Source organism: Serratia sp. szju, assembly GCF_044594185.1.
In the GTDB taxonomy this organism is placed as follows: domain Bacteria; phylum Pseudomonadota; class Gammaproteobacteria; order Enterobacterales; family Enterobacteriaceae; genus Serratia; species Serratia bockelmannii.
The window spans coordinates 2,344,542-2,459,884 of the sequence record NZ_CP172576.1 but is presented as its reverse complement, the minus strand read 5'-3'; the positions used below and the strand labels follow the sequence as shown (position 1 = coordinate 2,459,884).

Sequence of the window (115,343 nt, the reverse complement as noted above, 5' to 3'; positions counted from 1 at the left end):
CTGGTGCTGGCCTATTATCTGCGCCATAGCCTGCGTACCCCGCAGCCGCTGCTGAACCTGCGGCTGGTCGCCGATCCGCTGCTGCGCAACGCCATGGCGGTTTATTTGTGCATTCCCGGCCTGTTCATCGGCGTCAGCCTGGTGGCGATGCTGTATTTGCAAAACCAGCTGGGGATGCCCGCCGCACAGGTCGGCGGCCTGATGCTGCCCTGGGCGCTGGCGTCGTTCCTGGCCATCACGCTGACCGGCAAAAGCTTTAACCGCCTCGGCCCGCGGCCGCTGCTGATCGCCGGCTGTCTGTTGCAAGGCGCCGGCATGCTGACGCTGGCGCAGATCGACCTGGCCGGGCAGCACGCGTTGCAGATCGCCGCCTTCGCCCTGATGGGGTTTGGCGGCAGCCTGTGCAGCAGCACCGCACAGAGCAGCGCGTTCCTGCAGATCCCCGACGGCCAATTGGCGGACGCCAGCGCGCTGTGGAACATCAACCGCCAGCTCAGTTTTTGCCTCGGCGTGGCGCTGCTCAGCCTGCTGCTGAATCTGCTGCTGGCCGTGTTGCCGCCCGCGGCGGCCTACCGAACCTGCTTCATTCTGGCGGGCGCCAGCGTATTTATCCCGCTGTTGCTGTGCCTGCGCCTCGCCAACCGCGCCATCGTGCGCCAACTCAACGCTCAACAGGATGCTTTATGAACCCGTATTTTACCGAAGTGATCGACGCCCACATCGCCATTGAACGCTGGCTGGGCAAAGGCGCCGGAGAAGAGCAAGCGCTGCTGGCGCGCTTTACGCCGGAATTCAGCATGATCGCGCTGAACGGCGCGCCGCTGGATTTCACCGCGCTGTGCGCTTTTTTCCGCGCGCATCGCGCCGCCAAACCGGGATTGGAAATCGAGATAGAAGAGATGAAGCTGGTGGCCGAATGGCCGACGGGCGCGGTAGTCAGCTACCGGGAAAAACAGAGTCTGCCGGGACAAAGCGCCACGCTGCGCTACTCCACGGTGGTGTTTGAACGCCTGCCCGACGCGCTCGGCTGGCGGCATTTGCACGAAACTGCCGCAGCGCAATGATCACAGGAAGCTGCCGGCCAAAAACAATTCCCAACCGACGATCACCCCACACAGGGTTACCGCGCTGAAAATGACTTCAAACAGATAGCGATGGATCATCGTTCGTCGCCTCAAAAGAAGACACCCGGAAGAACCGGGTGTCTGGAATACGGGCTGGAGAGTGCGGAACCTTCCGGTTCCGCAACCATCAATTAATTAAGCTTTTTTACCGGCTTTTTTGTGGTGTTTTTTAGCGGCCTGAGCTTTCTGCACTGGCGCTTTTTTGTGGTGTTTTTTAGCAGCCTGGGCTTTCTGAGCTGGCGCTTTTTTGTGGTGCTTTTTAGCGGCCTGAGCTTTCTGGGCTGGCGCTTTTTTGTGGTGCTTAGCTTTCTTGTGATGCGTTGCTTTAGCTGGCGCTTTTTCAGCAGCAGCCGCTGGCGCAGCGGTAGTGGTGGTCGCAGCTGGCGCGGTGGTGGTAGCCGGAGCAGTAGCTGCGGTATCAGCAGCGAAAGCAACAGAAGACAGACCCATAGTGGCAGCAACGATCAGCGCTAATACTTTTTTCATCTTTAAATCCTCAGAGTGTTGTTTCGGTAAGCCCCGGTGGAGCCGTTGAAACAGATACTAGTGGAATCAAACCGCCGCTTCCGTGAGTGATTGGTTTCGCCGAGTAACCAAATGTACAAAGCCCACGCGCCGGCAAACACCTGCGTGACGGCGGTTTTTTTCCGTGATCGGCCACACAATTCTCGGCATGGTCTACACTTAAAAGACATGTGTCGAAATGGAGAGCTGAATGTTTAAGAAAGCGGAAAGAACAGAACGCGATATCGATCAGGACGTCACTCTGTTGGCCGATACGCTGGATGAAGTGTTGCGCGAGTCCGGTGACAAGACCAAAGAGGAACTGAAAGAGCTGCACAGCAAGGCGAAAGGCGTGCTGCGCGACGCTCGGGCGCGATTCAACGGCTCCACCAGTCTGACACAGCATGCGCGCGACGCCGTCGATCAAGCCGACAGCTATGTGCGTGACAAACCTTGGCAGGGCGTAGGGATCGGTGCCGCCGTCGGCATCGTGCTCGGCGTGCTGCTGGCCCGGCGTTAACACCCCTGCAGTCATAAAGATAAAACAGATGTGCGTCTGGCCCGCGGAAATCGCGGGCCGTTTAATTTTAGCGAAACAGCTGCGCCAGCCCCTGTACCGCCCGCTCCGCCTCCTCTCGCCGGCTGAAATTGGCGAACCCCAGCAGTAACCCTTGCCCCACCGGATGGTCGATTCGCCAGTCCGACAACGCCTGCACCGCCAGCCCCTGCTGCCAGGCTTGCGCCGCCAACGGCGCATCCGCCAAGCCGTCGCGCAGCCGGGCCAACAGCTGAATGCCGCCCTGTTGCGGCACCGTCGTCAGCCACGCCCCCAGCTGCCGCTCCAACGCCTGCGTCAGCCACTCGCGCCGCTGGCGGTACAACGGCCGCATGCGTTTCAGGTGGCGATAGAAATGCCCTTGCCGGATAAAATCCGCCACGCCGGCCTGCAGCAGCGGCGGGCAACCGCAGCCACGCAGCCGGCTGCTGCGCGCGAATGTTTCCGTCAGACCGACGGGCACCACCAGATAAGCCATGCGCAGCGCCGGGAACAGCGTTTTGCTGAAGGTGCCGGCGTACAGCACCCGACCCTGAACATCGAGGCTTTTCAGCGGCGGCAGCGGCCGCCCGTGATAGCGAAACTCGCTGTCGTAGTCATCCTCGAGGATCCAGGCCCCGCGCTGCTGCGCCCAGTCGAGCAGCGCCATGCGCCGCGCCAGGCTGAGCGAGATGCCGAGCGGGCTTTGATGGGTCGGCGTCACCACCGCCAGCCGCGCCTCAGGCGCCGTCAGAATACCGGCGGCCACGTCCATGCCCTGTTCATCCACCGGCACGGCGACCGGCCTGACGCCGGCGGCCTGCAGCAGCGGACGCGTGACCGGATAGCCGGGATCTTCGATCCATACCGCGTCGCCGGCATGTAACAGCGTCTCCGCCACCCAGTCCAACAACGCCGGATAACCGGCACAGAGGAAAATTTGCTCCGGCCGACAGCTGATGCCGCGCGACAAATGCAGGTAATGGGCGATCGCCTCACGCAGTTCAGGCAGGCCGCCGGCCGGCGGCAGCGCCAGAGAAGCCACCGTGGAACCGCGCAGCTGGCGGGCGACAATGCGCTGCCACAGCGCCCGTGGAAACGCGTCCAGCGCCGGTACCCCCAGCTGGAAAGGCTGCAGCATGCCTTGCGGCTGCAGCGGATCGGGCGCCATTGCCGCCAGCGGTGGCGCAGCGGGGACCGCGCCCGGCGGCATGTGTGGCAGCTGCGGCGAGACATAGGTGCCCGCCTGCCCGCGGCTCTGCAAGAAACCTTCGGCAATAAGTTGCGCGTAGGCGCTTTCCACCGTAGCGCGCGCCACGCCCAGATCGCTCGCCAACCCGCGCACTGAGGGCAACCGGCCGCCTGCCGCCAGGCTGCCCTGGGTAATGGCGTCTTTAATCCGCTGGTAAATCTGCCGGTACAGCGGCTCGGCGAGCCGGCTGTCCAGCCGCAGCGAGGTCAGGAAAGTTGGCATTATGGCCCGGTTAAATAATCATTTTATGGCCCTATAGCATAGACCATAAGGCCGCTAAAGTAGCGCCATGATTTCGTTACTACCGATTGAGGTTGACCATGATTAAGCAACGTTTGAACTATGCCGAGCTGGCGCCCGCCCCGTACAAAAATATGGTGGGCGCGCTGATGGCGCTGGAGAAAGGCGCCCTGGACAAGGCGACCATCGAGTTGATGTTTATGCGCGTTTCGCAGATCAACGGCTGCGCCTACTGCCTGGACATGCACGGCAAAGCGCTGCGTGAAAGCGGCTTCAGCCATGCCAAGCTGGATACGCTGGCGGGCTGGCGCGTCAGCCATGAATTCAGCGAGCGCGAGCGCGTCGCGCTGGAATGGGCCGAGTCAGTGACGCTGATCGCCGCCACCGGCGCGCCGGACAGCGCTTTCGAGGCGCTGAAAGCGCACTTCAGCGATACCGAGATCGCCGATCTGACTTTCGCCATCAGCATCATGAACGCCTTTAATCGTCTGGCCGTCAGCATGCGTCAGTAATGCGCTCGACTCCCCCTCTTCACTGAGAGGGGGAATTTCTCACCCGCAAAAAATTTTTCCCTCGCCTTTTCCAGCCCCAGCGCGGCCTGCGCACCCAACCCCACAAAACACCATATATAGCGTGGTTGATAAAACAAACATCTACATATAGTATTTTATGAGTCAACCGCAGGGAATGTCGTTCGGTTGATAACGCCGTCAGAAACGCCAGGAACGATGCTCCGTTATCTGACTTGCCCGCCTTTCCTTCAGCCTAAAGGTAAATGCGAATCATGAGCATTATTATTTACAGTAAGCCGGACTGTGTCCAGTGCAACGCCACTTATCGCGCATTTGATAAACAGGGGATTGATTATCAGGTGATCGACCTCACCCAGGATCAGCAGGCGCTGAACCACGTTAAATCCTTAGGTTATCAGCAGGTTCCGGTGATTATCGCCGGTGACGACCACTGGTCCGGTTTCCGGCCGGACAAAATCGGCGCGCTGGCGCTCACCTGCTGAGGCTCGACGATGAATCCGCTGGTCTATTTCTCCAGCAGTTCGGAGAACACCCATCGGTTCGTTGAGAAACTGGGCCTGCCGGCGATCCGCATTCCGATCGCCGGCGCCCGCAGCAAATTGCTGATGGAACAACCCTATATCTTGATCGTACCCAGCTATGGCGGCGGCAGCGCCGTCGGCGCGGTGCCGATCCAGGTGATCCGCTTTCTCAACGTTCCGCAAAACCGTTCATACCTGCGCGGCGTCATCGCCGCTGGGAACACCAACTTCGGCGCAGCGTACGGCATCGCCGGCGACATCATCGCCAAAAAATGCCAGGTGCCTTTTTTGTACCGCTTCGAGCTGCTCGGCACGACGCAAGACGTTGAAAACGTTAGACAGGGAGTAACCGCATTTTGGCAACGACAGAACTGACCAGGCCCGAGACGGGCGCGCTGGATTACCATTCGCTCAACGCGATGCTCAATCTTTACGATGCGGAAGGCCGGATCCAGTTCGATAAAGATCGGCTGGCGGCGCGGCACTACTTCCTGCAGCACGTCAACCAAAACACCGTGTTCTTCCATAACCTGGAGGAAAAGCTGCGCTATCTGGTGGAGGAAGGCTACTACGAGCCGCAGGTGCTGGCGCAGTACGAATTCCCGTTTATCAAGCAGCTGTTCCAGCAGGCCTACGCCAAGAAATTCCGCTTCGAGACCTTCCTCGGCGCCTTCAAGTACTACACCAGCTATACGCTCAAAACCTTCGACGGCAAGCGCTATCTGGAACGCTACGAAGACCGGGTGTGCATGGTGGCGCTGACGCTGGCGGCGGGCGACACCGCCCTGGCGCAGGATCTGGTGGAGGAGATGATTTCGGGCCGCTTCCAGCCGGCCACGCCGACCTTCCTCAACTGCGGCAAACGCCAGCGCGGTGAGCTGGTCTCCTGCTTCCTGCTGCGCATCGAAGACAATATGGAATCGATCGGCCGGGCGGTGAACTCCGCGCTGCAGCTGTCGAAACGCGGCGGCGGCGTGGCCTTCATGCTGAGCAATATTCGCGAAGTGGGCGCGCCGATCAAACGCATCGAGAACCAGTCCTCCGGCGTCATTCCGATCATGAAAATGCTCGAAGACGCCTTCTCCTACGCCAACCAGCTCGGCGCGCGCCAGGGGGCCGGCGCGGTGTATCTCAACGCCCACCACCCGGATATCCTGCGTTTTCTCGACACCAAGCGGGAAAACGCCGACGAGAAGATCCGCATCAAGACGCTGTCGCTGGGGGTAGTGATCCCGGATATTACCTTCGAGCTGGCGAAGAACAACGAAGAGATGTACCTGTTCTCGCCCTACGACGTCGAACGGGTGTATGGCACGCCGCTGTCTGAAATCAGCGTCAGTGAAAAATACCGCGAGATGGTGGACGACAAGCGTATCCGCAAGTCGCGCATCAACGCGCGCGAGTTCTTCCAGGTGCTGGCGGAGATCCAGTTCGAATCCGGTTACCCCTACGTGATGTTCGAGGACACGGTCAACCGGGAGAACCCGATCGCCGGGCGCATCAACATGAGCAACCTGTGTTCGGAGATCCTGCAGGTCAACCGCGCCAGCACCTATCACGAAGATCTGAGCTACGATCGCATCGGCAAGGACATCTCCTGCAACCTCGGCTCGCTGAATATCGCCAAAACCATGGACGCGCCGGACTTCGGCAAGGCGATCGAGACCGCGATCCGCGCGCTGACCGCGGTGGCCGACATGAGCGATATCCGCTCGGTGCCGTCGATCGCCGAGGGCAACCGCAGCGCCCGCGCCATCGGCCTGGGCCAGATGAATCTGCACGGTTACCTGGCGCGCGAGCGCATTTTCTACGGCTCGGAAGAAGGCATCGACTTCACCAACCTCTATTTCTATACCGTGGCCTATCACGCCATCCGCGCCTCGAACCGGCTGGCGATAGAACGTGGCGGCGCGTTCGACGGCTTTGAGCACTCGCGCTATGCCAGCGGCGAGTACTTCGACAAGTACACCGAGCGCGACTGGCTGCCGCAGACTGAGCGGGTGCGCGAGCTGTTCGCCGCCGCCGGCATCGCCATTCCGGGCCGCGACGAGTGGCGCGCGCTGCGCCAGTCGGTGATGATGCACGGGCTGTACAATCAGAACCTACAGGCGGTGCCGCCGACCGGTTCCATCTCGTACATCAACAACGCCACCTCCAGCATCCATCCGATCGTCTCGCGTATCGAGATCCGTAAGGAAGGCAAGATCGGCCGCGTTTACTACCCGGCGCCGTACATGACCAACGACAACCTGGCGTATTACCAGGATGCCTACGAGATTGGCCCGGAAAAAATCATCGATACCTATGCCGCCGCAACGCAGCACGTCGATCAGGGGCTGTCGCTGACGTTGTTCTTCCGCGATACCGCCACCACCCGCGACATCAACCGCGCGCAGATCTACGCCTGGCGCAAAGGCATCAAGACCATTTACTACATCCGCCTGCGCCAGATGGCGCTGGAAGGCACCGAGGTGCAGGGCTGCGTGTCCTGCGCGCTGTGAGGCAATTTATGACGACCGTAACATCGGCGCCGCTGGTGCGCGCCATCAACTGGAACATTATCGAAGACGACAAGGATCTGGAGGTATGGAACCGCCTGACCTCCAACTTCTGGCTGCCAGAGAAGGTGCCGCTGTCCAACGATATCCCGTCCTGGGCCACGCTGACGCCGAAGGAGCAGCAGCTAACCATTCGGGTGTTTACCGGGCTGACGCTGCTGGACACCATCCAGAACACCGTCGGCGCGCCGGCCCTGATCGCCGATGCGCTGACGCCGCACGAAGAGGCGGTGTACTCCAACATCAGCTTTATGGAGGCGGTGCACGCCCGCTCTTACAGCTCAATCTTCTCTACCCTGTGTCAAACGCCGGACGTGGATGACGCCTATCGCTGGAGCGAGGAAAACCGCGCGCTGCAGAAGAAAGCCGGCATCATTCTGGCGCACTACCGCAGCGACGATCCGCTGCTGAAAAAGGTCGCCAGCGTGTTCCTCGAGTCGTTCCTGTTCTATTCGGGCTTTTACCTGCCGATGTACTGGTCCAGCCGCGCCAAGCTGACCAACACCGCCGATCTGATCCGCCTGATCATTCGCGACGAGGCGGTGCACGGCTACTATATCGGCTATAAGTTCCAGAAAGGGCTGGAGAAAGTGGACGCCGCACGGCGCCAACAGGTGAAAAATTTCGCCTTCGATCTGATGCAGGACCTGTACGACAACGAGGTGCGCTACACCGAGGAACTGTACGACGGCGTCGGCTGGACGGAAGACGTGAAGACCTTCCTGCACTACAACGCCAATAAGGCGCTGATGAACCTGGGGTATGAAGCGCTGTTCCCACCGGCGATGGCGGAGGTCAACCCGGCGATCCTGTCGGCGCTGTCGCCAAACGCCGACGAAAACCACGACTTCTTCTCCGGGTCAGGGTCGTCCTACGTCATCGGCAAGGCGGTCAACACCGAGGATGAGGACTGGGACTTCTGAGAACATGACAGCGATACCGGTCTTTCAGGCCGGTATCGTGCATTCAATACCCTTGTTCTTTCTGACTACGGATCGCCAGAACAAACGCCGTATCGATATCAGGGATATATTTGTAGAGCGCCAAATAACCGCGAACTTGCTGCCCAATAATCAATTCACGCAGCCCTGAGCCAAGGGCTCGTCCGATCAATGGATTATGTTCCAATACCGCAATCGCCTGGATGATTTCCTGAATGCGCCGCCCTGGATCCACGGCACCATACTGAGCCAAATGAGCGAGAATACGTTCGATATCATCCCTGACCTCTGGCGCCAACTCGACGTTTGCCATCAGCGCCCCAATTTTTTTACCGGAGGTTTAACAGCGTCAGTGTTACCGGCTGCGTAATTTTCCAAATAACCGCGCATCTCTTTCCAAGAGACCGTCTCTCCCGTCGCAATTATCTTGGCATAGCGTTTTTCCGCTTCATTCTCAAAGTCGCGGCGCAACTCTTCTTGCTGCGTTTTCTCCGCTATTGCCTGCAAAATAAAGCTGTGAGACGTCACGCCAGCCTGCTCGGCGACGGCAGCGACTCGGGCTTTAAGCTCATCTGGAATACGGATGGTCGTCGTCGACATAATCGCTCCCAACGTCGGTCAATCACATGTAGCTCAATTGTGCTACATGAAGTCTGACAGCGCAATAATGCAGAGGATTATTTCACCGATTGACGCAGCTCAAGCTGCCGCCAAATAGCGAGTTTCTCCGCGTCGCTGGCGGTCGGCCAGGCGGCGATTTCCGCCCGCGTGCGCCGGCATCCCCGGCACTGCTGGGTTTCGTCGTCGATGCGACACAGGCTGACGCAGGGCGACCTGACGCCGGGATGAAACTGCTGATTGTCGCCCGTCATACGCTGCCCTTGATGTGATGAGTTCCGCCACAGGATACCCGATCCTGCGGCGGTGCGTCGTCAATCAGATGATGCCGCCGTTGGCGCGCAGGGTTTGGCCGTTGATCCAGCCGCCGTCGGCCCCCGCGAGGAAAGCCACCGCTGCAGCGATATCGTCCGGCGTGCCCAGGCGCTCCAGCGGCGCCATCTTCGCCAGCCGCTCGATAAGCTCCGGGGTTTTACCGTCGAGGAACAAGCCGGTGGCGGTCGGCCCCGGCGCGACAGCGTTCACCGTGATATTGCGGCCGCGCAGCTCTTTCGCCAGCACGCTGGTCAGCGCTTCGATCGCCGCCTTACTGGCGGCATACATACCGTAACCCGGCTGCAGCAACCCCACCACGCTGGAAGAGAAGTTGATGATGCGGCCGTTGTCGCGCAGGCGCTTCGCCGCCTCGCGCATCGCATTGAAGCTGCCTTTCAGGTTGATGTCGAGCAGGCGATCCACGTCTTCATCATGCATGTCCGCCACCGGCGCTAGCGCGATCACCCCGGCGTTATTGACCAGAACGTCGACGCCGCCAAACGCCTGTTCGGCGCTGTCGAACAGCTGGGCAACCGCAGCCGCATCGCTGACGTCGGCCTTGATGCTCAAGGCGCGGCCGCCGCGCTGTTCTATCTTGCCCACCAGCTCATAGGCCGGCGCCGGGTTGCCCGAATAGTTGATGATGACGGCAAAGCCATCGGCGGCCAGGCGCTCGGCGATGGCGGCGCCGATACCGCGCGATGCGCCGGTGACGATGGCGACGGAGGGAGTTTTCTGATTCATCGGGAGATCCTTAAAGAAAACGACGAGGGTAACGTTAATCATGCACTCTTTATCACGGCGAATAAGCCCCGATTCTCTGGCATCATCATCCCAAATTATCGAACAATGTCCCCAAGGCGCTTACGATGGCCGCCCGTTGGGCGGCCATCTCCCTTACAGCGCGCCGTAGTTCAATGGCACCCAGGTGTAACCGTCGCCCTGGCGGTTCAGATACCCCAACCCCGGGAACGACAGGTGTGCGCCCCCCACCAGCTCGCTCTGCCGCGCGCTGTCGCCAAATATCCGCAGCCGCTGAGCGACCGCCGCCTTGGCGTCATTATCAAAGCTGATAGCCACCTTCGGATGCGGCAACTGCACCGCTGCCACGTGGATAAGATCCCCCAACAGCAACAGCTTCTGGCCCTGGCTGGTCACCTGATACACGCTGTGTCCCGGCGTATGGCCGTGGGCGGCAAAGGCGGCAATGCCCGGGGAAAGCTCACCGTCGCCGCTGAACGGCTTAAAGTGGCCGGCCGCCTGATACGGCTTGATCGCCGCCTGAGCCCTTTCGAAGTTGCTTTTACTGCCCGCGCTAGCCTGTTTCAGTTTGTCCGCGCTTAGCCAGAAGTCCGCGTCCTGGCTGGCGGCGCGCACCACCGCATTGGGGAATACCGCCTTGCCGTCGTGCGTCAGGCCGCCGAGATGGTCCGGGTGCATGTGGGTCAGGTAGATCTCATCCACCTGCTCCGGCTGGTAACCCGCCGCGCGCAGGTTATCCACCAGCTTGCCCAGGCCGTCGCCCAGCAGTTGGCCGGCGCCGCTGTCGATCATCACCAGCTTATCGCCGGTATTGATCAGATAGGCATTGACCGAGGTGACCACCGGCAGGCTTTGATGCCGCTCGGCCAACCCGGCGGCGATCTGCTGCGGCGTGGTGTTTAGCAACAGCTTGTCCGCCGGCAAACGAATGATGCCGTCGGACAACGCGGTCACTTCAAAACTGCCCAGCATGATGCGATAAAATCCCGGCGTCGGGGTTTTAGCCTGCGGCGCGGCGGCCCCGGCCTGTAATGACATAACGGCCAGCGCCGCGCCCAGCAGACAACGTTTCCAGAACATGATGACTCCTTGCGAGAATTGAACAGCGCTAAGTATTGACGCAAAAATCCCGATGCGCCTGTTTAATAAGTGCCTTTGATAAATATATGAACAATATATTTATTGTGAATAATTTTGTTTGCCGACTCACACAACCCCAATCAATATTTTCCGGTTCGCGACTTCGTTATTTTTCTTACTCCCTAAACCACGAGTGAGGAAATATCATGAACTACCAATTCGAAAATCTGGTCTTTGAAGGCGGCGGCGTAAAAGGCATCGCCTATGGCGGCGCGCTGGAATTGCTGGAAGCCAAAGGCATCATGCCGCAGATCAAGCAAACCTCCGGCGCCTCGGCGGGCGCCATCGCCGCGCTGCTGGTCGGCCTGGGCTGCAGCTCGGCGGACGTCACCAAGATTCTGTCGGCGATGGATTTTAAAAAATTCCTCGATTATAACGGCGGCTTTTTCGGTACGATCCAGGATGCCTATCGCCTGTTTAATCAATACGGCATCGCGCCCGGCGATTATTTCTATCAATGGTCACGCGATATTATCAAGCAGTATACCGGCAACCCGGATATCACCTTCGAGCAGTTCGAAGCGATGAAGGCGGCGAAAGGGTTCAAGTCGATTTACTTTATCGGCGCCAACCTCAACAGCGGCCAGCGAGAGGTTTATTCTCACCGTACCACGCCGCGCATGAAAGTGGCGGACGGCCTGCGCATTTCGATGTCGTTCCCCTTCGCCTTCGTGGCGAAGAACAATACTCTGGGCGACCTGTGCATCGACGGCGGCATGATCGACAACTACCCGGTGCGGCTGTTCGACTATGACTTCTCCGCCACGCCGCCTTACATCGACGCCTCCAGCCAACGCATCAACACCCGCACCCTGGGCCTTCGCCTCGACTCCGCCGGCGAAATCGCCCAGGCCGCCGGTCAGGCCGGCCCGCGCACGCCGGTCAACAACCTGTTTGATTTCACCCTGGCGGTGGCCAACGTGATGCTGGACATCCAAACCAAGGTGCATCTGGACAGCGATGACTGGAAGCGCACCGTGTATGTCGATACGCTCGACGTCGGCACGCTGGAGTTCGGCATCAGCGAGGAGAAGAAACGCGCGCTGATCGAATCCGGCCGTCGCGGCGTAGAGCGCTACTTCGCGTGGTATGACGCCGCCATGAAACAGGCAGCGTAACCGGTATTATCCCTGCCCGCGCGTACGGCCGGCGCGCGGGCAAAAAAAATCCCCGCGGGGGCGGGGAAAGGCAAAGTAACGCTAAGGATTTATAGGAGTTATACGAAGAACTTGGCCAACACCAGCAGCGACAGCGAAACGTTGATAGCGCCGCCGATACGGGTTGCGATCTGGGCGAACGGCATCAACGACATGCGGTTGCCGGCGGTGAGGATCGCGACGTCGCCGGTCCCGCCCTGCCCGCTCTGGCAGCAGGAGACAATCGCCACGTCGATAGGGTGCATGCCGATTTTCTTGCCGACGAAGAAACCGGTCGCCACCAGCGCGCTGACGGTGGTGACGATCACGATCAGATTCTGTACGGTGAACGCGTCCACCAGCTCCTGCCACGGCGTGATAGCCACCCCGACCGCGAACAGGATCGGATAAGTCACGGCGGTGCGGAAGAATTTGTACACCACCTGCGAGCCTTCCTGAATGCGTGGCGATACCCCGTGCGCCAGCTTCACCGCCACGGCGGCGAACAGCATGCCCACCGGCGCCGGCAGGCCGATCAGACGGTGCAGCAGCATGCCCACCATATACAGCAGAATGGCCAACAGCGCGCCGCAGGCGATGGTGCTGACGTCCACCTTGCCGCTGATTTTTTCCACCGCGCTCATGTCGCTGTCGCCCTGCTTGCTCGGCATCAGGCTGCCTTCGCCGGTCAGGTGCGGATAACGCTTGCCCAGCTGGTTAAGCAGGCCGGCGATGACGATAGCGGTCAGGCTGCCGAGCATCACGATAGGCAGAATGCGCCCCAGCGCCACGCCCTGTTCCATGTGTAGGATCGCCGCGTAGCCCATCGACAGCGGGATCGCCCCTTCACCTACGCCGCCGGCCATGATCGGCAGGATCAGGAAGAAGAAGATCTGGAACGGTTCCAGGCCCAGCGCCATGCCAACGCCCATCCCCACCAGCATGCCGACGATCTCGCCGCACAGCATGGGGATGAAGATGCGCAGGAAGCCCTGGATCAGCACCTGGCGGTTCATGCTCATGATGCTGCCGACGATGATGCAGCAGATGTAGAGGTACAGAATGTTGGTCGATTTGTAGAACTTGGTGGTCGATTCCACCACCACGTCCGGCAGCAGGCCATAGTGCACCAGCGCGGAAGGAATGAAAGTGGCGCAGATTGCCGCCGCGCCCATTTTGCCGATCAGCGGCAGGCGCTTGCCGAATTCGCCGCAGGCGAAGCCGAAGAACGCCAGGGTGGCCACCATCACTACGATATCGCTCGACAACTTGCCTTCCAGGCAGTCGAGCAGAATCAATACGCCGGCCAGAATAAAGAACGGTAACGGAATAATCCCTACTTTATAATTGTCCAGTATCCGCCACCATTTCTCACGCAGAGGAATATCGGCGGTCTTGTCTTTGGCTACGAGGTAAGAATCATCTGTTGTGCTCATAATCTGGCCTCTTATTAGTTTGTTCAGCCATCATAGAGAAGCGCACGGATTATCTGCTGTGATTATGTTCAAAGTTAAAAAGGGTTTTTAATGGTGGTTATGGTTTCTATGGGGTTAATTAAGATTATGTAAAAACCAACGCGGTTTTAATGGTGTTAATACCGTTTTTATTTTAAAGCTTATTAATTTTATCGCAGGCGAACAATTCTCGTCCGGTTCACTCTAATCCCGTGTGAGGGATCACAAGTTGATCGAGCGCAATATTACAGACCCCGCTTATCGTGATAGGGTAAGGCTTCAGGATCTCTTTACGGTGAAGCTCCACCATGCGCCTCAAACTCTCATTTCAAATCAAACTGTTTCTGTGCCTGGTGGCCTTCTCCTGCCTGCTGCTGACCTGTATCGGCGCCTATACCTATTACCAGTTGGATGCGCAACTGCACCGCGATCTCGGCGCCCGCGCCCAGGTGCAGGCACGGGAAATCGCCCTTATCCCTTCGCTGGTGGACGCGGTGGAAAACAACGACGCCGCCAGGATCGCTACGTTGATGAAAAAAATCCGCGCCAGCAGCGACGCCAGCTATATCGTCATCGGCGATAATCATGCCCGCCATCTTTATCATTCCGAATACGAAGGCCGCCTGGGCACACCGATGATCGGCGGCGATAATAAAGAGGTGCTGGAAGGGAAAAGCATTATTTCCATTCGCAAGGGCGGCATCGGCGTATCATTACGCAGCAAGGCGCCGATCCTGGATGAAAATAATCAGGTGATCGGCATCGTTTCCGTCGGTTATTTGAAATCGCATATCGATAATTTAAATGCCAGGACGTTGACGCAAATTATCGGCTCTATCGTGCTGCTGCTGATTGCCCTGTTCGTTTTTTCCTGGCTGCTGTCGAAAAATCTCAAGCGCCAGATGTTCTGGCTGGAACCGAAAGAGATCGCGCTGCTGGTGCGCCAGCAAAAAGCGCTGCTGGAAGCCATTTATGAGGGCGTGATCGCCATCGATCCGCAATTGCGGATCATCACCATCAACCATGCGGCGCGCGAGCTATTGGATCTACACCAGCCCGCCGCCAGCTTGCTGGGCCGACCAATCGGCGACGTGATCCAGGCGCAGCCGGACTTCTTCGCCGCCGCGCAACTGGGCCAGGATACGCACGACGAAGTGTGCCGCTTCAACCACGTGCGGGTGATCGCCAGCCGGGTGCGCATCATGCAGGAGCAGGAGCTGCAAGGCTGGGTGATCAGCTTCCGCGACAAGAACGACATCAATACCCTGAGCAGCCAGCTCAGCCAGGTGAAACGCTATGCCGACAACCTGCGCATCATGCGCCACGAGCAGCTGAACTGGACCGCCACGCTGGCCGGGCTGTTGCATATGCAGCGCTACGACGAGGCTATTCGCTATGTGGAAGCCCAGTCGGAGGGCGCGCAGGAGATCCTCGATTTCATCTCGCAGCGCTTCAGTTCGGCGGCGCTGTGCGGCCTGCTGCTGGGCAAATATTCCAGCGCCAGAGAAAAAGGCATCGAGCTGCGCTTCGATCCGGCCTGCCAGCTGCGGCAGATCCCGGCGGCGCTGAATGAGACCGAACTGATGTCGATCGTCGGCAACCTGCTGGATAATGCGGTGGAGGCGACGCTGCACCGCCCGGCGCCGCACGATGCGATCGAACTCTATATCAGCGACGGTAGCGACGAGCTGGTGATCGAGGTGGCGGATCGCGGTACCGGCATCGCCGAGGAGATTCGTGATACGCTGTTTGAACAGGGCGTCACCACCAAAGCGGATAAAAGCGACCACGGCATCGGCCTGCATCTGGTCGCCAGCCACGTCGCGCAGGCGCATGGCAGCATAGAAGTGTCAGACAACGAGCCGCACGGCGCGATATTCTCTATATTTATCCCTAAATAAAACCCATAACCCGATTTTTTGAGCACCCGATTATGTCACACCAAGCACTGGACGTTCTGATCGTGGAAGACGAGCCGCAACTGGCGACGCTGCACGCGGAGTTCATCGAGAAAAATTTCAACCTGCGGGTGGTGGCTTACGCCGCCACGCTGGCCGAAGCGCGAGCCAAAGCCAACGCGCATCAGCCGCGCCTGATCCTGCTGGATAACTTTCTGCCGGACGGCCAGGGCATCGAGCTGATGGAAGAGCCGGCGGTGAAGAACCCCGCCTGTTCGGTAATCTTCATCACCGCCGCCAGCGACATGCATACCTGCAGCCAAGCGATCCGCAACGGCGCCTTCGACTACATCATCAAGCCGGTGTCCTACAAGCGGCTGCGCAATTCGCTCGAACGTTTCATGCAGTTCGTACAGACCCAGCGTACCTTCAAGATCATCGATCAGGATAACGTCGATGCGCTGTACAACCTGCAGTCGAAGCAGTTCTCCAGCGAGCCGAGCGCCAAAGGCATCGAAACCAATACCCTTGATCTGGTGCAGGCGCTGTTTATCGCCCAGCCGACGGTAGCGCATGCGGTGGAAGACGTGGTTGAGCAGGTCGGCATCAGCAAGACCACCGCCCGCCGTTATCTGGAATATTGCGTCGCCACCCAGTTCGTGCGGGTAGAGATGTTGTACGGCAATATCGGCCATCCGCGGCGGCTGTACCGCAAGGCCTGAGGCTGCCATCTGGCTGTCATATTACGGCGATAACATAGCGCTCGACGATATCCCCCTCGATATCGGCACCTGTCGTTAAAACTGATGAAATACTGATGACTTTTACCCGGCCTCTGGTCGGGTTTTTTATTATCCGAACGGCAGGCGTAAAACCGAAATAGCTCATCGCCCCACACCGCGTTATTTCCTCAAAAACCAAACCATTATGGCGAATAACGGCCGTCAATTTTGAGTCACGGGCCAAATTACCATAGCTAATTAAAACCTTGATGTAAACCACTAATATCCCATTTAAATGACATTGAGGGTTGTCTCAGATATTCACTGTGTTAGGGTAAAAAGCTCTTTTATTTTGCTAAGGACAGCCCATAACGCGTTAATTAAACCAGAGGAAACAGCAAATTGCATGGCAATTAAACTCGAAGTAAAGAACCTGTATAAGATATTTGGCGAACACCCGGAACGCGCATTCAAACTGCTGGATAAAGGTCTGACAAAAGATCGGCTGTTTGAAAAAACCGGCTTATCGCTCGGCGTAAAAGACGCCACTCTGGCCATTGAAGAAGGCGAGATATTTGTCATCATGGGGCTCTCCGGTTCCGGCAAGTCCACCCTGGTACGCCTTCTCAATCGTCTGATAGAACCCACCCGCGGCCAGGTGCTGATCGACGGTGAGGACATCGCCAAAATATCCGACACCGCGCTGCGCACCGTGCGGCGAAATAAGATCAGCATGGTATTTCAATCATTCGCGCTGATGCCGCACATGAATGTCCTGAATAATACCGCCTTTGGTATGGAATTAGCCGGCATACCGTTGCAGGAACGTCAGGAAAAAGCGCTGGATGCCCTGCGTCAGGTCGGGCTGGAGAATTATGCGCTGTCTTATCCAGATGAATTATCCGGCGGTATGCGCCAGCGCGTAGGATTAGCCCGCGCCATGGCCAATAACCCGGATATATTATTGATGGACGAGGCCTTCTCGGCGCTCGATCCGTTAATTCGCACCGAAATGCAGGATGAGCTGGTGAAATTACAGGCCCAGCATCAGCGCACCATCGTGTTTATTTCCCACGATCTGGACGAGGCGATGCGCATCGGCGATCGCATCGCCATCATGCAGGGCGGTCAGGTGATCCAGGTCGGCACACCGGACGAGATCCTGAACAACCCGGCCAACGACTATGTGCGCACCTTCTTCCGCGGCGTGGACATCAGTCACGTGTTCAGCGCCAAGGATATCGCCCAACGGCGCCCGGTGACGCTGATCCGCAAAACCCCCGGCTTTGGCCCCCGATCGGCGCTGCAGCTGCTGCGCGATGAGGACCGTGATTATGGTTATGTTGTTGAACGCGGGAAGAAATTTATTGGCGTGGTGTCGATAGAGTCGCTGAAAAAGGCGCTGTCCGCCAATCAAACGCTGGACGATGCCCTGCTCGAGGCCCCTGCCGCCGTGCCGGCCGATACGCCGCTCAGCGATCTTATTTCCCTGGTCGCCCAGGCGCCCTGCGCGGTGCCGGTGGTGAGCGAAGAACATAACTATCTCGGCATCATCTCCAAGGCCATGCTGCTGCAGGCGTTGGACAAGGAGGGCTCAACCAATGAGTGATACCACGCAAACCCAAGATCCCTGGGCTACCGCACCGGCAGATGCCGGCGCCGCACCCGCTCACGATGCCGGCGCCAACGCCGGCGACGCCTGGTCCAGCGCGCCGCCGCCGGCCGCTCATGACGCCGCCGGACAAGGCACAGATTGGCTCAGCAGCGCCCCGGCGCAGCCTGAACACTTCAGCCTGCTCGACCCGTTCCATAAGGCCTGGGTGCCGTTCGACTCCTGGGTCACGCAAGGCATCGACTGGCTGGTGCTGCACTTCCGCCCACTGTTCCAGGGCATTCGCGTGCCGGTGGATATGATCTTGAGTGGCTTCCAGCAATTGCTGCTGGGCATGCCGGCGCCGATCGCCATTCTGGTGTTCTCGCTGCTCGCCTGGCAGGTCTCGGGCCTCGGCATGGGCGCCGCCACGCTGCTCTCCCTGGTCGCCATCGGCGCCATCGGCGCCTGGTCGCAGGCGATGGTTACGCTGGCGCTGGTGCTGACCGCGCTGTTCTTCTGCATTCTTATCGGCCTGCCGCTCGGCATCTGGCTGGCGCGCAGCAAGCACGCCGCCAAGGTGATAAGGCCGCTGCTCGACGCGATGCAAACCACCCCGGCCTTCGTCTACCTGGTGCCGATCGTCATGCTGTTCGGCATCGGCAACGTGCCGGGCGTGGTGGTCACCATTATCTTCGCGCTGCCGCCGATCGTGCGCCTGACCATTTTGGGCATCAAGCAGGTGCCGGAAGATCTGATCGAGGCCGCCGAATCCTTCGGCGCCAGCCCGCGGCAGCTGCTGTTCAAGGTGCAGCTGCCGCTGGCGATGCCGACCATCATGGCCGGCGTGAACCAGACGCTGATGTTGGCGCTGTCGATGGTCGTCATTGCCTCGATGATCGCGGTCGGCGGTCTGGGGCAGATGGTGCTGCGCGGCATCGGCCGGCTGGACATGGGCCTGGCCGCCGTCGGCGGGGTCGGCATCGTGATCCTGGCGATCATTCTCGATCGCCTCACCCAATCGCTGGGGCGCGATCGCCGCAGCAAGGGCATCGGCCGCTGGTATCGCCGCGGCCCCATCGGGCTACTGACTCGCCCGTTCATCAAACAGGCCTGACGCTTTTCCCGCCGGCGGCTGCGGCCCCGGCGGGCTATGACACCACCACATCGAAAGAGGGGAAACACTATGCGCACCACGGGCATCTGGGCTCTCGCCCTGACGACGCTGATTGGCTCACAGAGCGCCATCGCGGCAGACTTACCCGGCAAGGGGATCGCGGTACAGCCGGTGCAAAGCACCATTTCCGAAGAGACGTTCCAGACGCTGCTGGTCAGCAAGGCGCTGGAGAAATTGGGTTACGACGTGAAGGAACCGCGTGAAGTGGATTACAACGTCGCCTACACCTCCATTGCCTCCGGCGATGCGACCTTTATCGCGGTCAACTGGGACCCGCTGCACGCCGATCAGTACAAGGCCGCCGGCGGCGACGCCAAGTTCTACCGCGAAGGCGTCTACGTCAACGGCGCCGCGCAGGGTTACCTGATCGACAAGAAAACCGCCGAGCAGTATCACATCACCAACGTCGAACAGCTCAAGGATCCCAAGATCGCCAAGCTGTTCGACACCAACGGCGACGGCAAGGCCGATCTGACCGGCTGCACCCCGGGCTGGGGCTGCGAAGCGGTGATCAACCACCACATCAAGGCCTACGGTCTGAGCAACACCGTCGAGCATAACCAGGGCAACTACGCGGCGATGATCGCCGACACCATCACCCGCTACAAAGAGGGCAAACCGGTGCTGTATTACACCTGGACACCGTACTGGGTCAGTGATGTGATGGTGCCGGGCCGCGACGTGGTCTGGCTGCAGGTGCCGTTCTCCTCGCTGCCGGGCGAGCAGAAGAACGTCGACACCAAGCTGCCTAACGGCGCCAACTACGGCTTCCCGGTCAACACCATGCGCATCGCCGCCAACAAGCAATGGGCCGAAGCCAATCCGGCGGCCGCCAAGCTGTTCGCCATCATGAAGCTGCCGATCGCCGACATCAATGCGCAAAACCTGCGCATGCATGAAGGCCAGGCTTCGGAGGCCGATATCCAGAACCACGTTAACGGCTGGATCAAGGCGCACCAGGCGACCTTCGACGGCTGGGTGAAAACCGCCGCCGAAGCGGCGAAGTCGTAACCGTTCAGGGGCGCCGCCTTTGCCGCGCCCCTACCCCGCCATATCGATGCCGCTGAACTGTAAAAAACGTGCGGCGGCGTTCGACAAGGGCTGCGGCCAGATGCAATACACCTGGCGCCGCGGCCCGTCTTCAATCGGAATCGACACCAGCGCGCTTAAGCGTTGCGCGGTCGAGACAGGTACGATACCCGCCGCCAATCCGCGCCGCACCAGATTCTCCAGCCATTCGATATGATCGATTTCAAAACTGACGTGCCGGCGGATACCCGCCGCCTGGAAGGCGCGATCGGTTTGGCGTCGCGCGCCGGTGCCGCTGTAGAAATCCACCAGCGGCACTTCCGCCAACGCCTGCAGGTTCACCCGCTCGCGATTAGCCAGCGGGTGCTGCGGCGCCACCAGCGCCACCAATGGCTCATCGGTCAACTGCCGGTGCGACATCGGTAGTAAATCGACATCGCCGGGCCAGATGCCGACGAACGCCATATCGCACTTCTGCTGACGCACATCCTCCAGCAGGGCTTCGCTCATGCCAACGTACAGGCGGATGTTCACCGCCGGATAGTGGCGATGAAACTTGTCGAGCTTTTCGGTCAGATCAATCGCGTTTATGGTTGAAATTGTGCCGATGGTCAGGGTGCCGGACACCGCATCGCCGGCGGCGGTCACCTCTTCCACCAGCGCCTGCTGCGCCGCCAATAGGCGCTGCGCCGACGGAATGAAAGCCTGGCCGGCGGGGGTCAACCGCACCCGTCGCGAGGTGCGTTCAAACAGCGTACAGCCCAGCTCTTCTTCCAGTTTTGCGATCTGGTGGCTGAGCGCCGACTGCACCGTATGGCAGCGCTGCGCCGCCCGGGTGAAACTCTGTTCTTCCGCCACCGCCAGCGCATAGCGGATCTGTTTCAGGTTCATGGCATCTATCTTGAAATGAGATAAATCAAATGAAAATTATACATTGGTTTCCACAGACGCGTTGCCGGATACTGCGCGCTATCTTCTTCCCGTGATGAAAAAATCATGAATCCACAAAACGCCCATCCGGGCCTCAGCCCGGCGCTGACCGTGCTGATTGCCATCGCCACCGGCCTGGCGGTCGCCAGCAACTATTACGCGCAACCGCTGCTGGAAACCATCGCCACCAGTTTCAACCTGTCGGTCAACCAGGCCGGCTTTATCGTCACCGCCGCGCAGCTCGGTTACGCCACCGGCCTGCTGCTGCTGGTGCCGCTCGGCGATATGTTCGAACGCCGCGGCCTGATCGTGTTCATGACGCTGCTGGCCGCCGGGGGCATGCTGATCACCGCCACCTCCGCCACGCTGCCGATGATGATCCTCGGCACCGCGCTCACCGGGCTGTTCTCGGTAGTGGCGCAGATCCTGGTGCCGCTGGCCGCCACGCTGGCCCACCCGGAAAAGCGCGGCAAGACCGTCGGCATCATCATGAGCGGCCTGCTGCTCGGCATCCTGCTGGCGCGAACCGTCGCGGGCGCGCTGGCGTCGTTCGGCGGCTGGCGCACCATCTACTGGGTCGCCAGCGTGCTGATGATCCTGATGGCGCTGATCCTGTGGCGCGCGCTGCCGCGCTATAAGCAACACTCCGGGCTGAACTACCCACAGCTGCTGGCCTCGATCTTCAGCCTGTTCTGCCGCACGCCGCTGCTGCGCACCCGCGCCATCCTCGGCGCCCTGTCGTTCGCCAACTTCAGCGTGCTCTGGACCTCAATGGCCTTTCTGCTCGCCGCGCCGCCGTTCAACTATTCCGAGGGGGTGATCGGGCTGTTCGGCCTGGTGGGCGCCGCCGGGGCGCTGGCCGCTTCGCGCGCCGGGCATCTGGCGGACAAAGGTAAAGCCGGGTTGACCACCACCGTCGGCCTGGTGTTGTTACTGCTGTCCTGGATCCCTATCGCGTTAGCCAAACAGTCGCTATGGGCGCTGATCGCCGGCATTCTGATCCTCGATCTGGCGGTGCAGGCGGTGCACGTCACCAACCAGAGCGTGATGTACCGCATCATGCCGGACGCGCGCAACCGCCTGACAGCCGGCTACATGACCAGCTACTTTATCGGCGGCGCGCTCGGTTCTCTGCTCTCCGCCTCGGCCTATCAGCATGCCGGCTGGTACGGCGTGGCCGCCGCCGGCGGGGTGTTATGCCTGCTCAACCTGCTGACCTGGTGGCTCGGCAAGCACCACGATCCGCAAGGGCCAGCGACAATCTGATTATCGTGCAAATAGTCACTAAAGAAATTTATTAGCGGTGCAGGGTATAAACATTACTTACTCTCTGGTAATGTTCTGGGCATAAACTATTGAAGTCCTATCTACCCTGCGATCCACAACCATGCAAAGCCAAGCTGCAGACAGCCTCAACCCGCCCGCCGTCAGCGCCACCTTCGCCAACGGCGTCGTCGACAGTTTGCCGATCGTCATCGGGTATGTCCCGGTGGCGTTCGCCTTCGGCCTCAGCGCCGTCAAACTGGGCTTTTCCCCGCTGGAAAGCCTTTTCTTCTCCTGCATCATCTACGCCGGCGCCAGCCAGTTCGTGATCACCGCCCTGCTGAGCGCCGGCATGTCGCTGTGGGTCTCCGCGTTGACGGTGATGGCGATGGACGTGCGCCACCTGCTGTACGGCCCGGCGCTGCGTCACCGTATCGTCTCGCGCATGTCGCCCGGTAAAACGGCAATGTGGGCTTTTGGTCTGACCGATGAGGTCTTCGCCGCCGCCACCGCCAAGCTGATGCGCAATAACCGCAGCTGGAGCGAAAACTGGATGCTGGGCATCGCGCTCTGTTCCTGGCTTTCTTGGGTAGCCGGCACCGCGCTCGGCGCGCTGTTCGGCAACGGCCCGCTGGAGCAGTTCCCGGTGATCGAGGCCTCGCTGGCCTTCATGCTGCCGGCGCTGTTTCTCAGTTTCCTGCTGGCCGCTTTCCGGCGCCCGCAGAGCCTGACCATCGCTGCCTCATTGGCCGGTGCGCTGCTCGGCGTGGTGCTGTTCTCCATCCCGGTTGCCATTTTGGCCGGCATCGGCGCCGGTTGCGTCGCCGCTCTGTTCCAACCTGCCCCTGCGGAGGCCAGCCATGAACACTGATGTGCTGGTGATCGGCCTGGTGGTGGGCTGCGCCAATTACTTGTTCCGTTATCTGCCGCTGCGGCTGGCGCCGGCGCGCGCCCAGCCCGGCCTCAAACGCGGTAAAGCCGCCCTGCTACTCGACAGCATTGGCATCGCCTCGATCTGCGCCCTGCTGGTGGTCTCCAGCACGCCGGTGGTGATGCGCGAACCCGACAAGCTGCTGCCGACGTTGGCGGGGTTCGCCGCGCTGGCGCTGTGCTTCTACCGCAGTAAAAGCATCATTATGTCGACGCTGCTCGGCGCGACGGCCTTTGGCGTCACATTAAAGCTGTTAATGCTTTTCGGTCCAGGCTGACGCCGCGCCGAACGTTTGGCTTCGCTTTGGCGTTTTCATGCGCCACATCTTTACAAACTCTGACAAATGACACGAATTGCTAAATTATCCGCACGGCTGAACATTTACATTATTAGTCACCGTCGTTACTATCTCGAACGAAATTAATGAGGCCCTAAATTATGGAAAGCTCGTTTGCCCCCATAGAACAAATGCTGAATTTCCGCGCCACCCGGCAGAAAGATTTCCCGTATCAGGAAATCCTGCTGACCCGCCTGTGCATGCACATGCAAGGCAAGTTGCTGGAAAATCGCAACAAGATGCTGAAGGCGCAGGGGATTAACGAAACACTGTTTATGGCGCTGATTACCCTGGATGCGCAGGAGAGCCACAGCATCCAACCTTCTGAGCTAAGCTCTGCCTTAGGCTCCTCGCGCACCAATGCGACCCGCATCGCCGACGAGCTGGAGAAACGCGGTTGGATCGAGCGCCGTGAAAGCGATAACGATCGCCGCTGCCTGCATCTGCATCTGACGCCGCAGGGGGAAGAATTTCTCAGTCAACTGCTGCCGCCGCAGCACCAATGTCTGCATTTCCTGTGGTCCACGCTGACCGACGATGAGCAAAAACAGCTGGAACAGCTGACGCGCAAATTGCTGGCACGTCTGGATCAAATGGAAATCACAGAACAGTTATCCTAATTCACAATTTCTGTTCAGGTACCTATTATGCGATCCCCATTTAACTGGAGATTCACCCCGCTGTTCGCCGTATTGCTGCTGGCCGGGTGTGCTTCTACCGATAATATTGCCCCGCAATCCACGCTGATGGATCCGCAGAGCCTGCAGTTGGCTCAGCCGAAAGTCAGTTCGCTGGCCGTCAGCCCGCAGTGGTGGCGCGCCCTCAAGGATCCGCAGTTGGATGCCCTGATGACGCAGACGCTGCAAAACTCGCCGACCCTGCGTCAAGCCGCCGCCCGCGTGCGCGAAGCGCAGAGCGTGGTGGGCGAAGCCAACGCCGCCAACGGGCCGAACCTGGATCTGAACGCCAGCACCCAGCGTCAACGCGTGCCGCAAAACGTCAATATGGGGTTGGGGTATCCGCATAAGCCGATCTATTCAAGCTCCAACTCCCTGGGGTTGAACCTGGCGTACGAATTCGACTGGTGGGGTAAATACCGCAACCAGGTGAACGCCGCCAAAGCGCAAGTGAACGCTGCACGCGCCGAGCAGGAACAGGCGGCGCTGACGCTGACCAGTTCGGTGGCGTCCGCCTACTACCAGCTGCAAAGCAATCTGGCGCTCGAAAAGCTACTGCAGCAGGAAGTGAACAACAATGAACGCCTGACCGCGCTGCGCCAACAGCGCTATCAGGCCGGGCTGACCGGCGTCGACGTGCCGCAACAAACCCAGGCGCAGTCCGACGTCGCTAAACAGCAGATCCTGCAGTTGCAGTCGCAAATCGAACAGCTCAGACACCAGCTCGCCGCGCTGGCGGGCCAAGGGCCGAACGCCATGCAGCACCTGCGTCAGGTGCCGTTGCCCGCAGACAACCTGATGGCACCGCAGGGCGAGCTGACGGCGGATCTGCTGGGCAAACGCCCGGACATCGCCGCGCAACGTCAGCTGGTGGAGTCTTACAGCCAGCGCGTCAGCGCCGCGCGTAAGGAGTTTTACCCCAGCCTGACCATTTCAGCCTTCGCCGGCCTGATGACCACCAACACCAGTGGCACCAGCCCGAATCTGTTTGAAGCGGCCAGCCAGGCCTGGAACGTGATGCCGGCGATTTCGCTGCCGATCTTCCACGCCGGGGCGCTGCGCAGCAAGCTGGGCGAGGAATCCGCGCTGTATGACGAAGCGGTGGAATCCTATAACCAAACCATCCTGAATGCGGTACAGGAAACCGCCGACGCCATCACCATCCAGCAGAGTTCTGCGCAACAGCAGCTGCAGGCGGCGTCCGCGGCCCAGTCGATGCAACAGGTGTATCAGGTCGCTAACGCCCGTTACCAGGCAGGGATTATCGGGCGCGACGATCTGTTGACCAGCCAGACGCAGCTATTGCAGCAGCAACAGGCGGAGTTAAATGCCAGCAGCAACTTACTGCAGGCGAAGATAGGACTGATCCGTGCGCTGGGCGGTGGCTATCAGGCCCCGGCCGCAGCGGATTCGAAAGCATAATAATATAAGGCTTGGAGAACACCATGAGCGCGAGCGCGGAAATCCAAAACCCGCAGCAGCCGAGCGGCAAAAAGAAGCAGCGTAAATTTTGGCTGCTGTTGCTGACGGTTATTTTCATTGTTATAGGGGTGGCTTACTTAGTGTATTGGTTCCTGGTGCTGCGTCATCATCAGGAAACCGACGACGCCTACGTCTCCGGCAACCAGGTGCAGATCATGGCCCAGGTGTCCGGTAGCGTGAACAGCGTCAATTTCGACAACACCGACTACGTCAAGCAGGGTGACGTACTGCTGACGCTCGATCCGACCGATGCCGAGCAGGCGTTTGAACGCGCCAAAACCGGCCTGGCCAACAGCGTGCGTCAGACCCACCAGCTGATCATCAACAGCAAGCAGTATCAGGCCAACATCGCCCTGCGCAAGACCGATCTGAGCAAGGCCGAGAACGATCTGAAACGCCGCGTGGTGCTGGGCAGCGTTGACGCCATCGGCCGCGAAGAGCTGCAACACGCTCGCGATGCGGTCGACAGCGCCAAGGCCGCGCTGGAAGTGGCGGTGCAGCAATACAACGCCAACCAGGCGATGGTACTGAATACCCCGCTGGAACAGCAGCCGGCAATCCAACAGGCCGCCGCGCAGATGCGTGACGCCTGGCTGGCGCTGCAGCGTACCAAAGTGATCAGCCCCATTACCGGTTATGTCTCGCGCCGCAGCGTGCAGGTCGGCGCGCAGATCGCCGCCGGTTCGCCGCTGATGGCGGTGGTGCCGGCCGATCACATCTGGGTTGACGCCAACTTCAAGGAAACCCAGATCGCCAACATGCGCATCGGCCAGCCGGCAACGGTAGTCAGCGATGTCTACGGCGATGACGTGGTGTATCAAGGCAAAGTGGTCGGTATCGACATGGGCACCGGCAGCGCCTTCTCGCTGCTGCCGGCCCAGAACGCCACCGGCAACTGGATCAAGGTGGTGCAACGTCTGCCGGTGCGTATTGAGCTCGACGCCAAGCAGGTGGCCGATCATCCGCTGCGCATCGGTCTTTCGACGCTGGTGACCGTCGACACCGCCAATCTGGACGGCCGCGTGCTCTCTGACGTGGTGCGCGACAAACCGCTGTACCAGAGCGACGCGCTGGCGTTGAATCTGGCGCCGGTTAACCAGCTGATCGCTGACGTGATCCATGCGAACGCCGGCTAAGCGCGCGGGAGGCCATCTTGCCACAGAAACCGCTTGAAGGCGCCCAGCTCGCCTGGATGACGGTCGCGCTCGCCATGGCGACCTTCATGCAGGTGCTGGACTCCACCATCGCCAACGTGGCGATCCCCACCATTGCCGGTAACCTCGGGTCCTCCAACTCGCAGGGGACCTGGGTGATCACCTCGTTCGGCGTGGCGAACGCCATCTCGATCCCGATCACCGGCTGGCTGGCGAAGCGCATCGGCGAAGTGCGGCTGTTCCTCTGGTCCACCGCGCTGTTCGTCCTCGCTTCCTGGCTGTGCGGCATCTCCAACAGCCTCGGCATGCTGATCTTCTTCCGCGTGATCCAGGGCGTGGTGGCCGGGCCGCTGATCCCGCTGTCGCAGAGCCTGTTGCTGAACAACTACCCGCCCGCCAAGCGAGCGATGGCCCTGGCGCTCTGGTCGATGACCGTTATCGTCGCGCCGATCTTCGGGCCGATCCTCGGCGGTTACATCAGCGACAACTACCATTGGGGTTGGATCTTCTTCATCAACATCCCGATCGGCGCCTTCGTTATCATGGCGGCGATGGCGACGCTGAAGGGGCGAGAAACCAAAACCGAGATCAAACCGATCGACACGGTTGGACTGGTGCTGCTGATCGTCGGCATCGGTTCGCTGCAGGTGATGCTCGATCAGGGCAAGGAGCTGGACTGGTTCAACTCGACCGAGATCATCACCCTGACCGTCGTGGCGGTCGTAGCGCTGTTGTTCCTGGTGGTCTGGGAGCTGACGGATGACCATCCGGTGGTGGATCTGTCGCTGTTCAAGTCGCGCAACTTCACCATCGGCTGCCTGTGCATCAGTCTGGCGTACATGCTGTATTTCGGCGCCATCGTGCTGTTGCCGCAGCTGCTGCAAGAGGTGTACGGCTATACCGCCACCTGGGCCGGGCTGGCGTCGGCGCCGGTCGGGCTGATCCCAGTGCTGCTGTCGCCGATCATCGGCAAGTTCGGCAACCGGCTCGACATGCGCAGGCTGGTGACCTTCAGCTTCATCATGTATGCCGTGTGCTTCTACTGGCGCGCCTATACGTTTGAACCGGGCATGGACTTCGGCGCTTCCGCCTGGCCGCAGTTCGTCCAGGGCTTCGCCATCGCCTGCTTCTTCATGCCGTTGACCACCATTACGCTGTCCGGCCTGCCGCCGGAGCGTATGGCGGCGGCATCGAGCCTGTCGAACTTCACGCGAACCCTGGCGGGCTCGATCGGTACCTCGATCACCACCACCCTGTGGACGCAGCGCGAATCGCAGCACCATTCGCAGCTGACGGAGTTCGTCAACCCGTACAACCCGCAGTCGCAGGAGATGTACCGGCAACTGGAGCAGCTCGGCATGAGCAAGCAGCAGGCGTCGGCGTATATCGCCAACGAGATCACCGCGCAGGGCCTGATCATCTCCGCCAACGAGATCTTCTGGCTGTCGGCCGGGGTGTTCCTGGTACTGCTGGTGCTGGTATGGGTGGCGAAACCGCCGTTCAGCTCTGGCGGCGGTGGGGGCGGCGGCGCTCACTAAGCTTCAATAAACGAAACGGGCGCCCTGGGGCGCCCGTTTTTTTATCCGACGTAGAACAGATTACGCCTGATTCTGACGCCACCAGTCCGCCAGCAGAATGCCGGTCGCCACGGAAACGTTCAGGCTTTCCACTTTGCCGGTGCCGCCGATAGACACGTTCATGTCGCCCTGTTGCCAGGCGCCGTCGCTGAGGCCGTCACGCTCCTGGCCCAGCACCAGCACCATCTTGGCTGGCAGCTTGGCCTGCGCCAGCGCGGTGCCTTTGTGGCTGGAGGTGGTGACGATGGTGTAACCCGCCTTGCGGAAGGTATCCAGCACCGACAGGAAATCATCGGCGTTGATCGCCTTGATGTGCTCCGCGCCGCCTTCTGCGGTACGCACCGCCGCGCCGGACTCCAGCAGCGCCGGATCCTGCAGCAGCACGCCGTTGACGCCAAAGTGGGCGCACGAACGGACGATGGCGCCCAGGTTGTGCGGGTTGCCCACTTCTTCCAGCGCCAGCACGCAGTCGGTCGCCGGTGCGGTTTTCAGGTAGGTCTGCGCATCCAGGCCCTGACGCTTTTTGATCAGGAAGCAGACGCCGCCGTGGTGCTCGGTGCCGGAAGCCTTGGCCAGCTCTTCCTCATCCACCACGTGGTAGGCTTTGCGGTTAGCCGCCATCCAGCGCAGCGCTTCACGGAAGCGCGGCGTGACCGACTGCACGAACCAGGCGCGCACGATCGCTTCCGGGCGGCTGGCGAACAGCGCCTGACAGGCGTTTTCACCGTAAACGCGGGTTTCTTCCGCGCGCTGGCGGCGCAGCTGTTCCGGATCGATGAAGCTTTTGCCACTGATGCCACCGTGATCGAACGCCGGCTCTTCATTCGGTGCCCGCGAGACGGTTCTCCACGGTGACTCGTTGCCACCGCGATCTTCAGTGCGCGCCGGACGGCGAGGACGATCGCTTTCACTGCGGCGGGAGTCGGCGCCGCGGCGATCGTTGCCGCCACGCGCCTTGTCTTGACCAGTGCGGCCCGAGCGCGCACCGTCAGCCGGACGGCCTTTGCCAGCCGGACGTTTATTCTTGTTGCGGTCATCGCCATTGTCGTCGTCATTGCGGACGTACATCACTTTGACTTTACCGTTCTTGCCACTAAATGAATCGTTCATTGTCTTCTCCACCAACGCGCAGGGCGCGAAGATTACCTGATGTTGGTGCACGAAGCCACCAACTTGCGCTAAAAGCTCCCAACTATCACATCCATTGAACAAACCTCATTGTTCACGCGCCGGGTTTTGCCGATAATTGTCAGCATTAAAGAAACATCTCCGCAACCGCGTTGCGGGGACCCGGCTTTCTCAGTACCCGAGGTCAACATGAATACAGTTTGTGCAGCTTGCAATGCCACCAACCGTGTGCCGGAAGAACGTCTGGCGGACAACGCGAAATGCGGCCGCTGCGGCCACGAGCTCTTCGACGGTGAAGTGATCAACGCCACCGCCGCCACGCTGGACCAGTTGCTGCAGGACGATCTGCCGGTCGTGGTCGATTTCTGGGCGCCGTGGTGCGGCCCGTGCCGCAGCTTTGCGCCGATCTTTGAAGACGTGGCCGAAGAGCGCGCCGGCAAAGTGCGCTTCGTGAAAGTGAACACCGAAGCCGAACCGGAGCTGAGCGCCCGTTTCCGCATCCGCAGCATCCCGACCATCATGGTGTTCCGTCAGGGCAAGATGGTCGACATGCTCAACGGCGCGATGCCAAAAGCACCGTTTGACAACTGGCTCAACGAGTTAGTGTGATTCCGCAAGTATAGGCCGTATCCCGCCATCGCGCGCGAACGCGCCCCGATCGAGCCCGCCCCTCCCGGCGGGCTTTTTTCTGCGTTACAATAGCGGTTTTTCCCCCAGGATCGTTATGACCGACAACGCCGTACTTCGCCTGCGCCAATTCCGTTTAGACCGCGCCACCCGCCCTTTTTTGGCGCGCGGTTGCCGGGTGGCGCGTTGTCAGGGTTGCCTGCTGCCGCATAAAAACTGCCTGTGTGACACCATTCGCCCGCAGCAGGCCGGCAGCCGCTTCTGCCTGATCATGTTCGGCGCCGAGCCGCTCAAGCCCAGCAACACCGGGCGCCTGATCGCCGATATCCTGCCGGACACCCAGGCGTTCCTCTGGTCGCGTACCGAGGTCGATCCCGCCCTGCTGGCAGCCATCAACGATCCGACGCGGCAGCCTTATGTGGTGTTCCCCGCGTCCTACGCCGACGCCGAACGGCCGGTGTTCAATGAGCTGCCCGTCGGCGGTAAACCGCCGCTGTTCATCATGCTGGACGGCACCTGGGCAGAAGCGCGCAAAATGTTCCGTAAAAGCCCGTATCTCAATCAATTCCCGGTGTTTTCACTCAACGTCGATGCCGCATCCGACTATCAGCTGCGCGAAGCCAGCCGCGCCGAGCAGCACTGTACGGCGGAAGTGGCCGCCGCCCTGTTGCAACAGGCGGGCGATCTGCCGGCCGCCGACGGATTGAATCAGCATTTCCGCTATTTCCGTCAACAGTATCTGGCGGGAAAACCGACCCGGCCGGAGGCACCGGTCACAGCAATGTAGCCATAAAGCGCCTAAAATCAGGCGTAACGTTGCCAAAAGGAGCCGTGCATGAGCCAGCGAGGGTTAGAAGCGCTACTACGTCCCAAATCGATCGCCGTGCTGGGCGCTTCGCAGCAGCCGGGCCGTGCCGGCAACCTGATGATGAGCAACCTGCTGGCCGGCGGTTTCGGCGGGCCCATCTTGCCGGTGACGCCGCGCTACAAGGCGGTATGCGGCGTCATGGCCTATCCCGACGTCGCCAGCCTGCCGCTGACGCCGGATCTGGCGATCATCTGCACCCACGCCAAGCGTAATCTGGCGCTGATCGACGCGCTGGGCCAACGCGGCTGCAAAACCGCCATCGTGCTCTCTTCGCCACCGGAACAGTTCGCCGAGCTGAAGGCCTGCGCGCAGCGCCACGCCATGCGGCTGTTGGGCCCCAACAGCCTGGGGCTGCTGGCGCCGTGGCAGGGCATCAACGCCAGCTTCTCGCCGGTGCCGATCCAAAAGGGCAAGCTGGCGTTTATCTCGCAGTCCGCCGCCGTGGCCAACACCATTCTCGACTGGGCGCAGCAGCGCGAAGTCGGCTTCTCCTACTTCATCGCGCTGGGCGACAGCCTGGACATCGACGTCGACGACCTGCTCGACTTTTTGGCGCGCGACAGCAAGACCAGCGCCATCCTGCTGTATCTGGAAAACATCAGCGACGCACGACGCTTTCTCTCCGCCTCGCGCAGCGCCTCACGCAACAAGCCCATTCTGGTGATCAAAAGCGGCCGCAGCCAACAGGCGCAATTACTGCTCAACAGCCAGCTGGGGCTGGACGCCGCTTATGACGCCGCCATCCAGCGCGCCGGCCTGCTGCGCGTGCAGGATACTCACGAGCTGTTCTCCGCGGTGGAAACCCTCAGCCATATGCATCCGCTGCGGGGGGAACGGTTGATGATCGTCAGCAACGGCGCGGCGCCGGCGGCGATGGCGCTGGACGAACTGCTCGGCCGCAACGGCAAGCTGGCGACGCTGAGCGAGGAAAGCCTGGCGAAGCTGAGCGATGCGCTGCCGGATTTCATTCGCGCCGGCAACCCGCTCGATCTGCGCGACGACGCCACGCCGCAGCGCTACCTGGCGGCTCTCGAAGCGCTGCTCGACAGCCACGACTATGACGCGCTGCTTCTGATCCATGCGCCGAGTGCGGCGGCGCCGGGCACCGCCACGGCGCAGCGGCTGATTGACGCGCTGCATCGCCATACGCGCGGCAAGCGCATCACCTTGCTGACCAACTGGTGCGGCGAATACTCTTCTCAAGAGGCGCGCCGGCAGTTTACCGAGGCCGCCATTCCCACCTACCGCACGCCGGAAGGCGCGGTCACCGCCTTTATGCATATGGTGGAATACCGCCGCAACCAAAAGCAGCTGAAAGAGACCCCGGCGCTGCCGGTCGGCCTGACCGCCAATACCGCCGACGCTCACCGCCTGATCCATCAGGCGCTGGCCGAAGGCGCCACCCAGTTGGATACCCACGAGGTGCAATCCATTCTGCAGGCTTATGACCTGAGCACCCTGCCGACCTGGATCGCCGAAGACAGCGCCGAAGCGGTGCACATCGCCGAGCAGATCGGCTACCCGGTAGCGCTGAAGCTGCGTTCGCCGGATATCCCGCACAAATCGGAAGTTCAGGGCGTGATGCTCTACCTGCGCACCGCGACCGAAGTGCAGCGCGCGGCGGAGGCGATCCTCGACCGTGTGAAGCGTACCTACCCCCAGGCGCGCATCCATGGCCTGTTGGTGCAGAGCATGGCCAACCGCGCCGGCGCCCAGGAGCTGCGCATCGCGGTGGAGCAGGATGCCATTTTCGGCCCGCTGATCATGCTGGGTGAAGGCGGCGTGGAGTGGCGCCAGGAAAATCAGGTGGCGGTCGCGCTGCCGCCGTTGAATATGGCGCTGGCGCGTTATCTGGTGCTGCAGGCGGTGAAAGGCGGCAAGATCCGCGGACGCAGCGCGCTGCGGCCTTTAGATATCCCTGGACTAAGCCGCTTGCTGGTGCAGGTCTCCAACCTGATCCTCGACTGCCCGGAGATCGCCCGGCTGGATATTCACCCGGTGTTGGCCTCCGGCAGCGAATTTACTCTGCTGGACGTTTCGATGCAGCTCGCGCCGTTCAGCGGCGATCCGCAGGCGCGGCTGGCGATCCGCCCTTATCCGCATGAGCTGGAAGAGACCATCGCGTTGAAAGACGGCAGCCAGTGCCTGTTCCGCCCTATCCTGCCGGAAGACGAGCCGGCGCTGAAACATTTCATCGACCGGGTGACCAAGGAAGACCTCTATTATCGCTACTTCAGCGAGATCAACGAGTTTACCCATGACGATTTGGCCAACATGACGCAGATCGACTACGATCGAGAAATGGCCTTTGTGGCGGTGCGCGCAGACGAGATCATCGGTGTGACCCGCGCGCTGTCCGATCCGGACAACACCGACGCCGAGTTCGCCGTACTGGTGCGTTCCGATCTCAAAGGCGTGGGCCTAGGCCGTCAGCTGCTGGAGAAAATGATCGCCTACGCGCGCGCGCATGGCCTGACCCGCCTGAGCGGCATCACCATGCCGAATAACCGCGGCATGATCGCGCTGGCGCAGCGACTGGGCTTTGGCATCGAGGTGCAGCTTGAGGACGGCATCGTCAATCTGACGCTGCCGCTGCAGGCCGCCGACGCGCAGTGACCTGCGTCGCAATGCGCTACGAATCCACCACTTAACGCCAAAACATACGCACAATCGGGGCAACTAATGGTATTATCGCCCGATTATTCGGTTTATTGTTTTTATGCCTGTGGCGTTCCGGCCATCAATCATGAGAGAAGAAACGCACTGTGATGTTGTCAAAATTTAAACGTAGCAAACATCAACAACACCTTGCACAACTGCCCAAACTCCCCCAGACGGTTGCTGATGTTCGTACGTTGTACGCGCCGTCCGATTTTCGCACCACGCTGCTGAGCGCCATCGCCAACGCCACCCAACGCATCTATCTGGTGGCCCTGTATCTGGAGCATGACGACGCCGGGCGCGAGATCCTCAACGCGCTGTATCAAGCCAAGCAGCGTCGGCCCGAGCTGGAAATCTGCGTACTGGTCGACTGGCACCGCGCACAGCGCGGGCGAATCGGCGCCGCCGCCGCCAATACCAACGCCGACTGGTACTGCGCCATGGCCAGCCAACATCCGGAACAGTCGGTGCCGATCTACGGCGTGCCGGTCAATACCCGCGAAGCGTTGGGCGTTCTGCACCTGAAGGGCTTTGTGGTCGACGATACCGTGATCTACAGCGGCGCCAGCATCAACGACGTTTATCTGCATCAGCATGAGAAATACCGTTACGATCGCTACCAGCTGATCACCAATGAGGTGTTGGCCGATACCCTGATCGATTACATCAAGCAGCATCTGCTCACCGCCGGCGCCGTACAACGCCTCGATCGCAGCGATCGGCCGAAAAGCCCGGAGATCAAAAACGAGACCCGTCTGTTCCGTTTCGCCCTGCGCCGCGCGGGTTACCACTTCCGCGGCAAGGCCGGCAACGATGAGCTGGCGGTGACGCCGCTGGTTGGGCTTGGCAAGCAAAGCGTGCTGAATAAAACCATTCATCACCTGATGTCGTGCGCCGACCAGAAACTGACGCTGTGTACTCCCTATTTCAACCTGCCGGCGCTGCTGGTGCGCAACATCATTTATCTGCTGCGCCAGGGCAAACAGGTGGAGATCATCGTCGGCGACAAGACCGCCAACGACTTCTATATTCCGGAGGACCAGCCGTTCAAAATCATCGGCGCGCTGCCCTACCTGTACGAGATCAACCTGCGCCGCTTTCTGAGCCGCTTGCAGCGTTATATCGACACCGGACAGCTGATCGTGCGTCTGTGGAAGGATGGCGATAACAGCTATCACCTGAAAGGCATGTGGGTAGACGAAGAGTGGCAGCTGATTACCGGCAATAACCTCAACCCGCGCGCCTGGCGGCTGGATCTGGAAAACGCCATTCTGATCCACGATCCCAAGCAGGAAATGCGCGAGCAGCGGCAAAAAGAGCTGGAATGCATCCGCACTCACACCACCGTGGTCGGCCACTATCAGGAGCTGCAAAGCATTCAGCAGTACCCGATCAAGGTGCGTAAGCTGATTCGCCGTCTGCGGCGTATCCGCATCGATCGGCTGATTAGCCGTATCCTGTAAGATGGACTCTGACCCCGGCCAAGGCCGGGGTTTTTATTACAGCTGTATCTCCTTGCCTTTGCGATGCAACCGGAGCGAGACCAGCAACGCCAGCAGGCACATGCCGGAAACGTACCAGAAGAAAGCGTTCTCCACGCCAAACGATTTAAGCGACAACGCGACATATTCCGCCGAACCACCGAACAGGGCATTCGCCACCGCATAAGACAAGCCTACCCCTAACGCGCGTACCTCCGGCGGGAACATCTCGGCTTTAAGCAGCCCGCTGATCGCGGTGTAAAAGCTGACAACGAACAGCGCCAACACGATCAGACCGAACGCCATAAAGGGGTTGGTCACCTCTTTCAAGGCAAACAGGATCGGCACCGTCAACACCGTGGCGAAGGCTGAGAAGATCAGCATCGAGCTGCGACGGCCGATTTTGTCCGAAAACGCGCCTACCGCCGGCTGCAGCAGCATAAAGACGAACAGCGCCACGGTCATGATGGCGCTGGCCAGCTTGGCGTCCATACCAGCGGTGTTCACCAGGTATTTTTGCATGTAGGTGGTGAAGGTGTAGAAGGTTAGCGAACCGGCGGCGGTAAAGCCCAGCACCATCAGGAACGCCTTGCGGTTCTTCCACAGCCCCGTCAGCGAACCGGCATCTTTGTGGTTACGCGTCTTCGCATCGGAGGTTTCATTCAGCGAGCGGCGCAGGTACAGCGCCACCACCGCCAACACCGCCCCCAAGGCAAACGGAATACGCCATCCCCAGGCTTTCAGCTCTTCGCCGGACAATATTTGCTGCAAGATCACCAAAACCAGCAGCGCCAACAGTTGCCCGCCGATCAGCGTCACGTACTGGAACGAGGCGTAGAAGCCACGCCGCCCCTTGATTGCCACCTCGCTCATGTAGGTGGCGCTGGTGCCATACTCCCCCCCTACCGACAACCCCTGGAACAGGCGGGCAATCAGCAGCAGCGCCGGCGCCCAGCTGCCGATTGATTCATAAGTCGGCAGGCAGGCGATCACCAGCGATCCGGCGCACATCATGCAGACCGAAATCAGCATCGAGTTTTTCCGGCCATGCTTGTCAGCGATGTAGCCGAATAACCAACCTCCGATAGGTCGCATGAAGAAGCCGGCGGCGAATACCCCGGCGGTTTGCAGCAGCTGTGTCGTACTGTTGCCCGCCGGAAAAAATGAGGCGGCAAAGTAGATTGAGCAGAAGGAGTAGACGTAAAAATCAAACCACTCCACCAGATTGCCTGACGAAGCCCCGACGATAGCGAAAATGCGTTTCTTGTTATCCAGCGCTCCCTGTTCGGTGCCGTGCTCATCCCCAAGAGCCGAGGTTGTTTCTGTCATGATGTTTTCTCCGAGCCATAGCAATGATGAAATTCGGCGTCCTGCCGCCAGGTGTTACTTTATTGTTATTTATAAGTTAACAGCCAAACTTAATAGCGGACGAAGAATATCTGATATTCAGAGAAACAATGCGTTGGTTTTGTGATGAATATTAAACAGTACGATGAAAGCTGAAGCGGATTACAACGGGGATTTTCCATTTTACGCATAGCAAAAAGCCCTGAACGTCAGTTCAGGGCTTTCGGCTTTATTTGATGCCTGGCAGTGTCCTACTCTCGCATGGGGAGACCCCACACTACCATCGGCGCTACGGCGTTTCACTTCTGAGTTCGGCATGGGGTCAGGTGGGACCACCGCGCTATTGCCGCCAGGCAAATTCTGTTTCATTCCAACCGCATCACTCCCGTGAAGCCATCAGAACCAATCTCGGAACTTCGCTGAAAATCTCTCTAAAAACACCTTCGGTGTTGTAAGGTTAAGCCTCACGGATCATTAGTACTGGTTAGCTCAATGCATCGCTGCACTTACACACCCAGCCTATCAACGTCTTAGTCTTAAACGTTCCTTCAGGGGCCTTAAAGGCCCAGGGAAGACTCATCTTGAGGCAAGTTTCGCGCTTAGATGCTTTCAGCGCTTATCTTTTCCGCACTTAGCTACCGGGCAATGCCATTGGCATGACAACCCGAACACCAGTGGTGCGTTCACTCCGGTCCTCTCGTACTAGGAGCAACCCCTCTCAATCTTCCAACGCCCACGGCAGATAGGGACCGAACTGTCTCACGACGTTCTAAACCCAGCTCGCGTACCACTTTAAATGGCGAACAGCCATACCCTTGGGACCTACTTCAGCCCCAGGATGTGATGAGCCGACATCGAGGTGCCAAACACCGCCGTCGATATGAACTCTTGGGCGGTATCAGCCTGTTATCCCCGGAGTACCTTTTATCCGTTGAGCGATGGCCCTTCCATTCAGAACCACCGGATCACTAAGACCTACTTTCGTACCTGCTCGAGCCGTCACTCTCGCAGTCAAGCTAGCTTATGCCTTTGCACTAACCTCACGATGTCCGACCGTGATTAGCTAACCTTCGTGCTCCTCCGTTACTCTTTGGGAGGAGACCGCCCCAGTCAAACTACCCACCAGACACTGTCCTCACCCCAGATTATGGGGCCGAGTTAGAACATCAAACATTAAAGGGTGGTATTTCAAGGATGGCTCCACGCAGACTGGCGTCCACGCTTCAAAGCCTCCCACCTATCCTACACATCAAGGCTCAATGTTCAGTGTCAAGCTATAGTAAAGGTTCACGGGGTCTTTCCGTCTTGCCGCGGGTACACTGCATCTTCACAGCGAGTTCAATTTCACTGAGTCTCGGGTGGAGACAGCCTGGCCATCATTACGCCATTCGTGCAGGTCGGAACTTACCCGACAAGGAATTTCGCTACCTTAGGACCGTTATAGTTACGGCCGCCGTTTACTGGGGCTTCGATCAAGAGCTTCGCCTTGCGGCTGACCCCATCAATTAACCTTCCAGCACCGGGCAGGCGTCACACCGTATACGTCCACTTTCGTGTTTGCACAGTGCTGTGTTTTTATTAAACAGTTGCAGCCAGCTGGTATCTTCGACTGGCTTCAGCTCCATCCGCAAGGGACTTCACCTACATGCCAGCGTGCCTTCTCCCGAAGTTACGGCACCATTTTGCCTAGTTCCTTCACCCGAGTTCTCTCAAGCGCCTTGGTATTCTCTACCTGACCACCTGTGTCGGTTTGGGGTACGATTTAATGTTACCTGATGCTTAGAGGATTTTCCTGGAAGCAGGGCATCAACTACTTCTGCACCGTAGTGCATCGTCATCACGCCTCAGGGTTAGTATGCAACCGGATTTACCAGGTCACACCCCCTACACGCTTAAACCGGGACAACCGTCGCCCGGCTAGCCTAGCCTTCTCCGTCCCCCCTTCGCAGTAACACCAAGTACAGGAATATTAACCTGTTTCCCATCGACTACGCTTTTCAGCCTCGCCTTAGGGGTCGACTCACCCTGCCCCGATTAACGTTGGACAGGAACCCTTGGTCTTCCGGCGAGCGGGCTTTTCACCCGCTTTATCGTTACTTATGTCAGCATTCGCACTTCTGATACCTCCAGCAACCCTCACAGGCCACCTTCAACGGCTTACAGAACGCTCCCCTACCCAACAACGCCTAAGCGTCGCTGCCGCAGCTTCGGTGCATGGTTTAGCCCCGTTACATCTTCCGCGCAGGCCGACTCGACCAGTGAGCTATTACGCTTTCTTTAAATGATGGCTGCTTCTAAGCCAACATCCTGGCTGTCTATGCCTTCCCACATCGTTTCCCACTTAACCATGACTTTGGGACCTTAGCTGGCGGTCTGGGTTGTTTCCCTCTTCACGACGGACGTTAGCACCCGCCGTGTGTCTCCCGTGATAACATTCTTCGGTATTCGGAGTTTGCATCGGTTTGGTAAGCCGGGATGGCCCCCTAGCCGAAACAGTGCTCTACCCCCGAAGATGAGTTCACGAGGCGCTACCTAAATAGCTTTCGGGGAGAACCAGCTATCTCCCGGTTTGATTGGCCTTTCACCCCCAGCCACAAGTCATCCGCTAATTTTTCAACATTAGTCGGTTCGGTCCTCCAGTTAGTGTTACCCAACCTTCAACCTGCCCATGGCTAGATCACCGGGTTTCGGGTCTATACCTTGCAACTAATCGCCCAGTTAAGACTCGGTTTCCCTACGGCTCCCCTATACGGTTAACCTTGCTACAAAATATAAGTCGCTGACCCATTATACAAAAGGTACGCAGTCACACCACGAAGGTGCTCCCACTGCTTGTACGTACACGGTTTCAGGTTCTATTTCACTCCCCTCGCCGGGGTTCTTTTCGCCTTTCCCTCACGGTACTGGTTCACTATCGGTCAGTCAGGAGTATTTAGCCTTGGAGGATGGTCCCCCCATATTCAGACAGGATGTCACGTGTCCCGCCCTACTCATCGAACTCACGACCTGTGCATTTTAGTGTACGGGGCTATCACCCTTTGCTGCGCGACTTTCCAGACGCTTCCACTAACACACAAGCCGATTCAGGTTCTGGGCTCCTCCCCGTTCGCTCGCCGCTACTGGGGGAATCTCGGTTGATTTCTTTTCCTCGGGGTACTTAGATGTTTCAGTTCCCCCGGTTCGCCTCATGCCACTATGTATTCATGACATGATAGTGTGTCGAAACACACTGGGTTTCCCCATTCGGGTATCGCCGGTTATAACGGTTCATATCACCTTACCGACGCTTTTCGCAGATTAGCACGCCCTTCATCGCCTCTGACTGCCTAGGCATCCACCGTGTACGCTTAGTCACTTAACCTCACAACCCGAAGATGTTTCCATCGTTCGTGCTGCAAACATTTGAGAGACTCTATGACAGGTTACTCTTCATCCCAGTACATCTACGGAGGGATAAATTTCAGCCGTCATGTTTCAATTTTCAGCTTGTTCCAGATTGTTAAAGAGCAAAATACTTCGCAGCATACTGTCGCCAATATACTCTGAAGTATTGAAATACCGGACTATATGGTGGAGCTAAGCGGGATCGAACCGCTGACCTCCTGCGTGCAAGGCAGGCGCTCTCCCAGCTGAGCTATAGCCCCATACAGTCACGTGCAGTACCTTTTCCACTTCTGAGAAGTGGTAGGCCTGAGTGGACTTGAACCACCGACCTCACCCTTATCAGGGGTGCGCTCTAACCACCTGAGCTACAAGCCTATAAAGGTATTTCTGCTCGTTACTTTCTATCAGACAATCTGTGTGAGCACGCCACTCGAATCAATATCTTTAGGTAAGGAGGTGATCCAACCGCAGGTTCCCCTACGGTTACCTTGTTACGACTTCACCCCAGTCATGAATCACAAAGTGGTAAGCGCCCTCCCGAAGGTTAAGCTACCTACTTCTTTTGCAACCCACTCCCATGGTGTGACGGGCGGTGTGTACAAGGCCCGGGAACGTATTCACCGTAGCATTCTGATCTACGATTACTAGCGATTCCGACTTCATGGAGTCGAGTTGCAGACTCCAATCCGGACTACGACATACTTTATGAGGTCCGCTTGCTCTCGCGAGGTCGCTTCTCTTTGTATATGCCATTGTAGCACGTGTGTAGCCCTACTCGTAAGGGCCATGATGACTTGACGTCATCCCCACCTTCCTCCAGTTTATCACTGGCAGTCTCCTTTGAGTTCCCGGCCGAACCGCTGGCAACAAAGGATAAGGGTTGCGCTCGTTGCGGGACTTAACCCAACATTTCACAACACGAGCTGACGACAGCCATGCAGCACCTGTCTCAGAGTTCCCGAAGGCACCAATCCATCTCTGGAAAGTTCTCTGGATGTCAAGAGTAGGTAAGGTTCTTCGCGTTGCATCGAATTAAACCACATGCTCCACCGCTTGTGCGGGCCCCCGTCAATTCATTTGAGTTTTAACCTTGCGGCCGTACTCCCCAGGCGGTCGATTTAACGCGTTAGCTCCGGAAGCCACGCCTCAAGGGCACAACCTCCAAATCGACATCGTTTACAGCGTGGACTACCAGGGTATCTAATCCTGTTTGCTCCCCACGCTTTCGCACCTGAGCGTCAGTCTTCGTCCAGGGGGCCGCCTTCGCCACCGGTATTCCTCCAGATCTCTACGCATTTCACCGCTACACCTGGAATTCTACCCCCCTCTACGAGACTCTAGCTTGCCAGTTTCAAATGCAGTTCCCAGGTTGAGCCCGGGGATTTCACATCTGACTTAACAAACCGCCTGCGTGCGCTTTACGCCCAGTAATTCCGATTAACGCTTGCACCCTCCGTATTACCGCGGCTGCTGGCACGGAGTTAGCCGGTGCTTCTTCTGCGAGTAACGTCAATTGATGAACGTATTAAGCTCACCACCTTCCTCCTCGCTGAAAGTGCTTTACAACCCGAAGGCCTTCTTCACACACGCGGCATGGCTGCATCAGGCTTGCGCCCATTGTGCAATATTCCCCACTGCTGCCTCCCGTAGGAGTCTGGACCGTGTCTCAGTTCCAGTGTGGCTGGTCATCCTCTCAGACCAGCTAGGGATCGTCGCCTAGGTGAGCCATTACCCCACCTACTAGCTAATCCCATCTGGGCACATCTGATGGCAAGAGGCCCGAAGGTCCCCCTCTTTGGTCTTGCGACGTTATGCGGTATTAGCTACCGTTTCCAGTAGTTATCCCCCTCCATCAGGCAGTTTCCCAGACATTACTCACCCGTCCGCCGCTCGTCACCCAGGAAGCAAGCTCCCCTGTGCTACCGCTCGACTTGCATGTGTTAAGCCTGCCGCCAGCGTTCAATCTGAGCCATGATCAAACTCTTCAATTAAAAGCTTGATTTGCTTCCACTCGAGAAGCGATGCTCAAAGATTTACTGCATGAATTTTACTTCAGTTAGTCACTCTTCAAGACTTGATATTTTTTTGCATCCGAAGATGCTGGATATCGTCTTGTGGAGTGCCCACACAGATTGTCTGATAAATTGTTAAAGAGCAGTGAGTTAGGCGCTTTCGCTTGCTAACTCGAGGTGGCGTATATTACGCTTTCCTCTTTCAGAGTCAACCCTAATTTCAGGATTTTTTCTCTGCGACCCCCGGAGACTCTGTGAAGTTGTTCACATGTTCCGTGTCGATGGAGGCGCATTATAGGGAGCCGGTTCAGAATGACAAGCGTTAATATGCATTTTTTATCTGACCGCTCACTATTCATTCGTAACGCCTATTAAACCCGCTTTTTGATGGCTGCAGGCAGGTCCGCCAGGCTATTAAGCACCCAATCGGCCAGCTTTTCGCCCTGCTCCGTCACCGGCTTGCCGGTACGCACCAGCACCTTGGTGCCGACGCCGGCCGCGATCGCCGCCTGCATGTCTTCCGGTTTATCCCCCACCATATAAGAAGCGGCCATATCGATGTTCAATTCCTGCTGCGCTTGCAACAGCATGCCCGGCTGCGGTTTACGGCAGTCGCACACCTGACGATACTCCTCTACTGCCGCCTCCGGATGATGCGGGCAGAAATAGATGCCGTCGAAGTCGACATCGCGATCGGCCAGCGACCAGTCCATCCACTCGGTCAGGTACATAAACTGGTCTTCGCTGAACTTGCCGCGCGCAATGCCGGACTGGTTGGTCACCATCACCAACGCGAAGCCCATCTTTTTAAGTTCGCGACAGGCGTCAATCACGCCGTCAATAAAGTGGAAATTGTCGATTTCATGGACATAACCATGGTCAACATTAATCGTACCGTCACGATCGAGAAAAATTGCTGGAACGCTTTGTGTCACCGCTTTGCTCCTGAGGGGCTGAATACGCTGACAGTATCGCATGTTTTACCCCGCACTGAGAACGCCGGAGAACGTCGCTGGCCGTTGACTTAGACGTCTAGACGCCTTAACATCTGATCCATACCTTGGTTCCACGCCGAGGTTTACTTTTATCTAGCCACGGGCAACCACGCTAAAATAAGAAGAATATGATTAAACTTTCTAACATCACTAAAGTGTTCCAGCAGGGTTCGCGCACCATTACCGCGCTCTCTGACGTGACCCTTCACGTCCCTGCCGGGCAAATCTATGGCGTTATCGGGTCTTCCGGCGCCGGTAAAAGCACGCTGATTCGCTGCGCCAACATGCTGGAGCGCCCTACGTCCGGCCAGGTCCTGGTCGACGGTCAGGATCTGACTTCGCTGTCGGAAAGCGAACTGACGCGCGCCCGTCGCCAAATCGGCATGATCTTCCAGCACTTCAACCTGCTCTCTTCCCGCACGGTGTTCGGCAACGTCGCGCTGCCGCTGGAGCTGGATAATACGCCGCGCGCCGAGATCAAAAAGCGCGTGACCGAACTGCTGGAGCTGGTCGGCCTGGCGGACAAACACGACGCCTATCCGGCCAACCTGTCCGGCGGCCAGAAACAGCGCGTGGCGATCGCGCGCGCGCTGGCCAGTAACCCCAAAGTGCTGCTGTGCGACGAAGCCACCAGCGCGCTGGATCCGGCCACCACCCGTTCCATCCTGGAACTGCTGAAAGACATCAACCGCCGTCTGGGCCTGACCATTCTGCTCATCACCCATGAAATGGACGTGGTGAAACGCATCTGCGACCAGGTCGCGGTCATCAGCCAGGGGCAACTGATCGAAAAAGACAGCGTCAGCGAAGTGTTCTCACACCCGAAAACCCCGCTGGCCCAACAGTTCATTCAGTCCACGCTGCATCTGGATATTCCGGACGACTACGCCGCGCGCCTGTCGCCGGAGCGCCAGGGCGACCGTCAGCCGCTGCTGCGCCTGGAATTCACCGGCCAGTCGGTCGATGCGCCGCTGCTGTCTGAAGCCGCTCGCCGCTTCAACGTGAACAACAACATTATCAGCGCCCAGATGGATTATGCCGGCGGCGTGAAATTCGGCGTGATGCTGGCGGAGCTGCACGGCAGCGACGAAGACGCGCTGGCGACGATTAAGTTCCTGCAAGAAAATCAGGTAAAAGTAGAGGTTCTGGGTTATGTCTGAGGCAATGATGTGGTTGATGGCACGTGGCGTGTGGGAAACCGTCATGATGACCTTTGTCTCCGGCTTCTTCGGTTTCGTGCTCGGCCTGCCGGTCGGCGTGCTGCTGTATGTGACCCGCCCGGGGCAGATCATCGCCAACAATTCGCTGTATAAGATCCTGTCCGGGCTGGTGAACATCTTCCGTTCCATCCCGTTCATTATCCTGTTGGTTTGGATGATTCCTTTTACCCGCATGATCGTCGGTACCTCGATCGGTCTTCAGGCGGCCATCGTGCCGTTGACCGTGGGCGCCGCGCCGTTCATCGCGCGCATGGTGGAAAACGCCCTGCTGGAGATCCCGTCCGGTCTGGTGGAAGCGGCGCGCGCCATGGGCGCCACGCCGATGCAGATCATTAAGAAAGTGTTGCTGCCGGAAGCCCTACCGGGCCTGGTCAACGCCGCGACCATCACCCTAATCACCCTGGTGGGTTACTCCGCCATGGGCGGCGCGGTCGGTGCCGGCGGTCTGGGCCAAATCGGTTACCAATACGGTTATATCGGTTATAACGCCACAGTTATGAATACCGTATTAGTATTACTGGTAGTTTTGGTTTATCTGATCCAATTCTGCGGCGATCGCATCGTCAAAGCCGTTACCCATAAATAGTTTCACAGCATATTAATGCGAGTCTAATGAGGAAGGGATATGTCGTTAACATTTAAATCCATCGCGACAATTGGCGCACTGATCGGCACTCTGGCTCTGGCGGGTTGCGGCCAGGATGAAAAGAATCCAAACCACATCAAGGTCGGCGTGATCGTCGGCGCAGAGCAGCAAGTGGCTGAAGTGGCGCAGAAAGTGGCGAAAGAGAAATACGGTCTGGACGTCGAGCTGGTCACCTTCAACGATTACGTGCTGCCAAACGAAGCGCTGAGCAAAGGCGATATCGACCTGAACGCCTTCCAGCACAAGCCTTATCTGGATCAGCAGATCAAAGATCGCGGCTACAAGCTGGTGCCGGTCGGCAGCACCTTTGTTTACCCGATCGCCGGTTACTCCAAGAAAATCAAATCGCTGGACGAACTGAAAGAGGGTTCTCAGATCGCACTGCCGAACGATCCGACCAACCTGGGCCGCTCGCTGCTGCTGCTGCAGAAAGTCGGCCTGATCAAACTGAAAGACGGCGTTGGCCTGCTGCCGACCGTGCTGGACGTGACCGAGAACCCGAAAAACCTGAAGCTGGTTGAGCTGGAAGCGCCTCAGCTGCCACGTTCTCTGGACGATCAGCAGATCGCGCTGGCGGTGATCAATACCACCTACGCCAGCCAGATCGGCCTGACGCCGGCGAAAGACGGTCTGTTCGTGGAAGATAAAGACTCGCCTTACGTCAACCTGCTGGTTGCGCGCGAAGATAACAAAGATGCGGAAAACGTGAAGAAATTCGTGCAGGCCTATCAGTCTGACGAAGTTGACGCCGCCGCCAACAAAATCTTCAACGGCGGTGCGGTGAAAGGCTGGTAAGCGCTTATTCACCAATTTTATTCCTATAATTGCAAGACGGGCCAAGGCCCGTCTTGTTATTTCCGCCATAGATTGCTTCAATAGCGCCACTTTCATTAAGGCAGAGGAATCTCAATGCGTGTTTTACCTCTCTGTTTGTTAGCGCTCGCGCTGGCCGGATGTTCATCGCAACGTATCGCGCCATCCTCAACAAACAGCACCAGCAAGCCGACCACGACCGCCCCGGCCAAGACCACGCCGGCCGCCCGCCCCGCTCCGGTAAAACTGTATAAAAGTGCAGAAGAACTCGTGGGTAAACCGTTCCGCGATCTGGGTGAAGTGTCCGGCGAATCGTGCCAAACCACCGTACAAGACTCCCCACCGAATCTGGCTACCGCCCGTAAACGCATGCAAATCCGCGCGTCTTACATGAAGGCCAACGCCGTGCTGCTGCACGACTGCCAGATTGTCAGCGGCGTCGCCGGTTGTTATCAGCAGGCCGTCTGCCAGGGCTCGGCGCTTAACGTCTCGTCCAAATGACCGAATTCGTTTTCGAGCAGATCGGCGTGATCCGCTCGCCATATAAAGAGAAATTCGCCGTGCCCCGCCAACCTGGGCTGGTCGAAGACGGTGGCGGCGAACTGCTGTTGCTACCGCCCTACAACCAGGCGGAAGCGGTTCGCGGTCTCAGCGATTTCAGCCATCTGTGGGTGATGTTCATTTTCCATCAAACCATGGAAGGCGGCTGGCGCCCGACGGTACGCCCACCGCGTTTAGGCGGCAATGCCCGCATGGGCGTGTTCGCCACCCGCTCCACCTTCCGCCCCAACCCGCTCGGCATGTCGCTCATTGAGCTCAAAGGCGTACGGGTGAAAAACGGGGAAGTGGCGCTGGAACTGGGCAGCCTCGATCTGGTCGACGGTACCCCGGTGGTGGACATCAAGCCTTATCTGCCGTTCGCCGAGAGCCAACCGCAGGCCCGCGCCGGCTTTGCCCAGGCCGCGCCCGCCGGCGATATGCCGGTGCGTTTCGCGCCGCAGGCGGAACAGCAGCTGCAGCAACATCAGGCGCGCTACCCGCAATTAAGGCGTTTTATCAGCCAGGTGCTGGCACAGGACCCCCGTCCCGCCTATCGTAAAGGAGAGGACGTCGAACGGGATTACGCCGTCTGGCTGCTGGATTTCAACGTGCGCTGGCGCGTCGTAGACGGCCACACCGAAGTGCTGTCGCTCGACCCGCGTTAAAATTCCGCCGCCTCTCTTTTGGCGACCCGCTCGCGCTGGTAAACTAAATCACTTTTTGGCCGCCACTCTGGCAGCCCGATGCAATTTGCAGTTCTAACGGAACCAAAACACCATGCGTACTAGCCAATATCTGCTCTCCACTCTGAAGGAGACACCTGCCGACGCCGAAGTGATCAGCCACCAGCTGATGCTGCGCGCCGGGATGATCCGCAAGCTGGCCTCCGGTCTTTACACCTGGCTGCCGACCGGCCTGCGCGTTCTGAAGAAGGTTGAAAACATCGTTCGCGAAGAAATGAACAATGCTAATGCGATCGAAGTGTCCATGCCGGTGGTTCAGCCTGCCGACCTGTGGCAGGAAAGCGGCCGTTGGGAGCAATACGGCCCCGAGCTGCTGCGCTTCGTCGACCGCGGTGACCGTCCTTTCGTGCTGGGCCCGACGCATGAAGAAGTGATTACCGATCTGATCCGCAACGAGATCAGCTCGTACAAGCAGCTGCCGCTGAACTTCTTCCAGATCCAGACCAAGTTCCGTGATGAAGTGCGCCCACGTTTCGGCGTGATGCGTTCCCGTGAGTTCCTGATGAAGGATGCCTACTCCTTCCATACCTCGCAGGAGTCTCTGCAGGAGACTTACGACGCGATGTACGAAGCGTACAGCAAAATCTTCAGCCGCATGGGCCTGGATTTCCGCCCGGTGCAGGCCGATACCGGCTCGATCGGCGGCAGTGCGTCGCACGAATTCCAGGTGCTGGCAGACAGCGGTGAAGACGATATCGTGTTCTCCACCGGTTCCGACTTCGCCGCCAACATCGAGCTGGCGGAAGCGGTCGCGCCGGCGGCTCCGCGCGCGGCGGCCAGCGAAGCGCTGCGCCTGGTAGATACCCCGAACGCAAAAACCATCGCCGAGCTGGTCGAGCAATTCGCGCTGCCAGTGGAAAAAACCGTGAAGACGCTGATGGTACGCGCCACCGAAGAGAGCGGCCACAAGCTGGTCGCTCTGCTGGTGCGCGGCGATCACGAGCTGAACGAAGTCAAGGCAGAGAAGCTGGCGCAGGTTGCCACGCCGCTGACCTTCGCCACCGAAGAAGAAATTCGCGCCATCGTCGGTGCCGGCCCGGGTTCACTCGGCCCGGTCAACCTGCCGATGCCGGTGGTAGCTGACCGCAGCGTGGCGGCGATGAGCGACTTTGGCGCCGGCGCCAACGTTGACGGCAAACACTACTTCGGCATCAACTGGGAGCGCGATCTGCCGCTGCCGCAGGTGGCCGATATCCGTAACGTGGTGGAAGGCGACGCCAGCCCGGACGGTCAGGGTACGCTGCTGATCAAACGTGGCATCGAAGTGGGCCATATCTTCCAGCTCGGCACCAAGTATTCGGAAGCGATGAAAGCGACCGTGCAAGGCGAAGATGGCCGTAACCAGGTACTGACCATGGGTTGCTACGGCATCGGAGTCACGCGCGTTGTGGCCGCCGCCATCGAGCAGAACCACGACGAACGCGGCATCATCTGGCCGGACGCTATCGCGCCGTTCCAGGTCGCTATTCTGCCGATGAACATGCACAAGTCGTTCCGCGTGCAGGCGCTCGCCGAAGAGCTGTACAACACTCTGCGCTCCCATGGCATCGACGTGATCCTCGATGACCGCAAAGAGCGTCCGGGCGTGATGTTCGCGGATATGGAACTGATCGGCGTGCCGCACTCTATCGTTATCGGTGACCGTAACCTCGACAACGAAGAGATCGAGTACAAGAACCGCCGCGTCGGCGAGAAGCAAATGATCAAAACCGGCGAAATCGTTGATTTCCTGCTGGGCCAGATCAAACGCTGAGCGACGAACGCCAGAAAATAAAAAACCCGCCTAGGCGGGTTTTTTTATATCCGAAAACGCTTACTTGCTGCTGCAGTTCTTGCTGCGATCGAACGCGATTTTGCCGTCCGGTACCACCGCCTTCTCTATCTGCCCTTCTTCCATCGATGGCTGCACGCTGAAGTGCGCATTGAAGGTCAGGAACACCGGCTCGCCGGCATTTTTGTTGGCTTTGGCGTAACCTTGCTCCAGCGCGATGTTGTTATCCACCGGGAACGTGATGCCGGTAGCGCAGTCCTTGAAGACTGCCGCATCCGCCATATAGGTGTAACTGCCTTTCATCACCATAGGGGTTTTAGGCAACGGTTTTTCAATTGGCTCCAGGCGGTAATTCAGCTTGGAGGCGATCGGCGCGCCGCTGCGATCCAGCATCTCCAGGCTCTTGCCCACCGGGCGGAAGTAGCGTTTTTCACCGGTGCTGTCGGTCAGCACCAGCTTATCCGCAGTGCGCGCCCATTTGCCGTAGTCGGCAAAGGTCTGATCGCCGTCTTTGGTGCCGCGATAGGTTTCCTGCAGAACAAAGGTGCCGTCCTCATCCAGGAACAGCGCCGTATCCAGCCCGCCGCAATCGGCGCAAGGCAACAATCCTTGATAACTCTGCGGCATCGCCTGCAGCGGTTGTTCCTTCGGCTGATAATGATTGTTGCATCCCAACAACGAGAGTGCGCCTGCCGCCAAGAACAGGGCTACCGTAATTTTCTTCACAGTTATTCTCCTACTGTGTTCATGTATTCCTAAGTGCGAACCTTGCCACGCAGCGCCTTGGTGGCGCCTTTACGCGTCTTGCCTTCCAGGCGACGCAGTTTCGCCCCTTTCGTCGGCTTGGTCGCCTTGCGCGTTTTTTCCACCACCATCGCCTGCTGAATCAGCGCGGCCAACCTGGCCAACGCCGCTTCGCGATTCAATTCCTGACTGCGATACTCTTGCGCCTTGATAATCACTACGCCATCAGCGGTAATGAGATGATGATTCAGCGCCAGCAGCCTTTCCTTATAATACTCTGGCAGGCTGGATGCCCGGATGTCAAAGCGCAAATGGATCGCCGTTGAGGTTTTGTTCACGTGCTGGCCGCCCGCGCCCTGTGCGCGGATCGCCGTCAATTCCAGTTCATTATCCGGTATGGCTACGTTTCTTGACAGTTCCAGCACCGGCTACACCTGTGCCTGCTGCCACTCGGCAAACTGGATTTCCAGACTATTCTGAGCATCGGACAGCCAAATAGTTCCCTCCTGCAGCGTTGCCTGCAGCGTCATGGTGCGGCTGGCCAATGCCGTCAGGCGCGCCAACTGCTCGTCGTCGAGGAAACGCACGCTCAGGTTCTTGTAGCCGGCCACCTTACCCTGCATTCCCTGCCACCACACGTGCGCAGCGCGCTCGCCGTAGGCGTACAACACCACGCGCGGCGACTGGTTGCAGGCCTTGCGGATGCGTTTTTCGTCGGGTAATCCCATCTCGATCCACATTTCCAGCCCGTTGTGGTCGTTGCGCTGCCAGATCTCCGGCTCGTCGTCGGCGCTCAGCCCTTTGGTGAACACCAACCGCTCGTCGGCATGACAGATCCAGGCCAACAGGCGCAGCATCATGCGCTGCTCATTTTCGGACGGGTGTTGCGCCAGCGTCAGCGTGGCGTCGTGGTAGAAGTGACGATCCATATCAGCAATATTGACCGCGGCTTTATAAATGGTTGCTTTCAGCGCCATGGGTGACCTCGTTATTATCCGGCGACAGTGTACTTGATCAGGGCCAAACCCCGCCAGCGCGGCCAGGCCACGGCAGTGCGAAAGGCGTGCCGGGGTGCTGATAACTCCATAACAGCTGTGCTATAGTCGTCTAGGATAGGATAAAACTCCGAGAGCCTGCGCCTCATCGCGATAGTAGTCTTGATGATGCAGAGGTTCTTAAGGGAGGAAACTGTGCAACAATACTGTGAGTTAGTACGCCGTACTTACGCCGAGATTGGCAGTGGAGATCTTGGCTACGTGCCTGATGCGCTGGCTTGTGCGTTAAAGGCATTGGACGATGTCGCAGCGAACGATGCGCTACCGTCCTCCGTTAGGGAACAGGCGGCCTTTGCCGCCGCTAACTTATTGGTGAGCGACTATGTTGATGAATGATGAGTACCAACCCATCAATTGCGATGACTACGACAACCTGGAACTCGCCTGTCAGCATAAACTTATTCTGAAGCTGGAGTTACGCGACGGAGAAGTGATCGAGGCCAAGGCGATCGACCTGCTGCAAAAGAAACGCGTTGAGTATCTGACCATCGAACAGAACGGCCAGCAGCGCGACCTGCGTCTGGACCATATCAGCAGTTTCAGTCATCCGGAAATCGGTACCGTGGTCGTCAGCCTGTCGGACTGAGCAGCGGTAACCCCATCCCAACAGGGCAGCCCAACGGCTGCCCTCGTCATTTAGGGCTTCAGGCTGGCGTAATAGGCCGCCAGATCGGCGATATCGTCATCCGACAGCCCCGACACGTAGGCCTTCATCACCTCGGCCTGGCCGCCGTTGCGTTCCCCTTTCTTGTACGCCTGCAATGCGTGCTGCAGGTACATGGCATTCTGCCCGGCCAGATTCGGGTACATCGGCACCGTCACCTTGCCCTGCGCGCCGTGGCAGGCCGCACAGGCGGCGGCTTTGGCCTGGCCGGCCGCCGCATCTCCCGCCGCCAACGCCGGCAGGCTGAACAGGCCGGCAGCCAACAGCGCGATTTCCACAAACTTCATCATTGCTCCTCACGATTATGATTTTTTTCCCAGCGCAGCCGCCACGGGCGTTCGCCTTCCGGCACCTGCCCCGCCTCACAGACGAATACGCCCAGCGCGGCGATCAGCTGCTCATCATAATAAATCAACGGGATGCGTTCACGCTGCCAGGGAGGAATACCCAGCTCCTGCCACAGTTTTTTTATCGGCCGCGAATGGACGCGCCCCACGATGCGCACCGCGCCCTGTAAGCCGCCGAAACGAATGCTAATCTGCTGCGATGGCTGCGGTGCGCGCAGCGCCAGATCGCCCTCACCGGCAACCAACTGCCCCAGCCCGTCCGGCAACGTCAGCGGCTGGTCAGGCTGCCAGGGCAGATGCACATCGCGCAGCGCCGCCAGCGGCGGCAACAGGTGCAATCGGCCGCGGAAACGGCGGATCTGATAGGCGCCGAGCTGCAGCTGCGGTTCGGCATCTTCCCGGCTGAGCGCCACCTCATCCCACAGACGCTGAAGCTGCTCACGCGCCGGCATGGTGACGTTGAACAATGCGATCCAGCGCCGCAACAGAGCGAAGCGCCGCACCGGCGAACAGGCCGTCAAACCGTCGATCGCCAATGAGCGATCCGCCGCCAACAGGCTTTGCAGCGGTTCCGCCAGCAGCTCGTCCAACAATTGTTCCTGTTCGGCGCACAGGCTGGCGCTGCGCGCTACCGCCGAGGCGAAGTGCGGCCAGCGCTGGTTGAGCTGCGGCAACACCTGCAACCGCAGGAAATTGCGATCGAAGCGCGTGTCCTGATTGCTGTCGTCATCTATCCAGGTTAAGGCGTGGCGTTGCGCGTAGCTTTCCAGCGTCTGACGCGAACAGCCCAACAGCGGCCGCAACAGCAGGTGCTCGCCCAGCGTCGCGCGCGCCGCCATCGCCGACAGCCCCGCCGGCCCGCTGCCGCGCTTGAGCGCCAGCAGGAAGGTTTCGCTTTGATCGTCGAGGTGTTGCGCGGTGAGCAGCGCTTCGCCCTCCGTGAGGGCGGCGCTGAAGGCGGCATAGCGCGCCGCACGCGCCGCCGCTTCGATGCCGCCCTGGCGGGCGTCCACCTGCACATGCGTCACCGTCAACGGGATCTGCCAGTCGGCACACCGGCTGCGGCAATGCTCAACCCAACGGTCGGCAAAGGCGCTCAGGCCATGATGCACGTGCAGCGCACGCAGCTGCAGCGCCGGACGTTGGCGGCGCAACGCCGCCAGCAGATGCAGCAGCACGCTGGAATCCAGGCCGCCGCTGAACGCCACCAGCAGCCGCTGCTGCGCGCCCAGCTGGTCCGCCACCTGCGTCGTTAATTGATCAGTATCCATCGGTAGGCTTTGTCACTTCTACATAGCTGCACGTTAACCCCGCCTACCGCCATCAATCAAGCATTAACCGTCCGGGCCTGGCGTCGCGTCAGCAGCCACCAACCGCCCAGCACCGCGATCACCGCCAGCGCACATCCGGCCGCTCCCCAGCCGATCTGGGCGAAAATGCGGCCATACGCCTGCATCGCCGCCCCTTCGATGTGGTCCTCGGCGGTCTGATTGGCGATGATGCCCGCCAGGTAGTTGGCGATCGAACCGGTCGCCAGCATATAGATACCGGTCAACACGCCGGTGGCGCCGGGGATATTCAGCCGGGTGATCTGCGCCATCGCCACCGGATCGATAAACAGTTCGGCAAAGCCCATCACCGCCAGACCGGCGATCATCAGCCCCATCGATCCCGGCCCGTGCAGCCGGGTATTAAGCGCCATCAGCGTAAAGCCGACGCCGATCAACAGCAGACCGAAGGCGAACTTGCACCAGATGCGCAGCGTGCGGTCGCCATCGCCACTCGCCAGCCAGGCCAGCGCCACGCCGCCCAGCATCACCGCACAGGCGTTAACCGACTGGAACAAGGCGGTCGGCACCGTCCAGCCGAACCAGCGCCGGTCAACGAAATGATCGATAAACAGGCTGATGGAGCTGCCGCCCTGCTGGGCAAAGGCCCAGAACAGCGTGCCTAGCAGCATCAGCACAACGATCTGCCACAGCCCCCAGCGCTGGCCGGTGTCCGCGCGCAGCATAATGCGTGCCACCAGCACCACCGCCGCCACGCACACCAACCCGAGCAAATAGCCGGCCCAGCCACGTTCAAACAGCAGCATGAAGAACAGCGGCGACGCCAGCAGCACCACCAGCAGCCAACCCCAGTGCGGCAGGCCCAGGCTTCTGGCGCGCATCAGCGGTACATTCACGCCACGCGTGTGGCGGAAGTGGCGCCCGCCGAGCAGGAAAATCACCAGGCCGGCGAACATGCCGATCCCGGCCAATGCAAAGCCGACGTGCCAGCCATAGCGCTCAGCTGCCAACCCGCAGGCGATCGGCGCCAGAATAGACCCGACGTTGCCGGCGGCGTACAGCAGCGAGAAGCCCCCTTCGCGGCGCGAGTCCTGCGCCGGATACAGCTCGCCCAGCAGGCAGCTGATATTGGATTTGAACAGGCCATAGCCACAGATGATGATGGCCAGCGCCAGATAGAGCGACTGGGCGGAGACCGCGCTCAGGCCGAGCACGATATGCCCCAGGGTCATCAGCGCCGCACCGGCGATCACCGCAACGCGATTGCCCAGCAGGCGGTCGGCGAGCCAGCCGCCCAGAATAGGAGTGACGTAAACTAACGAAGCGTAAGCGCTGTAGAGATCGATGGCGTGGCTGTCGGTATAGCCGAGTTGGTGGGTCAGATAGAGGATCAGTAACGCACGCATGCCGTAAAAGCTGAAATATTCCCAAATTTGTATCGCTACGACATAGTAGATTGCGCGCGGCTGTGAGGGTGTTTTCATGGAGGTCTCTCATCAGTCGGTGAACGGCAAAGGGGAAGCGCGAGCGCCTCCCCTCTTATTGGCTGCGGTTATTTCGCCTTCAGCACTTTCACCCGATAACGTCCGTCCGCCTGACGATAGGCGCCGTGAATGTCGGTTTCAAAGCCCGGATAATGCGCGCCGATTTCGCACAGCATCTGCAGGAACTCCAGCACCGGCCGGCTCTCTTCGGTCAGCATTTCGCCCGGCATCACCAGCGGCACGCCCGGTGGGTATGGGAGGATCATATTGGCGTTGACCTTGCCGACCATCTCTTCCAGATAGACCTCTTCCACTTCGCCGTGCAGCTCTTTCTGGAACGCCTGGTACGGATTCATCACCATGGTTGGCAGCACTTCGAACGCGCGGTACATCAGGTCCGGCAGGTTGTGCTGCTCCACTAGGCGGTGAATGTTCTGCGCCAGATCCTGAATGCGCATGTTTTCATAGAAATCAGGCGCTTCGTGATACAGCGAAGGCAGCATGTTTTTCACCCGCAGGTTCAGATCGAACGAGCGTTTGAAGTCGGTCATCGCGCGCAGCAGGCTGAGCGCCTTGGTTTTGTCGATGCCAATGCTGAACAGGAACAGCAGGTTGTACGGCCCGGTTTTCTCGACGATGATGCCGCGTTCGTCGAGGTATTTCGCCACGATGCTGGCCGGGATACCGAACGGCTGCATCTCGCCTTCCTTGCTCATCCCCGGCGTCAGAATGGTGACCTTGATCGGGTCCAGATACATGTGTTCGTTGTCGATGTTCTTGAAACCGTGCCAGGCGCTGTCGGAGCGCAGCGGCCAGCATTCCGGTTCATCGATATGCTCCGGCTGCCAGACGTCGAAGAACCAGCCGTCGGACTCGACTTTCAGGCGTTTAATCTCTTTGCGGAACTTGATCGCGCGTTCGATAGAGCCGTGGATCAGGCGCTTGCCGGCGTTGCCTTTCATCATCGCCGCGGCGGTTTCGGTCGACGCCACGATGCCGTAGTGCGGCGAGGTGGTGGTGTGCATCATGTAGGCTTCGTTGAAGGTCTCTTCGTTGATATCGCCCTTCACATGAATCATCGAAGCCTGCGAGAAGGCCGCCAGCAGTTTGTGGGTGGACTGGGTTTCGTAGATCACCTTGCCCTCCACGCGGCCGCCGCTCATGCCGCACTTGCCTTTATAGATCGGGTGGAAGTTGGTGTAAGGCACCCAGGCGGAATCGAAGTGGATCGACTTCACGTCCAGGGTGTTCTTGATAAAGTCGGTGTTGTACAGCAGCCCGTCATAGGTGGAGTTGGTGATCACCGCGTGCACCGGCCAGGTGGCGTTCGGGGTCTCCTTCACGCGCTTGGCGATGGTGGCGCGCTGGAACTCGCTCTGCGGAATGCCGCCGAGGATGCCGTAGGCGTTGCGGGTCGGGCGGAAGTAGATCGGCGTGATGTCGCTCATCATCATCAGGTGAGTCAGCGACTTGTGGCAGTTACGGTCAATCAGCACCGTGCTGCCCGCCGGCGCCGAATACATGCCGACGATCTTGTTGGCGGTGGAGGTGCCGTTGGTGACCATGTAGCTGCGTTCGGCGTTGAACACGCGGGAAATGTACTCCTCCGCCTCTTTGTGCGGGCCGGAGTGATCCAGCAGCGACCCCAGTTCGGACACCGAAATCGAAATATCCGACTTCATGGTGTTCGGGCCGAAGAAATCGTAGAACAGGCTGCCCACCGGGCTCTTCTGGAACGCGGTGCCGCCCATGTGGCCCGGCGTACAGAAAGTGTATTTGCCTTCGCGCACGTATTTAAACAGCGCCTTGGTCAACGGCGGCAGGATGGTGTCGATATATTCGTCGGTATTCTGTTTGATCTTGGCGGCGATGTCGGTTGCCGCGCCAAGCGCATACTCGAAGAAGCGCACCTGCATGCGCAGATCGTTCAGGCTGACGTCCAGCGTGGAATAGGTGTTGGCGAACGCGTACAGCGGCATGTATTCGTTCAGCTGACTGATCTCTTCGCACAGCTCCAGGTTGTATTTGTCCCAGTCGAAGATCACCCCGCACAGGCGGGCGTTGTTCTCGATCAGTTTCAGCAGGTCTTCGCGATCGTTAGGGTAAACGATGCGGAAATCCAGACTTTCCAGCGCCTGATGCAGTTCACGGATAGGCTCTTCTTTGAAGTAGACACCCATGTGATTCATGATGGCGATAACGTTCATATGCATTTCTCCTGGCAAAGCAAGCCCCTTCCCGTCGCGGCTGACAGGTCGGAAAGAAAGGGGCTGGGTAAATTCAGTCGGTCAGCGGACGCGAATCAGTGCGCTTTGGCCGTGGTGTTTTCATCGACCGCCGCTGCGTTGGCAGCCTGGCGGGTATTCATTTTCCGGGCGTAGAACATCAGGATAATCAGGCTGATGATAAAGGTGCCGGACAGTTCGAATGAGTTGGCGCCCATCAGCGCGATGAAGCAGAAGCCGCAGCCGCACACCGAAGCGATCAGGCTCAGCAGGTTGCGCACGTTGACCCCTTCGAAGCGGATCAGATCTACGCAGGAATAGAAGTAAGGCAGCATGGTCAGCAGCACCGCGATGCCGGTCAGCTCGCCGAACAGGTCGGAAGCCTTGCCGCCGGCGGAGCTCATCAGGGTGATCAGCACCATCAGCGCGGTCATTTTGCAGCCGGCCAGCAGCAGGCCTTTTTTCGGAATGCCGTTTTTATCCAGCTCGCCGTACACTTTCGGGAAGTTGCCGTCGTTGGCGGCGCGCACCCCGGCCTGGCCGACCAGCATCATCCACGAACCGAGTGAGGTCAGGCAGGCGAAGGCGGTGAAGGCGGAAACCATCGGTGCGGCCCAGTTGCCCATAATCGCCGAGGCGCTGATGGCGAACGGCGCGCCGCTGGCGGCCATTTCAGACGCCGGGAACATGCCGCTGATCACCTGGGTGGCGGCGATGTAGATGATGCCCGCCAGGCCGGTGCCGAGCATGGTCGCCAGCGGCACGGTACGTTTCGGGTTTTTCACCATGCCGGTGCTGACCGCCGCGGATTCCACGCCGATGAACGCCCACAGGCACAGCAGAATACTTTTGATGACCGCATGGCTGTCGGTGGTGCCGGAGGTATTCCAGTTAGCCTGGTAGGTGGCGGCGTCAAACCAGTGCCAGCCGAGGGTGGCGGTCACGATCACCGGGATCAACACCAATACCAGGCCCAGGGTAGTCAAACGGCTGACCCAGGTTCCGCCCAGCATGTTGACGAAGGTGAAGACCCACACGATGGCGATACAGGCGATACCGGCAGGTATCGGGTTGTTCAGCGCCGGGAAGAAGGTGGAGAGATAAGAAACGGCGGTAATGCCGATGGCCAGGTTACCGATCCAGTTGGCATGGTAATAAAGCACGCCGGTCTGGAAACCGAAGGCCGGGGAAATTTCACCGGCGTAGGCGATAGGGCCGCCCTGCTGCGGGTTTTTGGTGGCGAGACGGGCATACACATAGGCCAGCGACATCGCCCCGATAATCGAGATCACCCACCCCCAAATGGCGATGGATCCGAGACTCGCCAGGTTGGCGGGCAATAAGGCAATCCCGCTCCCCATCATATTGCCGGCGACGACGCCGGTGCAGGCAATAAGCCCTATTTTCTTGGGTGAAGCCATGGTCAGTTTCTCCTGATTTACGTTTCTTATAAGCCACACCCATAAATAAAAGATTTTAATGAGCCGGCTTGATAGTCAGGATGCTAACCATCGGGGGGAATAAAGTCCTAAAGATAAAGTGAGATTACGCTCATGATCATACAAATGATAACCTGAGGTTTTTGATTAACACATCAAGATAAAAAGGTAAGCTAAAGAAAAGATAAACATCTTTTAAAAACAGAATGATACCTAGGTTAATAATGAATAACAAACGACAGAAAAGGAACAATATTACGCAGCAAAATAACACAATGGCGCAACATGTCTTCACCAATAAATAACGCCGACAGCATTCCCGGAGAATAATGGCGGCGTAGTATCGGTTAATTATTGGTGCTGGTAGTTATTTAAATAAGGCACCACGTTGGTCAATGACGTCTGGAATACGCCATTGGTGATCCAATGCAAGGTATCCTCACCGGGGCGCAAATTGAACGCGGTAATATAAGAATCCGCCGCCAAATGATTCTGCCCCTGCATTTCATACACTTTGCCCAGCAACACATAATTCAGCCACGACATTTGCAACTCAATCCCCAGATCGATCGCCCGGTGCGCCTCGTCAATCCGCCCCTGCGCCAACGCATCGACCGCCAGAACTTGCTGCATGATCGGCGTGTTTTTCAATTCGGGGATCGTCGTCAGATGGCTGATATCGGCGCGCAATTGTGCCAAGGCCTGGCTGTCGAACGGTTGGTAAGAATTGCGCAGTACATCCACCAGCGCCTTTTCCGCCAGCAGGTAGTGGAAATTCGGCGCGCTTTTAATCAGCTCGCTCAGCTGAGCGCTGGCGCGAGTCAACGAATCGGCATCACCGTGGATCAACAATTGATGTGCCTGGTAGAAGCGCTGCAGCAGCGGCCCGTTGTCGGGCAGCAGCTGCGCCAGACGCTGCTCCAACTGCGGCGGCCAGGGCTGCTTCAGCGCCGTGGACAGGCTGGCGAGGAAATCGCTTTGGATCTTCAGCTGGTTATCGGCGGTAATGAAGTAACGCTTGTCCAACATGATTGAGCTGTCGGCGTTATCCACCAGCCGCACGGACAGGAAACACTGCTGGGCGCGGTAGTGGCGCTGATTGACGAACTCGATATACAGCGACTTGCCCGAGTTGCTGGGGCCGGAATAGTTGTAATTGGTTTGGTCGTGCACCAGGAAGGTCGAGTAGGTGTTGAGCGAATCGGTGATCAGCTCGCTGACGCCCACCACATAAGAGAGCTGCGGCATCCAGTTGCTGCAGCTCTCGCCGCCCTGGATGCGAATATCGATATCGCGCGGGTTGAGCAGCACCGGCATGGTCGAAACCGGCACGCGCTGTGACAGCGTGGCGATGCCGACAAACGCCACGCAGACGCTGAGCGCCGCCAGAAACGCCAGCCACACCCAGAACGTCGAGCGGAGATAAAAGCGCGGCTTCTTTTCGCCAGGCGCGGCGACCGGCGTTCGGGGCCGGCTCGGCGGCACGTACGGCGTCTCGTCGTCGTCATCGCTGCCGTCTTCCGGCTCATGCATGATCACCGCGATCTGCGGCGCCTGTGCGGGAGCAGGTTGCGTCTCGCCCTCTTCACACCATATCACCGACGTCGCCAGCTTATACCCGCGCTTGGGCACGGTGATAATGTATTCCGGGCTGTCGCTGTCGCCGTCTTTCAGGTATTTGCGCAGCTCTGAAATACATTGGGTCACCACGTGGTTGGTGACGATATTGCGCTTCCAGACGTTGTCGATCAGCTCGTCGCGGCTCAGCACCACATCGGGGTGCCGGGCGAAATAGCACAGCATGTCGATCAGGCGCGGTTCCAGCGTTTTCTGGCGGCCGTCTCGGCTGATGGTGTTGTCGGCAGGGGTAACCAGCCACTCCCCGACGCGAAAAGCAGGCTCTTGCATGGCGGAAATAACTCTGTAGGCATGTAGGGCAAGGGGGCGATCATAGCATAACCGCCCCCGGCTGTGGCCGCCGGGAGGCGATTAAGCCGTTAACTCTCGTATAATTCTAACGGTAAACCATCAGGATCGCTGAAAAAGGTAAAGCGGGATTGGGTGTAGGGATCGACGCGCACCGGTTCGCAGGCAACGCCGGCCGCCTGCAGATGGGCGATGGCCCGATCGATGTCGTCAACGCTGAACGCCAGATGGCGCAGGCCGCAGGCCTCCGGGCGGCTGACGCGGGCCGGCGGCGAAGGGAAAGAAAACAGTTCGATAGTGTATTGTCCGTTGAGCGCGAGATCCGCTTTCCAGGAGTCGCGCTCCTCGCGGTAAACTTCACTCAGCAGGGTAAAACCGAGAATATCGCAATAGAAATGCTTACTGGCAGCGTAGTTCGCGCCAATGATCGCAATGTGATGCACCTGACGTAATCCCAGCATAGAAACCCTCTCCTGTTCATTCTGATGGGGCACGGTATCCGGCGGCGGCGATGACGTCAACGGCAAAAACCCCGCGGATTGCCGCGGGGCATGATTCAGCACACGGCGTCTCAGGCCTTCAGATCCGCCAACGCCGCGCCGAAGTTGATGTGCAGCACCTGCCCATCGACCACCAGCGCCGGTACACTCTGCACGCCGAGGCGCTCAGCTTCCGCCACGCGCGTTGGGCGTTCCCCCAGGTGCACCACTTCCACCTGCACGTTATCGCTCAACAGTCCCAACAGCTGCTGTTCGGCACTCACGCATACCGGGCAGCCGGCATGATAAAACACGGCCTTAGTCATCCTCATTCTCCTTGGTATTGACGGTTTCGGGCACGTTTACTTACCCATATTGTTTCGAATCGAAACAATGTGAACAGTATGTCAGCACCAATGACTTGTCAATATAGTTTTTAATCGATACTATTTACACAGCCTGATGAGGATACGATGCTAAAACTGTTTGATCTGCTTGAACGCCTGAATAGCCTGCAACGCAGCTGGCTGCGCAGCCACGAAGAATTGGAAAGCCTGCCGCCGGTGCAGCTGAGCGCGCTCTACTATCTGGCACGCTGTAATCATTACTCCAACACGCCGATGGCCGTGGCGGAATACCTTGGCCTGACCAAGGGAACGGTGTCCCAATCGCTGAAAAAGCTGGAGCTGAACGGCATGATCGCCCGCACGGCGGACGCAAAGGATCGCCGCAGCGTGCGGCTGCGGCTGACAGAAAAATCGCGAAGTTTAATGGAGACTCTGTTTCCTCCTGCCTATCTGCAGCAGGCGCAAGACGCCATGCAGCAGGACGGCGAACAGTTGCAGGCGCTGTTAACCCAGCTGCTGCGCCAACTGCAGCGGCAGGAAAATGCGGCGCTGTTCGGCGAATGCCACCGCTGCCGCTATCACCAGCAGCGCAATGGCCAACCGTTTTGCGGCCTGACACAGGAACCGCTGCCGCTCGACAGCGTGAACCTGATCTGCCGAGAATTCGCCTAAACGATTATGCTGGCGCTTTCAACACCTTCACCAGATAGCGCCCGTCCTCCGTCAGTTTGGCGCCGTGGATGTCGGTTTCAAAACCGGGATAGCGCTCACCGATAGAGCACAGCATCAGCAGGAAATCGAGCACCGCCCGGCTCTCTTCGGTGATCATTTCTCCCGGCATCACCAGCGGCACGCCCGGCGGATAAGGCAGGATCATATTGGCCGCCACCTTGCCCACCAACTGATCCAGCTCGCAGGTTTCCACATTGCCGCGCACCTGCTCCTGGAACATCTGGTGCGGCGTCAGCTTCATTTCAGGCAGCACGTCGAACGCCCGCTGCATCAGGCGCGGCAGATCGTGTTGGCGGATCAGCCGATGAATGCCGGCAGCCAGATCCTGGATACGCATATGGCGATAAAAATCCGGATCCTCGGCGTACAGATCCGGCAGCATATTCTTCACCCGCAGGTTGAGATCGTAGGCGCGCTTGAAATCAGTCAGGCCGCGCAACAGGCTCATCGCCTTGGTTTTGTCGATGCCGATACTGAACAGGAACAGCAGGTTGTACGGCCCGGTCTTCTCCACCACGATGCCGCGCTCGTCGAGATACTTCGCCACCAGCGCCGCCGGGATCCCCTCTTCCTCCAGCGCACCCAGCTCGTTCATGCCCGGCGTAAGGATCGTCACCTTGATCGGATCGAGGTACATATGATCGCGATCGGTCTGGCCGAAGCCGTGCCAGTTATCGTCAGGATCCAATGGCCAACACTGCGCCTCATCGATCTCCTCCGGCTGCCAAATGTCAAAGAACCAACTGTCGCTCTCCTCGCGCAGCCGCTGCACTTCACGGCGAAAATGCAGCGCGCGCTCCACCGATCGATTGATCAAGCGGCGCCCCGGGTTGCCGCGCAGCATGGCGGCGGCGGTCTCCATCGATGCCACAATGCCATAGTGCGGCGAGGTGGTGGTGTGCATCATGTAGGCTTCGTTGAAGGTGCTCTCGTCGTAGTCGCCCTTGATATGAATCATCGAGGCCTGGGAGAAGGCCGCCAGCAGCTTGTGGGTGGATTGAGTTTCGTAGATGACCTTACCGGGCACCCGATCGCCGCTCATGCCGCTCTTGCCGTCGTAAATCGGATGGAAGTTGGTGTAAGGTACCCAGGCGGAGTCGAAGTGGATCGACGGCACTGCCAGCGTCTGCTTGATGTAGTCGGTGTTATACAGCAGGCCGTCATAGGTGGAATTGGTGATCACCGCATGCACCGGCCAGGTGGCGTTCGGGGTCTCCTGCACCCGAGCGGCGATGCTGGCGCGGGTGAACTCGCGCTGCGGAATGCCGCCAAGGATGCCGTAGGCGTTGCGCAGCGGGCGCAGATAGATCGGCACAATATCGCTCATCATCAGCAAGTGGCACAGCGATTTGTGGCAGTTGCGGTCGATCAGCACCGTGCTGCCCGCCGGCGCCGAATACATGCCGACGATCTTGTTGGCGGTGGAGGTGCCGTTGGTAACCAGATAGCTCTGCTCGGCGTTGAAAGTACGCGCAATATACTCTTCGGCCTCGAGGTGCGGCCCGGAGTGATCCAACAGCGAGCCGAGCTCGGTGACTGAAATCGAAATGTCGGCCTTCAGGGTATTGGCGCCGAAAAAGTCATAGAACAGGCAGCCCACCGGGCTTTTTTGGAACGCGGTGCCGGCCATGTGGCCCGGCGTGCAGAAGGTGTACTTCCCTTCGCGCACGTAGTTGAACAGCGCCTTGGTCAGCGGCGGCGTAATGGTATCAATATATTCTGCGGTGTACTGCTGGATGCGCTGCGCGATATCGTCCGCCGCATTCAGGCCATACTCGAAGAAATAGAGCACCATGCGCATTTCATGCAGGCTGACGTCGAAGGTGGAGTGGGTATTGATAAAGGCGTACAGCGGTAGGTATTCGTTCAGCTCGTTGATCTCGCTGCACAGCTCCAGGCTGTAGTCGTCCCAGTCGAAGATCACCCCACAGATACGGGCATTGGCTTCGATCAGCTTCAGCAGGTCACCGCTGTTTTTGGGGTACACCAGTTGGAATCCCATGGTGGCCAGCGCAGCGTGGAGCTCGCGGATCGGCTCATCTTTGTAGTAGACGCCCGTCGGGCCCATGATGGCGATGATATTCATCGGCAGCTCCTGTCAGTTAACGGCCAAGTCTCTATAACACCACGAAAATCCGGCGGTGTGTAGCCAAAAAAAAACCGCCCGGAGGCGGTTTCTTGCAGCGAAGAACAGAACTCAGCAGTAGCCGTAGTTCATCAGACGCTGGTAGCGACGGTTGAGCAACTCTTCGTCGTTCAGACCATCCAGATCTTTCAGATCGGCCAGCAGCTGCGCTTTCAGCGCGGCAGCCATCGCCGGCACGTCGCGGTGCGCGGAACCCAGCGGCTCCGGGATCACCGAATCGATCAGCTTCAACTCTTTCAGACGCGGTGCGGTAATGCCCATCGCTTCTGCGGCCAGCGGCGCCTTGTCGGCACTCTTCCACAGGATGGAGGCACAGCCTTCCGGCGAAATCACCGAGTAGGTGCTGTACTGCAGCATGTTCACCTTATCGCCCACGCCGATCGCCAGCGCGCCGCCGGAGCCACCTTCGCCGATGACGGTGCAGATGACCGGGATGTTCAGACGCGACATCTCACGCAGGTTGCGCGCGATGGCTTCTGACTGGCCGCGTTCTTCCGCACCCACGCCCGGATAAGCGCCCGGAGTATCGATAAAGGTGATGAGCGGCATCTTGAAGCGTGCGGCCATTTCCATCAGGCGCAGCGCCTTACGGTAACCTTCCGGCGCCGGCATGCCGAAGTTGCGGCGGATCTTCTCTTTGGTTTCACGGCCTTTCTGGTGCCCGATGATCATCACCGGGCGGCCATCCAGGCGCGCAATGCCACCGACGATCGCTTTGTCGTCAGCGTAAGCGCGATCGCCCGCCAACTCTTCGAAGTCGGTAAAGATGTGTTTGATATAATCCAGGGTATAAGGACGGCGCGGGTGGCGTGCCAATTGGGCAATCTGCCAGGCCCCAAGATCGGCAAAAATCTTGCGCGTCAGCTCAACGCTCTTTTCACGCAGGCGCTGAACCTCTTCGTCCAGATTAATATCTAATTTTTCGTCTTGACGGCTGACTGCAGTCAGCGAGTCAATTTTCGCTTCCAGCTCTGCAATCGGCTGTTCAAAATCAAGAAAATTCAGACTCATAGCATTCCTATTTTAGTCAAATTCCAAGTCCACCTGCTCATTGCCTACCAACGTCCGCAAATCGATCAACAAGCGGTCGGTGGGCGTCACGCGCCAGGTTGCGCCAAAACGCAGCTTGGCTCGTGCATCTTCCCGTTGATAGTAGAGATGCACTGGAATCGTCCCCGAGCGATGGGGTTCCAACGACTGACGGAGACGGTTCAAAAGCTGGTCATCAATTTGCCTGTCAGTCAGCGAGATAGCAAGCCCGCGAGCGTATTTTTCCCGGGCTTCACTGATGTCCATTACCTCGCGGGCCATCATTTTAAGCCCGCCGCTAAAGTCATCAAAGCTGACCTGTCCACTGGCGATAAGGATACGGTCTTTTTCCAACAAATGCTGGTATTTTTCTAGCGCTTCGGTGAATAGCATCACTTCCAGACGGCCCGAACGGTCATCCAGCGTGCAAATGCCGATACGGTTGCCGCGCTTGGTCACCATGACCCGCGCGGCGACCACCAACCCGACGGCGGTAGTCATTTTGCCCCGATCCGTCGGGTGCATGTCTTTCAAACGCTGGCCACCGGCGTAACGTTCGATTTCCTTCAGGTACTGGGTGATCGGGTGACCAGTCAGGTACAGCCCCAGCGTCTCCCGTTCACCGTCCAGCACCACCTGCTCCGGCCAGGGCGCGATATTGGCGTAGGATTGCTCCACCTGCTCCGGCGCTTCCGCCAGCACGCCAAACATATCCACCTGGCCAATAGCTTCGGCTTTCGCATGCTGATCCGCCGCTTTCAACGCGTCGCCGAGCGAATTCATCAGCGCAGCGCGGTGCGGCCCAAGGCGATCGAACGCCCCGGACATGATCAGTTTTTCCAGAATGCGGCGGTTCAGTTTCTTGATGTCAGAGCGCGCGCACAGGTCGAACAGGTCTTTGAAGTAACCTTGTTCGCCGCTGTTGCGCGCCTCGATAATGGCCTCGATCGGCCCTTCCCCCACGCCCTTGATCGCGCCGATGCCATAAACGATCTCGCCGTCGTCGTTGACGTGGAAGTGATACAGGCCACTGTTGATGTCCGGCGGCAGGATCTTCAGCCCCATGCGCCAACATTCGTCCACCAGCCCCACCACTTTGTCGGTGTTGTCCATATCGGCGGTCATGACCGCCGCCATAAACTCGGCCGGATAGTGCGCCTTCAGCCACAACGTCTGATACGACACCAGCGCATAGGCGGCGGAGTGCGATTTGTTGAAGCCGTAACCGGCGAATTTCTCCACCAGGTCGAAGATTTTCACCGACAGTTCACCGTCGATGCCGCGCGATTTCGCGCCGTCTTCAAAGCCGCCGCGCTGCTTGGCCATTTCGACCGGGTTCTTTTTACCCATCGCACGACGCAGCATATCCGCGCCACCCAAGGTGTAGCCGGCCAACACCTGGGCAATCTGCATCACCTGTTCCTGATACAGGATGATGCCGTAGGTCGGTTCCAGCACCGGCTTGAGCGACTCGTGCTGCCACTGAATGTCCGGGTAGGAGATCTCTTCGCGGCCATGCTTGCGGTCGATGAAGTTATCCACCATCCCTGACTGCAGCGGCCCCGGACGGAACAGCGCCACCAGTGCGATCATGTCTTCGAAGCAGTCGGGCTTCAGGCGTTTGATCAAATCTTTCATGCCGCGCGATTCAAGCTGGAACACCGCCGTGGTTTCCGAGCGCTGCAGCATGTCGAAGCTTTTCTTGTCGTCGAGCGGAATGGCGGCGATGTCGATCGGTTCCAGCCCGGTCTTGGCGCGCCGGGCGTTGATCATTTCCAGCGCCCAGTCGATGATGGTCAGGGTGCGCAGGCCGAGGAAGTCGAACTTCACCAGCCCGGCATATTCCACGTCGTTCTTGTCGAACTGGGTCACCGGATGGTGCCCTTCGGCGTCGCAGTACAGCGGCGCGAAGTCGGTGATCTTGGTCGGCGCGATCACCACGCCACCGGCGTGTTTACCGGCGTTGCGCGTCACCCCTTCCAGCTTGCGCGCCATGTCGATCAGCGCCTTGACCTCTTCGTCGGCCTCGTAAATCTCCGGCAGCTGCGGTTCGGCGGCGAAGGCTTTCTCCAGCGTCATGCCCGGATCCGGCGGCACCAGTTTGGAGATGCGATCGACGAACCCGTACGGGTGCCCCAACACGCGGCCTACGTCGCGGATAACCGCTTTCGCCGCCATGGTGCCGAAGGTGATGATCTGCGATACCGCTTCGCGGCCGTACATCTCCGCCACGTGCTCGATTACCTGATCGCGCTTCTCCATGCAGAAGTCGACGTCGAAGTCGGGCATCGAGACACGTTCCGGGTTCAGGAAGCGTTCGAACAGCAGGTCGAATTCCAGCGGATCGAGGTCGGTGATTTTCAACGCATAGGCCACCAGCGAGCCGGCACCGGAGCCTCGCCCTGGGCCCACCGGCACGTTGTTATCCTTTGACCACTGGATAAATTCCATCACGATCAGGAAGTAGCCGGGGAACCCCATCTGGTTGATCACTTTCAGCTCGACGTCCAGACGCTCGTCGTATTCCGGGCGGCGCTGCGCGCGCACTTCAGGATCGGGGAACAGGAACTCGAGGCGCTCTTCCAGCCCCTCTTTCGATTTGAGTACCAGGAAGTCCTCGGTGCTCATATCGCCGGTCGGGAACTGCGGCAGGAAGTACTCGCCGAGGCGAATGGTGACGTTACAGCGTTTGGCGATTTCGACGCTGTTCAGCAGCGCTTCCGGGATGTCGGCGAACAGCTCGCACATCTCGTCTTCGCTGCGCATGTATTGTTGCGGGCTGTAGTTGCGCGGCCGCTTGGGATCGTCCAGCGTAAAGCCGTCGTGGATGGCGACGCGGATCTCATGAGCGTCGAAGTCATCTTCCACCAGGAAACGCACGTCGTTAGTGGCCACCACAGGCAAACCGCGCTCGGTGGCCAGCGCCACCGCCGCATGCAGATAGTTCTCTTCGTCCGGGCGGCCGGTGCGGATCAACTCCAGGTAGTAGCAGTCGGGGAAATATTGCTGGTAGAAATCCAGACACTGATCCACCTGCGCCTGGTTGCCGCGCAGCAGGAACTTGCCGACGTCGCCCTGACGCGCGCCGGAAAGCAGGATCAGCCCTTCGCGATGTTCAATCAGCCAGTCGCGATCAATGGTCGGGCCGGCGGCGCCGTAGCCACGCTGATAGGCGCGGGAAATCAGCAGCGTCAGGTTCTGGTAGCCTTCGTTGTTGCTGGCCAGCACCGTCAGCTGAGCCAGTTCGTCGCCCAGCTCATCGCTTTGCACATGGAAATCCGCGCCGATGATCGGTTTGATCCCGGCGCCGTGCGCGCTGCCGTAGAACTTCACCAGCCCGCAGAGGTTGGTGAAATCAGTGATTGCCAGAGCAGGCATGGCTAACGCGGCGGCTCTTTTCACCAGCGGCGCCGTCTTGGCCAATCCATCAATCATGGAGTAGTCACTGTGGACGCGCAGGTGAATAAAACGAGGTTCGGCCATCTCCAGATACCTGATTGAAGGGGCTCAGCAGGCTGAGCCCGGGTTAATGCTATCGTCGAGCCCGGTCAGGCCCGCAGACTACAGCGCCAGCGCTCTTTTCACCGGCGCGAAGCTGCGGCGATGATGCTCGGTGGCGCCCAACGCAGCCAGCCGCTCCAAGTGGAGGGCGGTCGGGTAGCCTTTATGCTGCGCGAAACCGTAGTCCGGGAACTCGCTGTCCAGCTCGGCCATTTCGCGATCGCGCGTGACCTTCGCCAGAATGGACGCCGCGCTGATCTCCGCCACACGGCTGTCGCCCTTCACCACCGCCTGCGAACGCATCGGCAGGTTCGGGCAACGGTTACCGTCGATTAAAACCATGTCCGGCGCGATATGCAACCCGGCCACCGCGCGCTGCATCGCCAACATGGTGGCGTGCAAAATATTCAGCTGGTCGATTTCCGCCGGTTCGGCGCGCCCCAGGCTCCAGGAGAGCGCCTTGGCGACGATTTCGTCATACAGCGCCAGGCGGCGTTTTTCACTGAGTTTCTTGGAGTCCGCCAGACCGACGATCGGCTGCGCCGGATCGAGGATCACGGCAGCGGTGACCACCGCGCCGACCAACGGGCCGCGGCCCACTTCGTCCACACCGGCAATCAGCGTGGCAGCGGGATAGATAAAGGGTTCAATCATGCTTTCGCCAGCTCCAACACAGCCTGAGCGGCCTGTTCGTCCGCACCGCAACGAATGCTTTGGTGCAAGGTAAGGAAAGTTTGTTTCAGCGCGTCGGTTTCCGGGCTCTCTTCCAACAGTGGCATCACGGCGGCGGCCAGTTTGTCCGGCACGCAGTCATGCTGCAGCAGCTCGGTGACAATCTCGCGCCCCGCCAACAGATTCGGCAGCGAAACGTAAGGCGTTTTCACCAGCTTCTGCGCCAGCCAGAAAGTGAACGGCTTCATGCGATAGCCCACCACCATCGGGCACTTGGCCAGCATGCACTCCAGCGCCGCCGTGCCGGACGCCAGCAGCGCCGCGTCGCTAGCGATCATCGCCTCGCGCCCCTGGCCGTTCAGCAGATGTACCGTCAGATCCGGCGCAACCTCGGCCTTGATGCGCTCAAACTGCTCGCGCCGTTTGGCGTTAACCAGCGGCACCACCACTTCCAGCTCGGGATAACGCGTGCGCAGCAGCTGCGCGGTTTTGAGGAAGTCGGCGCTCAGCATCTCGACTTCGGCGCCGCGGCTGCCCGGCAGCAAAGCCAAACAGCGCGCCTGCGGAGCGATGCCAAGCTGAGCGCGCGCCGCCAACCGATCGGGCTGCAGCGGCATGGCGTCCGCCATGGTGTGGCCGATAAACCGGCAAGGGACGTTGAAACGATCGTAAAACGCTTTTTCGAAAGGGAGAAAGGCCAGCACCAAATCGGTGGCTTTGCCAATTTTGAAAACGCGCTTTTGCCGCCAGGCCCACACGGACGGGCTGACGTAGTGGATGGTGCGAATGCCGCGCTGCTTGAGGCGGCCTTCCAGCGTGATGTTGAAGTCCGGCGCGTCGATGCCGACAAACACGTCCGGCCGCAGCTCACCGAAGCGGCGAGTGAGATCCTTGCGGATCTTCAACAGGCGTGGCAAGCGCTCGAGCACTTCCACCACGCCCATGACCGCCAGCTCTTCCATTTCGTACCAGGCTTCGCAGCCTTCGGCCTGCATTAGCGGACCGGCGACGCCAACGAAACGCGCGTCGGGGATCTGCGCCTTGAGCGCGCGGATCAAACCGGCGCCGAGAATGTCACCGGAGGTTTCTCCGGCGACCAGTCCGATAGTCAATGGACGATTCGACATAGCTCAGCGAATGATGCCGCGGGTGGAACGGGTGAAGAAATCGAGGTACTGCTGCACCACCGGCTGCTCTTTGGCCAGGGCTTCGATTTCCGCCTTCGCTTCATCCAGCGTTTTTTCACTGCGATACAGGATTTTGTAGGCGTTGCGGATCGCCTGCATTTCATCCTTATCAAAACCGCGACGCTTCAGGCCGACCGCGTTGACGCCGAACGGCGTCGCGTGGTTGCCCTGCGCGATGACGAAAGGAGGCACGTCCTGAGCGACGCCGGAACAACCGCCTACCATCACATGCGCGCCGATAATGCAGAACTGATGGATCGCCGTCATGCCGCCAATGATGGCGTGATCGTCGATTTCCACATGCCCCGCCAGCGTGGCATTGTTGGCCAACACGCAAGAATTGCCGACCACACAGTCGTGAGCAACGTGCACGTTGACCATCAGCAGGTTATCGTTGCCCACTTTGGTCAGGCCGGTGCCCTGCGCGGTGCCGCGGTGAATGGTGACGCTTTCGCGGATGCGGTTGCGATCGCCCACTTCAACGCGCGTCGGTTCGCCTGCGTATTTCAGATCCTGGTTCACTTCACCGATGGAAGCGAACTGATAAATCTGGTTATCGCAGCCAATCTTGGTAATGCCGTTCACCACCACGTGGGATTTCAGCACCGTGCCGGCGCCGATTTCCACCTGGGAGCCGACGTAGCAGAAAGGGCCGATATGCACGTTGGCGCCGATCACGGCGCCCTCTTCGACTATCGCGCTAGGATGGATAAAGGCGGTTTGGTCAATCACGGATTAAGCCTCCCGGCTGCGGGCACACATCATGGTTGCTTCGCAGACAATTTTACCGTCAACGGTCGCCACGCCTTTGAAGCGAGTCAGACCGCGGCGAGTTTTCTCGAAGGTGACTTCCATGACCATCTGATCGCCTGGCACCACAGGGCGCTTGAAGCGTGCTTCGTCGATACCGGCGAAGTAATACAGCTCGCCCGGCTCCAGTTTACCGACGCTTTTAAACGCCAGGATACCGGTGGCCTGCGCCATGGCTTCCAGGATCAATACGCCTGGGAAAATCGGTTTGCCAGGGAAGTGGCCCTGGAAAAACGGTTCGTTCACCGATACGTTCTTCACCGCACGCAGATATTTGTGCTCTTCAAACTCGAGGACGCGGTCGACCAGCAAGAACGGGTAACGGTGAGGAAGCAGATCCAAAATTTCTGCAATATCCAGAGTATGAGTGTCAGTAGTCAAAATACTCTTCCTGTCTCTAAAAACTGATGGCATCAACAACACGGCCTGCGCTGACCCCAAAAGGAGATCATCATGCAGGCCGCAAATTAACATCTCTTTGCGCTTTTGGTCTCACGACCAACGCGTTTCGTTTTGTACCCGCCAGGGCGGGCGGCAATGATTAGTCTTTTCCGACTTTACGTTCGACAGCTTTCAAGCGTTTGCTGATCTCATCGATATTCATCACCAACGCAGCGGTTTTACGCCAAACCTTGTTAGGCTGCAACGGAATGCCCGAAGAGTATACCCCAGGTTCGGTGATTGGTCGCATAACCATTCCCATTCCGGTGACAACCACCTTGTCGGCAATTTCCATGTGACCGTTGATCACGCTGGCACCGCCAATCTGGCAGTAGCGGCCGATTTTCAGGCTGCCGGCCATGATCACACCGCCGGCGACGGCGGTATTGTCGCCAATCACGACGTTATGTGCAATCTGGCATTGGTTGTCGATGATAACACCATTCCCGATTTGGGTGTTATCCAAAGCGCCGCGGTCAATGGTGGTGCAAGCGCCGATTTCGACGCGATCGCCGATAATCACCGTGCCCAACTGAGGGATTTTGATCCACTCGCCGCGCTCATTCGCATAGCCGAAACCGTCTGCGCCGATCACGGTGCCCGACTGGATCAGGCAACGCTGGCCGATTTCGACCGCATGATAAATCGTGACGTTCGCCCACAGACGCGTTCCCGCGCCGATGCGTGCGTGTTTGCCGATGAAGCAGCCCGGGCCGATAACCACGTTATCGCCAAGCACCGCACCCGACTCGATCACCGCGTTCGCCCCAATGGCGACGTTCTGCCCCAGCTGCGCTTCAGGTGAGATCACCGCGCTTGGCGCGATATCCTGGGCCGGCGACGGTGTGGTGTCCATCAGCTGCGCCATGCGCGCATAGGTCAGGTAAGGGTTCTTAACCACCAGCGCCGCAGCACGGCAGTGTGGTAAATCCGCTTCGGTAAGCACCACGGCGCTTGCCTGGCAGGAAGACAGCTGCTCTTGATAGCGGCTGTTTGACAAAAACGTGATTTGGCCAGGCTGTGCCGAATGCATAGAAGCAATGCCGGTGATGACGAGATCGCCATCACCGTGCAATTGTGCATCCAACTGCTGCGCTAAATCAGCCAGTCGAATTGAAAGCATGTGTTATTTAACCTGTTTCAGCACGTCAGCAGTGATATCTTTGGAAGAGTCTGCATAGGCAACGGCGTTGGCGTCGATCACCACGTCATAACCGCCTTTGCTGGCGACAGATTTCACCGCGTCCTGAATGCGGCTCAGGATCTTGTTACGCTCTTCCATCTGGCGACGACGGTTGTCCTGCTCGAAAGCCTGCGCTTTCTGAGAGAACTGCTCGCGCTGCGCCATCACGTCTTTTTCCAACTTGCTGCGATCGCTGGCTTTCATGGTAGCGCCGTCACGCTGCAGACGCTGCATTTTGGTCTGCAGGCTACGTTCCATGTTCTGGAGTTCGCTTGCACGGCCTTTAAACTCGTTTTCCAGCTGTTTAGCGACCGTTTCGCGGGCCGGCAGCTGTTGGAAAATGCTGGAGACGTTAACGACAGCGATCTTATCTGCTGCCTGAACGCCAGCTGAAGCAGCCATTGCTAAACCGAGGCCTGCGGCACACAACCACTTTTTCACTATAAACTCCTTACCATCACCCATTTGTGTCATATGACACTGAAGTACACAATTTGCCAGACTTGTCCCACCAAACAATGAGAATCATCTCCCTCTGCCGGCGGGCGCCTGGCCATTGCGATTCTTAATAACTGTTATGCCCAGAGGCGAGACCCGTTACCAGGTCTTACCGATGTTAAACTGGAACTGTTCGGACTTGTCGCCTTCGTATTTCTTGATCGGGTTGGCGTAAGAGAACACCAACGGCCCCAGTGGCGACATCCACTGCAGCGCGATACCGGCGGAAGAACGAATATTACTGGCTTTGCTGTAGTCCGGCACGCCGTACATCAGCGTTTCGTTGGTATTCTTCCACTTGGTGTCCCACACGGTACCGGCATCGATGAACAGCGACGTCCGCACCGAGTTGGCGTATTTCTCGCTGATGAACGGCGTCGGGGTGATCAGCTCCAGGCTGGCGACCGCCATGGCGTTACCGCCTACCGCGTCATCCGAGCTACAGATGCTCTGACGATCGGTCGTGCTGCCGGCGTTGAACTGACACTGGTACGAGTTGGAGTTGTAGTACACCGCCTTCGGACCAATGGTGTTGGACTGGAAGCCGCGCACGGTGCTCGAACCACCGGCATAGAAGTTCTCATAGAACGGCATTTCCTTGCCGCCCAGCCCATCCGCGTAACCCAGACGGCCGCGACCCAACAGCACCCAGGTGCGGTCGTCGTTGATCGGCACGTACTGTACGCTGTCCAGCGTCACCTTGTAGTATTCGTTGTCCGAGCCCGGAATGGTGACCTTGCCGTTCAACGTGGTACGGTTACCCGAGGTCGGGAAGTAGCCGCGGTCCAGGTTGTTATAGGTCCAGCCCAGGTTCAGCGTAAAGTCGTCCGTCGAGTAGCTGGCGCGGTCGGTCTTGTTCGCATCCACGCCCATCGAGTCGAGGTAACGCCACATGGCGATCTGCGGCTGCATGTTCGACAGACCGTTGTGGACGTAGCCCAGGCCGGTGCGCAACGAGTTGTTTTCGTTGATCGGGAAGCCCAGCGTGCCGTCGATACCGTAACTCTTGTTGGTATAGTCCGACAGATCCGCGTCATCCGCCTTAAAGTCGTTGTAGAAGATGCGGCCGCCCAGGCTCACACCGTCAACGGTGAAGTACGGGTTGGTGACCGACAGTTCGGTATAGGTCTGGTAGTCGTTCTTGGTGCCGCTGATGCCGACCGAGTAGCCGGTACCCAACCAGTTATCCTGCTGCACGCCGGCCTGGAAGCTGACGCCGCTCTCGGTGCCGTAACCGACGCCGAAGTTAAAGGTACCAGTGTTGCGTTCTTTCACCTTATAGGTCACGTCGACCTGATCGGCGGTGCCCGGCACGCGCTGGGTTTCCACGTCAACCGTTTCGAAATAGCCCAGACGGTTCAGACGCTCTTTACCCTGCTCGACCTGCTCGTTGCCGAGCCAGGCGCCTTCCATCTGGCGCATTTCGCGACGCAGTACGGAATCCTTGCTGGTGTCGTTACCTTCGAACTTGATGCGACGCACGTAGAAGCGGTTGCCCGCGTCAACGTTGACGTGCAGCTTGACGGTTTTATCCGCGTCGTTGATCTCAGGCTGAGTGCCGACGCGCGGGTAGGCGTAACCATAACGGCCCAACATCGTTTTGATGTTGTCTTCCATTTTGGTCACCTTGCTGCCGTTGTACAGCTCGCCTGGCTCAATTTTGGTGATCTGAGCGACTTCCGCCGAGTGGCCGGCCAGGTTGCCATTCACGACAACATCGGAAAGCTTGTACTGCTCGCCTTCGGTGATGTTGATGGTGATGTAGATGCCTTTTTTATCCGGCGTCAGGCTCACCTGGGTAGAATCGATGTTGAAGCGGGCATAGCCGCGATCCAGATAGAAGCTGCGCAGGGTTTCGAGATCGCCCGCCAGTTTCTGCTTCTGGTATTTGCGGTCGCCGACCAGGTTCCACCACGGCACTTCGTCACGCAGTTGGAAGCGTGAGATCAGTTCGTCGTTGGTGAAAGCATGGTTGCCGACGATGTTGATTTGTTGAATCTTGGCGGAGACCCCTTCCGTGAACACCAGTTTCAGGTCGACACGGTTGCGCGGCAACGGCGTGACTACGGCTTTCACCGAGGCGCTGTATTTACCGACGCTGTAGTAGAAGTCTTCCAGCCCTTTTTCAATGCTGGAGATCGTGGTGCGGTCGAGCGCCTCGCCCACCCGGACGCCGGAGGCTTCCAGGTTCTGCTTGAGCATGTCATCTTTCACCGACTTGTTGCCGGAGAAAGTGATGCTGGCGATGGTAGGACGTTCCTTCACCTGCACGATCAAGGTATTACCATCGCGCAGTACGCGCACGTCCTCGAAGTTGCCGGTGGCAAACAAGGCACGAATGGTATTACTGATGTCATCGTCAGTGACGGTATCGCCGACGCGAACCGGCATGTTGAGTAACGCCGCACCGACGGCAACTCGCTGCAGGCCTTCGAAATGAATGTCTTTCACTACGAACCCGTCTGCACCGTATACGGTGGCGCTGCCAAACAGCAGCGACGCTATGAGCAACTTTTTCATCGCCATCGTTGTTATGCGTTCTTCCTAACCTATCCCCGCCCCTAGAGGCGGGAAAAATCATTGAAAAGTGCAAGACCCATCAACAACACCAGCACGATCGAACCTATGCGGTAGCTGTAGTCCTGTACTCGCTCGGAAACCGGCCCACCCTTCAGCTTTTCTATCGCCAGGAAGAGGAGATGCCCACCATCTAACACCGGTAATGGGAACAGGTTGATGATCCCCAGGTTGACGCTAATCAACGCCAGGAACATCAGATAATACACGAATCCGACTCCGGCTGACGCCCCAGCTCCCTGTGCAATCGAGATCGGGCCACTCAGGTTGTTCAGCTTTACATCACCGGTTATTAATTTGCCCAGCATGTTGACCGTCAGCCGCATCAGCTGCCAGGTCTTGTCGCCGGCCTGATACAGCGCCGGGAACGGTCCATACTGGCGAATCGTCTTATACTCTTCCGGCAGCGGCAGCACCTTTGGAATGATGCCTGCAAACCCCACCGATTTGTCTTTTCCCACCGGCTTTGTATCCGGTATCAGCGTCAAAGACAAGGGGGCGCCGTTTCTTTCAATCTCCAAAGCCAGCGGCTGCCCCGGGCCATCGTGGATACGCTTCACCAGCGTCTGCCAACGACCCAACGGCTGACCATCGACTTTAACGATCCTGTCCCCCGCTTGTAAACCCGCCTTTTGCGCCGCCGAGTTAGGCTGCACTTCCGCCAACACGGATTCGATCTGCGGGCCGCGCGGCATAATGCCCAGCGCGACAACGGGATCCTGCTTGTCCGGTTCAAAGTTCCACTGGCGCAAATCCAGGGTTTTGGTCACCACCTGCGAAGAGCCGAACGGCGCGACGCCGACTTCGGTTTGCGCATCGCCAATCTTCGCCACCAGCGCCAGACGAACTGATTCCCAATCAGGCGTTTCGATGCCGTCAACCGACTTTAGTTCCATGCCAGACGAAATTTCGGCCTTGGCGGCGATGGATTGCGGCGCGATTTCGCCGATCACCGGGCGGAAACTCGGCACGCCGATGATGAACACCAGCCAATAGGCAAGGATAGCAAACAGGAAGTTGGCGATGGGGCCGGCGCTGATGATGGCCGCGCGCTGCCAGACGGTTTTGTTGTTAAAGGCCTGATGGCGCATTTCCGGCGCCACCGACTCCACGCGCTCGTCCAGCATCTTCACGTAACCGCCAAGCGGGATCAGAGCGATAACGTACTCGGTGCCCTGGCGATCGGTACGGCGCCACAGCGCCCGGCCGAAGCCGATGGAAAAGCGTTCAACGCGCACGCCGCAACGACGGGCAACCCAAAAGTGTCCGAACTCATGCACGGTAATCAAGATACCGAGCGCAATTAGAAACGCCACCAGGTTCCAAAGCACGCTGACCATCATCCCTCACTTTCCGTCATCGACGGATTAAAACACCAACAGCATCAGGCAGGCAAACACCGGCACCGCCGCGGTCAGGCTGTCGATACGATCCAGTATGCCGCCGTGACCGGGAATCAAATGCCCGCTGTCCTTGATGCCCGCTTCGCGTTTGAACATACTTTCGGTCAAATCGCCCAGCACCGAAGCCAGCGCGGCGAGCACCGAACAGGCCAACAGCGTGGTCGGCACCACGTTCAGTGGCGCGTAGCGGCCGAACAGCCAGGAAATGACCGCCGACGTCAGCAGCCCGCCGATCAACCCTTCCCAGGTTTTACCCGGCGAGACCTTCGGTGCCAGTTTATGCTTGCCGAACAGCTTGCCGAACATGTAGGCACCGGAATCCGCGCCCCACACCAGCAGCATCACGTACAGCAGCCACCAGGCGCCGGTAAACGGATTTTGCTCGTAGCCGAACTGGCGCAGCGCCAGCATGCCCCAGAAGAACGGCACGATGGTCAGCAAGCCGAACAGCAGGCGCAGCGGGCGCGAATTGCGCCAGATAGAGGCCGAGCCGGGATAGAACAACACCAGCAGCAACGCCGCCAGCCACCAGGCCAGCGACAGCCACAGCGAGCCGCTTATCTGCGGCACGGATTGATGGTAAGCGGGGACGCTGAGCATCATCAACGCCAGCAGAAAACCGCACAGTATCGCCAACCAGATGCGCTGCGAACGGGAGGTAAAACCGGCCAATTGGCCCCACTCCCAGGCTGCTAACATGCACACGACGAGCGTTACCAGAGCAAAGGCCAGCGGCGGCAACAGGAACAGCGCCGCGATAACGATCGGGATTAAAATCAGAGCAGTTATGAGGCGATACTTCAGCAAAAGTTCTCCCTAGGACGCATCGGCGCCGATAGGTGTTGTTCCCCCGAAGCGGCGCTCACGTTGTGCAAATGCATTCAGCGCACCTTCAAAGACAAGTTCATCGAAATCAGGCCAGAGCACATCAGTAAAGTAAAGTTCAGCATAGGCGATTTGCCACAGCAGGAAGTTACTGATGCGATGCTCGCCACCGGTGCGGATAACCAGATCCACCGGCGCCAGGTCGCTCATGCAAACCCGCTCGCTCAATAATTCCTCGCTGATCTGATCCGGGTGCAACTCCCCTACCCGTACCTGTTCGGCCAGTTCCCTTACTCCCTGAATGATATCCCAACGGCCACCGTAGTTGGCAGCGATATTGAGCGTCAGGCCATCGTTATTTTCCGTCAGTGCTTCAGAGCGGCGGATCCGCTCCTGCAAACGCGCGCTGAATCGGCTGATATCGCCGATCACCCGCAGCCTGACGTTATGTTTATGCAGGCTTTTTACTTCACTATCCAGAGCGCGGACAAAAAGCTCCATCAGGGCGGAGACTTCCTGCACCGGACGGTTCCAGTTTTCGCTGCTGAAGGCATAAAGCGTGAGTGCATCTAAATGGTGGCTGGCGGCAAAACTGACCGCGCGGCGAACCGATTTCACCCCTGCTTTATGACCGAAGACACGTAACTTGCCCTGACGTTTGGCCCAGCGTCCGTTACCGTCCATGATAATGGCGACATGGCGCGGCCCCTGGGAAGATGGATTAGCCTCTTGTTGGTTTGCGGACGACATAACTCGTACTTATTTCCTCAGTAGAAATATAACTGCCTTTCCGGAACATCAGGCCCTTACGCGCAAAAAAAGCCGTGTGCCCGACACGGCTTTCAGCCTGCCCTCGCGATACCCGGCACAGCCGGGCCGCCATTGGCGCACAGAGCGCCAATCGGGCCATAATTCAACGGTATAACCGCTGACAGGTGGCGCAGACTATACCACCTCAGCGGGGCATGAACAAACGGCCCCGCTGCGGCACGCGCGAATTACGAGCAAAATCGGATAATCGCCGTGATCAGCCGCACAACGCGCGAACGCGCTCCTCGGCAGCGGCGCGCGCCTGACGGTCAATGTCTAAGACCGCGTCGATGCAGGTCGGTTCCTGCAGCGCGAGACGTTCCACCACCTGGCGGTTGACCGCGGCAATGTCGGTAAAGCGGATCTGCTGCTGCAAAAATGCCGCCACGGCGATTTCGTTGGCCGCGTTCAGCGCGGTGGTCGCCGCCTGACCGGCCTCGAACGCCTCGATCGCCAAGTACAGGCAAGGATAACGTTCGCGTTCCGGTTCGGCGAAGGTCAGCGAACCGATGCGGCAGAAGTCCAGCGCTTCCACGCCGGAGTTCACGCGCTGCGGATACGCCATCGCGTGGGCGATCGGCGTACGCATATCCGGCGTCCCCAACTGCGCCAGCACGCTGCCGTCGGCATAGCGCACCATCGAGTGAATCACCGACTGCGGGTGCAGGATCACTTCCATTTGCTCGGCCGAGGCGTTAAACAGCCAGCGGGCCTCAATGTATTCCAGACCTTTGTTCATCATGGTGGCGGAATCCACCGAGATCTTGCGGCCCATCGACCAGTTCGGGTGGGCGCAGGCTTGATCCGGCGTCATCGCGGCGAACTGTTCCAACGGCGTGGCGCGGAACGGGCCGCCGGAACCGGTAAGCACGATGCGCGAAACACCATGACTGTCCAGTGAAGAGTATCCCAACTGACGCTGAATGTTCTCAGGCAAACTCTGAAAAATCGCGTTGTGCTCGCTGTCGAGCGGCAGCAGTTGCGCCTGGCTTTGCCGCACCGCGTCCATAAACAGACGGCCGCAGGTGACCAGCGATTCTTTGTTGGCCAGCAGTACCTGTTTGCCGGCGCGGATCGCCGCCAGCGTCGGCAACAGCCCCGCAGCGCCGACGATGGCCGCCGTCACTTGATCGACGTCATCCAACGCTGCCAGCTCGCAGGCCGCTTGTTCTCCGGCCAAGACTTCGGTAACGACACCGTTTTCCGCCAGGACAGCGCGCAGCTCGCGCGCAGCGTTTTCATCCGCCATCGCGGCGAAGGCGGGCCGGAATTCCATGCATTGCTGCGCCATGACCGCGACGTTACGGCCGGCCACCAGCGCTTTGATCGCAAAACGGTCGGGATTCGCCCTGACCACGGCCAGGGTACTGGTCCCTACCGAGCCGGTCGAGCCAAGAATGGTCAGTTGCTTCATGAGTTCACTCTGAATAACTGTCTGATGAGATCGGAGGTGTTCCAGTGTGGAACCTTGGACACCGCTTGTCCATGATCTTTCAGTACGATGAAACGGGATCTGCGCCACAAAAAACAAAGCGCCGCCCAGGCGACGCTTTCTTTCTGCGCGATGCTGATTAGAAATCCATCAGCTCTTTTTCTTTCTCCGCCAGCGCGGCGTCGACCAGCTTGATGTAAGCGTCGGTCATTTTCTGAATCTCGTCTTGTGAGCGACGTTCTTCGTCTTCGCTGATCTCTTTGTCTTTCAGCAGCGCCTTGACCTTGTCGTTGGCGTCACGACGCACGTTACGCACCGCTACGCGACCCTGCTCGGCTTCGCCGCGCACGATCTTGATCAGATCCTTACGACGCTCTTCGGTCAGCGGAGGCAGCGGAACGCGAATGTCAGAACCGGCGGAAGACGGGTTGAGGCCCAGATCGGAGCTCATGATCGCTTTCTCAACGGCCTGGCTCAGGCTGCGGTCGAACACGTTGATTTTCAGCGTGCGGGAGTCTTCTACGGTTACGTTGGCCAGCTGACGCAGCGGCGTAGCGGCGCCGTAGTATTCCACCATGATGCCGTCCAGAATGCTTGGAGAAGCGCGGCCGGTGCGGATCTTGCTGATTTGGTTTTTGAATGCTTCTACGCTTTTTTCCATGCGTGAATCAGCATCTTTTCTGATTTCATTAGTCACGTTGCAAACCCTTGGAAGCTGGTTACTTGGCAGGCGATACTCAAGTATAGCCCGTAATCGTACTCGAAGAGCGCGCGGCGCCTGGCGTCACGCGCTCCGAAAAAGGGGGGCGAACAGCCTTATTTGCTGATCAGCGTACCTTCGTTCTCACCCATCACCACGCGGCGCAGTGCGCCAGGCTTGTTCATGTTGAACACGCGGATCGGCAGACCGTGATCGCGGGCCAGCGTAAACGCCGCCAGATCCATCACTTTCAGCTCGCGCTCCAGCACGTCCTGATAGGTTAATTGTTCATACAGCGTCGCATCCGGGTTTTTCACCGGATCGGCGGAGTATACGCCATCCACTTTGGTGGCTTTCAGCACCACGTCGGCTTCGATCTCGATACCGCGCAGGCAAGCGGCGGAATCGGTGGTGAAGAACGGGTTGCCGGTACCGGCGGAGAAGATCACCACGCGGTTGTTGCGCAGCAGGCTGATCGCCTCTGCCCAGCTGTAATTATCACACACGCCGTTCAGCGGGATCGCCGACATCAGGCGGGCGTTCACATAGGCACGGTGCAGTGCATCACGCATAGCCAGGCCGTTCATCACGGTAGCCAGCATTCCCATGTGGTCGCCCACTACGCGGTTCATGCCGGCTTGCGCCAGGCCCGCGCCGCGGAACAAGTTCCCGCCGCCAATAACTACACCGACCTGAATTCCCAGTTCGACCAGCTCTTTCACTTCCTGAGCCATGCGATCCAAAACGCTGGCGTCGATACCAAAACCTTCTGCACCTTGCAGGGCTTCGCCACTCAGTTTAAGCAGAATACGCTGATATACGGGTTTTGCATTGGTTGCCATGGTGTTCTGTCCTAAGAAGCAGTATTAGTATTGGGGATTTCAGCCGATGAAACGCGCCTGAGGTGAGTATCACGCTGCAGGGCCTGCCACCGGTGTAATTCTGGCTGGATAGTATGGAACCGCCAGACGGCGGTTCCATCGACAGTCATTAAGACTGTTTGCTCATCGCGGCAACTTCAGCAGCGAAGTCGGTTTCGACTTTCTCGATGCCTTCGCCCACTTCGAAGCGAATGAAGTTGGTCACGTCAGCGTTGTGCTCTTTCAGCACCTGAGCAACAGATTTGCTCGGATCCATAACGAAAGGCTGACCGGTCAGAGAAACTTCGCCGGTGAATTTCTTCATGCGGCCTTCAACCATTTTCTCTGCGATTTCTTTCGGCTTGCCTGACTGCATGGCGATGTCCAGCTGAACCTGGTACTCTTTTTCTACCACTTCAGCAGACACGTCTTCTGGCTTCACGAACTCTGGCTTGCTCGCCGCAATGTGCATTGCGATTTGCTTGACCAGCTCGTCGTCAGCGCCTTTAGCCGCAACCAGAACGCCGATACGCGCGCCGTGCAGGTAGCTGCCCAGCACGTCGCCTTCCAGGGAAGCAACGCGGCGAATGTTGATGTTTTCACCGATTTTTGCCACCAGCGCTACGCGCTCTTCTTCGAACTGTGCTTTCAGCACGTCAACGTCAGTGATTTTGCCGGCCATAGCGGCATCCAGCACTTTGTCGGCGAACGCCTGGAAACCGGCGTCTTTCGCGACGAAGTCAGTCTGGCAGTTAACTTCCAGAATGATGCCGTAGTTGCCTTCGATCTTGGTTTTGATCACGCCGTCAGCAGCTACGTTGCCTGCTTTTTTAGCGGCTTTGATCGCACCGGACTTACGCATGTTTTCGATTGCCAGTTCGATGTCGCCGTTGGATTCAACCAGCGCCTTCTTGCAATCCATCATGCCAGCGCCGGTACGCTCGCGCAGTTCTTTTACCAGGGCAGCGGTAATATCAGCCATTTATTTTTCCTCGGTTATCTCGCGTGGAGACAGTTCTCATTCAGATAAGCAAAGGGGGCCTTTACAGGCCCCCCTAACCAACATATGTCAATACCTGGTTAATAAGGGCTCAGTGACGAGCTTGCCTTATTATTCAGCTTCTACGAAGCCTTCTTCCGCCTGAACGGCCAGATCTTGAGAACGACCTTCACGCACAGCGGCAGCAACAGCAGTCAGGTACAGGTTTACTGCACGGATTGCGTCGTCGTTACCAGGGATGATGAAGTCAACGCCGTCTGGGTTGGAGTTGGTATCAACGATAGAGAATACCGGGATACCCAGGTTGTTGGCTTCTTTGATCGCGATGTGCTCGTGATCGGCATCGATAACGAACAGTGCGTCTGGCAGACCGCCCATATCCTTGATACCGCCCAGGGAGTTTTCCAGCTTGGCCAGTTCACGAGTGCGCATCAGCGCTTCTTTCTTGGTCAGCTTGTCCAGGGTGCCGTCTTGAGACTGGATTTCCAGATCTTTCAAACGCTTGATGGACTGACGAACGGTTTTCCAGTTAGTCAGCATGCCACCCAACCAGCGGTGGTTCACGAAGAACTGATCACAGCTGTTCGCAGCGTCTTTTACCGCTTCGCTTGCTGCGCGTTTGGTACCAACGAACAGGATCTTGCCTTTACGGGAAGAGATCTTGCTCAGTTCAGCCAGAGCGGCGTTGAACATTGGTACGGTCTGCTCCAGGTTGATGATGTGAACCTTGTTACGAGCGCCGAAGATGAAAGGCTTCATTTTCGGGTTCCAGTAACGGGTCTGGTGACCAAAGTGAACACCAGCCTTGAGCATGTCGCGCATGGAAACAGTTGCCATGATTAAACCTCTATAGATTAATTGGGGTTATGCCTCCACGTATCCCATAACGCCGACCCTGGCGGCGACAAGTCACCTCAGGGCACCCCGGCGGATGTGCCGATACGTGTGTGTTATTTACACAAAATGAGTGCAGTTAAAGTATTTTCGGCCAATTCCTGCCAGGTCACAAGAACCAAGTCGCGGATCGCCGGCGCGCTTTATACCATAAACCCGCTGCCGACACCAACTTTTGTTGCTTTTCGCCGGGCGTCGGGAAATGAAATTTGGCAGCCTCCGGCCGGGCTGATACCATAAGTCACTGCTTCTTATTGTCGACGATAACGACACCTGCGGACAAATTTCATGGCAATCTCAATTAAAACACCTGATGACATCCAAAAAATGCGCGTGGCCGGCCGCCTGGCCGCCGAAGTGCTGGAGATCATCGAGCCGCACGTCAAACCTGGCGTGACCACCGGCGAGCTGGACCGTATCTGTCACGAGTACATCACCAACGAGCAGCAGGCCATTTCCGCCTGCCTCGGCTATCACGGCTTCCCGAAATCCGTGTGTATATCGGTGAACGAAGTGGTGTGCCACGGCATCCCGAGCGACGACAAAACGCTGAAAGACGGCGACATCGTCAATATCGACGTGACCGTGATTAAAGACGGTTTCCATGGCGACACCTCTAAGATGTTCATCGTCGGCAAACCGACCATTCTGGGCGAGCGCCTGTGCCGCGTCACTCAGGAAAGCCTGTATCTGGCGCTGAAGATGGTCAAACCGGGCATCCGTCTGCGCACCCTGGGCAAGGCTATTCAGCAATTCGTCGAAGCCGAGAAGTTCTCCGTGGTGCGCGAGTACTGCGGCCACGGCATCGGCGAAGTGTTCCACGAAGAGCCGCAGGTGCTGCACTATGACGCGGACGACGGTGGTGTAGTGCTGCAGGCAGGCATGGCTTTCACCATCGAACCGATGGTCAACGCCGGCGACTACCGCATCCGCACCATGAAAGACGGCTGGACGGTAAAAACCAAAGATCGCAGCTTGTCGGCGCAGTATGAGCATACTATTGTGGTCACTGATAACGGCTGCGAAATAATGACGTTGCGCAAGGATGACACCATCCCCAACATCATTACGCACGAGATGTAAGCACCGCGACGAACGCCGCGTGCAGAATATCACCAGGCCGGCTTATGCCGGCCTTTTTTATGGGCTGCGCACTATGTCTGACAATCTTCTTCAACAGGCGGCCCCGGCCGTGCCGATGCCACCCGTCTCTCCCAGCGCCTACGGCGACGACGACCTCACCTGCCTGGTGCTGAAACAGCGGCTGGAGCAGTTTCAGCTGTGGCTGGCGGCGGCGTTCGACGCCGGCTCCAGCGCCGAAAGCCTAGTGGCGGCGCGCAGCGACTTCATCGATCGCCTGCTGCGCCGGCTGTGGACCTTCTACGGCTTCGAAGATATCCCGGAAACCGCACTGGTGGCGGTCGGCGGCTACGGCCGCGGCGAGCTGCATCCGCTGTCGGACATCGACGTATTAGTGCTCAGCCAGCGCCGGCTGACGGAACAGCAGTCGCAGCGGGTCGGCGAATTCATCACCCTGCTGTGGGATCTCAAGCTGGAGGTGGGCCACAGCGTGCGCACCCTGGAAGAGTGTCTGCTGGAAGGGCTGGCGGATCTGACCGTGGCCACCAACCTGATCGAATCGCGCATGATCTGCGGCGACGTCGCGCTGTTCCTGCAGATGCAAAAACACATCTTCAGCGACGGCTTTTGGCCTTCGCCGCAGTTTTTCCACGCCAAGATCAACGAGCAGCAGGAACGCCACCAGCGCTACCATGGCACCAGCTATAACCTGGAACCGGATATCAAAAGCAGCCCCGGCGGCCTGCGCGACATCCACACGCTGCTGTGGGTGGCGCGCCGCCACTTCGGCGCCACCTCGCTGGACGAAATGGTCGGCTTCGGTTTCCTCACCCAGGCCGAGCGCAACGAACTGAACGAATGTCAGAGCTTCCTGTGGCGCATCCGCTTTGCGCTGCATCTGGTGCTGCCGCGTTACGACAACCGTCTGCTGTTCGATCGTCAGCTCAACGTGGCGCAGCTGCTGCGCTATGAAGGTGAAGGCAACGAGCCGGTCGAGCGCATGATGAAAGACTTCTACCGCATGACGCGGCGCGTCAGCGAGCTGAACCACATGCTGCTGCAGCTGTTCGACGAGGCCATCCTGGCGCTGGACGCCACCGAAAAACCGCGTCCGCTGAACGACGATTTCCAGCTGCGCGGCGATCTGATCGATCTGCGTGACGAAACGCTGTTCATCCGCGAGCCGCAAGCCATCATGCGCATGTTCTACCTGATGGTGCGCAACCGCGAGATCAAAGGCATTTACTCAACCACCGTGCGCCAGCTGCGCCACGCGCGCCGCCACCTGAAACAGCCGCTGTGCACCATCCCGGAAGCACGCGATCTGTTTATGGCCATCCTGCGCCACCCCGGCGCGGTGTCGCGCGCGCTGGTGCCGATGCACCGTCACAGCGTGCTGTGGGCTTATATGCCGCAGTGGGGCAAGATCGTCGGGCAGATGCAGTTCGATCTGTTCCACGCCTATACCGTCGACGAGCACACTATCCGGGTGCTGCAGAAGCTGGAGAGCTTCGCCGATGCGCAAACCCGGCCGCGCCATCCGCTGTGCGTGGAGCTGTATCCGCGCCTGCCGCACCCGGAACTGCTGCTGCTGGCGGCCTTGTTCCACGATATCGCCAAAGGGCGCGGCGGCGATCACTCGATCCTCGGCGCGGAGGACGTGGTCGAGTTCGCCGAGCTGCACGGTCTCAACTCGCGAGAAACCCAACTGGTGGCCTGGCTGGTGCGCTGCCACCTGCTGATGTCTGTCACCGCGCAGCGCCGCGATATCCAGGATCCGACGGTGATCCAGCAGTTCAGCAGCGAAGTGCAGAGCGAAACTCGCCTGCGCTACCTGGTATGCCTGACGGTGGCGGATATCTGCGCCACCAACGAAACCCTGTGGAACAGCTGGAAGCAGAGCCTGTTGCGCGAACTGTATTTCGCCACCGAGAAACAGCTGCGCCGCGGCATGCAAAACAGCCCGGATCTGCGCGAACGCGTGCGCCACCACCGCCTGCAGGCGCTGGCGCTGCTGCGCATGGACAACATCGACGAAGAGGCGCTGCACCGCATCTGGAGCCGCTGCCGCGCCGACTATTTCCTGCGCCACTCGCCAAATCAGCTGGCCTGGCACGCCCGCCATCTGCTTGCCCACGATTCCACCCAGCCGCTGGTGCTGGTCAGCCGCCAGGCGACGCGCGGCGGCACCGAGATCTTCATCTGGAGCCCGGATCGTCCTTATCTGTTCGCCGCCGTCGCCGGGGAGATGGATCGCCGCAACCTGAGCGTGCACGACGCACAGATCTTCACTAACCGCGACGGTATGGCGATGGACACCTTTATCGTGCTGGAACCGGACGGCAGCCCGCTGGCGCAGGATCGCCACGCGGCGATCCGTCAGGCGCTGCTGCAGGCCATCACCCAACGAGAGTATCAGCCGCCGCGCGTGCGCCGCCCCTCTTCCAAGCTGCGCCACTTCAGCGTGCCGACCGAGGTCACCTTCCTGCCGACCCACACCGATCGCCGCAGCTACCTGGAGCTGACGGCGCTCGACCAACCCGGCCTGCTGGCGCGGGTGGGCGAAGTGTTCGCCGACCTGGGGCTGTCGCTGCACGGCGCGCGCATTTCCACCATCGGCGAGCGGGTCGAGGATTTGTTTATTCTGGCCGACGGCGAGCGGCGCGCGCTCGACCAAGAAACGCGCAGAAAGTTGGAGCAACGGTTGACAGAGGCCCTCACCCCGAACGATAAAATGTGATACAAGTAACTTTTTACCGACAACATCAGGAAAGAGAACAGCATGCAGCAATTACAGAACGTTATTGAAAGCGCCTTCGAACGCCGTGCGGACATCACCCCGGTGAACGTAGACACCGTAACGCGCGAAGCGGTAAACCAGGTGATCGGCCTGTTGGACAGCGGCGCCCTGCGCGTTGCCGAGAAGATCGACGGTCAATGGGTCACCCATCAGTGGCTGAAGAAAGCCGTGCTGCTCTCTTTCCGCATCAACGACAACAAGGTAATGGACGGCGCGGAAACCCGCTACTACGACAAAGTGCCGATGAAATTCGCCGACTACGACGAAGCGCGCTTCCAGAAGGAAGGTTTCCGCGTCGTGCCGCCGGCCACCGTGCGCCAGGGCGCGTTCATCGCTCGCAACACCGTGCTGATGCCGTCTTACGTTAACATCGGCGCCTACGTCGACGAAGGCACCATGGTCGACACCTGGGCCACCGTCGGTTCTTGCGCGCAGATCGGCAAGAACGTTCACCTGTCCGGCGGCGTCGGCATCGGCGGCGTGCTGGAGCCGCTGCAGGCCAACCCGACCATCATCGAAGACAACTGCTTCATCGGCGCGCGCTCCGAAGTGGTGGAAGGCGTGATCGTGGAAGAAGGCTCGGTGATTTCGATGGGCGTCTACCTCGGCCAGAGCACCCGCATCTATGACCGCGAGACCGGCGAAATCCATTACGGCCGCGTGCCGGCGGGTTCGGTGGTGGTTTCCGGTAACCTGCCGTCGAAAGACGGTTCTTACAGCCTGTACTGCGCGGTGATCGTCAAGAAAGTCGACGCCAAAACGCGCGGTAAAGTCGGCATTAATGAGTTATTGCGTACTATCGACTAAATTGAAATAGCGGGTGATTCACCCGCTATTTTTTTGTCTGCGTTTCGCTGGCAGTCACAGTCGCAGATCTCACTTTCCGCCATAATCGCAGTCGTGGAATATAACGATCACATCTAAAGAGGGCGCAGTATGTACGATAACTTGAAGAGTTTGGGCATCAATCAACCGGAAGACGTCGATCGCTATAGCCTGCGTCAAGAGGCCAACAACGACATCCTCAAGATCTATTTCCGCAAGGACAAGGGCGAGTTCTTCGCCAAGAGCGTGAAGTTCAAGTATCCGCGCCAGCGTAAAACCGTGGTGGCGGACAACGCCGGCCAGGGCTACAAGGAAATTCACGAGATCAACCCGAACCTGCGTTACGTGATCGACGAACTGGATCAGCTGTGCCAGCGCGATCAGGTGGAAGTGGATCTTAAGCGTAAAATCCTCGACGACCTGCGCCATCTCGAGGGCGTGGTGTCGCACAAGATTGCCGAGATCGAAGCCGATCTGGAAAAACTCACCCGCGGCAAGTAATGCGGATCGGTTGACCCGCATCATCGTTAAGGCGCCCTTTTACGGCGCCTTTTTACGTTATGACTGCAGCAGCGTGCCCCACTGCTCGACCCACGGGCAGGCGGCCACTTCCGGCTCCGGCTGTTCCATCGCATCGATTTCCAGCACTTCACCAACGCGGGTGGCGCCCTGCTCTTGCAGCAACGCATCAAACGTGCGCCCCGCGCCACAGAAGTGGTCATAGCTGCTGTCGCCGAGGGCAATCAGCCCGTAGCGCAGTTCCGGCTGATAGCCAACCTGATCGCGAATGGCGTGGAACAGCGGCGCGATGCTGTCCGGCAAATCGCCCTGCCCGGTAGTGGAGGTGATCACCAGCGCGTAATGCTGACGATAAAACTGCCAGGCCTCCAGCGTGCCCTCTTCGAACAGTTTGACCTCATGGCCCTGCTCGCTGAGGATGTTTTGCGCCTCTTCCGCCACCAGCAGCGAATTGCCGTAGACCGTTCCCACGAAGATACCAACCTGAGCCATGGCTCCTACTCCCTTCATTACCTTTAAAAATTGTCAGCTATCCTGACCGTTAGCCGCGCTAAACTCAACCCCGGCAAGTTCAGGGAATACCCCCGCCCAGCCGAACTGCGTCATCACCCCTTGCCAGTCTTCGTCCCAGCGCGCCGTCACCTGCAGCGGCTCGCCGGTCACCGGGTGCGTCAGCTGCAGATGGCTGGCGTGCAGCATCAGGCGCGGGCAGCCGAAATGCTGTGCCATCCCGCGGTTCTGCCGCAGATCGCCGTGCTTGCTGTCGCCGATGATCGGATGGCGAAGGTGCGCCATGTGGCGCCGCAATTGGTGCTTGCGGCCGGTTTCCGGCTGCAGTTCCACCAGACTGTAACGTGCGCTGTCGTAGCGGCCGACGGCCACCGGCATCTCTACCTGCGCCAACGGCCGGTAGTGCGTGACGGCCGGCTGCGGCCCCTTGTCGGCATCGGCATGTTTATCGGCGATTTTGTCCAGCTCCGCCGTCAGCGGGTAGTCGAGGGTCGCCCCCTCCTGCACGTAACCGCGCACCACCGCATGGTAGGTTTTCTGCACCTGATGCTGCTCGAACTGCTGCGACAGCAGGCGCGCCACCTCGCTGGAAAGCGCCATCAGCAGCACGCCGGAGGTCGGGCGATCGAGACGGTGCACGGTAAAGACGTGCTGCCCGAGCTGATCGCGCACCGTTTGCATCATGAAGCGAGTTTCATGACGGTCCAGCCAACTGCGGTGCACCAACCAGCCCGACGGTTTGTTCACCGCCACCAGGTGTTCATCCTGATACAAAATCTCAATCACATCGCTTTCCCAGATAAATAGCCGTTTCGGGCGCGAGTATAACAGGCGTGCGGCTCAGCGCTAGTTTACCCATTCGATGGTCACCAGGCGCGTATCGGCGCGGCCGCGATCGTCCACCGCCCGAATGCGATAACGCCCGTTGTTGATCGGCCGCCAGTCGATCGGCTTTTTGCTGGCGCTGCTACCGAGATAAATATCGTCGACAAACCAGTACACCGTCTTGCTGTCGGCGTCCGTCACCGCATTGAAGGCGATTTTGTCCCGCCCCTGCTGCGACTGGCGCAGGGTATAGGTGGTATTTTTCAGCGGCGAAGTGATGCGCGGCGCGTTGCCGCCGACGGCGATGCCGTTGTCCTTGCAGCGGTTAACCGGCGGCGTCCGTTTCGGCAGCCCGGCCTGGGCGAACACGTTGGCCAAATCGGAAGGCCAGAATTCAAAGATTTCGGTACGGGTCTGCGCCGCGTCATACGGCGGGCAAACGACCTCGCCGCTGTGAATATCCAGCACCACAGGCCGATAGACGCTGTCCACCTTGATCGGCGACTTGCCGGGAATGAACCAGGTCTTGCCCTTTTGCTGGCACCACGGCGTCGGCAGATCGCCGCTGGCGAGACAAATCTCCACCCGCCGCAGCCGTTGGGGGAACGGATGTTTCGGTTCCCGCAGGCCAGGGTAGCTGGCGTTGACGCTGTCGATGATATTGAAAAACAGCGGCGCGGCCGCCTCGGCGCCGACCAACGCATTGTTGCCGCGCCCGTCGAAGTTGCCTTCCCACACCACCAGCACGTAAGGGCCGAAGATTCCGACGCTCCAGGCGTCGCGAAAGCCCCATGAAGTCCCGGTCTTCCAATACACCGGCAGCGAAGAAGAACGCTGTGCCAGCGTATCGCCCGGCCGCCGGTGCTGGCGCAGCATATCCAGCGTGATGAAACTGGCCTCCTCACTCAGCAGCCGCACCGGCGTCGATTCGGCCTCGTTCAATCGCATGCGAAGCGGCCGCAGCTCGCCGCGGTTCGCCAGCAGCGCATACAGCTTCGCCAATTCCTGCGCCGTCACCTCACCGCCGCCCAATACCAGCGACAGCCCGTAGTGGCTCTCATTGGCCATATTGGCGACGCCGGTCAGGCGTAAGAACTGATAAAAAGTCGGCTGGCGCAGCTGCGAGGCGACATATACCGCCGGGATGTTACGGCTGAAGTTCAGCGCGTCGGTGGCGGTCACCGGGCCGAGAAAGCGCCGGTCGAAATTTTCCGGCGCATAGGCGCCGAACGACGAAGGCACGTCTTTCAGGATAGTCATCGGATGCAGCACGCCCTGCTCCATGCCCAGCGCGTAGATGAACGGCTTCAGCGTCGAGCCCGGCGAACGCTTGGCGTTGGTGCCGTTCACCTGCCCCTGGATCGGCCGATTGTAATAGTCCGCCGATCCTACCAGCGCGCGCACCCCCATATCGCGGCTGTCCACCAGCAGCACCGCGGCGTTTTGAATGCCGCGGCTGCGGTTGCGGGCGATAAAGGCGTTAACCTGCCGCTCGACCAGCCGCTGCAACCCGGCGTCCAGCGTCGTGTCGACGCGAGTGTCGCGCTGCACCAGTTGCTGCGTCTGCAGGCGTAGCTGTTCGATAAAGTGCGGCGCAATATAAGGCACTTGTTCAGGCTGCCGCAGCGCCAGCGGCAGGCGGAACAGCGTTTGCTGGCTGGCGTCGGTCGGGTAAACCTGCTGCCAGCGTTGGAACAGACGGTTGCGCGCCTGCGTCAATGCGGCACCGAGCACGCCGGTTTTTGGCTCCAGACGGTAGCTGGGCGACTGCGGCAGCACCGCCAGCGTCAGCGCCTCCGGCAGGGTCAACGCCTTCGGCGACTTGGCGAAGTAGATCAGGCTGGCGGCGCCGATGCTTTCAATGTTGCGACCGTAGGGCGCGTAATTCAAATAGGCTTCCAGGATATCGCGCTTGGAATAGCTGAGCTCCAGCTGCACCGCGCGCAGCACCTGCAACAGCTTGCCGCCCGGCGTGCGGGTATTGAGATGCCAGCGCATCCGCGCCAGCTGCATGCTGATGGTCGATCCGCCCTGCATTTTGCCGCCGGCGACATAGCTGCGCCAGAAGCCGCGCATCAGGCTGACGGGGTTAAAGCCGGGGTTGTAGTAGAACCAGCGATCTTCGTGCAGCAGCAGCCCACGCACCGCCAACGGCGACACCTGCTCCAGCGGGGTCCACAGCCGGTAGCGATCGTCGTTGGCCAGCGTGATGCGCAGCAACGCGCCGTGCCTGTCGTAATAAACGGAAGACTGCGGCAGCCCCTGCCACAGGGGCGGATGCGGCCACAGCCGAATCGCGGCCAACAGCAGCGCCAGTAAAAACACCGCCATCAAGCCGTTTTGCAGCACGCGCCCGGTCAGGATCTTCATACGTTCTCAGCATTCCGGCGCCAGACGCTGGCCTGGCGCCGGATATGGCCTAGTCGTTGCCCGCCGGCACCACCACCAGCTTGCCGCCGCCGGCCGACATGGCCTGCACTTCACGGTCGTACATGGCTTCGCCGTAGGCCGGTGGAATAATAAAGCTGCCGGTATTGGTGGCCTTGATCTGATAGACGAACTCCTGCACCTCGGTGCCGGCGCTGCCGTAGATAATCACGCGATCTTCACGGATGTCGCTGTAATCCGGCGCCCAGGTGGAGCCGGTGGCGGCCAGCGGCGACTGCCAGCCGCCGCGATCGTCGCTCTCCTCACCGGCATCGGCCGGTTCCGGCGGCGTCTGCTGCACCACTTCGAACCCGCCCGGCAGCAGATCGACAATCGCCAGGTTGCTCTGCCCCTCTTTCGAGTTGGCGCGCACCTTCAGATGGACGTTGATCTTCTGCCCCAGCGTCACCTGCGTCACCGGTTTGCCCTGTTCGTCGGTGTACTCGCGGACGATCTCAATCCCGCGCGACAGCGCTTTTTGCGGCGCGTTCAGATCGTAACCGGCCTGCGTCACCACATACCAGGCCGGCGCGCTGCCGCCGTTGGTGAAGCGCACGGCGGTGGCATCGGCGTTGAACTGCCCCTGAACGAACAGCCCCTGCAGCTCACTGATGCGCTGCGGGTCGCCGCCGCTTTTGCCCACCTGCACGATGCCTAACGCGTCCGCATTGGCGGATTGCGCCGCCACCTGGGCCGAGTAGCTTTCCAGCGCCAGGATGCTCATTGCAGAGGAGTAGGTGGTGTAACGCTCTTCTTTCAGTGCCTTGACCATATTCTCCAGCACCTGCGGCGGAATCGACGCCACCTTCTCAGGGAAGTGACGGGTAATCAAATACAGCCGCGTCGCATCCTGCACCAGCGGATCGAAATAGTTCTGCGTCCACCAGGCGCTGTCATACGCCTTGCTCAGTTGCTGCCAGCTCGGTTGCAACAGCGCGGCGGCTTCGTCGTCCATCTTCAACAGGCGATAGGAAGAGGCCAGATACAGCGCACTCAGGTCGGTTTTCCACTCTTCGCCATAGCGTTTTTGCAGCGTATCCTGCACCGCCGCCAGCGAGTTGGTGGTCACTTCGCCCTGCAGCGTCAGCAGGTAAACCGCCCAGCTGCGCAAGCGCAGCAGATACAGATCGTCGAAACCGCTGGCCGCCAGCTCGCGCAACGCGCCGTTGGCTTCATCCAGCATGCCTTCCGGCAGGGCGTAGCCCGCCGCTTTGGCTTCGAGCAGATACTGCACCACATAAGGCGTGACGAAAGGATCGGCATCCGGCGATGAACGCCAGGCGCCGATCGCCCCGCTGTCGTTCTGGCGGGCGCGCAGCACGCCAAGCAGATTGCGCAGCTGCTTGCTGACTTCCGCCTGGCTCAGGCTGCTTTTCATCTCTGGGTGGCGGCTCTGCAGCATCAGCGGAATGGAACGGCTGACGATCTGCTCGGAACAGTAATATGGGTAATCCGCCAGGTATTGCGCCAGCCCATTGGTCAGCACCAGCGGTGAATTCGACACCGCAGCCCGGCGCTGCGCGAAAGCATCGAACATCTGGCGCAGGCCATCGACGTTCTGGCTGCTGCCACTCATGCGCCCCATCACCGACTGGGTGCGGTACGGCGCCGCCGGCCGCACCGAGGTGCTGACGGTACGGCGGCTGGCCTGGTCGCCGTAACGGGCGTCGAACACCAGCGGCGCATCGCCCAAAACGGCTTTGGCGCGCAGGCGGAAAGCGATCACGCCCTCGCGTTTTTCCGCCAGCGTCAGGCTTTGCGTCGCGTTGCCCACCACCTCCAACTGCGGCGGCGGCGTCAGCAGGACGTTGATGGCTGCCGACTGGCCGTTCAGCCCTTCGAGGTTGTTGCTGATGCCCACGCTGACGTCGAACTCATCGCCCGGCGCCACCATCGCCGGCACGTTCGGCGTCATGATGAAGCTGTCACGCACCGTGGCGGCGGTTTGCGCCTTGCCGATTTTCTCCGGCGTCACCGAAATCGCCATGACGCGGATCTTGCCGTTGAAGTAGTCCGGCACCGGGTAGACGAACTGCTTCTCGCCGCTGACTTCGGTAATGCCGGACCAGTAGGCCACCGGCTTGTCACGCTTGCGTTTGAACGGGTTGAGGTTGAGATCCAACCCTTCGCCCGCATCGCCGCCCGGCGCCGCGGTCAGCGCCATCAGCTTGCTGAACTCCGGCAGGATCAGATCCAGGATCTGCGAGCTGCTCACGTTCAGTTCGCGCTTGCTGAAGAAGAACTCCAGCGGATCCTTCAGGCGGTAACGCGCCACCTGCAGAATGCCCTCATCGACGGCGAACAGCGCCACCTGCTGCGGCGCATCGGTCTTGACCGTCATCGTCAGGTTTTCACCCGGCTTGATGACCGCCGGCGCCGTCACCTCGAGGCTGTTTTGGCGCGCCTTGGTGCTGATCTTGAACGGCATCACGCCGTAGCTCAGCGGGCTCATGAAGATCTCGCTGGAGTTGATGTCGCGCACGAACTGCACGTTGATGTAGCCGTTGCCCTCCATGCCGGCCGGCACGCGGATCGTCTGCACCGAGCTGGTGGTATCGCTGTGGAACCACTGCCAGGCGTAAACCTTGTCCTTCTCGATGGTGATCAAACCGCTGCCGGTATAAGGCGCGTTAATCGCCACCTCGATCTCCTCGCCCGGCTGGTATTCCGCCTGGTTCAGTTTCAGCTTCAGTTCGGCGTTGCGATCCAGCGAACGGCTCAGGTTGGCGTTGCCGGCCACGCTGTAGGCGACGCGGTTGAGCGTCTTGCCCTGCGCATCTTCAATCACCAGCACGAAGTCGCCCGGCTTATCAGTCGTCAGCCGCAGATCCGCGCCCTGCTCGCTCAGCGCCAGCGGCTGTTCCGACAGCTGCACTTCCTTCATCTTCGACTGGTATTTGTAAACGCCCGAATCCTGTTTGGTCAGCACCGAAATGTATTTCTGTTCGATCAGCACCTGCTTCAGATTCGGCATGGCGATCTGTTTCAGGGCCGGATCGATGGCGATCACATTCAGATGCCGCTCCGCGTCGCGATTGATGTAGCCCAGATCGCCGTCGGCCTTCACCCCAATCAGATAATCGTAAGGCGAAACCAGCGTACGGGCGGTAGCCGCCACCGAACGCCCGCCGCCGGCGACGAACGCCTCCGACAACAGCTGCAGCTGATAGGTCGCGTCGGCGTAGGATTTCAGATCGAGCGGAATATCGGCCGCGCCATGCTCATCGGTGGTGCGATCTTCCAGCTCGGTTTCGAACCCGTCGCTGTTTTGCCGGTTTTCGTAGAACGCATAATCCGGGAAGCGATCGAAGCTCGGATACATCGGCCGCAGCGTCATCCTGGTGGTCACGCGGCGATCTTGCGCCGGGGTGCCGAACAGGTTCTGCACGTCGATGCTGGCCTTCAGCTCAGACGGTTTTACCCAGCCTTGCTGGCGGTCCGGCGTCAACGCCAGCTTCACTTTCAGCTGATCCGGTTCGAACTCCTTCACATTGACCGCGGTATGGCCGAGCAGCGTGGAGGTATCGTTGTTTTTGCCGATCAGATACAGATAGACGTTCCACTCGCCGGTCGGTGAGTTTTCATCGGTGGTATAGCTCAGCTCGTTGAAACCGCTGGCGCCCAGCGTCAGCGGTACGGTGGACATCAGCTTGTCGCGCGGATCGCGAATTTCGGCACGCACCGGCACGCCGGCCAGGCCAACGCCCCAGTCGGCGGCGCGGGTGATCAGGCCAATATTGAAAGTATCCCCCGGCCGATAAACGCCGCGATCGGAGAATAGATAACTGCTGAGGGTGCGCGGATCGGTCGGCGTTTGTTCACCGGCGACGTCGAAGCGCGAGAAGTCCAGCCCGCGATCGTTATAGCTACCGGTCGGCAGGAAGGAGACATCCCCTTCCTTTTCCACCAGGAACATCACCGGCTGGCGCTCGTTGGTGTATACATCGAGCGCCGGGAAACGCACGTGGCCGTCGGCACCGGTGGTTTGGCTGAGCAGCGTCACGCCGTTTTTGGCCACTACCGACACGGTGGCGCCGCTGACCGGTGCGCCGCTTTGGATCGACTGCACAAAGACATCGCGCGTCTTATCCTGCGAGCTCTTGGCGACGATGCCCAGATCGGTCACCACCACAAAGCGCGAATCGCCGACGTCGGGCTGCTCTTCCCCTTCGCTTTCATCTTGTTCCTGATCCTGCTCGGTGCCCGCCTCTTCCGCCGCCGGTTTTCGGTTCGGCTGCCATTCGGACAGCGTCAGCAGGAATACCCCGCGATGGGAGCTGGCGTTGGTGGAGAGATAACGGGAGAGATCGATGCCCTGATAGTTCACTTCCCCCGGCCGCTCGTTGTTGAGCGCCGTTTGGTATTTGAAATGCTCGGTGAAATATTCGTCGTTGAGACGGTTGAATTCCGTGGACGAGTAGTCCCGACTTTTGAAGGAGACAATGTGCTGCAGCTGGCTCGGGATCACCCGTTTGATGTCCAGCCGCAGGCCCGCCACGTTACGCGCCGCCACGCTGATCTGCTTGTCGCCGTTAACCGACAGCAGCGAGCCCTGCGACATGAACTGCAGCGATTTCGGGAACTCCGGCACTTCGACCACCCGATAAACCTTCTTCGGCATCTTGTAACCGCCGACAGAGACCAGCTGGTTGTCTATCTCGAGCAACACAAAGCGGTGCGCCGGAGCGTCGAAACGGAAGCTGAACTGCGGTTGATAGGCCTCTTCCGCCTCGTTAAGCGTCAACGGCAGTGGCGTCGCCTGCGCCAGCACGTTTTTGCCGACGCTGTCGACCGTCCATTGATAGAAGTCTTCGGCATCGTTGGCGGCCTCGGCATCGCTCGGATCGTGCTGCGGCAGCAGCCAGGCTTTGGTGGCCCGCACCAACTCTTTATCCTTCACCGCATCGCTGAAACCGACCACCAGCGCACGCTGCCCTTGGCCGCCGTCGGTGTCCACGACCTGAGCGCTGGCGTCACTCAGCGCCAGGCTGTAGAGGGTGGGTACCTTGACCCAGTTGCTTTTCGCCTCTTCGACAGCGTTGCCGGCCGCCGTCGATTTAACGCCCTTACCGACGGTCAGATGCACCGCGCCGCCCTGATCCAGCGCCTGAAGCGGCTCGGAATGCACCCAGGCGTTCAGTTTTTTCTCGTCATAGACCAGAGAGAAGTTCAGCTTTTTCTCGGAGGACGTGCTGCCTTCCTTCAATCCCAGCGAAATCTGTTTTTCAAAGCTGGCGACGTCGACCGGCGCGTTGAACTGCAGATTGAAAATCGCGCTGCGTTTCTGCGCATTCTGTGGATCGCGGTAATACTCGGCCTGCCCCAGACGGTAATCGAACGCGGGCACGGTGAAGGCATAGCGGGTTTTGGCGAGCTTGACCTGCGGCGCCAGCAAGGTGGCGGGCTCCAGGGCCACCTCATATTTCGCTCCCATCGGCAGCGGTTTTTTCGGCGAGAACACCAGCGTTGATTCATTGCTCCACGCCCACTGCCCTTCCGCCGTCGGTTTGAGGGTGATACCGGCGCTCACGGTTTTACCCACCACGGCGATCGGCGCGACCGAGCCGCTGAAGGTCAGGCTCACCGTTTGCGGCGCCTGCCGGGCGGCGGCGTAATCTATCGGCTCGGGGTTGGCCACCTCGGCGCTGATCTCCTGAACCACCAACGGCGCCGGCTCGATGGGCTGGGGCCGATTTTGCCACCAGTGCCAACCGTAAAACGCGCCGCCCGCGGCCCCCGCCAGCAGCAGCAGGCCCAGACCGATCGCTTTCGGGTGTTTATCCACGCCGCTTTCGAGCCGCAAAAAACCGCGCGGCAGCGCAGCCCACCAGGCCGGCGCGCGCCAGCTGAGGTTGCCGACCAGCGGTCTCAGCAACCGTCCCAACAGCGACAACGCCCCACCCAGCAGGCGACAAACGCCCTTAACCAGGGTAAAAGGCAAACGCAGGATAAACCTTAATAAATCCATTATTGCAGCACCTCATCATCCTAATGCAGCCCCCGGTCAACCGTCGCGGTTCAACCGAGCCGAAAGACACCGTCGGCTCTCCTGCCCGGCATCCGCGCGAGTACTCTACACTGCCGGGCGGCAAAAATCTGCGCGCCGCCGGTGAATTACGGCTCTTTGTTTAACATCAAATCCAGCTGTTGCAGCAGCACCAGCAGCGGCAGGCTGCTCGGCTCACGATCTTTCAACGCCTCTTCGAAATAAGGCGTGATAGCAAAGCGCGTCGGCAGCGGCGCTTGGGCATCCAGCAGCGCATACATGCGCGGCAGAAACACCCACTGCAGCCAGGCTTCGGCCGACATGCTGTCGATACAGAACGGCTCGGTGCTGGAAAAAGCCTCATGCTCAGGCGGCGCGGCCTGCCACAGCGCCAGATCGCGCATGGATTGTTCAATCGCCTGCAAACTGCGGCGCACCTGGTTATGTATACTCATCTGCATTCCCGATCTCTTTTCATTATGGTATTCAGCTCGCTGGCTGAAAGGCGGCAAAGCATAGCATTTTTATAGCCCAAATTTGGCGCGCCCGAGACCGGCTGCCGTTTTTATCTGGTGACGCTCGCCGCCGCGCGGCACAATAGGCCCACCGAATTCACCACACAGATAAAGATTCATGTCCGTAATAACAGAGAAAAAAAACCACGCGACGCCCGGTAAAGCCATGCTGGCCTCGGTCACCGGTTATGCCATGGACGGGTTTGACCTGCTGATCCTCGGCTTTATGCTGCCGGCCATCAGCATCGAATTAGGATTAACCTCATCGGCCGCCGGTTCGCTGGTCACCTGGACGCTGATCGGCGCGGTGCTGGGCGGCGTGATCTTCGGCCACCTCAGCGATCGTTTCGGCCGAATCCGGGTGCTGACCATCACCATTCTGATGTTTTCTCTGTTCACCGGCCTGTGCGCCGTGGCGCAAGGGTATTGGGATCTGCTGGCCTATCGCACCCTGGCGGGCATCGGGCTGGGCGGCGAATTCGGCATCGGCATGGCGCTGATCGCCGAAGCCTGGCCGGCGGAGAAGCGCAACCGCGCTTCGGCTTACGTCGGCATGGGCTGGCAATTGGGCGTGCTGGCAGCCGCCTTCCTGACGCCGCTGCTGCTGGAACACATCGGCTGGCGCGGTATGTTCCTGGTCGGTCTGCTGCCGGCGCTGGCGTCATTCCTGATCCGCCGCACGTTGGGCGAGCCGGAGGCGTTCGTGCGGCAGAAAGACGCCGGGCGGCCGCTCTCCTTCCTGCAGCGTTTGCGCCTGCTGTTTAAGGATCGCGCTACCAGCAAGGCCAGCATCGGCATCTTCATTCTCTGTTCGGTGCAAAACTTCGGTTACTACGGGCTGATGATCTGGATGCCGACTTACTTGGCGAAAAACTTCGGCTTCTCACTCACCAAGTCCGGCCTGTGGACGGCGGTGACGGTGGTCGGCATGACGTTCGGTATCTGGCTGTTTGGCGTGCTGGCCGATCGCTTCGCCCGCTGGAAGATTTTCGTGTTGTATCAGGTAGGCGCGGTAGTGATGGTGATCGGTTACGCCCAGTTGAGCGATCCGATGCTGATGCTGTTCGCCGGCGCCGTGATGGGCATGTTCGTCAACGGCATGATCGGCGGCTACGGCGCATTGATTTCCGATACCTACCCGGTGCAGGCGCGCGCCACCGCGCAAAACATCCTGTTCAATCTGGGGCGCGGCGTCGGCGGCCTGGGGCCATTGGTGATCGGTGCGCTGGTGACGCAGGTGTCATTTACCGCCGCCATCAGCCTGCTGGCGGCGATTTACCTGCTGGATATCTACGCCACGCTGTTCCTGCTGCCGAAAAAACAGGGCGCAGGCGATACGCTGGGCGCGATTGGTTAACGCTGGCGATGGATTAAGCAGAGGAGCACGCACGGCGGGAGAGAGCAAAAAGTTGGGGGCACTGCGTTAACAGTGCCCCCGGTTCGTTTTATAGCTATCCCGCTACACAGTGTGCTCCCTGCTCAATCCTTGAAAACTTTTCCTGCGGCCATCCTGACCAAGTGATCCTTGCATCATCCTGCAGCATCGTCCTGACGCGGTTCCTCAGCCTTCCTGACCCGCCGACAGTCCTGTGTCGGCTCTCAATCTCCGTCCTGGAGGTGTCCCTGGTTTCTATCCTGAAACATCCTGGGCATCTCCTGACGCCATCCTTCGCTCTGCCTGAGCGCATCCCTTTCTTCTTCCTGAAGCTGCATCATCCTGATGCTTTCCTGCTCCGCCGGTTCCGTTCCGGTAACGATAAGATCGCTTAAATTCCCCGGAATCACAAGGGTTTGGGAGGTGTCTCACACTAAATTAAGACTAAGAGTTATCCTAAAGAAATTCTAACCAATTGATCTGGATAACAATAATCTCATAGCCTGGAAAAAGGTGGGAAAAATTAAGAGCGATATCTCACAGCCCGTGTGAGAGATCTCTCACACGGGCGACGGCGAATCCGTCACGATTCAGTCCAACACCGGGCGCAGCGCATCGAGGAAATTCCCGAGCGTCGCCGCCAACAAGGTGCGCTTATCGCTGCCGAACTGCTCCAGTACCACGTTGCCGCTGACGTTGCACAGCGACACCATCGTCATCTCGGATTCGGTGGTCGCCAGGAAGAGGGTCGGTGACAATTTGAGGCGCTTTTGCGTCACTAAATGGCCGATGAGGTTTTCCTGCAGGCGGATAAAATCCTCTTCGCTCCAGACCTGCAGCAGGCTCAGGCGATGCTCGCCGAACTGCGCGCTCATGTCGCCGGCGTATTGCTGCGTGTAGAAGCGATGCGCATCCGGCTGCAAACGCAGCTCCAGCGCGGTCTCTACCTTTTCCAGCGTCGCCGCCGGTTCGAAAGGCTGCGGCAACCACAGCACGTCGTCCTCGCGATTCTCCACGATGCAGGGCGACGGCACGCCGTACAGCGCCTCGCTGGCCGGCGCGTGGCCGCGCTCTTGCTGCCACAACTCGACATAGCGTTGAGTGAATTCACGCAGGGCGTGCGATACATCATGGTCCATATTCTTTCTCGCATACGTTAAACTGACGGCCATTGTACCTATCTCTGACCGAGGTGACAGCAGATGTCCTCATATCAAGACCACCAGGCCCTGTCGGGGCTGACGCTGGGCAAACCCACCGCCTACCGCGATCGCTACGACGCCACGCTGCTGCAGGCGGTGCCGCGCAGCATGAACCGCGAGCCGCTGGGGCTGTATCCCGACAACCTGCCCTTCCACGGCGCGGACATCTGGACGCTGTACGAACTCTCCTGGCTGAACGCCAACGGGCTGCCGCAGGTGGCGGTCGGCGAGATCAGCCTCAATGCCGACAGCCTGAACCTGATCGAATCGAAAAGCTTCAAGCTGTATCTCAACAGCTTCAACCAAACGCCGTTCGCCGATGGGGAAACGGTGCGAAGCACCCTGCAACGCGATCTGTCCGCCTGCGCCCAGGGCGAAGTCAGCGTCACCCTGTTCAGCGTCGAGCAGTTGGAAGGCACGCCGATCGCCCGTCTGGCCGGCGACTGCATCGACCAGCAGGATATCCGCATCGACAATTATGAGTTCAACGCCGACTACCTGTTAAACGCCGCCGGTGAAGAGGTAGTGGAAGAGCAATTGGTCAGCCACCTGCTGAAGTCCAACTGCCTGATCACCCATCAACCGGACTGGGGCTCGGTGCAGATAAGCTATCGCGGCGCCAAGATCGATCGCGAAGCGCTCCTGCGCTACCTGGTCTCCTTCCGCCACCACAACGAATTCCACGAACAGTGCGTCGAGCGCATCTTCAATGATTTGATGCGCTACTGCCGGCCGCAGAGCCTGACGGTTTACGCTCGCTACACCCGTCGCGGCGGGCTGGACATCAACCCGTGGCGCAGCAACGTCGCGTTCACTCCCGAGCACGGCCGCCTGGCGCGCCAATAAGTGCGAAACATTGCTCAACAACTGAGCTAACGAGCGGTTTGTGTTGGTAAAAGCGCAGGGACGGCGGTAAGGTTAAAACGAGGCTGCAGCCGGGCAGAACGCCCGTTGCACCGCAGCACGCCAACCATAACGAGATGCTGTTTTGCTGCGTATGGATTACTACCGCCCCGCACCGGGTGCAAAGGAGTTACCTTGATTACACACATCAGCCCGCTTGGCTCTATGGATTTATTGTCGCAGCTGGAAGTAGACATGCTGAAACGCACTGCCAGCAGCGACCTGTACCGCCTGTTCCGCAACTGTTCGCTGGCCGTGTTGAACTCCGGCAGCCAAACCGACAACAGCAAACAGCTGCTGTCGCGCTATGAAACCTTCGATATCAACGTGCTGCGCCGCGAGCGTGGCGTGAAACTGGAGCTGGTCAACCCGCCGGAAGAGGCGTTCGTCGACGGCCGCATCATCCGTTCATTGCAGGCCAACCTGTTCGCCGTGTTGCGCGACATCCTGTTCGTGCACGGCCAAATCGCCAGCGCCGGCCGTTTCCAGCATCTGAACCTGGAAAACTCGGCCCACATCACCAACCTGGTGTTCTCGATCCTGCGCAATGCACGCACGCTGCATCTGGATGAAGATCCCAACATGGTGGTGTGCTGGGGCGGCCACTCGATCAACGAGAACGAATACCTGTACGCGCGCAAGGTCGGCAGCCAGCTGGGCCTGCGCGAGCTGAACATCTGCACCGGCTGCGGGCCGGGCGCCATGGAAGCGCCGATGAAAGGCGCGGCGGTCGGTCACGCGCAGCAGCGTTACCGCAACAGCCGCTTCATCGGCATGACCGAACCGTCGATCATCGCCGCCGAGCCGCCTAACCCGCTGGTGAACGAGCTGGTGATCATGCCGGACATCGAAAAACGCCTGGAAGCCTTCGTGCGCATCGCGCACGGCATCATCATCTTCCCGGGCGGCGTCGGCACCGCCGAAGAGCTGCTGTACCTGCTGGGTATCCTGATGAACCCGGAGAACAGCGAACAGGTGCTGCCGCTGATCCTGACCGGGCCAAAAGAGAGCGCCGATTACTTCCGCGTGCTGGACGAGTTCATCATGAACACGCTGGGCGACGCGGCGCGCCGTCACTACACCATCATCATCGACGATCCGGCGGAAGTCGCGCGGCAGATGAAAAAAGCCATGCCGCTGGTGAAGGAAAACCGCCGCAACACCGGCGACGCCTACAGCTTTAACTGGTCGATCCGCATCGCGCCGGATCTGCAGCTGCCGTTCGAGCCGACCCACGAGAACATGGCGAACCTCAATCTGTATCCGAACCAGCCGCCGGAGCAATTGGCCGCCGCGCTGCGCCGCGCCTTCTCCGGCATCGTGGCCGGTAACGTGAAGGAAAACGGCATCCACGCCATTGAACAGTTCGGCCCGTACAAGCTGCACGGCGAACCGCAGATGATGAAGCAGATGGACAGCCTGCTGCAGGGCTTTGTCGCCCAGCACCGCATGAAGCTGCCGGGCAGCGCCTATGTGCCCTGCTACGAAATCGTCGCCTGATCCTCAATCCTGGGCGGCGTAACGGCCGCCCTGTTTTTTCTGACCTTGCCGCCCATGATGATACACCTACTGATTGTCGACGCCCTGAACCTCATCCGCCGCATTCACGCCGTACAGGGCTCTCCTTGCGTCAACGCCTGCCGCCACGCGCTGCAGCAGCTTCTCCAGCACAGCCGCCCGACCCACGCGGTAGCGGTATTCGACGAGGACGATCGCAGCGATAGCTGGCGTCACCAAATTCTGCCGGACTACAAGGCCGGGCGTTCGCCGATGCCGGAAAACCTGCAGCAGGAGATGCCGCAGTTGCGTGAGGCCTTCGCCGAACTGGGCGTCGCCAGCTGGCATTCACCCGGCAACGAGGCAGACGATCTGGCGGCCACGCTGGCGGCGAAGGTCGCCGGCGGCGGCCACCAGGTGACCATCGTCTCCACCGACAAAGGCTATTGCCAGCTGCTGGCGCCGAACGTACAGATCCGCGATTACTTCCAGAAACGCTGGTTGGATATGCCTTTCGTGCAGCAGGAATTCGGCGTGCAGCCGCAGCAACTGCCGGACTACTGGGGGTTAGCGGGGATCGGCAGCAGCAAGATCCCCGGCGTGGCCGGCATCGGGCCGAAAACCGCCGTGCTGCTGTTGCAGCAGTCGGGCAGTCTGGACGGGATCTATCAGCACCTGGAGCAGGTGCCGGAGAAATGGCGCGGCAAGCTGGAGCAGCACCGCGAGCTGGCCTACGTCAGCAAACACGTCGCCACGCTGCGCACCGATCTGTCGCTGGACGGCAACCTGCAGCAGCTGCGACTGCCGATACAATAAGGGCGCTGCAAGCAGCGCCCGTCATCAGGTTTAACGCGATTAATCGCGCTCGTCGCGCCGACCCGGCACCGCCGACCACATGCGGCGCACGTGTACGGTGATCTCTTCGCGGTCGTGATACAGCTGTTTGGCGTGCACTTCGACGCTGATGCCGGCAGCGCCCAGCGCTTCGCGGATGCTCATCAGGTTTTGCGACACTTCCTCATAGCGCTTTTTCATCGGCAGCTTGAGGTTAAAGATCGCTTCGCGGCACCAACCTTTCACCAGCCACTGAATCATCAGGCTGGTCACTTTCGCCGGTTTCTCCACCATGTCGCACACCAGCCAGTAGATTTTGCTGCTGTTCGGCTCGAACTTGAAGCCGTCGGCGCGGTGGTGCGTCACCTGGCCGGTTTCCATCAGGCTCGGCGCCATCGGGCCGTTATCCACCGAATGCACCATCATGCTGCGTTTCACCAGCTGATAGGTCCAGCCGCCCGGGCAGGCGCCCAGATCGACCGCGTGCATGCCGCTGGCCAGGCGTTCGTCCCACTCGTCGGCGGGGATGAACACGTGGAACGCTTCTTCCAGCTTCAGCGTCGAACGGCTCGGCGCATCGGCTGGGAAGCGCAGACGCGGAATGCCCATGTAGAACGGCGAGTTGTTGTTGCTGTAGGAGTAACCGACGTAGCAGCAGCCCGGCGCGATAAAGAACACGTGCACCACCGGGCGAGTCGGGTTCTCGCGCGCCATCAGCACCTTCTGCTCGCGCATCGCGGCGCGCAGCGGCACCGTCAATTTGCGGCAGAATTTCATCAGCTCTTTGCTTTCGTTGGTGTCCGGCACTTCCACCCGCAGCTCGCCGCCGCGGTCAACCACGCCGATCAGCATGCCAACGATCGGCGATACCCGATCTTCCGGTGGCAGATCGCGCAGCAGCTCACCCACCACGATCATCTGGCGGGCGAAAATCAGTTCGCGGAACGGAATCTCCCGCGCCAGGCGATCGGCATCGTCCGGCTGATAGCATTCGAACAGCACGTAACCGCTGTGCTCTTTTACTCGTGCAAAGCCGTAAATCTCCAGCTGGGCGGCTTTGTCGGTGATCTCTGCCGCACACTCTTTTTCAAAGCCTGGGCGGCAGTACAACGCAATCTTATTCATGGCGCTCGGCCTTTTTCCTCAGACGCAAAGCGCCAATCAACATCAATATCCAGCCGATCAGGAAGCACACGCCGCCAACCGGCGTGATATATACCCAGACCTTCAGGTGCGACAGCGCCAGGCAATAGAGGCTGCCGCTGAACAACACGGTGCCGAACGCCAACAGCGCTCCGCTCCAGTAAAACCACAGGCTCACGCGGCGCTGCATCGCGACCGCCAGCGCCAGGATGGCCAGGGTGTGGAACCCCTGATACTCCAGCCCGGTACGGATCCAGGCCATTTCATTGGCGCCGAGCGTACCGCTTAACACATGCGCGCCGAATGCGCCCAACGCGACAAACACAAAGCCGCTGATAGCGGCGAAAACCAGCATGGAACGGCTGCTCATCGTGATCTATCCCATTAAAAATCACCGGCCGCGGCAAGGCGGCGGCCGGCCTTATTGTTCGTAGCGGAAGCGGAACTTCTCTTGTTCGCTGGCGGCACGCGCCAGGATCCACTGCCGGAAGGCGGCTATTTTACCCAGTTCTGCCTGGCTGTCATGACATACCAGATAAAAAGCGTTTTTACTGACCAGCACATCGTTGAACGGGCACACCAGGCGACCGGCTTCAATCTCGGTTTGCGCCATCACGTTGTTCACCAGCGCCACGCCCTGACCGTGCACCGCCGCCTGCACCACCATGGCGCTGTGGCTGAAGATCGGCCCCTGCTGCACGTTGATGTGCTGCAACCCCAGTTGGCGCGTATAAGCCAGCCAGTCGCGGCGTGAAACGTCATGCAGCAACGTATGATAAGCCAGATCCTCTGCGGTTTTCAGCGGATGATCGCCGGTCAGCAGGCTCGGCGAACACACCGGCAGCAAATATTCCGCATACAGGCGCTCGGCGCGCAGCCCCGGCCAGTTGCCGCGGCCGTAGAAAATCGCCACGTCGACGTCGTCCGCCAGCTTGTCCTCTTCGCGGTCCACCGCCTGGATGCGCACGTCGATGCCCGGATAAGCTGAGTTAAAGCCGGACAGCCGTGGCACCAGCCACTGAATGGCGAAGCTCGGCGGCAGACTGACGGTCAATGCCCCCTTGGCGCTACGCGCCTGCAGCTTGCGCGTCGCCTCGTTGATCGAAGAGAAAATCTCCTTGATATCGAGGTAGTAACTTTGGCCCTCTTCGGTCAGCAGCAGCGAGCGATTGCGCCGGCGAAACAGCTTCAGTCCGAGGAAGTCCTCCAGCGACTTGATCTGGTGGCTCACCGCGGCCTGGGTCACGAACAACTCTTCCGCCGCCTTGGTGAAACTCAGGTGGCGAGCGGCCGCATCGAACACGCGCAGCGCATTGAGGGGAGGTAAGCGTTTAGACATTAAATTAGCTACTTTTGTGTAACATTAATCCGAATGATTCGGCGCCGAAAATCGGGCGGCTTTGTGTGGCAAGCCATCGGTAAACGCTAACGGCGTATTGCCATTAGTTTTTTTAATCCGAGCCATTATAATTTGTCCGTTGAGGATGCGCCAGCAAATACCTATAGTGGCGGCACTTCCCGGGCCGGAACGAAAAGGGAGTGGGTGTCGAGGACGCCGATGAACTTTTGGCTTGTGGTTGTGATGTTGTGTTTGCAAATTGTCCGGCGATTCCGGACATGGTAGCTAGGCTACTGTTTTTTCACTTCCTGTACATTTACCCTGTCTGTCCATAGTGATTTTATGCAGCACCGCAAAACTTGCGGTGCTTTTTTTTGCCTGACGGTTACTGGTTGCTTTCAACCATCTCTTTCACATCGGCGCGGTTGATCTGCTGCTCGACGCCGTTAGCGTCTTTATAGCTGATCATGCCGGTATCGTTGTCCACTTTTGGCTTGCCGTCAGCGACAATGGTGCGTCCGTCATTGGTATGCATCACGTAGTTGCTGGAACAGGCGGCCAGGGTGAACGTAAGCATCAGGGCAGAGAGAACTGCGGCTGTTTTCTTCATTGAGGACTCCTTTTTAGTTTTAAATTCTGATAAATACCTTTTATGTGTATAGATGCGATTAATAAGCGCACATTTAATAGCATAACAAACTTTCCCAATTTTGCCAGGCGATAAGTCCTAATAGGCAGGATCGCTTGTCTCCGGCGGCAAAATAGGACAGGATCACCCATCGACTCAAGCCAGTGACAATCAGGGTATGACGCCTTTTAACCCCAGCCTTTTTCGCCAACAGTTTCCCGCGCTCGCGCAGGATGGTATCTATCTGGACAGCGCCGCCACCGCGTTGAAACCGCAGGCGGTCATCGACGCCACGCAGCAATTTTATCGCGATGACGCCGCCACCGTGCACCGCAGCCAGCATCGGGCGGCGCAGGATCTGACTGCCCGTTTCGAGCAGGCACGCGGCAAGGTGGCGAAATTGATCAATGCGCCGTCGGCCGACGACATCGTCTGGACGCGCGGCACCACCGAGGCGATCAACCTGGTGGCGCAGAGCTACCTGCGCCCGCGTCTGCTGCCGGGCGATGAAATCCTGGTGAGCGAAGCGGAACACCACGCTAACCTGATCCCCTGGCTGATGGTGGCGGAACAAACCGGCGCGCGGGTGGTGAAACTGCCCATCGGCGCCGATCGGTTGCCGGATTTGACGCAGCTGCCCGCCCTGCTCAACGACAAAACCCGCCTTTTGGCGTTGGGGCAAATGTCCAACGTCACCGGCGGCTGCCCGGATCTGGCACCGGCAATCGCCATGGCGCATGCCGCCGGCGCGTACGTGATGATTGACGGCGCTCAGGGCGTGGTTCACGGCCCGGCCGACGTACAGCGGCTCGATATCGATTTCTACGCCTTCTCCGGCCACAAGCTGTATGGCCCGACCGGCATCGGCGCGCTGTACGGCAAAGCCGAGCTGCTGGCGCAGATGGCCCCCTGGCAAGGCGGCGGCAAGATGCTGACCCAGGCGTCGTTCGACGGTTTTACCCCACAAAAGCCACCGCACTGTTTCGAAGCCGGCACGCCAAACATCGCCGGCGTGCTGGGGTTGGCCGCCGCGCTCACCTGGCTGAGTGAACAGGACATGGCGGCGGCGGAACGTTACAGCCGCGAGCTGGCTGACCGGGCGGAACAGCAGTTGGCGCAGCTGCCGGGCTTTCGCAGCTTCCGCAGTTCCGGTTCCAGCCTGCTGGCGTTCGATATCGCCGGCGTACACCACAGCGACATCGTCACGCTGCTGGCGGAGCAAGGCATTGCGCTGCGCGCCGGCCAGCACTGCGCGCAGCCGCTGATGGCGGCATTAGGCGTCAGCGGCACGCTGCGCGCGTCGTTCGCCCCCTACAATACACAACAGGATGTCGATACGCTGGTCAGCGCGTTGACTCACGCCCTCGATCTGCTGGCCGACTGACGTGATTTCCGGAGACACTATGCTCGCCCCCCATCCTTTTGGCCGAGAGATCACCGCCGAAGCCTTGATCGCTACCTTCAGCGCGCTGAAACAGTGGGAAGACCGCTACCGCCAGCTGATCATGCTCGCAAAACGGCTACCGCCGCTGCCGGAGGCCTTGCGCAGTGAAGAAATGGCGTTGAGCGGGTGTGAAAACCGTGTCTGGTTAGGGCACCAATTGCTGGAAGACGGCACGCTGCACTTCTATGGCGACAGCGAGGGCCGCATCGTGCGCGGCCTGCTGGCAGTGCTGCTGACCGAAGTGGAAGGAAAAACGCCGCAGCAGATCGCCGCATTGGATCCGCTGGCGCTGTTCGACCATCTGGCATTGCGCGCGCAGCTGAGCGCCACCCGCGCCAGCGGCCTGGCGGCCTTGGGCTCCGCCGTCAAGGCGATCGCCGCCCGTTACGCCTGACGCGCCGCCTTCGCCACCATCTTTTTCAGCGCGTGCGATACGGCGACGAAACCGAAGGTGGCGGTAACCATGGTCGCCGCACCGAACCCCGCGCTGCAATCCATTCTTTTTGGCCCTTCCGCCGTGCTGCGCGAAGCGCACACCGAACCGTCCGGCTGCGGGTAAACCAGCGGTTCGCTGGAGAAGACGCAGTCGATGCCCAGCTTACCCTTACCGTTTTTCACCACGTTGAAATCGTGCTTCAACCGCTCGCGCAGCTTGGCGGCCAGCGGATCCTGGATGGTTTTGGCCAGATCGGCCACTTCGATTTTGGTCGGGTCGACCTGACCGCCGGCGCCGCCGGTGGTCACCACCGGGATCTTGAAGCGGCGGCAGTATGACAGCAACGCCGCCTTCGGCCGCACGCTGTCGATCGCGTCGATGACGTAGCTGAAGTTATGGTCCAGCAGCTCGGCGACGTTGTCCGGGGTGATGAAATCGTCGATGCAGGTCACCCGGCATTCCGGGTTGATCGCCAGGATACGCTCCGCCATCACCTCGGTTTTCGATTGCCCGACATGCTGGCGCAACGCGTGGATCTGGCGGTTGGTATTGGTAACGCAGACATCATCCATGTCGATCAGAGTGATGGCGCCGATGCCGGTGCGCGCCAGCGCCTCAGCCGCCCAGGAACCCACGCCGCCGATGCCGATCACGCAGACGTGCGCCTGCGCGAACACCGCCAGCGCCTGCTGGCCGTACAATCGCGCCGTGCCGCCGAAACGCTGCAGATAGGCTTCCGAATAAGCTGTGCTCATAACGCTTTAATTACCTTCGTAATGCAAATGATAAGGGCCGGAAAATCCGGCCCTTGCGGGTCAATCTTTTCACGTCGTATGCGTTTACCGAGTGGCCAACAACGAACCGCTGCCGTTTGACTGATTGGCGCTGAACAACTGACCGCCACCGTTGTTCTTCAGCACCCAGACGCGGCCATAGTGGTTGTAGTATCCCGCCGAGTGGCCGGCATCCGGCCCGATGCCCTGATACATGTCAAAATGCTGGCCCTTGATGGCCCCGCCCACGTCGAGTGCGACCATCAGACGCATCTCGTATTTTCCCGTGAATTTACCCTTGTTGTCCAGCAGCGGCACTTCGGCCAGCAACGTAGTGCCCGCCGGGATCAGCGAACGGTCGGAGGCCACCGAGGCTTTGGCGATCAGCGGCACCGCACTGGCGCCCTTCACCGGCGCAAAAGCTTCCGGACGGAAGAACACGAACGACGGGTTCTGCTCCAGCAGCTCACGCACCTCTGCGGCGCTGTGGGTATCCGCCCACTGACGGATCGCCTGCATCGACATGTCCGCCTTGGCCACTTCACCGCGATCGATCAGCACCTTGCCGATGCTGCGATAGGCGTGGCCGTTCTTACCGCCGTAGCCGAAGAACACCAGCGGCTGGCCGTTGCCGTAGTCGACATAGCCACTGCCCTGGACTTCCATCATGAAGTTGTCCATCAGCGAGTTGGTGTAAGCGATGATATAGCGATCGTCAAGCGCGCCGGAATAGATGCCCGCGCGATCCGGCAAGCGGCCTCTGCCCTTCGGCGGCATGCGGTACAGCGGATAGCGGAACTCGCCCTGTTGGGTATAGCGCGCCTGCACCACCGGCGTATAGTAGCCGGTAAACTGCACGTTGCCGTAATTGTCGACACCTTCCATCTGGTAAGCGCTGAGGCCGTACTGGCTCAGCATGCGCGTGTCAGCGCCGGACGCCATCCAGCTTTGCACCGCCTGATAGGTGCTGTTGTTGCGGTTAAACAGCGAAGGTGACGCGTACTTGATCTCCATCAGCTGATCCGAATAATCCTTGGCGTTGACCGGTGAACCTTTGGCGTTGGGCTGATTGACCAGCTCCAGCGATTGATCCAGACGGCCGTCTTTATATTGCTGACCCCGATCGGTCGGCTTGGACGAACAGCCCGCCAACACCGCCACCAACAACCCGCCCAGCAGGTATTTGCCCCAACGTCCTTTCATCGCGCACACTCTCAAACTGATATGATCTACCGGCTGAACGATAACAAACGCTCATTGATAAAGGAATCGCTGCAAATAAAAAAAGCCGCACGGAGGATGGTGATGAAAAAGAAGGCAAATTGCGGGCAAATCCAGCAGAAAAACGGGTTTAGGCCAATAAAATGCAAAAAGGGTTTGCAACAAAACGCACGGAGAGTATAGTGCGCATCCATCGGACGCGGGGTGGAGCAGCCTGGTAGCTCGTCGGGCTCATAACCCGAAGGTCGTCGGTTCAAATCCGGCCCCCGCAACCAACCGATGCCGCATTGGCGGTATTTGCGTTTGGCTTCGATAACAAAGTATTATACGGACGCGGGGTGGAGCAGCCTGGTAGCTCGTCGGGCTCATAACCCGAAGGTCGTCGGTTCAAATCCGGCCCCCGCAACCAACCGAATGTCGTACCAGCGGCATAACATGAACGGTGGTTTCGTAGTAATACAGCATCAAGACGGACGCGGGGTGGAGCAGCCTGGTAGCTCGTCGGGCTCATAACCCGAAGGTCGTCGGTTCAAATCCGGCCTCCGCAACCAACTCTTGATGACAACAGATAAGCACCCTTCCGGGTGTTTTTTTGTATCTGCAATCCGCAAAAATAGCCGGACTCGCGCCCGGCCCTGCTTTTATCGGCTCGCCAGCGCGCCGCCGTTGGCGAAATAAGCCTTGATCCCCGCCAGAATCGACTCCGCCACCTGCTGCTGGAAATGGCTGGTGCGCAGCTTGCGCTCCTCTTCGATGTTGCTGATAAATGCCGTCTCTACCAGGATCGACGGGATATCCGGCGCCTTCAACACCGCAAAACCGGCCTGATCGACGCGATTCTTGTGCAACCGGTTGATTTTCCCCATCCGATTCAACACTTCCTTGCCGAACTTCAGGCTGTCGTTGATGGTCGCGGTCTGGATCAGATCGAACATGGTATGGTCGAGATAGCGGTCGCCGCTCTTGCTGACGCCGCCGATTTGGTCCGACGCGTTCTGCGTCTGCGCCAGGAACTTGGCCGCCGAGCTGGTGGCGCCCTTGGTGGACAACGCGAACACCGATGAACCGCGCGCGGCGCGGCTGGTAAAGGCGTCAGCGTGAATCGAAACGAACAGATCGGCGCGCTGCTTGCGCGCCTTGGCGACACGCACCTTGAGCGGGATAAACACATCTTCGTTGCGCGTCATGAACACTTTCATGTTCGGCTCGCGCTTGATCATGGCGCTCAGCTTGCGGGCAATCTGCAGCACGATATCTTTCTCGCGCGTCTTGTACTTGCCGATAGCGCCGGGATCTTCGCCGCCGTGGCCAGGATCCAGCATGATGACGATCGGCCGATCGCGCCCCGCCTTGCCGGCCTGCGGCGCTTCCGGCGGCAGCGTGCGCTCCAGATCGCCCTTGTTGTAATCTTCCAGTAACGCCAGTAGCGGATCATACTCCTCACCGCCGCTGCCGCCCTTGGTCGGGTAGAGATCCATCACCAAACGGTTGCGATACTCCGGTACCGGCGCCAGCGTGAAAATATGCGGGCTGACGCTCTGCTTGAGCTCCAGCACCAGCCGCACGGTATTCTGATCAAACTGGCCGACGCGCGCCTGCTTGAGATACGGATCGTCGGCGCGCACCTGCCCGGCAATACCTTTCAGCACGCTGTTGAGGTGGACGCCTTCGATATCCACCACCACGCGATCGGGATTGGTCAGGGCAAACTGCTTGTATTTCAGTTCGACGTTGGATTCCAGCGTGACGCGGGTATAAGTGGAGGACGGCCAGACGCGCACGGCAATCACGTGCGATGACGCGGCGAAGCCCGTGCGACTCACACTCAGCAACCAGCTGGCGGCAACGCCCTGTAATAAACGACGGCGGCCCAGATTGTGATTAGCGTTTGGCATGCGGCTCCGGCAGTAATAACTGTTTACAACAGATGAAAAAAACACCAATAAAATGGGGGTGCCGAAAAACTTTAACCAATCATGCCAGCCCTGTCATCAGAAAATCTTTTTATGGTTTTTCAATTTATTAACGATTTAGCGCCCTTAGCTCGCTCTTCATGGCGATTTCCCACTTGCCATTAGCGCCATAAAAGAATAAAAATACAAAAATATCGTATAAATATTCACAAGAGGTTTGCCCGTGAAGGAACGTAGTACAGAGCTGGTGCAAGGATTCCGTCACTCAGTCCCTTATATCAATGCCCACCGTGGCAAGACGTTTGTCATCATGCTCGGCGGGGAAGCCATCGAACACGAGAATTTCTCCAACATCGTCAACGATATCGGGCTGTTGCATAGTCTGGGCATCCGCCTGGTAGTGGTTTACGGCGCACGGCCGCAGATCGACGCCAACCTGGCGCAGCATAACTCTGAGCCGATCTACCACAAGCACACGCGCGTAACCGACGCCCATACGCTCGAACTGGTCAAGCAGGCCGCCGGTTTGTTGCAGCTGGACATCACCGCCCGCCTGTCGATGAGCCTCAACAACACGCCGCTGCAGGGCGCGCACATTAACGTGGTCAGCGGCAATTTCATCATCGCTCAGCCGCTGGGTATCGATGACGGCATCGACTATTGCCACAGCGGCCGCATTCGCCGCATCGATGAAGAAGCGATCCATCGCCAACTCGACAGCAACGCCATCGTGCTGATCGGTCCGGTCGCGGTCTCAGTCACCGGCGAGAGTTTCAACCTGACTTCGGAAGAAGTGGCCACCCAGTTGGCGATCAAACTGAAAGCGGAAAAAATGATCGGTTTCTGCTCCTCACAGGGCGTGACCGATGCAGAAGGCAATATCCTTTCCGAACTGTTCCCCAACGACGCGCAAAAGCGCCTTGAAGAACTGGAGGAAGGCGGCGATTACCATTCCGGCACCGTGCGCTTCCTGCGCGGCGCGGTGAAAGGCTGCCGCAGCGGCGTGCGCCGCAGCCACTTGATCAGCTATCAGGAGGATGGCGCGCTGGTGCAAGAGCTGTTCTCGCGCGACGGCATCGGCACCCAAATCGTGATGGAAAGCGCCGAGCAGGTGCGCCGGGCGACGATCAACGACATCGGCGGCATCCTGGAACTGATCCGGCCGCTCGAACAACAGGGTATTCTGGTGCGCCGTTCGCGTGAACAGCTGGAGATGGAGATCGACAAGTTCACCATTATCGAACGCGACAACCTGACCATCGCCTGTGCGGCGCTGTACCCGTTCCTGGAGGAAAAAATCGGTGAGATGGCCTGTGTCGCGGTACATCCCGATTACCGCAGCTCTTCGCGCGGCGAGATGCTGCTGCAGCGGGTGGAAAATCAGGCGCGGCAGATGGGGCTGAAGAAGCTGTTCGTGCTGACCACTCGTAGCATCCACTGGTTCCAGGAACGTGGCTTTACCCCGGCGGAGGTCGACGTGCTGCCGATGCAGAAACAGGCGTTGTACAACTACCAGCGCCGCTCCAAAATTCTGCTGGCGGATTTGTAATCACAGTGGGCGCGGCCGTTGCCGCGCCCGTTCATCGCTTATTCTGTTGCCTGCAACCGTTCAGCCAATCCGCTGCGGCGCTGGGTCGGCGTGCGAATAGCCCGCAGCAGTACCGTCTCCGTAGCGTACAGTGAGAGCTGCTTACGCGCACGAGTGATCGCGGTATAGACCAGCTCACGCGTCAGCACCGGCAGGAAATGGTTCGGCAACACCAGAACCGTATGGTCAAACTCCGATCCCTGTGATTTGTGCACCGTCATGGC

101 protein-coding genes, 5 tRNA genes and 3 rRNA genes (2 of these 109 cut by a window edge) are annotated in these 115,343 nt (G+C 59.3%); 48 read left to right on the top strand and 61 right to left on the bottom strand.

Annotated features, from left to right (window positions below; translation table 11 throughout):
• Together RE418_RS11510 and RE418_RS11505 are read left to right on the top strand one after the other, a co-directional pair.
• Positions 1–687 carry the 3' portion of an MFS transporter gene (locus RE418_RS11510; RefSeq protein WP_089181227.1) on the top strand. It extends 696 nt beyond the left edge of the window, so 687 of the gene's 1,383 nt are visible here — the last part of the coding sequence; its start codon lies off the left edge, out of view; it ends in the stop codon at positions 685–687.
• Entirely contained in the window at positions 684–1,064 is a 381-nt protein-coding gene (locus RE418_RS11505; protein ID WP_043138374.1) for a DUF4440 domain-containing protein, read from the top strand. Before RE418_RS11510 ends, RE418_RS11505 begins: the two co-directional genes overlap by 4 nt.
• A 195-nt stretch (positions 1,065–1,259) precedes the next feature.
• On the opposite strand, the gene asr is transcribed toward RE418_RS11505, so the two are convergent.
• On the bottom strand, positions 1,260–1,610 hold the full coding sequence (gene asr, locus RE418_RS11500; protein WP_004928953.1) for an acid resistance repetitive basic protein Asr: 351 nt from the start codon (positions 1,608–1,610) through the stop codon (positions 1,260–1,262).
• Positions 1,611–1,839: 229 nt separating this feature from the next.
• Here asr and RE418_RS11495 point away from each other — a divergent pair, with 229 nt between their 5' ends.
• Entirely contained in the window at positions 1,840–2,148 is a 309-nt protein-coding gene (locus RE418_RS11495) for a YqjD family protein (protein ID WP_004928950.1), read from the top strand.
• A 67-nt stretch (positions 2,149–2,215) separates the two neighbouring features.
• Here RE418_RS11495 and RE418_RS11490 read toward each other — a convergent pair whose 3' ends face one another.
• The gene (locus RE418_RS11490) at positions 2,216–3,640 is read right to left on the bottom strand and encodes a PLP-dependent aminotransferase family protein (protein ID WP_043138379.1); all 1,425 of its coding nucleotides are present in this window, start codon (positions 3,638–3,640) and stop codon (positions 2,216–2,218) included.
• Positions 3,641–3,735: 95 nt separating this feature from the next.
• Here RE418_RS11490 and RE418_RS11485 point away from each other — a divergent pair, with 95 nt between their 5' ends.
• From RE418_RS11485 to nrdF, 5 genes are all read left to right on the top strand, one after another.
• The gene (locus RE418_RS11485; RefSeq protein WP_025303985.1) at positions 3,736–4,167 is read left to right on the top strand and encodes a carboxymuconolactone decarboxylase family protein; all 432 of its coding nucleotides are present in this window, start codon (positions 3,736–3,738) and stop codon (positions 4,165–4,167) included.
• Positions 4,168–4,439: 272 nt separating this feature from the next.
• Positions 4,440–4,670, top strand: a complete 231-nt coding sequence (gene nrdH / locus RE418_RS11480; RefSeq protein WP_004928934.1) for a glutaredoxin-like protein NrdH — start codon at positions 4,440–4,442, stop codon at positions 4,668–4,670.
• Positions 4,671–4,679: 9 nt separating this feature from the next.
• Positions 4,680–5,084 carry a class Ib ribonucleoside-diphosphate reductase assembly flavoprotein NrdI gene (nrdI, locus tag RE418_RS11475; RefSeq protein ID WP_004928930.1) on the top strand — a complete coding sequence of 135 codons (405 nt, stop codon included), beginning with the start codon at positions 4,680–4,682 and terminating at the stop codon, positions 5,082–5,084.
• Positions 5,066–7,210, top strand: a complete 2,145-nt coding sequence (gene nrdE / locus RE418_RS11470; protein ID WP_071845116.1) for a class 1b ribonucleoside-diphosphate reductase subunit alpha — start codon at positions 5,066–5,068, stop codon at positions 7,208–7,210. The genes nrdI and nrdE overlap by 19 nt, the downstream gene beginning before the upstream one ends.
• An 8-nt stretch (positions 7,211–7,218) precedes the next feature.
• Positions 7,219–8,190 (top strand): class 1b ribonucleoside-diphosphate reductase subunit beta, encoded by a 972-nt coding sequence (gene nrdF, locus RE418_RS11465; protein ID WP_033639549.1) that lies wholly within the window; start codon positions 7,219–7,221, stop codon positions 8,188–8,190.
• Between the two features lie 43 nt (positions 8,191–8,233).
• Here nrdF and RE418_RS11460 read toward each other — a convergent pair whose 3' ends face one another.
• The 5 genes from RE418_RS11460 to RE418_RS11440 form a co-directional block, all read right to left on the bottom strand.
• The gene (locus tag RE418_RS11460; protein ID WP_043138388.1) at positions 8,234–8,521 is read right to left on the bottom strand and encodes a type II toxin-antitoxin system RelE/ParE family toxin; all 288 of its coding nucleotides are present in this window, start codon (positions 8,519–8,521) and stop codon (positions 8,234–8,236) included.
• Positions 8,521–8,808, bottom strand: coding sequence for a CopG family ribbon-helix-helix protein (locus RE418_RS11455; protein ID WP_038872812.1), 288 nt, complete (start codon positions 8,806–8,808; stop codon positions 8,521–8,523). Before RE418_RS11455 ends, RE418_RS11460 begins: the two co-directional genes overlap by 1 nt.
• Before the next feature lie 77 nt (positions 8,809–8,885).
• Positions 8,886–9,080: a DUF1289 domain-containing protein gene (locus RE418_RS11450; protein ID WP_043138399.1), complete on the bottom strand. Its 195-nt coding sequence runs from the start codon at positions 9,078–9,080 to the stop codon at positions 8,886–8,888.
• A gap of 64 nt (positions 9,081–9,144) precedes the next feature.
• Positions 9,145–9,885 (bottom strand): SDR family oxidoreductase, encoded by a 741-nt coding sequence (locus RE418_RS11445; RefSeq protein ID WP_025303991.1) that lies wholly within the window; start codon positions 9,883–9,885, stop codon positions 9,145–9,147.
• Between the two features lie 153 nt (positions 9,886–10,038).
• Complete coding sequence (locus RE418_RS11440) at positions 10,039–10,983, bottom strand: MBL fold metallo-hydrolase (protein ID WP_089181228.1); 945 nt, start codon at positions 10,981–10,983, stop codon at positions 10,039–10,041.
• Between the two features lie 206 nt (positions 10,984–11,189).
• On the opposite strand from RE418_RS11440, the gene RE418_RS11435 reads away from it, so the two are divergent.
• Entirely contained in the window at positions 11,190–12,161 is a 972-nt protein-coding gene (locus RE418_RS11435) for a patatin-like phospholipase family protein (protein WP_025303993.1), read from the top strand.
• Positions 12,162–12,259: 98 nt separating this feature from the next.
• Here the strand turns inward: RE418_RS11435 and RE418_RS11430 are convergent, their stop codons facing one another.
• Positions 12,260–13,615 (bottom strand): 2-hydroxycarboxylate transporter family protein, encoded by a 1,356-nt coding sequence (locus RE418_RS11430; RefSeq protein ID WP_043143802.1) that lies wholly within the window; start codon positions 13,613–13,615, stop codon positions 12,260–12,262.
• Positions 13,616–13,941: 326 nt separating this feature from the next.
• Here RE418_RS11430 and RE418_RS11425 point away from each other — a divergent pair, with 326 nt between their 5' ends.
• Together RE418_RS11425 and RE418_RS11420 are read left to right on the top strand one after the other, a co-directional pair.
• On the top strand, positions 13,942–15,534 hold the full coding sequence (locus RE418_RS11425) for a sensor histidine kinase (protein WP_043143801.1): 1,593 nt from the start codon (positions 13,942–13,944) through the stop codon (positions 15,532–15,534).
• A gap of 32 nt (positions 15,535–15,566) precedes the next feature.
• Positions 15,567–16,253 (top strand): response regulator, encoded by a 687-nt coding sequence (locus RE418_RS11420; protein ID WP_043143800.1) that lies wholly within the window; start codon positions 15,567–15,569, stop codon positions 16,251–16,253.
• A 16-nt stretch (positions 16,254–16,269) separates the two neighbouring features.
• Here RE418_RS11420 and RE418_RS11415 read toward each other — a convergent pair whose 3' ends face one another.
• Positions 16,270–16,533: a hypothetical protein gene (locus RE418_RS11415; protein ID WP_127146528.1), complete on the bottom strand. Its 264-nt coding sequence runs from the start codon at positions 16,531–16,533 to the stop codon at positions 16,270–16,272.
• 126 nt (positions 16,534–16,659) lie between these two features.
• Here RE418_RS11415 and proV point away from each other — a divergent pair, with 126 nt between their 5' ends.
• The 3 genes from proV to proX all read left to right on the top strand — a co-directional run bounded on the left by proV (position 16,660) and on the right by proX (position 20,032).
• Positions 16,660–17,862 (top strand): glycine betaine/L-proline ABC transporter ATP-binding protein ProV, encoded by a 1,203-nt coding sequence (proV, locus tag RE418_RS11410; RefSeq protein WP_342117333.1) that lies wholly within the window; start codon positions 16,660–16,662, stop codon positions 17,860–17,862.
• Positions 17,855–18,961: a glycine betaine/L-proline ABC transporter permease ProW gene (proW, locus tag RE418_RS11405; RefSeq protein WP_089181230.1), complete on the top strand. Its 1,107-nt coding sequence runs from the start codon at positions 17,855–17,857 to the stop codon at positions 18,959–18,961. Before proV ends, proW begins: the two co-directional genes overlap by 8 nt.
• A 69-nt stretch (positions 18,962–19,030) precedes the next feature.
• Entirely contained in the window at positions 19,031–20,032 is a 1,002-nt protein-coding gene (gene proX, locus RE418_RS11400; protein ID WP_025303998.1) for a glycine betaine/L-proline ABC transporter substrate-binding protein ProX, read from the top strand.
• 30 nt (positions 20,033–20,062) lie between these two features.
• Here proX and RE418_RS11395 read toward each other — a convergent pair whose 3' ends face one another.
• Positions 20,063–20,941: a LysR family transcriptional regulator gene (locus RE418_RS11395; protein ID WP_016929849.1), complete on the bottom strand. Its 879-nt coding sequence runs from the start codon at positions 20,939–20,941 to the stop codon at positions 20,063–20,065.
• A gap of 105 nt (positions 20,942–21,046) precedes the next feature.
• On the opposite strand from RE418_RS11395, the gene RE418_RS11390 reads away from it, so the two are divergent.
• From RE418_RS11390 to emrB, 7 genes are all read left to right on the top strand, one after another.
• A complete protein-coding gene (locus RE418_RS11390; RefSeq protein WP_025303999.1) occupies positions 21,047–22,246 on the top strand; it encodes an MFS transporter in 1,200 nt (399 codons plus the stop codon).
• Positions 22,247–22,367: 121 nt separating this feature from the next.
• The gene (locus RE418_RS11385) at positions 22,368–23,114 is read left to right on the top strand and encodes an AzlC family ABC transporter permease (RefSeq protein ID WP_025304000.1); all 747 of its coding nucleotides are present in this window, start codon (positions 22,368–22,370) and stop codon (positions 23,112–23,114) included.
• Entirely contained in the window at positions 23,104–23,451 is a 348-nt protein-coding gene (gene ygaH / locus RE418_RS11380; protein WP_043143797.1) for an L-valine transporter subunit YgaH, read from the top strand. Before RE418_RS11385 ends, ygaH begins: the two co-directional genes overlap by 11 nt.
• A 161-nt stretch (positions 23,452–23,612) precedes the next feature.
• A complete protein-coding gene (gene mprA, locus RE418_RS11375) occupies positions 23,613–24,131 on the top strand; it encodes a transcriptional repressor MprA (protein ID WP_025160249.1) in 519 nt (172 codons plus the stop codon).
• 27 nt (positions 24,132–24,158) lie between these two features.
• Positions 24,159–25,610, top strand: coding sequence for an efflux transporter outer membrane subunit (locus tag RE418_RS11370; RefSeq protein ID WP_025304002.1), 1,452 nt, complete (start codon positions 24,159–24,161; stop codon positions 25,608–25,610).
• A 23-nt stretch (positions 25,611–25,633) separates the two neighbouring features.
• Positions 25,634–26,806 carry a multidrug efflux MFS transporter periplasmic adaptor subunit EmrA gene (gene emrA, locus RE418_RS11365; RefSeq protein WP_043143796.1) on the top strand — a complete coding sequence of 391 codons (1,173 nt, stop codon included), beginning with the start codon at positions 25,634–25,636 and terminating at the stop codon, positions 26,804–26,806.
• 17 nt (positions 26,807–26,823) lie between these two features.
• On the top strand, positions 26,824–28,362 hold the full coding sequence (emrB, locus tag RE418_RS11360; RefSeq protein ID WP_043143795.1) for a multidrug efflux MFS transporter permease subunit EmrB: 1,539 nt from the start codon (positions 26,824–26,826) through the stop codon (positions 28,360–28,362).
• 60 nt (positions 28,363–28,422) lie between these two features.
• Here the strand turns inward: emrB and RE418_RS11355 are convergent, their stop codons facing one another.
• Positions 28,423–29,511 carry a tRNA/rRNA methyltransferase gene (locus tag RE418_RS11355; protein WP_025304005.1) on the bottom strand — a complete coding sequence of 363 codons (1,089 nt, stop codon included), beginning with the start codon at positions 29,509–29,511 and terminating at the stop codon, positions 28,423–28,425.
• A gap of 207 nt (positions 29,512–29,718) precedes the next feature.
• Here RE418_RS11355 and trxC point away from each other — a divergent pair, with 207 nt between their 5' ends.
• The 4 genes from trxC (at position 29,719) to pssA (ending at position 35,148) form a co-directional block, all read left to right on the top strand.
• Positions 29,719–30,138, top strand: a complete 420-nt coding sequence (gene trxC, locus RE418_RS11350) for a thioredoxin TrxC (RefSeq protein ID WP_004928868.1) — start codon at positions 29,719–29,721, stop codon at positions 30,136–30,138.
• A gap of 115 nt (positions 30,139–30,253) precedes the next feature.
• Positions 30,254–30,943 carry a tRNA-uridine aminocarboxypropyltransferase gene (locus RE418_RS11345; RefSeq protein ID WP_038629863.1) on the top strand — a complete coding sequence of 230 codons (690 nt, stop codon included), beginning with the start codon at positions 30,254–30,256 and terminating at the stop codon, positions 30,941–30,943.
• Positions 30,944–30,991: 48 nt separating this feature from the next.
• Complete coding sequence (locus tag RE418_RS11340; RefSeq protein WP_025304006.1) at positions 30,992–33,640, top strand: bifunctional acetate--CoA ligase family protein/GNAT family N-acetyltransferase; 2,649 nt, start codon at positions 30,992–30,994, stop codon at positions 33,638–33,640.
• A gap of 152 nt (positions 33,641–33,792) precedes the next feature.
• Positions 33,793–35,148: a CDP-diacylglycerol--serine O-phosphatidyltransferase gene (gene pssA, locus RE418_RS11335; protein WP_025304007.1), complete on the top strand. Its 1,356-nt coding sequence runs from the start codon at positions 33,793–33,795 to the stop codon at positions 35,146–35,148.
• Positions 35,149–35,184: 36 nt separating this feature from the next.
• On the opposite strand, the gene RE418_RS11330 is transcribed toward pssA, so the two are convergent.
• The 7 genes from RE418_RS11330 to gmhB form a co-directional block, all read right to left on the bottom strand.
• Positions 35,185–36,495, bottom strand: coding sequence for an MFS family transporter (locus RE418_RS11330; protein WP_025304008.1), 1,311 nt, complete (start codon positions 36,493–36,495; stop codon positions 35,185–35,187).
• A gap of 256 nt (positions 36,496–36,751) precedes the next feature.
• Positions 36,752–36,867: ribosomal RNA gene (gene rrf / locus RE418_RS11325) — 5S ribosomal RNA — on the bottom strand.
• 99 nt (positions 36,868–36,966) lie between these two features.
• Positions 36,967–39,874, bottom strand: a 23S ribosomal RNA gene (locus RE418_RS11320).
• Between the two features lie 207 nt (positions 39,875–40,081).
• Positions 40,082–40,157, bottom strand: a tRNA-Ala gene (locus RE418_RS11315).
• Between the two features lie 38 nt (positions 40,158–40,195).
• Positions 40,196–40,272 (bottom strand) — tRNA-Ile (locus RE418_RS11310).
• 74 nt (positions 40,273–40,346) lie between these two features.
• A 16S ribosomal RNA gene (locus tag RE418_RS11305) occupies positions 40,347–41,888 on the bottom strand.
• Together the 16S, 23S and 5S rRNA genes with 2 tRNA genes alongside form the textbook arrangement of a ribosomal RNA operon.
• 392 nt (positions 41,889–42,280) lie before the next feature.
• On the bottom strand, positions 42,281–42,844 hold the full coding sequence (gmhB, locus tag RE418_RS11300; RefSeq protein WP_025304009.1) for a D-glycero-beta-D-manno-heptose 1,7-bisphosphate 7-phosphatase: 564 nt from the start codon (positions 42,842–42,844) through the stop codon (positions 42,281–42,283).
• Between the two features lie 188 nt (positions 42,845–43,032).
• Between gmhB and metN the strand changes: the two genes are divergently transcribed.
• From metN to proS, 6 genes are all read left to right on the top strand, one after another.
• Complete coding sequence (gene metN, locus RE418_RS11295; protein ID WP_004932012.1) at positions 43,033–44,064, top strand: methionine ABC transporter ATP-binding protein MetN; 1,032 nt, start codon at positions 43,033–43,035, stop codon at positions 44,062–44,064.
• Positions 44,057–44,710 carry a methionine ABC transporter permease MetI gene (locus RE418_RS11290; RefSeq protein ID WP_004932010.1) on the top strand — a complete coding sequence of 218 codons (654 nt, stop codon included), beginning with the start codon at positions 44,057–44,059 and terminating at the stop codon, positions 44,708–44,710. The genes metN and RE418_RS11290 overlap by 8 nt, the downstream gene beginning before the upstream one ends.
• A 39-nt stretch (positions 44,711–44,749) precedes the next feature.
• Positions 44,750–45,565, top strand: a complete 816-nt coding sequence (locus RE418_RS11285; RefSeq protein WP_025304010.1) for a MetQ/NlpA family lipoprotein — start codon at positions 44,750–44,752, stop codon at positions 45,563–45,565.
• 114 nt (positions 45,566–45,679) lie between these two features.
• Positions 45,680–46,084 carry an Rcs stress response system protein RcsF gene (gene rcsF, locus RE418_RS11280; RefSeq protein WP_025304011.1) on the top strand — a complete coding sequence of 135 codons (405 nt, stop codon included), beginning with the start codon at positions 45,680–45,682 and terminating at the stop codon, positions 46,082–46,084.
• Entirely contained in the window at positions 46,081–46,788 is a 708-nt protein-coding gene (tsaA, locus tag RE418_RS11275) for a tRNA (N6-threonylcarbamoyladenosine(37)-N6)-methyltransferase TrmO (protein ID WP_033644898.1), read from the top strand. The genes rcsF and tsaA overlap by 4 nt, the downstream gene beginning before the upstream one ends.
• A gap of 112 nt (positions 46,789–46,900) precedes the next feature.
• A complete protein-coding gene (gene proS, locus RE418_RS11270; RefSeq protein WP_025304013.1) occupies positions 46,901–48,619 on the top strand; it encodes a proline--tRNA ligase in 1,719 nt (572 codons plus the stop codon).
• 60 nt (positions 48,620–48,679) lie between these two features.
• Here the strand turns inward: proS and nlpE are convergent, their stop codons facing one another.
• Genes nlpE through RE418_RS11255 form a run of 3 tightly spaced genes read right to left on the bottom strand, consistent with a single transcriptional unit; the run spans position 48,680 to position 50,358 of the window.
• Positions 48,680–49,363: an envelope stress response activation lipoprotein NlpE gene (gene nlpE / locus RE418_RS11265; RefSeq protein WP_016929868.1), complete on the bottom strand. Its 684-nt coding sequence runs from the start codon at positions 49,361–49,363 to the stop codon at positions 48,680–48,682.
• Positions 49,364–49,392: 29 nt separating this feature from the next.
• The gene (gene arfB / locus RE418_RS11260) at positions 49,393–49,806 is read right to left on the bottom strand and encodes an alternative ribosome rescue aminoacyl-tRNA hydrolase ArfB (protein ID WP_063990777.1); all 414 of its coding nucleotides are present in this window, start codon (positions 49,804–49,806) and stop codon (positions 49,393–49,395) included.
• 3 nt (positions 49,807–49,809) lie between these two features.
• Positions 49,810–50,358: a YaeQ family protein gene (locus RE418_RS11255; RefSeq protein ID WP_025304016.1), complete on the bottom strand. Its 549-nt coding sequence runs from the start codon at positions 50,356–50,358 to the stop codon at positions 49,810–49,812.
• Between the two features lie 213 nt (positions 50,359–50,571).
• On the opposite strand from RE418_RS11255, the gene RE418_RS11250 reads away from it, so the two are divergent.
• Both RE418_RS11250 and rof read left to right on the top strand, forming a co-directional pair.
• Positions 50,572–50,772: a YaeP family protein gene (locus tag RE418_RS11250; protein ID WP_004931993.1), complete on the top strand. Its 201-nt coding sequence runs from the start codon at positions 50,572–50,574 to the stop codon at positions 50,770–50,772.
• Entirely contained in the window at positions 50,759–51,022 is a 264-nt protein-coding gene (gene rof, locus RE418_RS11245) for a Rho-binding antiterminator (RefSeq protein ID WP_004931991.1), read from the top strand. Before RE418_RS11250 ends, rof begins: the two co-directional genes overlap by 14 nt.
• A gap of 50 nt (positions 51,023–51,072) precedes the next feature.
• Here rof and RE418_RS11240 read toward each other — a convergent pair whose 3' ends face one another.
• The 8 genes from RE418_RS11240 to RE418_RS11205 all read right to left on the bottom strand — a co-directional run bounded on the left by RE418_RS11240 (position 51,073) and on the right by RE418_RS11205 (position 60,615).
• On the bottom strand, positions 51,073–51,387 hold the full coding sequence (locus tag RE418_RS11240; RefSeq protein WP_025304017.1) for a c-type cytochrome: 315 nt from the start codon (positions 51,385–51,387) through the stop codon (positions 51,073–51,075).
• Positions 51,387–52,718: a tRNA lysidine(34) synthetase TilS gene (gene tilS, locus RE418_RS11235; protein ID WP_025304018.1), complete on the bottom strand. Its 1,332-nt coding sequence runs from the start codon at positions 52,716–52,718 to the stop codon at positions 51,387–51,389. Before tilS ends, RE418_RS11240 begins: the two co-directional genes overlap by 1 nt.
• A gap of 56 nt (positions 52,719–52,774) precedes the next feature.
• Positions 52,775–54,220 (bottom strand): dipeptide permease DtpD, encoded by a 1,446-nt coding sequence (gene dtpD, locus RE418_RS11230; protein WP_089181231.1) that lies wholly within the window; start codon positions 54,218–54,220, stop codon positions 52,775–52,777.
• Between the two features lie 68 nt (positions 54,221–54,288).
• The gene (gene cadA, locus RE418_RS11225) at positions 54,289–56,427 is read right to left on the bottom strand and encodes a lysine decarboxylase CadA (RefSeq protein ID WP_025304020.1); all 2,139 of its coding nucleotides are present in this window, start codon (positions 56,425–56,427) and stop codon (positions 54,289–54,291) included.
• A gap of 95 nt (positions 56,428–56,522) precedes the next feature.
• The gene (gene cadB / locus RE418_RS11220; RefSeq protein WP_025304021.1) at positions 56,523–57,866 is read right to left on the bottom strand and encodes a cadaverine/lysine antiporter; all 1,344 of its coding nucleotides are present in this window, start codon (positions 57,864–57,866) and stop codon (positions 56,523–56,525) included.
• 369 nt (positions 57,867–58,235) lie between these two features.
• Positions 58,236–59,792: a lysine decarboxylation/transport transcriptional activator CadC gene (gene cadC / locus RE418_RS11215; protein WP_089181232.1), complete on the bottom strand. Its 1,557-nt coding sequence runs from the start codon at positions 59,790–59,792 to the stop codon at positions 58,236–58,238.
• A gap of 89 nt (positions 59,793–59,881) precedes the next feature.
• Positions 59,882–60,271, bottom strand: coding sequence for a VOC family protein (locus tag RE418_RS11210; RefSeq protein WP_025304023.1), 390 nt, complete (start codon positions 60,269–60,271; stop codon positions 59,882–59,884).
• 110 nt (positions 60,272–60,381) lie between these two features.
• Entirely contained in the window at positions 60,382–60,615 is a 234-nt protein-coding gene (locus tag RE418_RS11205; protein ID WP_025304024.1) for a glutaredoxin domain-containing protein, read from the bottom strand.
• Between the two features lie 147 nt (positions 60,616–60,762).
• On the opposite strand from RE418_RS11205, the gene RE418_RS11200 reads away from it, so the two are divergent.
• On the top strand, positions 60,763–61,308 hold the full coding sequence (locus RE418_RS11200) for a MarR family winged helix-turn-helix transcriptional regulator (protein ID WP_025304025.1): 546 nt from the start codon (positions 60,763–60,765) through the stop codon (positions 61,306–61,308).
• A gap of 4 nt (positions 61,309–61,312) precedes the next feature.
• Here RE418_RS11200 and RE418_RS11195 read toward each other — a convergent pair whose 3' ends face one another.
• The 18 genes from RE418_RS11195 to rpsB form a co-directional block, all read right to left on the bottom strand.
• Positions 61,313–63,454 carry a lysine decarboxylase LdcC gene (locus RE418_RS11195; RefSeq protein ID WP_089181233.1) on the bottom strand — a complete coding sequence of 714 codons (2,142 nt, stop codon included), beginning with the start codon at positions 63,452–63,454 and terminating at the stop codon, positions 61,313–61,315.
• A 111-nt stretch (positions 63,455–63,565) separates the two neighbouring features.
• Complete coding sequence (accA, locus tag RE418_RS11190; protein WP_019455765.1) at positions 63,566–64,525, bottom strand: acetyl-CoA carboxylase carboxyl transferase subunit alpha; 960 nt, start codon at positions 64,523–64,525, stop codon at positions 63,566–63,568.
• 12 nt (positions 64,526–64,537) lie between these two features.
• Positions 64,538–68,026 carry a DNA polymerase III subunit alpha gene (dnaE, locus tag RE418_RS11185; protein ID WP_025304027.1) on the bottom strand — a complete coding sequence of 1,163 codons (3,489 nt, stop codon included), beginning with the start codon at positions 68,024–68,026 and terminating at the stop codon, positions 64,538–64,540.
• Positions 68,027–68,104: 78 nt separating this feature from the next.
• The gene (gene rnhB, locus RE418_RS11180) at positions 68,105–68,698 is read right to left on the bottom strand and encodes a ribonuclease HII (RefSeq protein WP_025304028.1); all 594 of its coding nucleotides are present in this window, start codon (positions 68,696–68,698) and stop codon (positions 68,105–68,107) included.
• Positions 68,695–69,843, bottom strand: a complete 1,149-nt coding sequence (gene lpxB, locus RE418_RS11175; RefSeq protein WP_004931967.1) for a lipid-A-disaccharide synthase — start codon at positions 69,841–69,843, stop codon at positions 68,695–68,697. The genes rnhB and lpxB overlap by 4 nt, the downstream gene beginning before the upstream one ends.
• Before the next feature lie 3 nt (positions 69,844–69,846).
• Positions 69,847–70,635, bottom strand: coding sequence for an acyl-ACP--UDP-N-acetylglucosamine O-acyltransferase (gene lpxA, locus RE418_RS11170; RefSeq protein ID WP_025304029.1), 789 nt, complete (start codon positions 70,633–70,635; stop codon positions 69,847–69,849).
• A 3-nt stretch (positions 70,636–70,638) separates the two neighbouring features.
• Entirely contained in the window at positions 70,639–71,094 is a 456-nt protein-coding gene (gene fabZ, locus RE418_RS11165; RefSeq protein ID WP_004931962.1) for a 3-hydroxyacyl-ACP dehydratase FabZ, read from the bottom strand.
• A gap of 160 nt (positions 71,095–71,254) precedes the next feature.
• Complete coding sequence (gene lpxD / locus RE418_RS11160) at positions 71,255–72,277, bottom strand: UDP-3-O-(3-hydroxymyristoyl)glucosamine N-acyltransferase (protein ID WP_025304030.1); 1,023 nt, start codon at positions 72,275–72,277, stop codon at positions 71,255–71,257.
• A gap of 3 nt (positions 72,278–72,280) precedes the next feature.
• Entirely contained in the window at positions 72,281–72,778 is a 498-nt protein-coding gene (skp, locus tag RE418_RS11155) for a molecular chaperone Skp (RefSeq protein WP_025304031.1), read from the bottom strand.
• Positions 72,779–72,934: 156 nt separating this feature from the next.
• Positions 72,935–75,361, bottom strand: a complete 2,427-nt coding sequence (bamA, locus tag RE418_RS11150) for an outer membrane protein assembly factor BamA (RefSeq protein ID WP_033639522.1) — start codon at positions 75,359–75,361, stop codon at positions 72,935–72,937.
• A 35-nt stretch (positions 75,362–75,396) separates the two neighbouring features.
• Positions 75,397–76,752 carry a sigma E protease regulator RseP gene (gene rseP / locus RE418_RS11145; RefSeq protein ID WP_025304033.1) on the bottom strand — a complete coding sequence of 452 codons (1,356 nt, stop codon included), beginning with the start codon at positions 76,750–76,752 and terminating at the stop codon, positions 75,397–75,399.
• Positions 76,753–76,779: 27 nt separating this feature from the next.
• Positions 76,780–77,622, bottom strand: a complete 843-nt coding sequence (gene cdsA / locus RE418_RS11140; RefSeq protein WP_043139905.1) for a phosphatidate cytidylyltransferase — start codon at positions 77,620–77,622, stop codon at positions 76,780–76,782.
• Positions 77,623–77,631: 9 nt separating this feature from the next.
• Positions 77,632–78,390 (bottom strand): (2E,6E)-farnesyl-diphosphate-specific ditrans,polycis-undecaprenyl-diphosphate synthase, encoded by a 759-nt coding sequence (ispU, locus tag RE418_RS11135; protein WP_025304035.1) that lies wholly within the window; start codon positions 78,388–78,390, stop codon positions 77,632–77,634.
• A gap of 277 nt (positions 78,391–78,667) precedes the next feature.
• The gene (ispC, locus tag RE418_RS11130; RefSeq protein WP_043139901.1) at positions 78,668–79,864 is read right to left on the bottom strand and encodes a 1-deoxy-D-xylulose-5-phosphate reductoisomerase; all 1,197 of its coding nucleotides are present in this window, start codon (positions 79,862–79,864) and stop codon (positions 78,668–78,670) included.
• A gap of 157 nt (positions 79,865–80,021) precedes the next feature.
• The gene (gene frr, locus RE418_RS11125) at positions 80,022–80,579 is read right to left on the bottom strand and encodes a ribosome recycling factor (protein WP_004931943.1); all 558 of its coding nucleotides are present in this window, start codon (positions 80,577–80,579) and stop codon (positions 80,022–80,024) included.
• Between the two features lie 119 nt (positions 80,580–80,698).
• Positions 80,699–81,424 (bottom strand): UMP kinase, encoded by a 726-nt coding sequence (pyrH, locus tag RE418_RS11120; protein ID WP_004931940.1) that lies wholly within the window; start codon positions 81,422–81,424, stop codon positions 80,699–80,701.
• A gap of 148 nt (positions 81,425–81,572) precedes the next feature.
• Complete coding sequence (gene tsf, locus RE418_RS11115; protein ID WP_025304037.1) at positions 81,573–82,424, bottom strand: translation elongation factor Ts; 852 nt, start codon at positions 82,422–82,424, stop codon at positions 81,573–81,575.
• A 129-nt stretch (positions 82,425–82,553) separates the two neighbouring features.
• Positions 82,554–83,279: a 30S ribosomal protein S2 gene (gene rpsB, locus RE418_RS11110; protein WP_016929891.1), complete on the bottom strand. Its 726-nt coding sequence runs from the start codon at positions 83,277–83,279 to the stop codon at positions 82,554–82,556.
• Between the two features lie 345 nt (positions 83,280–83,624).
• Between rpsB and map the strand changes: the two genes are divergently transcribed.
• From map to RE418_RS11090, 4 genes are all read left to right on the top strand, one after another.
• Positions 83,625–84,419 (top strand): type I methionyl aminopeptidase, encoded by a 795-nt coding sequence (map, locus tag RE418_RS11105; protein WP_004931936.1) that lies wholly within the window; start codon positions 83,625–83,627, stop codon positions 84,417–84,419.
• A 73-nt stretch (positions 84,420–84,492) separates the two neighbouring features.
• On the top strand, positions 84,493–87,156 hold the full coding sequence (glnD, locus tag RE418_RS11100) for a bifunctional uridylyltransferase/uridylyl-removing protein GlnD (protein WP_043139899.1): 2,664 nt from the start codon (positions 84,493–84,495) through the stop codon (positions 87,154–87,156).
• A gap of 42 nt (positions 87,157–87,198) precedes the next feature.
• Complete coding sequence (dapD, locus tag RE418_RS11095) at positions 87,199–88,023, top strand: 2,3,4,5-tetrahydropyridine-2,6-dicarboxylate N-succinyltransferase (RefSeq protein ID WP_025304039.1); 825 nt, start codon at positions 87,199–87,201, stop codon at positions 88,021–88,023.
• Between the two features lie 129 nt (positions 88,024–88,152).
• Positions 88,153–88,542: a DUF3461 family protein gene (locus tag RE418_RS11090; protein ID WP_004931929.1), complete on the top strand. Its 390-nt coding sequence runs from the start codon at positions 88,153–88,155 to the stop codon at positions 88,540–88,542.
• 57 nt (positions 88,543–88,599) lie between these two features.
• Here RE418_RS11090 and RE418_RS11085 read toward each other — a convergent pair whose 3' ends face one another.
• From RE418_RS11085 to RE418_RS11065, 5 genes are all read right to left on the bottom strand, one after another.
• On the bottom strand, positions 88,600–89,052 hold the full coding sequence (locus RE418_RS11085) for a flavodoxin (RefSeq protein ID WP_033644870.1): 453 nt from the start codon (positions 89,050–89,052) through the stop codon (positions 88,600–88,602).
• A gap of 33 nt (positions 89,053–89,085) precedes the next feature.
• Positions 89,086–89,856, bottom strand: a complete 771-nt coding sequence (gene truC / locus RE418_RS11080; protein ID WP_043139895.1) for a tRNA pseudouridine(65) synthase TruC — start codon at positions 89,854–89,856, stop codon at positions 89,086–89,088.
• 60 nt (positions 89,857–89,916) lie between these two features.
• Positions 89,917–92,265 (bottom strand): penicillin-binding protein 1C, encoded by a 2,349-nt coding sequence (pbpC, locus tag RE418_RS11075; RefSeq protein WP_043139891.1) that lies wholly within the window; start codon positions 92,263–92,265, stop codon positions 89,917–89,919.
• A gap of 49 nt (positions 92,266–92,314) precedes the next feature.
• Positions 92,315–98,290 carry an alpha-2-macroglobulin gene (locus tag RE418_RS11070; protein ID WP_043139887.1) on the bottom strand — a complete coding sequence of 1,992 codons (5,976 nt, stop codon included), beginning with the start codon at positions 98,288–98,290 and terminating at the stop codon, positions 92,315–92,317.
• A 146-nt stretch (positions 98,291–98,436) separates the two neighbouring features.
• Positions 98,437–98,763 (bottom strand): YqcC family protein, encoded by a 327-nt coding sequence (locus RE418_RS11065; protein ID WP_025304043.1) that lies wholly within the window; start codon positions 98,761–98,763, stop codon positions 98,437–98,439.
• 178 nt (positions 98,764–98,941) lie between these two features.
• Here RE418_RS11065 and RE418_RS11060 point away from each other — a divergent pair, with 178 nt between their 5' ends.
• Entirely contained in the window at positions 98,942–100,180 is a 1,239-nt protein-coding gene (locus RE418_RS11060) for an MFS transporter (RefSeq protein WP_025304044.1), read from the top strand.
• A 608-nt stretch (positions 100,181–100,788) separates the two neighbouring features.
• Here RE418_RS11060 and syd read toward each other — a convergent pair.
• Positions 100,789–101,337, bottom strand: a complete 549-nt coding sequence (gene syd, locus RE418_RS11055) for a SecY-interacting protein (RefSeq protein ID WP_025304045.1) — start codon at positions 101,335–101,337, stop codon at positions 100,789–100,791.
• A gap of 63 nt (positions 101,338–101,400) precedes the next feature.
• On the opposite strand from syd, the gene queF reads away from it, so the two are divergent.
• The 3 genes from queF (at position 101,401) to xni (ending at position 104,616) form a co-directional block, all read left to right on the top strand.
• The gene (queF, locus tag RE418_RS11050) at positions 101,401–102,246 is read left to right on the top strand and encodes an NADPH-dependent 7-cyano-7-deazaguanine reductase QueF (protein ID WP_043139883.1); all 846 of its coding nucleotides are present in this window, start codon (positions 101,401–101,403) and stop codon (positions 102,244–102,246) included.
• A gap of 192 nt (positions 102,247–102,438) precedes the next feature.
• Positions 102,439–103,803 (top strand): nucleotide 5'-monophosphate nucleosidase PpnN, encoded by a 1,365-nt coding sequence (gene ppnN / locus RE418_RS11045; RefSeq protein WP_019455737.1) that lies wholly within the window; start codon positions 102,439–102,441, stop codon positions 103,801–103,803.
• A gap of 54 nt (positions 103,804–103,857) precedes the next feature.
• Positions 103,858–104,616, top strand: coding sequence for a flap endonuclease Xni (gene xni, locus RE418_RS11040; RefSeq protein ID WP_025304047.1), 759 nt, complete (start codon positions 103,858–103,860; stop codon positions 104,614–104,616).
• 39 nt (positions 104,617–104,655) lie between these two features.
• On the opposite strand, the gene rlmM is transcribed toward xni, so the two are convergent.
• The 4 genes from rlmM to RE418_RS11020 all read right to left on the bottom strand — a co-directional run bounded on the left by rlmM (position 104,656) and on the right by RE418_RS11020 (position 107,726).
• Positions 104,656–105,759 carry a 23S rRNA (cytidine(2498)-2'-O)-methyltransferase RlmM gene (gene rlmM, locus RE418_RS11035; protein WP_019455735.1) on the bottom strand — a complete coding sequence of 368 codons (1,104 nt, stop codon included), beginning with the start codon at positions 105,757–105,759 and terminating at the stop codon, positions 104,656–104,658.
• Positions 105,752–106,147 (bottom strand): DUF423 domain-containing protein, encoded by a 396-nt coding sequence (locus RE418_RS11030; RefSeq protein ID WP_004931896.1) that lies wholly within the window; start codon positions 106,145–106,147, stop codon positions 105,752–105,754. Before RE418_RS11030 ends, rlmM begins: the two co-directional genes overlap by 8 nt.
• Before the next feature lie 51 nt (positions 106,148–106,198).
• Positions 106,199–107,116, bottom strand: a complete 918-nt coding sequence (locus tag RE418_RS11025; protein WP_025304049.1) for a transcriptional regulator GcvA — start codon at positions 107,114–107,116, stop codon at positions 106,199–106,201.
• A 385-nt stretch (positions 107,117–107,501) separates the two neighbouring features.
• A complete protein-coding gene (locus tag RE418_RS11020; RefSeq protein ID WP_025304050.1) occupies positions 107,502–107,726 on the bottom strand; it encodes a YgdI/YgdR family lipoprotein in 225 nt (74 codons plus the stop codon).
• Positions 107,727–107,922: 196 nt separating this feature from the next.
• Here RE418_RS11020 and csdA point away from each other — a divergent pair, with 196 nt between their 5' ends.
• Both csdA and csdE read left to right on the top strand, forming a co-directional pair.
• Positions 107,923–109,128: a cysteine desulfurase CsdA gene (gene csdA, locus RE418_RS11015; RefSeq protein ID WP_043139879.1), complete on the top strand. Its 1,206-nt coding sequence runs from the start codon at positions 107,923–107,925 to the stop codon at positions 109,126–109,128.
• Positions 109,129–109,147: 19 nt separating this feature from the next.
• Positions 109,148–109,582 carry a cysteine desulfurase sulfur acceptor subunit CsdE gene (gene csdE, locus RE418_RS11010; protein WP_025304052.1) on the top strand — a complete coding sequence of 145 codons (435 nt, stop codon included), beginning with the start codon at positions 109,148–109,150 and terminating at the stop codon, positions 109,580–109,582.
• Here csdE and tcdA read toward each other — a convergent pair.
• Positions 109,573–110,379 (bottom strand): tRNA cyclic N6-threonylcarbamoyladenosine(37) synthase TcdA, encoded by an 807-nt coding sequence (gene tcdA / locus RE418_RS11005; protein WP_025304053.1) that lies wholly within the window; start codon positions 110,377–110,379, stop codon positions 109,573–109,575. The two genes, csdE and tcdA, sit on opposite strands and share 10 nt — an antisense overlap.
• An 84-nt stretch (positions 110,380–110,463) precedes the next feature.
• Complete coding sequence (gene mltA, locus RE418_RS11000) at positions 110,464–111,600, bottom strand: murein transglycosylase A (RefSeq protein ID WP_043139874.1); 1,137 nt, start codon at positions 111,598–111,600, stop codon at positions 110,464–110,466.
• A 216-nt stretch (positions 111,601–111,816) separates the two neighbouring features.
• Here mltA and RE418_RS10995 point away from each other — a divergent pair.
• From RE418_RS10995 to RE418_RS10985, 3 genes are all read left to right on the top strand, one after another.
• Positions 111,817–111,893 (top strand) — tRNA-Met (locus RE418_RS10995).
• A gap of 57 nt (positions 111,894–111,950) precedes the next feature.
• Positions 111,951–112,027 (top strand) — tRNA-Met (locus RE418_RS10990).
• Between the two features lie 65 nt (positions 112,028–112,092).
• Positions 112,093–112,169 (top strand) — tRNA-Met (locus RE418_RS10985).
• Positions 112,170–112,259: 90 nt separating this feature from the next.
• On the opposite strand, the gene amiC is transcribed toward RE418_RS10985, so the two are convergent.
• Positions 112,260–113,513, bottom strand: a complete 1,254-nt coding sequence (amiC, locus tag RE418_RS10980; protein ID WP_004931882.1) for an N-acetylmuramoyl-L-alanine amidase AmiC — start codon at positions 113,511–113,513, stop codon at positions 112,260–112,262.
• A gap of 241 nt (positions 113,514–113,754) precedes the next feature.
• Between amiC and argA the strand changes: the two genes are divergently transcribed.
• The gene (gene argA / locus RE418_RS10975; RefSeq protein ID WP_025304056.1) at positions 113,755–115,080 is read left to right on the top strand and encodes an amino-acid N-acetyltransferase; all 1,326 of its coding nucleotides are present in this window, start codon (positions 113,755–113,757) and stop codon (positions 115,078–115,080) included.
• A 38-nt stretch (positions 115,081–115,118) separates the two neighbouring features.
• Here the strand turns inward: argA and recD are convergent, their stop codons facing one another.
• A protein-coding gene (gene recD, locus RE418_RS10970; RefSeq protein WP_043139870.1) for an exodeoxyribonuclease V subunit alpha crosses the window boundary here: on the bottom strand, positions 115,119–115,343 show its final stretch. It continues 1,626 nt past the right edge of the window; only the last 225 of its 1,851 coding nucleotides appear in the window; its start codon lies beyond the right edge, outside the window — the gene reads right to left on this strand; the stop codon is at positions 115,119–115,121.

Excerpts from the sequence above, each read along its gene's own strand:
- RE418_RS11505 (WP_043138374.1), top strand. The coding sequence starts at position 684 with ATGAACCCGTATTTTACCGAAGTGATCGACGCCCACATCGCCATTGAA.
- asr (WP_004928953.1), bottom strand. The coding sequence starts at position 1,610 with ATGAAAAAAGTATTAGCGCTGATCGTTGCTGCCACTATGGGTCTGTCT.
- RE418_RS11495 (WP_004928950.1), top strand. The coding sequence starts at position 1,840 with ATGTTTAAGAAAGCGGAAAGAACAGAACGCGATATCGATCAGGACGTC.
- RE418_RS11485 (WP_025303985.1), top strand. The coding sequence starts at position 3,736 with ATGATTAAGCAACGTTTGAACTATGCCGAGCTGGCGCCCGCCCCGTAC.
- nrdH (WP_004928934.1), top strand. The coding sequence starts at position 4,440 with ATGAGCATTATTATTTACAGTAAGCCGGACTGTGTCCAGTGCAACGCC.
- nrdI (WP_004928930.1), top strand. The coding sequence starts at position 4,680 with ATGAATCCGCTGGTCTATTTCTCCAGCAGTTCGGAGAACACCCATCGG.
- nrdF (WP_033639549.1), top strand. The coding sequence starts at position 7,219 with ATGACGACCGTAACATCGGCGCCGCTGGTGCGCGCCATCAACTGGAAC.
- RE418_RS11460 (WP_043138388.1), bottom strand. The coding sequence starts at position 8,521 with ATGGCAAACGTCGAGTTGGCGCCAGAGGTCAGGGATGATATCGAACGT.
- RE418_RS11455 (WP_038872812.1), bottom strand. The coding sequence starts at position 8,808 with ATGTCGACGACGACCATCCGTATTCCAGATGAGCTTAAAGCCCGAGTC.
- RE418_RS11450 (WP_043138399.1), bottom strand. The coding sequence starts at position 9,080 with ATGACGGGCGACAATCAGCAGTTTCATCCCGGCGTCAGGTCGCCCTGC.
- RE418_RS11445 (WP_025303991.1), bottom strand. The coding sequence starts at position 9,885 with ATGAATCAGAAAACTCCCTCCGTCGCCATCGTCACCGGCGCATCGCGC.
- RE418_RS11440 (WP_089181228.1), bottom strand. The coding sequence starts at position 10,983 with ATGTTCTGGAAACGTTGTCTGCTGGGCGCGGCGCTGGCCGTTATGTCA.
- RE418_RS11435 (WP_025303993.1), top strand. The coding sequence starts at position 11,190 with ATGAACTACCAATTCGAAAATCTGGTCTTTGAAGGCGGCGGCGTAAAA.
- RE418_RS11430 (WP_043143802.1), bottom strand. The coding sequence starts at position 13,615 with ATGAGCACAACAGATGATTCTTACCTCGTAGCCAAAGACAAGACCGCC.
- RE418_RS11425 (WP_043143801.1), top strand. The coding sequence starts at position 13,942 with ATGCGCCTCAAACTCTCATTTCAAATCAAACTGTTTCTGTGCCTGGTG.
- RE418_RS11420 (WP_043143800.1), top strand. The coding sequence starts at position 15,567 with ATGTCACACCAAGCACTGGACGTTCTGATCGTGGAAGACGAGCCGCAA.
- proV (WP_342117333.1), top strand. The coding sequence starts at position 16,660 with ATGGCAATTAAACTCGAAGTAAAGAACCTGTATAAGATATTTGGCGAA.
- proW (WP_089181230.1), top strand. The coding sequence starts at position 17,855 with ATGAGTGATACCACGCAAACCCAAGATCCCTGGGCTACCGCACCGGCA.
- proX (WP_025303998.1), top strand. The coding sequence starts at position 19,031 with ATGCGCACCACGGGCATCTGGGCTCTCGCCCTGACGACGCTGATTGGC.
- RE418_RS11395 (WP_016929849.1), bottom strand. The coding sequence starts at position 20,941 with ATGAACCTGAAACAGATCCGCTATGCGCTGGCGGTGGCGGAAGAACAG.
- RE418_RS11390 (WP_025303999.1), top strand. The coding sequence starts at position 21,047 with ATGAATCCACAAAACGCCCATCCGGGCCTCAGCCCGGCGCTGACCGTG.
- RE418_RS11385 (WP_025304000.1), top strand. The coding sequence starts at position 22,368 with ATGCAAAGCCAAGCTGCAGACAGCCTCAACCCGCCCGCCGTCAGCGCC.
- ygaH (WP_043143797.1), top strand. The coding sequence starts at position 23,104 with ATGAACACTGATGTGCTGGTGATCGGCCTGGTGGTGGGCTGCGCCAAT.
- mprA (WP_025160249.1), top strand. The coding sequence starts at position 23,613 with ATGGAAAGCTCGTTTGCCCCCATAGAACAAATGCTGAATTTCCGCGCC.
- RE418_RS11370 (WP_025304002.1), top strand. The coding sequence starts at position 24,159 with ATGCGATCCCCATTTAACTGGAGATTCACCCCGCTGTTCGCCGTATTG.
- emrA (WP_043143796.1), top strand. The coding sequence starts at position 25,634 with ATGAGCGCGAGCGCGGAAATCCAAAACCCGCAGCAGCCGAGCGGCAAA.
- RE418_RS11355 (WP_025304005.1), bottom strand. The coding sequence starts at position 29,511 with ATGAACGATTCATTTAGTGGCAAGAACGGTAAAGTCAAAGTGATGTAC.
- trxC (WP_004928868.1), top strand. The coding sequence starts at position 29,719 with ATGAATACAGTTTGTGCAGCTTGCAATGCCACCAACCGTGTGCCGGAA.
- RE418_RS11345 (WP_038629863.1), top strand. The coding sequence starts at position 30,254 with ATGACCGACAACGCCGTACTTCGCCTGCGCCAATTCCGTTTAGACCGC.
- RE418_RS11340 (WP_025304006.1), top strand. The coding sequence starts at position 30,992 with ATGAGCCAGCGAGGGTTAGAAGCGCTACTACGTCCCAAATCGATCGCC.
- pssA (WP_025304007.1), top strand. The coding sequence starts at position 33,793 with ATGTTGTCAAAATTTAAACGTAGCAAACATCAACAACACCTTGCACAA.
- RE418_RS11330 (WP_025304008.1), bottom strand. The coding sequence starts at position 36,495 with ATGACAGAAACAACCTCGGCTCTTGGGGATGAGCACGGCACCGAACAG.
- metN (WP_004932012.1), top strand. The coding sequence starts at position 43,033 with ATGATTAAACTTTCTAACATCACTAAAGTGTTCCAGCAGGGTTCGCGC.
- RE418_RS11290 (WP_004932010.1), top strand. The coding sequence starts at position 44,057 with ATGTCTGAGGCAATGATGTGGTTGATGGCACGTGGCGTGTGGGAAACC.
- RE418_RS11285 (WP_025304010.1), top strand. The coding sequence starts at position 44,750 with ATGTCGTTAACATTTAAATCCATCGCGACAATTGGCGCACTGATCGGC.
- rcsF (WP_025304011.1), top strand. The coding sequence starts at position 45,680 with ATGCGTGTTTTACCTCTCTGTTTGTTAGCGCTCGCGCTGGCCGGATGT.
- tsaA (WP_033644898.1), top strand. The coding sequence starts at position 46,081 with ATGACCGAATTCGTTTTCGAGCAGATCGGCGTGATCCGCTCGCCATAT.
- proS (WP_025304013.1), top strand. The coding sequence starts at position 46,901 with ATGCGTACTAGCCAATATCTGCTCTCCACTCTGAAGGAGACACCTGCC.
- RE418_RS11255 (WP_025304016.1), bottom strand. The coding sequence starts at position 50,358 with ATGGCGCTGAAAGCAACCATTTATAAAGCCGCGGTCAATATTGCTGAT.
- rof (WP_004931991.1), top strand. The coding sequence starts at position 50,759 with ATGTTGATGAATGATGAGTACCAACCCATCAATTGCGATGACTACGAC.
- RE418_RS11240 (WP_025304017.1), bottom strand. The coding sequence starts at position 51,387 with ATGAAGTTTGTGGAAATCGCGCTGTTGGCTGCCGGCCTGTTCAGCCTG.
- tilS (WP_025304018.1), bottom strand. The coding sequence starts at position 52,718 with ATGGATACTGATCAATTAACGACGCAGGTGGCGGACCAGCTGGGCGCG.
- dtpD (WP_089181231.1), bottom strand. The coding sequence starts at position 54,220 with ATGAAAACACCCTCACAGCCGCGCGCAATCTACTATGTCGTAGCGATA.
- cadA (WP_025304020.1), bottom strand. The coding sequence starts at position 56,427 with ATGAACGTTATCGCCATCATGAATCACATGGGTGTCTACTTCAAAGAA.
- cadB (WP_025304021.1), bottom strand. The coding sequence starts at position 57,866 with ATGGCTTCACCCAAGAAAATAGGGCTTATTGCCTGCACCGGCGTCGTC.
- cadC (WP_089181232.1), bottom strand. The coding sequence starts at position 59,792 with ATGCAAGAGCCTGCTTTTCGCGTCGGGGAGTGGCTGGTTACCCCTGCC.
- RE418_RS11210 (WP_025304023.1), bottom strand. The coding sequence starts at position 60,271 with ATGCTGGGATTACGTCAGGTGCATCACATTGCGATCATTGGCGCGAAC.
- RE418_RS11205 (WP_025304024.1), bottom strand. The coding sequence starts at position 60,615 with ATGACTAAGGCCGTGTTTTATCATGCCGGCTGCCCGGTATGCGTGAGT.
- RE418_RS11200 (WP_025304025.1), top strand. The coding sequence starts at position 60,763 with ATGCTAAAACTGTTTGATCTGCTTGAACGCCTGAATAGCCTGCAACGC.
- RE418_RS11195 (WP_089181233.1), bottom strand. The coding sequence starts at position 63,454 with ATGAATATCATCGCCATCATGGGCCCGACGGGCGTCTACTACAAAGAT.
- accA (WP_019455765.1), bottom strand. The coding sequence starts at position 64,525 with ATGAGTCTGAATTTTCTTGATTTTGAACAGCCGATTGCAGAGCTGGAA.
- dnaE (WP_025304027.1), bottom strand. The coding sequence starts at position 68,026 with ATGGCCGAACCTCGTTTTATTCACCTGCGCGTCCACAGTGACTACTCC.
- rnhB (WP_025304028.1), bottom strand. The coding sequence starts at position 68,698 with ATGATTGAACCCTTTATCTATCCCGCTGCCACGCTGATTGCCGGTGTG.
- lpxB (WP_004931967.1), bottom strand. The coding sequence starts at position 69,843 with ATGTCGAATCGTCCATTGACTATCGGACTGGTCGCCGGAGAAACCTCC.
- lpxD (WP_025304030.1), bottom strand. The coding sequence starts at position 72,277 with ATGCTTTCAATTCGACTGGCTGATTTAGCGCAGCAGTTGGATGCACAA.
- bamA (WP_033639522.1), bottom strand. The coding sequence starts at position 75,361 with ATGGCGATGAAAAAGTTGCTCATAGCGTCGCTGCTGTTTGGCAGCGCC.
- rseP (WP_025304033.1), bottom strand. The coding sequence starts at position 76,752 with ATGGTCAGCGTGCTTTGGAACCTGGTGGCGTTTCTAATTGCGCTCGGT.
- ispU (WP_025304035.1), bottom strand. The coding sequence starts at position 78,390 with ATGTCGTCCGCAAACCAACAAGAGGCTAATCCATCTTCCCAGGGGCCG.
- ispC (WP_043139901.1), bottom strand. The coding sequence starts at position 79,864 with ATGAAGCAACTGACCATTCTTGGCTCGACCGGCTCGGTAGGGACCAGT.
- pyrH (WP_004931940.1), bottom strand. The coding sequence starts at position 81,424 with ATGGCAACCAATGCAAAACCCGTATATCAGCGTATTCTGCTTAAACTG.
- tsf (WP_025304037.1), bottom strand. The coding sequence starts at position 82,424 with ATGGCTGATATTACCGCTGCCCTGGTAAAAGAACTGCGCGAGCGTACC.
- rpsB (WP_016929891.1), bottom strand. The coding sequence starts at position 83,279 with ATGGCAACTGTTTCCATGCGCGACATGCTCAAGGCTGGTGTTCACTTT.
- map (WP_004931936.1), top strand. The coding sequence starts at position 83,625 with ATGGCAATCTCAATTAAAACACCTGATGACATCCAAAAAATGCGCGTG.
- glnD (WP_043139899.1), top strand. The coding sequence starts at position 84,493 with ATGTCTGACAATCTTCTTCAACAGGCGGCCCCGGCCGTGCCGATGCCA.
- dapD (WP_025304039.1), top strand. The coding sequence starts at position 87,199 with ATGCAGCAATTACAGAACGTTATTGAAAGCGCCTTCGAACGCCGTGCG.
- RE418_RS11090 (WP_004931929.1), top strand. The coding sequence starts at position 88,153 with ATGTACGATAACTTGAAGAGTTTGGGCATCAATCAACCGGAAGACGTC.
- RE418_RS11085 (WP_033644870.1), bottom strand. The coding sequence starts at position 89,052 with ATGGCTCAGGTTGGTATCTTCGTGGGAACGGTCTACGGCAATTCGCTG.
- pbpC (WP_043139891.1), bottom strand. The coding sequence starts at position 92,265 with ATGAAGATCCTGACCGGGCGCGTGCTGCAAAACGGCTTGATGGCGGTG.
- RE418_RS11070 (WP_043139887.1), bottom strand. The coding sequence starts at position 98,290 with ATGGATTTATTAAGGTTTATCCTGCGTTTGCCTTTTACCCTGGTTAAG.
- RE418_RS11065 (WP_025304043.1), bottom strand. The coding sequence starts at position 98,763 with ATGAGTATACATAACCAGGTGCGCCGCAGTTTGCAGGCGATTGAACAA.
- RE418_RS11060 (WP_025304044.1), top strand. The coding sequence starts at position 98,942 with ATGTCCGTAATAACAGAGAAAAAAAACCACGCGACGCCCGGTAAAGCC.
- syd (WP_025304045.1), bottom strand. The coding sequence starts at position 101,337 with ATGGACCATGATGTATCGCACGCCCTGCGTGAATTCACTCAACGCTAT.
- queF (WP_043139883.1), top strand. The coding sequence starts at position 101,401 with ATGTCCTCATATCAAGACCACCAGGCCCTGTCGGGGCTGACGCTGGGC.
- xni (WP_025304047.1), top strand. The coding sequence starts at position 103,858 with ATGATGATACACCTACTGATTGTCGACGCCCTGAACCTCATCCGCCGC.
- rlmM (WP_019455735.1), bottom strand. The coding sequence starts at position 105,759 with ATGAATAAGATTGCGTTGTACTGCCGCCCAGGCTTTGAAAAAGAGTGT.
- RE418_RS11030 (WP_004931896.1), bottom strand. The coding sequence starts at position 106,147 with ATGAGCAGCCGTTCCATGCTGGTTTTCGCCGCTATCAGCGGCTTTGTG.
- RE418_RS11025 (WP_025304049.1), bottom strand. The coding sequence starts at position 107,116 with ATGTCTAAACGCTTACCTCCCCTCAATGCGCTGCGCGTGTTCGATGCG.
- RE418_RS11020 (WP_025304050.1), bottom strand. The coding sequence starts at position 107,726 with ATGAAGAAAACAGCCGCAGTTCTCTCTGCCCTGATGCTTACGTTCACC.
- csdA (WP_043139879.1), top strand. The coding sequence starts at position 107,923 with ATGACGCCTTTTAACCCCAGCCTTTTTCGCCAACAGTTTCCCGCGCTC.
- csdE (WP_025304052.1), top strand. The coding sequence starts at position 109,148 with ATGCTCGCCCCCCATCCTTTTGGCCGAGAGATCACCGCCGAAGCCTTG.
- tcdA (WP_025304053.1), bottom strand. The coding sequence starts at position 110,379 with ATGAGCACAGCTTATTCGGAAGCCTATCTGCAGCGTTTCGGCGGCACG.
- mltA (WP_043139874.1), bottom strand. The coding sequence starts at position 111,600 with ATGAAAGGACGTTGGGGCAAATACCTGCTGGGCGGGTTGTTGGTGGCG.
- amiC (WP_004931882.1), bottom strand. The coding sequence starts at position 113,513 with ATGCCAAACGCTAATCACAATCTGGGCCGCCGTCGTTTATTACAGGGC.